104 protein-coding genes, 2 tRNA genes and 1 other RNA gene (2 of these 107 cut by a window edge) are annotated in these 115,343 nt (G+C 54.8%); 62 read left to right on the top strand and 45 right to left on the bottom strand.

What is annotated here, in order from left to right; genetic code table 11:
* The 3 genes from guaD to DF283_RS04475 all read right to left on the bottom strand — a co-directional run.
* Positions 1-901, bottom strand: partial view of a guanine deaminase gene (guaD, locus tag DF283_RS04485; RefSeq protein ID WP_303673514.1) — the 5' portion only. Its footprint begins 434 nt before the window's first position; the window shows 901 of its 1,335 coding nt (coding positions 1-901); its start codon is at positions 899-901; its stop codon lies beyond the left edge, outside the window.
* A gap of 105 nt (positions 902-1,006) precedes the next feature.
* A complete protein-coding gene (locus tag DF283_RS04480; RefSeq protein ID WP_303673513.1) occupies positions 1,007-2,695 on the bottom strand; it encodes a hypothetical protein in 1,689 nt (562 codons plus the stop codon).
* A gap of 20 nt (positions 2,696-2,715) precedes the next feature.
* A complete protein-coding gene (locus tag DF283_RS04475; RefSeq protein WP_303673512.1) occupies positions 2,716-3,429 on the bottom strand; it encodes a glycosyltransferase family 2 protein in 714 nt (237 codons plus the stop codon).
* 577 nt (positions 3,430-4,006) lie between these two features.
* Between DF283_RS04475 and speD (DF283_RS04470) the strand changes: the two genes are divergently transcribed.
* From speD (DF283_RS04470) to DF283_RS04450, 5 genes are all read left to right on the top strand, one after another.
* Entirely contained in the window at positions 4,007-4,462 is a 456-nt protein-coding gene (gene speD, locus DF283_RS04470; protein WP_443082988.1) for an adenosylmethionine decarboxylase, read from the top strand.
* 5 nt (positions 4,463-4,467) lie between these two features.
* On the top strand, positions 4,468-4,890 hold the full coding sequence (gene speD / locus DF283_RS04465) for an S-adenosylmethionine decarboxylase (RefSeq protein WP_303673511.1): 423 nt from the start codon (positions 4,468-4,470) through the stop codon (positions 4,888-4,890).
* A 130-nt stretch (positions 4,891-5,020) separates the two neighbouring features.
* On the top strand, positions 5,021-5,881 hold the full coding sequence (speE, locus tag DF283_RS04460) for a polyamine aminopropyltransferase (RefSeq protein ID WP_303673510.1): 861 nt from the start codon (positions 5,021-5,023) through the stop codon (positions 5,879-5,881).
* A complete protein-coding gene (gene speB, locus DF283_RS04455) occupies positions 5,881-6,747 on the top strand; it encodes an agmatinase (protein WP_303673509.1) in 867 nt (288 codons plus the stop codon). The genes speE and speB overlap by 1 nt, the downstream gene beginning before the upstream one ends.
* A 73-nt stretch (positions 6,748-6,820) precedes the next feature.
* On the top strand, positions 6,821-7,030 hold the full coding sequence (locus DF283_RS04450; protein WP_303673508.1) for a hypothetical protein: 210 nt from the start codon (positions 6,821-6,823) through the stop codon (positions 7,028-7,030).
* 37 nt (positions 7,031-7,067) lie between these two features.
* On the opposite strand, the gene DF283_RS04445 is transcribed toward DF283_RS04450, so the two are convergent.
* From DF283_RS04445 to DF283_RS04435, 3 genes are all read right to left on the bottom strand, one after another.
* Complete coding sequence (locus tag DF283_RS04445; protein WP_303673507.1) at positions 7,068-7,331, bottom strand: hypothetical protein; 264 nt, start codon at positions 7,329-7,331, stop codon at positions 7,068-7,070.
* 168 nt (positions 7,332-7,499) lie between these two features.
* Positions 7,500-8,105, bottom strand: a complete 606-nt coding sequence (locus DF283_RS04440) for a pentapeptide repeat-containing protein (protein WP_303673505.1) — start codon at positions 8,103-8,105, stop codon at positions 7,500-7,502.
* A gap of 33 nt (positions 8,106-8,138) precedes the next feature.
* Positions 8,139-8,915, bottom strand: a complete 777-nt coding sequence (locus DF283_RS04435; protein ID WP_303673504.1) for a Bax inhibitor-1 family protein — start codon at positions 8,913-8,915, stop codon at positions 8,139-8,141.
* Positions 8,916-9,122: 207 nt separating this feature from the next.
* On the opposite strand from DF283_RS04435, the gene purL reads away from it, so the two are divergent.
* The 4 genes from purL to DF283_RS04415 all read left to right on the top strand — a co-directional run bounded on the left by purL (position 9,123) and on the right by DF283_RS04415 (position 13,323).
* The gene (gene purL, locus DF283_RS04430; protein ID WP_303673503.1) at positions 9,123-11,396 is read left to right on the top strand and encodes a phosphoribosylformylglycinamidine synthase subunit PurL; all 2,274 of its coding nucleotides are present in this window, start codon (positions 9,123-9,125) and stop codon (positions 11,394-11,396) included.
* Positions 11,383-12,885: an amidophosphoribosyltransferase gene (gene purF, locus DF283_RS04425; RefSeq protein ID WP_303673502.1), complete on the top strand. Its 1,503-nt coding sequence runs from the start codon at positions 11,383-11,385 to the stop codon at positions 12,883-12,885. Before purL ends, purF begins: the two co-directional genes overlap by 14 nt.
* Before the next feature lie 48 nt (positions 12,886-12,933).
* Positions 12,934-13,021, top strand: an RNA gene (gene ffs, locus DF283_RS04420) — signal recognition particle sRNA small type.
* Between the two features lie 77 nt (positions 13,022-13,098).
* Complete coding sequence (locus tag DF283_RS04415) at positions 13,099-13,323, top strand: DUF5522 domain-containing protein (protein ID WP_303673501.1); 225 nt, start codon at positions 13,099-13,101, stop codon at positions 13,321-13,323.
* Between the two features lie 52 nt (positions 13,324-13,375).
* Here DF283_RS04415 and DF283_RS04410 read toward each other — a convergent pair whose 3' ends face one another.
* From DF283_RS04410 to gatA, 3 genes are all read right to left on the bottom strand, one after another.
* On the bottom strand, positions 13,376-13,903 hold the full coding sequence (locus DF283_RS04410; protein WP_303673500.1) for a hypothetical protein: 528 nt from the start codon (positions 13,901-13,903) through the stop codon (positions 13,376-13,378).
* Between the two features lie 174 nt (positions 13,904-14,077).
* On the bottom strand, positions 14,078-14,986 hold the full coding sequence (locus DF283_RS04405) for a methylenetetrahydrofolate reductase (protein ID WP_303673499.1): 909 nt from the start codon (positions 14,984-14,986) through the stop codon (positions 14,078-14,080).
* Between the two features lie 174 nt (positions 14,987-15,160).
* The gene (gatA, locus tag DF283_RS04400) at positions 15,161-16,627 is read right to left on the bottom strand and encodes an Asp-tRNA(Asn)/Glu-tRNA(Gln) amidotransferase subunit GatA (RefSeq protein ID WP_303673498.1); all 1,467 of its coding nucleotides are present in this window, start codon (positions 16,625-16,627) and stop codon (positions 15,161-15,163) included.
* Between the two features lie 255 nt (positions 16,628-16,882).
* On the opposite strand from gatA, the gene DF283_RS04395 reads away from it, so the two are divergent.
* The 3 genes from DF283_RS04395 to rnhC all read left to right on the top strand — a co-directional run bounded on the left by DF283_RS04395 (position 16,883) and on the right by rnhC (position 18,686).
* Entirely contained in the window at positions 16,883-17,125 is a 243-nt protein-coding gene (locus DF283_RS04395) for a hypothetical protein (RefSeq protein ID WP_303673497.1), read from the top strand.
* Positions 17,126-17,276: 151 nt separating this feature from the next.
* Positions 17,277-17,579: a hypothetical protein gene (locus DF283_RS04390; RefSeq protein WP_303673496.1), complete on the top strand. Its 303-nt coding sequence runs from the start codon at positions 17,277-17,279 to the stop codon at positions 17,577-17,579.
* A 111-nt stretch (positions 17,580-17,690) separates the two neighbouring features.
* Positions 17,691-18,686 carry a ribonuclease HIII gene (gene rnhC / locus DF283_RS04385; protein ID WP_303673495.1) on the top strand — a complete coding sequence of 332 codons (996 nt, stop codon included), beginning with the start codon at positions 17,691-17,693 and terminating at the stop codon, positions 18,684-18,686.
* Between the two features lie 98 nt (positions 18,687-18,784).
* Here the strand turns inward: rnhC and DF283_RS04380 are convergent, their stop codons facing one another.
* Positions 18,785-20,089, bottom strand: a complete 1,305-nt coding sequence (locus DF283_RS04380; RefSeq protein ID WP_303673494.1) for a hypothetical protein — start codon at positions 20,087-20,089, stop codon at positions 18,785-18,787.
* On the bottom strand, positions 20,052-20,684 hold the full coding sequence (gene coaE / locus DF283_RS04375; protein ID WP_303673493.1) for a dephospho-CoA kinase: 633 nt from the start codon (positions 20,682-20,684) through the stop codon (positions 20,052-20,054). The genes DF283_RS04380 and coaE overlap by 38 nt, the downstream gene beginning before the upstream one ends.
* 158 nt (positions 20,685-20,842) lie before the next feature.
* Between coaE and DF283_RS04370 the strand changes: the two genes are divergently transcribed.
* Together DF283_RS04370 and aspS are read left to right on the top strand one after the other, a co-directional pair.
* The gene (locus tag DF283_RS04370; protein ID WP_303673492.1) at positions 20,843-22,975 is read left to right on the top strand and encodes a GAF domain-containing protein; all 2,133 of its coding nucleotides are present in this window, start codon (positions 20,843-20,845) and stop codon (positions 22,973-22,975) included.
* Between the two features lie 99 nt (positions 22,976-23,074).
* Entirely contained in the window at positions 23,075-24,904 is a 1,830-nt protein-coding gene (aspS, locus tag DF283_RS04365) for an aspartate--tRNA ligase (protein ID WP_303673491.1), read from the top strand.
* A gap of 164 nt (positions 24,905-25,068) precedes the next feature.
* Here aspS and DF283_RS04360 read toward each other — a convergent pair whose 3' ends face one another.
* From DF283_RS04360 to DF283_RS04325, 8 genes are all read right to left on the bottom strand, one after another.
* Positions 25,069-25,635 (bottom strand): Spy/CpxP family protein refolding chaperone, encoded by a 567-nt coding sequence (locus tag DF283_RS04360; protein WP_303673490.1) that lies wholly within the window; start codon positions 25,633-25,635, stop codon positions 25,069-25,071.
* 34 nt (positions 25,636-25,669) lie between these two features.
* Positions 25,670-27,028, bottom strand: coding sequence for an anti-sigma factor family protein (locus DF283_RS04355; protein WP_303673489.1), 1,359 nt, complete (start codon positions 27,026-27,028; stop codon positions 25,670-25,672).
* Between the two features lie 51 nt (positions 27,029-27,079).
* Positions 27,080-27,700 carry a sigma-70 family RNA polymerase sigma factor gene (locus DF283_RS04350; protein ID WP_303673488.1) on the bottom strand — a complete coding sequence of 207 codons (621 nt, stop codon included), beginning with the start codon at positions 27,698-27,700 and terminating at the stop codon, positions 27,080-27,082.
* 60 nt (positions 27,701-27,760) lie between these two features.
* Positions 27,761-28,435: a flagellar brake protein gene (locus tag DF283_RS04345; protein ID WP_303673487.1), complete on the bottom strand. Its 675-nt coding sequence runs from the start codon at positions 28,433-28,435 to the stop codon at positions 27,761-27,763.
* A 146-nt stretch (positions 28,436-28,581) separates the two neighbouring features.
* A complete protein-coding gene (locus tag DF283_RS04340) occupies positions 28,582-28,764 on the bottom strand; it encodes a CopG family ribbon-helix-helix protein (protein WP_303673486.1) in 183 nt (60 codons plus the stop codon).
* 159 nt (positions 28,765-28,923) lie between these two features.
* Positions 28,924-31,053: a sodium-translocating pyrophosphatase gene (locus DF283_RS04335; RefSeq protein WP_303673485.1), complete on the bottom strand. Its 2,130-nt coding sequence runs from the start codon at positions 31,051-31,053 to the stop codon at positions 28,924-28,926.
* 296 nt (positions 31,054-31,349) lie between these two features.
* A tRNA-Arg gene (locus tag DF283_RS04330) sits at positions 31,350-31,423 on the bottom strand.
* Positions 31,424-31,520: 97 nt separating this feature from the next.
* Complete coding sequence (locus tag DF283_RS04325; RefSeq protein ID WP_303673484.1) at positions 31,521-33,119, bottom strand: phosphohexomutase domain-containing protein; 1,599 nt, start codon at positions 33,117-33,119, stop codon at positions 31,521-31,523.
* A 247-nt stretch (positions 33,120-33,366) separates the two neighbouring features.
* Here DF283_RS04325 and DF283_RS04320 point away from each other — a divergent pair, with 247 nt between their 5' ends.
* From DF283_RS04320 to DF283_RS04255, 14 genes are all read left to right on the top strand, one after another.
* The gene (locus DF283_RS04320) at positions 33,367-35,232 is read left to right on the top strand and encodes an APC family permease (RefSeq protein WP_303673483.1); all 1,866 of its coding nucleotides are present in this window, start codon (positions 33,367-33,369) and stop codon (positions 35,230-35,232) included.
* A gap of 136 nt (positions 35,233-35,368) precedes the next feature.
* Entirely contained in the window at positions 35,369-36,082 is a 714-nt protein-coding gene (locus DF283_RS04315; protein ID WP_303673482.1) for a hypothetical protein, read from the top strand.
* Between the two features lie 401 nt (positions 36,083-36,483).
* The gene (locus DF283_RS04310; RefSeq protein WP_303673481.1) at positions 36,484-38,238 is read left to right on the top strand and encodes a portal protein; all 1,755 of its coding nucleotides are present in this window, start codon (positions 36,484-36,486) and stop codon (positions 38,236-38,238) included.
* Positions 38,235-38,492 carry a hypothetical protein gene (locus DF283_RS04305; protein WP_303673480.1) on the top strand — a complete coding sequence of 86 codons (258 nt, stop codon included), beginning with the start codon at positions 38,235-38,237 and terminating at the stop codon, positions 38,490-38,492. The genes DF283_RS04310 and DF283_RS04305 overlap by 4 nt, the downstream gene beginning before the upstream one ends.
* A 43-nt stretch (positions 38,493-38,535) precedes the next feature.
* The gene (locus tag DF283_RS04300; protein ID WP_303673479.1) at positions 38,536-39,150 is read left to right on the top strand and encodes a hypothetical protein; all 615 of its coding nucleotides are present in this window, start codon (positions 38,536-38,538) and stop codon (positions 39,148-39,150) included.
* 100 nt (positions 39,151-39,250) lie between these two features.
* Positions 39,251-40,084: a major capsid protein gene (locus DF283_RS04295; protein WP_303673478.1), complete on the top strand. Its 834-nt coding sequence runs from the start codon at positions 39,251-39,253 to the stop codon at positions 40,082-40,084.
* 120 nt (positions 40,085-40,204) lie between these two features.
* Positions 40,205-40,426 (top strand): hypothetical protein, encoded by a 222-nt coding sequence (locus tag DF283_RS04290; RefSeq protein WP_303673477.1) that lies wholly within the window; start codon positions 40,205-40,207, stop codon positions 40,424-40,426.
* Positions 40,398-41,045, top strand: coding sequence for a phage adaptor protein (locus DF283_RS04285; protein WP_303673476.1), 648 nt, complete (start codon positions 40,398-40,400; stop codon positions 41,043-41,045). The genes DF283_RS04290 and DF283_RS04285 overlap by 29 nt, the downstream gene beginning before the upstream one ends.
* 48 nt (positions 41,046-41,093) lie before the next feature.
* A complete protein-coding gene (locus DF283_RS04280) occupies positions 41,094-42,632 on the top strand; it encodes a hypothetical protein (RefSeq protein ID WP_303673475.1) in 1,539 nt (512 codons plus the stop codon).
* 31 nt (positions 42,633-42,663) lie between these two features.
* Positions 42,664-43,821 carry a hypothetical protein gene (locus DF283_RS04275; RefSeq protein WP_303673474.1) on the top strand — a complete coding sequence of 386 codons (1,158 nt, stop codon included), beginning with the start codon at positions 42,664-42,666 and terminating at the stop codon, positions 43,819-43,821.
* Position 43,822: 1 nt separating this feature from the next.
* A complete protein-coding gene (locus DF283_RS04270; RefSeq protein ID WP_303673473.1) occupies positions 43,823-44,179 on the top strand; it encodes a hypothetical protein in 357 nt (118 codons plus the stop codon).
* The gene (locus DF283_RS04265; protein ID WP_303673472.1) at positions 44,179-44,427 is read left to right on the top strand and encodes a hypothetical protein; all 249 of its coding nucleotides are present in this window, start codon (positions 44,179-44,181) and stop codon (positions 44,425-44,427) included. Before DF283_RS04270 ends, DF283_RS04265 begins: the two co-directional genes overlap by 1 nt.
* Positions 44,428-44,471: 44 nt before the next feature.
* Positions 44,472-44,846 (top strand): D-Ala-D-Ala carboxypeptidase family metallohydrolase, encoded by a 375-nt coding sequence (locus DF283_RS04260; protein WP_303673471.1) that lies wholly within the window; start codon positions 44,472-44,474, stop codon positions 44,844-44,846.
* Between the two features lie 29 nt (positions 44,847-44,875).
* On the top strand, positions 44,876-45,130 hold the full coding sequence (locus DF283_RS04255; protein ID WP_303673470.1) for a hypothetical protein: 255 nt from the start codon (positions 44,876-44,878) through the stop codon (positions 45,128-45,130).
* A gap of 399 nt (positions 45,131-45,529) precedes the next feature.
* Here the strand turns inward: DF283_RS04255 and lepA are convergent, their stop codons facing one another.
* The 3 genes from lepA to ftsH form a co-directional block, all read right to left on the bottom strand.
* Positions 45,530-47,332 (bottom strand): translation elongation factor 4, encoded by a 1,803-nt coding sequence (lepA, locus tag DF283_RS04250; protein ID WP_303673469.1) that lies wholly within the window; start codon positions 47,330-47,332, stop codon positions 45,530-45,532.
* Positions 47,333-47,378: 46 nt separating this feature from the next.
* Positions 47,379-49,169 (bottom strand): proline--tRNA ligase, encoded by a 1,791-nt coding sequence (locus tag DF283_RS04245; RefSeq protein ID WP_303673468.1) that lies wholly within the window; start codon positions 49,167-49,169, stop codon positions 47,379-47,381.
* A gap of 123 nt (positions 49,170-49,292) precedes the next feature.
* Positions 49,293-51,515, bottom strand: coding sequence for an ATP-dependent zinc metalloprotease FtsH (gene ftsH, locus DF283_RS04240; RefSeq protein ID WP_303673467.1), 2,223 nt, complete (start codon positions 51,513-51,515; stop codon positions 49,293-49,295).
* Between the two features lie 353 nt (positions 51,516-51,868).
* Here ftsH and DF283_RS04235 point away from each other — a divergent pair, with 353 nt between their 5' ends.
* The gene (locus DF283_RS04235) at positions 51,869-52,486 is read left to right on the top strand and encodes a MerR family transcriptional regulator (RefSeq protein WP_303673466.1); all 618 of its coding nucleotides are present in this window, start codon (positions 51,869-51,871) and stop codon (positions 52,484-52,486) included.
* A gap of 205 nt (positions 52,487-52,691) precedes the next feature.
* Here the strand turns inward: DF283_RS04235 and glgX are convergent, their stop codons facing one another.
* The 3 genes from glgX to purB form a co-directional block, all read right to left on the bottom strand.
* The gene (glgX, locus tag DF283_RS04230) at positions 52,692-54,887 is read right to left on the bottom strand and encodes a glycogen debranching protein GlgX (RefSeq protein ID WP_303673465.1); all 2,196 of its coding nucleotides are present in this window, start codon (positions 54,885-54,887) and stop codon (positions 52,692-52,694) included.
* Positions 54,888-55,028: 141 nt separating this feature from the next.
* Positions 55,029-56,144: a mechanosensitive ion channel family protein gene (locus tag DF283_RS04225; RefSeq protein WP_303673464.1), complete on the bottom strand. Its 1,116-nt coding sequence runs from the start codon at positions 56,142-56,144 to the stop codon at positions 55,029-55,031.
* Between the two features lie 117 nt (positions 56,145-56,261).
* Entirely contained in the window at positions 56,262-57,557 is a 1,296-nt protein-coding gene (purB, locus tag DF283_RS04220; protein WP_303673463.1) for an adenylosuccinate lyase, read from the bottom strand.
* 140 nt (positions 57,558-57,697) lie between these two features.
* Here purB and DF283_RS04215 point away from each other — a divergent pair, with 140 nt between their 5' ends.
* Positions 57,698-58,822 carry a hypothetical protein gene (locus DF283_RS04215; protein ID WP_303673462.1) on the top strand — a complete coding sequence of 375 codons (1,125 nt, stop codon included), beginning with the start codon at positions 57,698-57,700 and terminating at the stop codon, positions 58,820-58,822.
* A gap of 148 nt (positions 58,823-58,970) precedes the next feature.
* On the opposite strand, the gene DF283_RS04210 is transcribed toward DF283_RS04215, so the two are convergent.
* Both DF283_RS04210 and DF283_RS04205 read right to left on the bottom strand, forming a co-directional pair.
* The gene (locus tag DF283_RS04210) at positions 58,971-59,150 is read right to left on the bottom strand and encodes a CopG family ribbon-helix-helix protein (protein WP_303673461.1); all 180 of its coding nucleotides are present in this window, start codon (positions 59,148-59,150) and stop codon (positions 58,971-58,973) included.
* Positions 59,151-59,197: 47 nt separating this feature from the next.
* Complete coding sequence (locus DF283_RS04205; RefSeq protein ID WP_303673460.1) at positions 59,198-59,365, bottom strand: CopG family ribbon-helix-helix protein; 168 nt, start codon at positions 59,363-59,365, stop codon at positions 59,198-59,200.
* Between the two features lie 491 nt (positions 59,366-59,856).
* On the opposite strand from DF283_RS04205, the gene mtaB reads away from it, so the two are divergent.
* The 8 genes from mtaB (at position 59,857) to DF283_RS04165 (ending at position 68,229) form a co-directional block, all read left to right on the top strand.
* Positions 59,857-61,278: a tRNA (N(6)-L-threonylcarbamoyladenosine(37)-C(2))-methylthiotransferase MtaB gene (mtaB, locus tag DF283_RS04200; RefSeq protein WP_303673459.1), complete on the top strand. Its 1,422-nt coding sequence runs from the start codon at positions 59,857-59,859 to the stop codon at positions 61,276-61,278.
* Positions 61,279-61,285: 7 nt separating this feature from the next.
* The gene (locus tag DF283_RS04195) at positions 61,286-61,936 is read left to right on the top strand and encodes a hypothetical protein (RefSeq protein WP_303673458.1); all 651 of its coding nucleotides are present in this window, start codon (positions 61,286-61,288) and stop codon (positions 61,934-61,936) included.
* 122 nt (positions 61,937-62,058) lie between these two features.
* Positions 62,059-63,621: a methionine--tRNA ligase gene (gene metG, locus DF283_RS04190; RefSeq protein WP_303673457.1), complete on the top strand. Its 1,563-nt coding sequence runs from the start codon at positions 62,059-62,061 to the stop codon at positions 63,619-63,621.
* A 9-nt stretch (positions 63,622-63,630) separates the two neighbouring features.
* Complete coding sequence (locus DF283_RS04185; protein ID WP_303673456.1) at positions 63,631-64,140, top strand: DUF6980 family protein; 510 nt, start codon at positions 63,631-63,633, stop codon at positions 64,138-64,140.
* Between the two features lie 11 nt (positions 64,141-64,151).
* The gene (locus DF283_RS04180) at positions 64,152-64,958 is read left to right on the top strand and encodes a TatD family hydrolase (RefSeq protein ID WP_303673455.1); all 807 of its coding nucleotides are present in this window, start codon (positions 64,152-64,154) and stop codon (positions 64,956-64,958) included.
* A 38-nt stretch (positions 64,959-64,996) separates the two neighbouring features.
* Entirely contained in the window at positions 64,997-65,221 is a 225-nt protein-coding gene (locus DF283_RS04175; RefSeq protein ID WP_303673454.1) for a hypothetical protein, read from the top strand.
* A gap of 293 nt (positions 65,222-65,514) precedes the next feature.
* Entirely contained in the window at positions 65,515-66,777 is a 1,263-nt protein-coding gene (locus DF283_RS04170) for an ABC transporter substrate-binding protein (RefSeq protein ID WP_303673453.1), read from the top strand.
* A gap of 15 nt (positions 66,778-66,792) precedes the next feature.
* Positions 66,793-68,229 carry an aldehyde dehydrogenase family protein gene (locus tag DF283_RS04165; protein ID WP_303673452.1) on the top strand — a complete coding sequence of 479 codons (1,437 nt, stop codon included), beginning with the start codon at positions 66,793-66,795 and terminating at the stop codon, positions 68,227-68,229.
* 38 nt (positions 68,230-68,267) lie between these two features.
* Here DF283_RS04165 and mtnC read toward each other — a convergent pair whose 3' ends face one another.
* From mtnC to DF283_RS04150, 3 genes are read right to left on the bottom strand one after another with little or no spacing between them, the layout of a single operon-like run.
* A complete protein-coding gene (mtnC, locus tag DF283_RS04160; protein WP_303673451.1) occupies positions 68,268-69,011 on the bottom strand; it encodes an acireductone synthase in 744 nt (247 codons plus the stop codon).
* A 49-nt stretch (positions 69,012-69,060) separates the two neighbouring features.
* Entirely contained in the window at positions 69,061-69,597 is a 537-nt protein-coding gene (locus tag DF283_RS04155) for a 1,2-dihydroxy-3-keto-5-methylthiopentene dioxygenase (RefSeq protein ID WP_303673450.1), read from the bottom strand.
* A complete protein-coding gene (locus DF283_RS04150; RefSeq protein ID WP_303673449.1) occupies positions 69,575-70,240 on the bottom strand; it encodes a methylthioribulose 1-phosphate dehydratase in 666 nt (221 codons plus the stop codon). The genes DF283_RS04155 and DF283_RS04150 overlap by 23 nt, the downstream gene beginning before the upstream one ends.
* Positions 70,241-70,452: 212 nt before the next feature.
* On the opposite strand from DF283_RS04150, the gene DF283_RS04145 reads away from it, so the two are divergent.
* Together DF283_RS04145 and DF283_RS04140 are read left to right on the top strand one after the other, a co-directional pair.
* Positions 70,453-71,034 carry a hypothetical protein gene (locus tag DF283_RS04145; protein ID WP_303673448.1) on the top strand — a complete coding sequence of 194 codons (582 nt, stop codon included), beginning with the start codon at positions 70,453-70,455 and terminating at the stop codon, positions 71,032-71,034.
* Between the two features lie 208 nt (positions 71,035-71,242).
* On the top strand, positions 71,243-72,253 hold the full coding sequence (locus tag DF283_RS04140; protein ID WP_303673447.1) for a hypothetical protein: 1,011 nt from the start codon (positions 71,243-71,245) through the stop codon (positions 72,251-72,253).
* Here the strand turns inward: DF283_RS04140 and DF283_RS04135 are convergent.
* The gene (locus DF283_RS04135) at positions 72,247-73,014 is read right to left on the bottom strand and encodes a sugar transferase (protein ID WP_303673446.1); all 768 of its coding nucleotides are present in this window, start codon (positions 73,012-73,014) and stop codon (positions 72,247-72,249) included. The genes DF283_RS04140 and DF283_RS04135 overlap by 7 nt on opposite strands.
* 262 nt (positions 73,015-73,276) lie before the next feature.
* Here DF283_RS04135 and DF283_RS04130 point away from each other — a divergent pair, with 262 nt between their 5' ends.
* The 5 genes from DF283_RS04130 (at position 73,277) to DF283_RS04110 (ending at position 78,197) form a co-directional block, all read left to right on the top strand.
* Positions 73,277-74,497, top strand: coding sequence for a family 8 glycosyl hydrolase (locus DF283_RS04130; protein WP_303673445.1), 1,221 nt, complete (start codon positions 73,277-73,279; stop codon positions 74,495-74,497).
* Positions 74,498-74,864: 367 nt separating this feature from the next.
* Positions 74,865-75,179 carry a hypothetical protein gene (locus DF283_RS04125; protein WP_303673444.1) on the top strand — a complete coding sequence of 105 codons (315 nt, stop codon included), beginning with the start codon at positions 74,865-74,867 and terminating at the stop codon, positions 75,177-75,179.
* Positions 75,180-75,191: 12 nt separating this feature from the next.
* Positions 75,192-75,896: an RNA recognition motif domain-containing protein gene (locus DF283_RS04120; protein ID WP_303673443.1), complete on the top strand. Its 705-nt coding sequence runs from the start codon at positions 75,192-75,194 to the stop codon at positions 75,894-75,896.
* A gap of 155 nt (positions 75,897-76,051) precedes the next feature.
* The gene (locus tag DF283_RS04115; RefSeq protein ID WP_303673442.1) at positions 76,052-76,525 is read left to right on the top strand and encodes a Fur family transcriptional regulator; all 474 of its coding nucleotides are present in this window, start codon (positions 76,052-76,054) and stop codon (positions 76,523-76,525) included.
* 82 nt (positions 76,526-76,607) lie between these two features.
* Positions 76,608-78,197: a bifunctional metallophosphatase/5'-nucleotidase gene (locus DF283_RS04110; protein ID WP_303673441.1), complete on the top strand. Its 1,590-nt coding sequence runs from the start codon at positions 76,608-76,610 to the stop codon at positions 78,195-78,197.
* Positions 78,198-78,320: 123 nt separating this feature from the next.
* On the opposite strand, the gene DF283_RS04105 is transcribed toward DF283_RS04110, so the two are convergent.
* From DF283_RS04105 to DF283_RS04095, 3 genes are all read right to left on the bottom strand, one after another.
* Complete coding sequence (locus DF283_RS04105) at positions 78,321-78,746, bottom strand: hypothetical protein (protein WP_303673440.1); 426 nt, start codon at positions 78,744-78,746, stop codon at positions 78,321-78,323.
* 137 nt (positions 78,747-78,883) lie between these two features.
* Positions 78,884-79,537 carry a hypothetical protein gene (locus DF283_RS04100; RefSeq protein WP_303673439.1) on the bottom strand — a complete coding sequence of 218 codons (654 nt, stop codon included), beginning with the start codon at positions 79,535-79,537 and terminating at the stop codon, positions 78,884-78,886.
* Positions 79,538-79,802: 265 nt separating this feature from the next.
* Complete coding sequence (locus tag DF283_RS04095) at positions 79,803-80,699, bottom strand: DUF2145 domain-containing protein (RefSeq protein ID WP_303673438.1); 897 nt, start codon at positions 80,697-80,699, stop codon at positions 79,803-79,805.
* A gap of 520 nt (positions 80,700-81,219) precedes the next feature.
* On the opposite strand from DF283_RS04095, the gene DF283_RS04090 reads away from it, so the two are divergent.
* Both DF283_RS04090 and corA read left to right on the top strand, forming a co-directional pair.
* Positions 81,220-81,597, top strand: a complete 378-nt coding sequence (locus DF283_RS04090; protein ID WP_303673437.1) for a hypothetical protein — start codon at positions 81,220-81,222, stop codon at positions 81,595-81,597.
* Between the two features lie 654 nt (positions 81,598-82,251).
* Positions 82,252-83,337, top strand: coding sequence for a magnesium/cobalt transporter CorA (gene corA / locus DF283_RS04085; RefSeq protein WP_303673436.1), 1,086 nt, complete (start codon positions 82,252-82,254; stop codon positions 83,335-83,337).
* A 13-nt stretch (positions 83,338-83,350) separates the two neighbouring features.
* On the opposite strand, the gene DF283_RS04080 is transcribed toward corA, so the two are convergent.
* Positions 83,351-83,752, bottom strand: coding sequence for a hypothetical protein (locus DF283_RS04080; RefSeq protein WP_303673435.1), 402 nt, complete (start codon positions 83,750-83,752; stop codon positions 83,351-83,353).
* Between the two features lie 330 nt (positions 83,753-84,082).
* Here DF283_RS04080 and DF283_RS04075 point away from each other — a divergent pair, with 330 nt between their 5' ends.
* Complete coding sequence (locus DF283_RS04075; protein ID WP_303673434.1) at positions 84,083-86,065, top strand: hypothetical protein; 1,983 nt, start codon at positions 84,083-84,085, stop codon at positions 86,063-86,065.
* 284 nt (positions 86,066-86,349) lie between these two features.
* Here the strand turns inward: DF283_RS04075 and DF283_RS04070 are convergent.
* Positions 86,350-86,421: transfer RNA gene (locus DF283_RS04070), tRNA-Asn, on the bottom strand.
* Positions 86,422-86,862: 441 nt separating this feature from the next.
* Here DF283_RS04070 and DF283_RS04065 point away from each other — a divergent pair.
* Together DF283_RS04065 and DF283_RS04060 are read left to right on the top strand one after the other, a co-directional pair.
* Positions 86,863-87,660 carry an S-methyl-5'-thioadenosine phosphorylase gene (locus DF283_RS04065; RefSeq protein ID WP_443082987.1) on the top strand — a complete coding sequence of 266 codons (798 nt, stop codon included), beginning with the start codon at positions 86,863-86,865 and terminating at the stop codon, positions 87,658-87,660.
* 12 nt (positions 87,661-87,672) lie between these two features.
* Positions 87,673-87,954: a YggT family protein gene (locus DF283_RS04060; RefSeq protein WP_303673432.1), complete on the top strand. Its 282-nt coding sequence runs from the start codon at positions 87,673-87,675 to the stop codon at positions 87,952-87,954.
* A 205-nt stretch (positions 87,955-88,159) separates the two neighbouring features.
* Here DF283_RS04060 and DF283_RS04055 read toward each other — a convergent pair whose 3' ends face one another.
* On the bottom strand, positions 88,160-88,615 hold the full coding sequence (locus DF283_RS04055) for a hypothetical protein (protein WP_303673431.1): 456 nt from the start codon (positions 88,613-88,615) through the stop codon (positions 88,160-88,162).
* A gap of 494 nt (positions 88,616-89,109) precedes the next feature.
* Between DF283_RS04055 and DF283_RS04050 the strand changes: the two genes are divergently transcribed.
* Positions 89,110-89,493, top strand: coding sequence for a ComEA family DNA-binding protein (locus DF283_RS04050; protein WP_303673430.1), 384 nt, complete (start codon positions 89,110-89,112; stop codon positions 89,491-89,493).
* Between the two features lie 212 nt (positions 89,494-89,705).
* Here DF283_RS04050 and DF283_RS04045 read toward each other — a convergent pair whose 3' ends face one another.
* Complete coding sequence (locus tag DF283_RS04045; protein ID WP_303673429.1) at positions 89,706-90,539, bottom strand: hypothetical protein; 834 nt, start codon at positions 90,537-90,539, stop codon at positions 89,706-89,708.
* 556 nt (positions 90,540-91,095) lie between these two features.
* On the opposite strand from DF283_RS04045, the gene topA reads away from it, so the two are divergent.
* Entirely contained in the window at positions 91,096-93,495 is a 2,400-nt protein-coding gene (gene topA / locus DF283_RS04040; protein ID WP_303673428.1) for a type I DNA topoisomerase, read from the top strand.
* Positions 93,496-93,740: 245 nt separating this feature from the next.
* Here topA and DF283_RS04035 read toward each other — a convergent pair whose 3' ends face one another.
* The 3 genes from DF283_RS04035 to DF283_RS04025 form a co-directional block, all read right to left on the bottom strand.
* Positions 93,741-94,571, bottom strand: a complete 831-nt coding sequence (locus tag DF283_RS04035) for a TonB family protein (RefSeq protein WP_303673427.1) — start codon at positions 94,569-94,571, stop codon at positions 93,741-93,743.
* 40 nt (positions 94,572-94,611) lie between these two features.
* A complete protein-coding gene (gene wecB, locus DF283_RS04030) occupies positions 94,612-95,727 on the bottom strand; it encodes a non-hydrolyzing UDP-N-acetylglucosamine 2-epimerase (RefSeq protein ID WP_303673542.1) in 1,116 nt (371 codons plus the stop codon).
* Between the two features lie 185 nt (positions 95,728-95,912).
* Positions 95,913-96,767, bottom strand: coding sequence for a hypothetical protein (locus DF283_RS04025; protein ID WP_303673426.1), 855 nt, complete (start codon positions 96,765-96,767; stop codon positions 95,913-95,915).
* Between the two features lie 133 nt (positions 96,768-96,900).
* On the opposite strand from DF283_RS04025, the gene DF283_RS04020 reads away from it, so the two are divergent.
* From DF283_RS04020 to DF283_RS04005, 4 genes are all read left to right on the top strand, one after another.
* On the top strand, positions 96,901-97,260 hold the full coding sequence (locus DF283_RS04020) for a hypothetical protein (RefSeq protein ID WP_303673425.1): 360 nt from the start codon (positions 96,901-96,903) through the stop codon (positions 97,258-97,260).
* A gap of 32 nt (positions 97,261-97,292) precedes the next feature.
* The gene (locus tag DF283_RS04015; RefSeq protein WP_303673424.1) at positions 97,293-97,757 is read left to right on the top strand and encodes an NUDIX domain-containing protein; all 465 of its coding nucleotides are present in this window, start codon (positions 97,293-97,295) and stop codon (positions 97,755-97,757) included.
* Between the two features lie 224 nt (positions 97,758-97,981).
* Complete coding sequence (locus DF283_RS04010) at positions 97,982-99,064, top strand: hypothetical protein (protein WP_303673423.1); 1,083 nt, start codon at positions 97,982-97,984, stop codon at positions 99,062-99,064.
* 54 nt (positions 99,065-99,118) lie between these two features.
* A complete protein-coding gene (locus DF283_RS04005) occupies positions 99,119-99,949 on the top strand; it encodes a hypothetical protein (protein WP_303673422.1) in 831 nt (276 codons plus the stop codon).
* Here the strand turns inward: DF283_RS04005 and uvrA are convergent.
* Positions 99,939-102,794, bottom strand: a complete 2,856-nt coding sequence (gene uvrA, locus DF283_RS04000) for an excinuclease ABC subunit UvrA (protein ID WP_303673421.1) — start codon at positions 102,792-102,794, stop codon at positions 99,939-99,941. The genes DF283_RS04005 and uvrA overlap by 11 nt on opposite strands.
* Positions 102,795-103,020: 226 nt before the next feature.
* Between uvrA and DF283_RS03995 the strand changes: the two genes are divergently transcribed.
* Together DF283_RS03995 and DF283_RS03990 are read left to right on the top strand one after the other, a co-directional pair.
* Complete coding sequence (locus tag DF283_RS03995) at positions 103,021-103,242, top strand: hypothetical protein (RefSeq protein ID WP_303673420.1); 222 nt, start codon at positions 103,021-103,023, stop codon at positions 103,240-103,242.
* Between the two features lie 484 nt (positions 103,243-103,726).
* Positions 103,727-105,328, top strand: a complete 1,602-nt coding sequence (locus DF283_RS03990; protein ID WP_303673419.1) for a phospholipase D-like domain-containing protein — start codon at positions 103,727-103,729, stop codon at positions 105,326-105,328.
* Here DF283_RS03990 and DF283_RS03985 read toward each other — a convergent pair.
* Positions 105,325-105,606, bottom strand: coding sequence for a GIY-YIG nuclease family protein (locus tag DF283_RS03985; protein ID WP_303673418.1), 282 nt, complete (start codon positions 105,604-105,606; stop codon positions 105,325-105,327). The two genes, DF283_RS03990 and DF283_RS03985, sit on opposite strands and share 4 nt — an antisense overlap.
* Positions 105,607-105,902: 296 nt before the next feature.
* On the opposite strand from DF283_RS03985, the gene DF283_RS03980 reads away from it, so the two are divergent.
* Positions 105,903-107,210, top strand: a complete 1,308-nt coding sequence (locus DF283_RS03980) for a S8 family serine peptidase (RefSeq protein WP_303673417.1) — start codon at positions 105,903-105,905, stop codon at positions 107,208-107,210.
* Positions 107,211-107,318: 108 nt separating this feature from the next.
* Here DF283_RS03980 and DF283_RS03975 read toward each other — a convergent pair whose 3' ends face one another.
* Together DF283_RS03975 and DF283_RS03970 are read right to left on the bottom strand one after the other, a co-directional pair.
* Positions 107,319-108,584: a M16 family metallopeptidase gene (locus tag DF283_RS03975; protein ID WP_303673416.1), complete on the bottom strand. Its 1,266-nt coding sequence runs from the start codon at positions 108,582-108,584 to the stop codon at positions 107,319-107,321.
* Positions 108,585-108,587: 3 nt separating this feature from the next.
* Entirely contained in the window at positions 108,588-110,018 is a 1,431-nt protein-coding gene (locus DF283_RS03970) for a M16 family metallopeptidase (protein WP_303673415.1), read from the bottom strand.
* A gap of 401 nt (positions 110,019-110,419) precedes the next feature.
* Between DF283_RS03970 and smc the strand changes: the two genes are divergently transcribed.
* The 3 genes in view from smc to scpB are tightly spaced (each overlapping or abutting the next) and all read left to right on the top strand, a layout consistent with a single transcriptional unit that may run on beyond the window.
* Positions 110,420-114,154: a chromosome segregation protein SMC gene (smc, locus tag DF283_RS03965; protein ID WP_303673414.1), complete on the top strand. Its 3,735-nt coding sequence runs from the start codon at positions 110,420-110,422 to the stop codon at positions 114,152-114,154.
* The gene (locus DF283_RS03960; RefSeq protein WP_303673413.1) at positions 114,138-114,989 is read left to right on the top strand and encodes a segregation and condensation protein A; all 852 of its coding nucleotides are present in this window, start codon (positions 114,138-114,140) and stop codon (positions 114,987-114,989) included. Before smc ends, DF283_RS03960 begins: the two co-directional genes overlap by 17 nt.
* On the top strand, positions 114,986-115,343 hold the 5' portion of the coding sequence (gene scpB / locus DF283_RS03955) for an SMC-Scp complex subunit ScpB (RefSeq protein ID WP_303673412.1). 302 nt of this gene lie beyond the right edge of the window; only the first 358 of its 660 coding nucleotides appear in the window; the start codon lies at positions 114,986-114,988; its stop codon lies beyond the right edge, outside the window. Before DF283_RS03960 ends, scpB begins: the two co-directional genes overlap by 4 nt.

Genomic DNA, 115,343 nt, shown 5'->3' with positions numbered 1-115,343 from the left:
AGCTGGGACAATGCGCCAACGAGGCATCCAAGGCCTTGAGTCGAGTCAGTTCCCCATCACACAGGTGTATGCCGTGGGCCAGTACAGTGCGGGTTCCCAGCAAGCCGAAGCGCTCATAAACCTCGGTGTAATCGCTGGCCCAGGGGAACTGCGCTTTGACCGCCGCAATCTCGCCCAGTTGTTCCGACAAATGCGTGTGCAGATAAACTTCTGGATACTGGCGACGTAATTCCCCCAGGCCGCTCATCAATTCCTCGGAGCTGGTCAGGGCAAAGCGGGGCACCCAGGCGTATTGTATCCGCCCGTCATTGGCCCCGTGCCATTGCCGGCACAGGCTTTCCGTCTCCTGTAACAACTGGGCCGCCGGGCGCAGCAGAGAATCCGGGGCTTGCTTGTCCATCAGGGTCTGTCCCATGACCACCCGGTTCCCCAATCGGGCAGCCGTTTCAAAGGCAATCTGGCTGGCCCCGGGGTGAGACGTCAGGAATACGTTGGCCAGGGTGGTGCCATTGGCCAACAATTCGCTTAAAAACCACTCACTGATCGTCCGGGCGTAGTCCGCATCCGCAAAGCGGGCCTCCTCGGCAAAAATATGGGTGTCCAGCCATTCGAGCAAACTGGGGGCCTGACAACCGGCCACGGCCATCTGCGGCAAATGCACATGGGTATCCACAAACCCGGGGACAATCAGCTGGTTCGCCAAACAGCGAATCACCGCCACCCCGGCCAGCGCCTCTTGCCACTCAAGCCAAGGCCCACAGGCCGTAATCATCCCCTGAGCGTCGACCAGCAGAACCCCATCCGCCAGATAAACCAGCTCATCCTTTGCCAAGGCGTGCAAAATGGCCCCTCGATAGGCCCGGGAAACAAGCTGACTGGTATTGATAGGGGGTAATGTCACAAACAATGAGGCCTTTTAAACAATTGCTTACTCAGGATATCGGCAAGCAGAAGCACGACTTTGAACGATCGCAAAACTTTCGGGGTTATATCACAAAAGGATCAATTACTTCAACAACCACACCCGACTTTGACTGGTCGGCTCCGTGTACACCAGCTGTAAGCGGCTTTGATACTGGGCAAGGGCAGGCGTCAACAGACGCTGGCTCTCCACAAAAGCGGTGTCCTCAAACACGTACACCTGCGGAAACTGTCGCCCGTAACGCGTTTTTTTCTCTTCGATATAAGCAAACAACTGGGCGTGATTGGCCGTAAACGGGTAGGCCGTAGACTTGCGTCCGCTGTAAAAATAGGTAACGGGGGGTTTGCGGCTGATAATCAGGCTATCGGCAGGCGTGTGATCCCGAATCCACAGGAGCGTTTGGTAGTAAGCCCGGTTTCCGGTGCGCAGGGATGGCCCCTGATGGGCCACCTTCAACCGATACCCGGCGCTGACCCAGTGCAGGGTTTGTATTAAAGAGGCCGTCAGAGCCAGCACGGTCAAAACAGCCACCAGCACCGGTTGCCACTGTCGAAAGGCAGACCGCTTTTGGCTCAGCGCCGCCAAACCTTGCTTCAGCCCCCAGGCCAGACAAAGCAAAATAAGCGGGTACAAGGGCAGCAAGAATCGCTGGCTGATGTACGGGTAGACCAGCAGCACCCCCATGGAAAAGCCGAGATAAAGGGCCGCAAAGGGAAAGGCCCGATACAGCGCCACCAGCCCCACCCCAAACAGCACCCAGACCAGTAGCTTGAGCGGCAGCAAATGAGCCACATTGATTTTGGGGCTGTCCGGCCCGCCCAATCGAAGTTTGAGGGCCGGAATCAGTTGATCGAGAGTGACCTGAGTGTAAGCCTCCACCCGTTGCAGCACATTTTGGGCCAGAATCCGGGGGTTGGCCTGACTGCGGTTCTCATCCAGATGCACCGGCTTATCAATCAGGAAGTGCTTCACGTACTCCAGCTTGATGGGAGAGCGATCCAGCACCTCCTGCACCCCCTGCTGGTTCAGGGAGCTGATATCGCTGCGATGGGCGGAACGATAAAAATGTTCATAGCTCTGCCAGCCACCCACGGTGATCAGAAAGGCCACGACCGCCACCAGCAGGCACTGCCACTGCTTGCGCTGGGCCAAGACCATCAAAAAGGCCAGCACCAGAGCCAGACCAATCTGTCGAGTCAAGGCGCACAGAATGATCAGCATCACTGCCGCCCAGAACCAGCTAATAGCCTGCGCTTTCTGACGGATTGAGGCCTGTTGAAAGCGCCAAACAGCGTAAATTGCCCCCATGGAAAGCGCCCAGAATGGCGTATCCGACAAAATATCGCTGGTGTACTTGAAAACAATGGGGTTAACCCCCACCAACAGGGTCAAAATCAGAGCGATTCGGCTACCCAGCAGGCCCTTGCCCCATACAAAAAACAAAGGCAGACTGAGCAGAAACAACAGACTGATGTAGCCTTTGAAAACCGGCTGCATGGCTTGGGTGTCAAAATTCTGGAAGAGCAGCATCAGGGCGGCCAATTGCACGGCCAAAAAGGGTGGAAAGGTGAAGTAAGGCTGCGGGTTGGGTTCCGAGACCAGCAGGTAGTGCCCCTTGAGCAACGACTGGGCCAGAATGCAGAAAATGGCGCTGTCGTGGTTGACCACCGTGAGGTAAGGGTTCAGCATAAGCCCCAGTAACAGGACTACCAGAGCCAACACTCCCGCCAAGAGCCATTGTTCAGGGGAAAAACGTCGCAACAAAGCCTTCATCGTCCGCTTATCCAATCACCCTAGTCTGTAAAGCGAAACTTGATCAAAGCCTTCAGCGCCCACAGGCCATCCACCCAGGTGATCTTCTTGCCCTCATGGAAGTCCCGGCCCTGATAAGAGATGGGGGCTTCGGCAATCCGGCACTTCTTCTTCAGCACCTTGGCCGTAATCTCCGGTTCAAAGTCGAAGCGGTTGGAGCGGATTTTGATGTTCTTGATCACATCGGCCCGGAACACCTTGTAGCAGGTCTCCATGTCCGTAATGTGGGTCTGATACAACACATTGGTAACCAGCGTCAGCAGTTTGTTACCCAAATAGTGCAATCCGGCAAAGGACTCCCGGGAATCCCCGTTCGTGAGGCGACTGCCATAAACCACATCGGCCTCGTCCTCTACAATCATGCGCACCAGCGGCGGATAATCACTGGGGTTGTACTCCAGATCGGCGTCCTGAATGGCCACGATGTCCCCGGAGGCCACGTCAATGGCGGTTCGCAGGGCGGCCCCTTTGCCCATGTTCTGGGTGTGGTAAATAATGCGGTAATCCGGCTTGGTGGTCTCCAGTCCCCTTAAAATGTCCCGGGTACCGTCCTCTGAGCCATCATCCACGATGACCAGCTCCTTCTCCAGACCACAAAAATCCACGGATTCCACCCGCTCCAGCAAGGTTTCCAGAGAGTCCACCTCGTTATAGACTGGAATTAACAGACTGATTTTCTGACTCGCTTTGCTCATGAACCTTCTCAATATCCGAAAACACTGTGTGACGATTGTTTACAACGTGACCCAAAGACCAACAAGGCGTTGGACCACAGCCAAATGATGGCTGCCGAAAACATTGCCTATGAAATACAGGCCTCTCCAATACTGGCCTCTCCAATACAGGCTCGCCAAATCGCAAAAACGACAAGACAACTGTTCACTGGCCGCTGTACTGTACCACTCCTGGGACGAGAAGCATACCACAATGCCACTATAAAAAGCAGTTTCCAAAGCGGTCGCTGGCTCGCTTCAAAATTTGTTACATCCAAAATCAGGTCGCCAAGGCCATGCGTTGATAAAAAACCTTGCTGTGAGAGAATTTCAGAAGCGCCCGACCTTAGGCAATAAAAAGTTGAGCCCCGACTTAATATGGGCATCCTTTCAGTATCACGACCGGCAGCCAGAAAATTTTGCTTGAAAACTGAAGGTGACCCTGTAAAATTTACATCCTGTACCTTTTTCGTACCTGATCAATCACCGTCGTTACCACCCTAAACCAGAAAGGGACTCAACCAAATTGGACGTGAATGCTGATTCCACGGTCGTCAACCTGGGACGACACCTTTTGGCAGAGTTTTATGACTGCAACCCCAACATCCTGAATAACCTGCAACTTGTACAAGAGGCCATGTTGAGTGCCGCCACAGCCTGTGGTGCCACTGTGGTCGATTCCAAGTTCCATCACTTTAGCCCCTATGGCGTGAGTGGTGCGGTCATCATCTCCGAGTCGCACCTGGCCATCCATACCTGGCCAGAGTATGGCTACGCTGCCGTTGACCTGTTCACTTGCGGGACAGCCTGCGACCCACGGATGGCCTACGAGCATCTTCAGGAGAAGTTCAAGTCCGGCTCGGCCTACTGCTCTGAACTGAAGCGGGGCCTGATTAACCTGACGACCCAGAAAATGATTGAATCCCCTTTCCAGTTAGAGGCCCAAAGTTCCACCACCACTGCGGCGCCCCACGTTGTCGGTTCCCAACAATTAGCACAGCCTCAGGAGGTTTAAGAGAAATGACTATGGTACGTTCTGAATTCGGCCCTCACCTGATGCTGGATTGTCGTGGCTGCAACCTGGAAAAGATCAGCAACCTGGAGTTTGTCTTCAAATTCCTGAACGAGTTGCCGGATCGCATTGGCATGACCAAGATCACCCAGCCCTACGTGTTCCCTTACGAAGGTCTGATCCCGGAAGACAAAGGTATCACCGGCACGGTCATCATCGCCGAGTCCCACATCACCTTTCACTCCTTTATCGACAAGGACTACTTCTTCTTTGACGTGTTCAGCTGCAAGCACTTTGACGTGGACGCTGTGGCCAAAATCGTCACCGAGACCTTTGAAGTCAAACACGTGGATCGCCACGAAGCCACCCGAGGACTGGACTTCCCCCGAAGTCTGGAAGAAAGGGTTCCCCTGGTCGGCGCAACCGTTTAAACCAGATGGGAGATGAGCCAGAAGCCATCTCCCATTTTGTTTGTCCCCACGCTTTTGCTGCCGGGAAGGGCCAAGCCCACAAGCGCGCATCGGCAGCGCATACGCCTTATTTGAATTGGAGGAATCAGCAATGGATTTATGGGTGCGGGAGCGATTTCAGGATCGTACCGAGCTGGGTTATAAGGTGACTCAGGTTTTACACCACTCCGTGTCCGATTTTCAGGAAGTGGACGTGGTCGACACGGTGGCCCTGGGGCGCATGCTCTTTCTGGATGGCATGGTCATGACCTCCGAGCGGGATGAATTCATCTATCACGAGATGATCGCCCACATCCCCATGCTGGCCCACCCCAACCCCAAGACCGTTTTGGTCATTGGCGGCGGCGATGGCGGCACCATTCGGGAAGTGCTGAAGCACCCCTCCGTGGAGCGGGCCGTGCTGTGCGAAATTGACGGCGAAGTGATTGAAGTCTGCAAGAAATACCTGCCCTCCATCGCCGGGAAACTGGATGATCCCAAGGTGGAAATTGAAGTGCGGGACGGGGCGGCCTACATCGCCGAGCATCCCAATACCTTCGATGTCATCCTGATCGACTCCACCGACCCCATTGGCCCCGGTGAGAAGCTATTCACCAAAGAGTTTTACACCCACGTGCTGGCCGCCCTGACCGAGAACGGTATTATGGCCTGCCAAAGTGAATCCCCGGTGGCCGTGCCCGATGAGTGCGTTCGCATCAACCGCCTGCTGAAGTCCGTCTTCCCCTATGTGCAACCTTACACCGCCTGCATTCCCTCCTATCCCGGTGGGCAGTGGACCTGGAGCTTCTGCTCCAAAGGGCTGAAGCCGTTGGATCAGATTAACGAATCGGTGGCCGCCGAGCTGGAAACGCATTGCCGCTTCTACAACCGGGAGATTCACAAAACCGTATTCGTGCTGCCCAACTACGTAAAAGCGGTTTTCGCCGGGGAACCGGCGGGAGTGGCGAGCTGATGCTGAGCGGGCCGTTTATCCCTCGCAGCTGGATGGGCGCTTGCGATACGTTTGAAGAGGCCGACTGGGTGCTGGTGGGCCTGCCCTACGATGGCACCACCTCCTTCCGGCCCGGCACCCGCTTTGGCCCGGAGGCCATTCGCAACGCCAGCTGGGGACTGGAAACCTACTCCCCTATCCAGCATGCGGAATTGAGCCAGGTGCGTTATTTCGATGCGGGCGAGCTGGAATTTCCCCAGGGCAACCGGGATGAGATTCTGGCCATCATTCGGCAGAACGCCAGAGAGACACTGTCCGCGGGCAAGCGCTGGCTGGGCCTGGGCGGGGAGCATCTGGTGACCTTCCCGGCCATTGAGGCCTACGTGGAAAAATACCCGGATCTGGCGGTATTACACTTTGACGCCCACGCCGACCTGCGGGATGACTACCTGGGCGAAAAACTCTCTCACGCCACGGTGCTGCGCCGGGTGACCGAGCTGATTGGCCCGGAACGGCTGGTGCAAATCGGCATTCGCTCCGGCCCCAGGGAAGAATTTGAGTGGATGCGCCAGAACGGCACCCTGCTGGAAAAACCGGAAGACCTTGCCCGTGGCTTGCAACGCCTGCAAGGCCGGCCCGTCTTTTTAACCATCGATCTGGACGTGCTGGACCCCTCCATTTTGTGTGGCACCGGCACCCCGGAACCCGGCGGGATGAGCTTCAGCACCTTTATGGACTGGCTACTGCCCTTTGCCGGGCTGAATTTCGTGGGCGCCGACGTGGTGGAACTCTCTCCCCACTACGATGCCTCAGGCGTGTCCAATGTGGTGGCGGCCAAAGTGGTGCGAGAAGTCTTGCTGCTGGGCACCCCGGAATCCCGGATTTAAGGGACTGCGCTAAATGAAAACGATTCCGCTGAAAGCCATTCAGCCTTAAAACCATTAAGAAGGTTTAAGAAACGTGAAGGCGTGGCAAAAAAGTCATGTCAACACTGTCTCCTTCAACCCATCATCCCCTTTCTTTTTTGTTGCCACTCAAAAGAAACAGAAAAGCCCCGAGTTTGCTACGGGGCTTTTTAATGCCTGGAAAACCATTTTCACGCCAAAGGCAATAAAAAACCCCGGCCTATCCGTGCCGGGGGATTCAAACGCGCTGCTCGTTCCAGGTTAAAAAGACTTTGGCCCCTGCGCCTCGGGTCCCATACACCTCAAGGGCTTCCCTCCGGGCCGGACCGCATGGCGTTGCGAAACAGGGAAAATCGCCAACCCCACAAAAACAGTTGCCGATGATAGGTTCCCAATTCCTCCAGCGTCAGAAAGGTCAGGTCTCCCGTCCTCAAATCCGAGGATCGAAGAAGCCGCCGCTGGCTGTCCTCTTCGGCATCCTGCAAGGCAAAAAGAACCTCGGCCACAGTCAAAAAACAGGAGTGGGCCCATTGAAACCGGGTAGAGATGTTGATTTCATCCCGCATGAAGTTGATCTCCCACAAGAGCTGAATGGGACGTGAGGGATCACGCCAAAGTGCCTGCACCGCAAGCGACTGGTTCGCTTTGAATGACCTGTGGAGTCCCTTTACCGTCATAGACACAACCCTTGAATACCCCGCCCGATTATTTTTTAATCAGGCCAGATTTCAGGATCATTCGGGCAGTGGGTGAGATTGCAAAAAAGCCGGTGGTTTGACACCCCAGCGGGTCGAGGCGTCGTGTTGGGCCCCCTCGAAATTGGCCCACTCAATTTCAGCGTCCCGAAAGTCGGTGCTGTTTAAAATGGCGCCGGAAAAATCGGCATCCTGCAATTGGCACTTTTGCAAATTGGCCCGGGTCAGGTCTGCGTCTTTAAAGTCGGCCTGATTGGCTTGCGCCCCGGTCAAGACAGCCTCCATCAGGGAGGCCCCGGCCAGCTTGGCTTCCTGTAAATTGCAGTGCAGCAAATCGGCCTCTTCCAGATTGGCCATGTAAAAATCCGTTTCCCGGCAGGATGCACGGGATAGGTCGGCCATAATCAGCACGGCGTCGTTCATGTAGGCGTAATCGAAGGTGCAACCAGTCAGGTCGGCCACACTAAAATTAATCCCGGTCAGGTCCTTGGCCGTAAAATCCAACCCGGAGAGATCGATGGGGCTGAAGCCCTGAGAGCGACGGAAATCATTGAAGGCCTCCACGCCTTGCTGAATGATCAGGTCAAAAATACGGGCCTTGAAGGCTTCGTTTTGATTGCGAGATGGATCGGCAGGATTGCTCATAATGTCTGATTAAAGCCAAAACCCACTTGATTTTCAATCCTTGATAGTATGCCAACGCCCAGGCGGTAAATCAGGCCAATGAGTCCAAGAAAGAGAAGCAAAATAATATTTATCAAACAGGTCACGAAACCAGACATAGCACATCATCAAATCCACATGCAGCATCAGGGCAGCAAAAACGGCGTTATTGGTATTGACCTGTCCCCCCTCTTCCCTGTTCACTTTAAAACAGCGGATTTTTTGAACGTCCCGGGCCGTCAGGACAGCGATTATTAAAGCACCGATACAAAAAACAACGGTAGAAAAAGAGTTGTTATAAAAGTACGCCTGGAACACCAGCAAAAAGAACCCACTCCAAAAACTTGCCATCAAAAAAATAATCCGTTTGGACAATTCTCCTTTGGCCCAAAATCCATAGGAAGCTACTCCTGCAAACATAAAAGCATTTAAGCCCAAAAAAGAAAGGATAAAATTAAGATTGAAAAGCTCATACACAAACGAAAAGGTACACGCATTAATAAGACAATTAAAGAAAAAAAAGAACTTAGCCCCAGCCTTGACAGGCTTCACCCCTTCGAACTGTATACGACGCGTTAAGTCCAGTCCATATATTATTTGCAAGGCGAAAGAAATCAAGTGTAGAAAGATCCTCTCCACAGGATTAACAAGCCAAGCCAAAACGGTGGTAATGCCGTAAGCCAGCAGGACAGTGATTATTAATCCGGAAAGCGTCCAGAGATAAATTTCTGGCAAAAGCCCGATGTACCCGTGGGTCAAGTCCGCTTTTGAATGATTGGGAAGAAGCGACATTTTGAGTAACATTCCCGTTGCGTGTTGCCGACCTGTGAAGAGTATATCGGCCCAACCCGCATAAAACCTGAATGAATTTTACAAGTAGAAACAACATCCGCCTCACTCGGTGCCGTCCTTGGAATTTGGGTGCCTTTGGGCCATAATACCGGAGTCGTATCAGGCCACTCTGTTTTTCAGGGGCCAGTTGCAGGGGAATACGCCACCATGCTTGCCACGCTCTCGTCGGAAACCGAATCGTTACTGAAATCGCTCAATCTCACCCCGGGGGAATACCGGAAGATCTGTAATCACCTGCAGCGGGAGCCCAATTTCAACGAAATCGCCATGTTCAGCGTGTTGTGGAGCGAGCATTGCTGCTACAAGAACTCACGGCATCTACTAAAACTGCTGCCCAACAAGGGACCCCGGGTGGTGGCAGGTCCTGGGGAAAACGCCGGAATCATCGACATTGGCGACGGCATCCAGATTGCTTTCAAGATAGAGAGCCACAACCACCCCACCGCCGTGGAACCCTTTCAGGGCGCAGCCACCGGGGTGGGCGGCATTCTGCGGGATATTTTCACCATGAACGCCCGGCCCATCGCCAACCTGAACTCCCTGCGCTTTGGGCCCCTGTCCTTCCCGGACCGGGGGGAGAACGAGCCCACCCAAAGCCATAACCGCTACCTGTTTGCCAACGCCGTGCATGGCATTGGGCATTACGGCAACTGCGTGGGCGTTCCCACCGTGGGCGGCGAAGTCTTTTTTGACGAGTGCTACAACGGCAACCCTCTGGTCAACGCCATGGCCGTGGGGATTCTCTATGAAGGTGATGAAATGCCCTCCGCCGCAAAGGGCGTAGGCAACCCGGTTCTGTATGTGGGTTCCGCCACCGGAAAAGACGGCATGGGCGGGGCGGCCTTCGCCAGCAAGGAACTGGATGAAAACAGCACCGCCGATCGGCCTGCCGTGCAAGTAGGCGATCCCTTTGCCGAGAAGATTCTGATTGAAGCCTGCCTGGAAGCCTTTGCCACCGGCTGCGTGGTGGCCGCGCAGGACATGGGGGCCGCCGGGCTGACCAGTTCCAGTTGCGAAATGGCCGCCAAAGGCCATGTGGGCATGATCATGGATCTGGACAAGGTGCCCGCTCGGGAACCGGACATGCAGCCGCATGAGTACCTGCTTTCCGAATCTCAGGAACGTATGCTGATGGTGCTGGAAAAGGGCAAGGAGCAGCCGGTGCTGGATGTGTTCGCCAAATGGCGCATTCCAGCGGTGGTTGTGGGCGAAGTCACTGCCGATGAGAACATCCGGATTTTCCACAAAGGCCAACAAGTCGTGGATTTACCGGCCAAACTGCTGACTGATTTAGCCCCCTCTTACGATCGGGGATTGAAGCCGCCGGAGCCTGAATTGGCCAAAGCCCGCCGCAGCGTGGACCCTCGGGAACGTTTCGCCGATATTCAGCCTCAGGACGTGCCCCACTGGCTGGAGCGCCTGTTTGCATCCCCCAATATCGCCCAGCCCACTGGTGTGATTCGGCAATACGACCGCCACGTGCAAAATAATACTATTCTGGCTTCCGAAAACCTGGGCTCCGGGGTGATTCGCCTGCGGCGTAAAGACGGCACATTCTCCGGCAAGGCCTTGGCCATGACCGTGGATTGCAACGCCCGCTATGTCTATCTGGAACCTTACCGGGGCAGCCAGTTCGCCGTGGCGCAGGCCTGCCGTAACATGGTTTGCACCGGGGCCCTGCCGCTGGCCGTCAGTGACAACCTGAACTTCGGGAATCCGGAAAAGCCGGAAATATACTACCAGCTCTATTACGCCGTGCAAGGCATTAAAGATGCCTGCGAAGTGTTTGAAACACCGGTCATCAGCGGAAACGTAAGCCTGTATAACGAGCATTCCGGCGAGGCCATCTTCCCCACCCCCACCATTGCCATGATTGGCCTGATTGAGGATGAGAAAAAAGTGATGGCCCCCGCCCTGCGTCAACCCGGCCTGCGTTTGGCCCTGCTGGGACGCTTTAAACCGCAACTGGGTGGCAGCGAGTACCAGAAACTACGGGCCGGTCTGATTGAAGGGCCTCCCCCGGAAGTGGATCTCAAGCAGGAAGATCGGGCTATGAAACTGGTCTTGTCCCTGATTGACCAGCAACTGGTCGAGGCCGTGCAGGATGTTTCCATTGGCGGGTTGCTGCCCACCTTGCTGGAAATGACCTTCCAACACGAGTTGGGCATCGCATTCAACCGCAGCGCGCTGGCCGGTCAATGCCGTCTGGATGAGTGCCTGTTTGGCGAAACCGGGGGAACTTATATCGTGGCTTACCATCCCGATCAGGAGGAATCCTTCCAGGCCCTGTGCGGCGAAAAAATGGACTGGATTCCCATTGGTCGCACCACGGACGAATTCACGCTAAGGCTGGAGGATCAGCCGCCCATGGCCCTTGCCCCCCTGAAAACGTTATGGAGCCAGACCCTTGCCAACCTCTGATTTGAGCGCTCAGCCCCAGTTTGAGCCGCAGCCGGTGCCTTACAAATCCATTCACGAAGAATGCGGCGTGTTCGGCATTCTGGATAAAAACTCCGCTGGGCTGGGGCATACCCTTTACTTTGGCCTGTACGCCCTGCAACACCGGGGCCAGGAGAGTTGCGGCATGGCCGTGTTTGACAACCACCAACTGCGCATCCACAAGGAAATGGGACTGGTCAATCAGGTTTTCAACGAGAGTCTACTGGAAAGCCTGACCGGCCAAATCGGCATTGGCCACACCCGGTACTCCACCACCGGAGCCAGTAACCTGGACAACGCCCAGCCCGTGGTGGCCCGCAGTCCCTTTGGGGGCATTACCCTGGCCCACAATGGCAACCTGATTAACACCGAACAACTGCGGGACTTTTTAAAGCAGCATCAGTACCTCAGCCAAGGCAGCAGCGACAGCCACCTGATTTTAATCTACATCAACTATTTGCTGAATCAGGGGAAACCGCTGAAAGAGGCAGTGAAGGAAGCCATTAACGCTTGCGAAGGCGCTTTTTCCATCGTCATCGCCACCGGGGACACTCTAATCGCCGCCCGCGATCGCCACGGATTGCGCCCCTTCTGCATGGGGCGAAGTAAAACCGGGGCTCTGGTGGTGGCCTCTGAAACCTGCGCCCTGGACATTGTTGGAGCCACCTACGAACGGGACATTGAGCCCGGCGAAATTCTGATTGCCACGCTGGATGATTATTACGCCGGTTTAGAGACTGAGGGTGTGGGCCGTACGGAATCGATTTTTCTGGATGGCCCCAGAAAAGAACACCTGTGCGTGTTTGAACTGGTCTACTTTGCCCGTCCCGATAGCCTGATTCACGGGCAATCCGTTTACAACTACCGCATGAATCTGGGGCGTCGGCTGGCCCAGATCTCCCCGCCGGTGGAAGCCGATATTGTCATCCCCGTGCCGGATTCCGGCAACGTAGCCGCCGTTGGCTACAGCCGGGAGTCGGGAATTCCTTACGTGGAAGGCCTGATCAAGAACCGCTACGTGGGCCGCACCTTCATCAGCCCGACGCATGAGCTTCGGGAAAAAGGCATTCAACTGAAGCTGAACCCGCTGAAGGACGTATTGGCCGGTAAGCGGGTGATTGTGGTGGATGATTCGATTGTGCGGGGCAATACCAGTCGTAATCTGGTGAAAATGCTGAAAGACTGTGGCGTCAAGGAACTGCACCTGCGCATTTCCTCGGCCCAGGTAACCCATCCCTGCTTCTATGGCATTGATATGTCCCAACAAAAAGAGCTGATTGCCAACCAGATGGAAAACACCGAGAAAATTCGGGAGTTCCTGGGTGTGGATTCGCTGGCTTACCTGTCGGTACAAGACATGGCGGAGGTGGCCGGTTACGAGGCCCCTTGCACCGCCTGCTTCAGTGGGAATTACCCGGCGGGAAAGCCGGTCGATTTTGTCCCGCTGAGCCTGACGCAGGCATCGGTATGAACCCGCGACCGGGTGTGCTATAGTATCGTCTACCGCACCTCCGGTATGATCCTTGCGCGGCGCATGGAAGATGAACCTTGTCAGGACGGGAACGTAGCAGCAATAAGTCTACCCCTGCGGGTGCTGCAAGTCCTTCATCCGGAACCGGCATTTGGCAACAGATGACGGGGTGCGGTTTTTTCATATTCAGATTCCCCCACTGGCCAATGATTTATGAACCCACCCGACCCGCCAACCTATCAACAACAGCATGCCGAGGCCGTGGCCCGGGGCGAGCATTATTACACGGATGCCCGGACCGGCTTTCTGGTGTTCACGGAGCTGTATCATCTGGCGCGAGGGTTGTGCTGCCAGAATGTATGCCGCCATTGTCCGTATGGTTTCACGGGGTTCTCGGCATCCTCAGCGGAACCCTCGACACCCAAAGACACGCCTTAAACCGAGTCAGCGCGCAGTGATCGCTTAGCCTATCGGGCAGCGATATCCTTTGCTAGTCGGTGTGGCCGTAGCCGCCCTGCTCTAGCAATTTAATGCGCTGATCCAGGGTCTGGGACAGCTCCTGGGCCACCTGCTCCAGACGGGGAACGCCCAGCCCGTGAAAAGTGGAAAAGTGTTTGAGCTTAAAAGAGGTCAGCACAACGCGATCCGGGCTTTTCACATCCACCAGCAGCTTGGAGCAATTAAACACGCCCCCACAGCGCAACTCAACCCGGTAGTCAGCCTCCAGGGCGTTCTCAGTCAGGCTGAGATCGGAGGTTCTGCCCATTTCCCGGTCCAGCAGCTGCCAGAAACGGGTTTCCTTGGCCGGTGGCGTGGGATACTGGGCCACCCTATTGGGTGGAAAATCTGTGGTAAAAAGGTACAACAGCTTACGCCCAGCAGCAGAACTGCTCACCGCGGGCTGGGAGTATGGATCATCCGCATCCTGAGCCTGAGCCAGTCCCGAAAGCAGGGCACTAACCAGCCAGGGAAAAGCCAGCAGTGCCATTAGCGAGAAAATCGTTTGCCGTTTTTTCATGGGAATTTCAATGACCTCAAACGCTCAACTACCCTGCCGACCAGTCTTTGCCCCCTTCCAGCAACAATCCTGCGCCCTGTCGGGGTAAAGCAGCCCTTTGACCCCGTTGGAACATTCCCCCGGCGGCGGCAACCTCTTGCCATTCTAGGGGAGATTCATCGGGGAAGGGATCGTTCAACTGGAGGAGAGGGCGAAGCATTCATCCAGAAGCAAGCCCACTTTGGAGGGCATGCCCACCGGCATGAAGTGAAAACCATCGGCAAAGGGCTTGAGTTCCTGAACCACCTCGGCGCAGTAACGAATGCTCTCCAGCACCGGCTGACTGGATCGCTCCAAGAGCGAAATAAAGCTTTCCGGGATATTCACTCCCACAATCTCCCGGTTCATGCGCCGGGCGGCCTGTGCCGAATGGGGCGGAATAATGCCCAACAACAACCGGGGCGGCGGGCAACCCAGCTGATCCCCCAAATCCCGCAACAGGGTCAACATGGCTTCCACCGGTTCAGGGTGATACACCGGTTGGGTCTGGAAAAAGTGAACAGGACGTTCCATTTTTTGCTTCAGGCGCAATTGCTGGGCCCGGTTGCCCAGTTTGAAGGGATTAATGGCGGCCCCCACGGTAAAATCGGTGCCGCCCCCTTTTAACCCCTGCCCGCAGGCATCGTTCCCGGTGTTCAGGGCGCCCACCAAATCCAGCAAACGCACCGATTCCAGATGAAAGACCTGCTTGGCATGCTCTTTCTGATCGCCAATCTGCACTGGATCGCCGGTAAGGGCCAGAATATTGTGCAGGCCCAAGGCGTATCCGCCCAATAAATCGGCTTGTAGGGCAATCAGGTTGCGATCCCGACAGGTCAACTGCCACACGGCCTCAATGCCGGTGTGATCCTGAATGAGCTTGGAGGCGGCCATGGAACTCATTTTGAGCATGGAAAGCTGACAGTCCGGCACGTTAATGGCGTCCACCTTACCTTTTAAGGCCAGGGCATGTTCCAGCAAGCGGCTGACGTCCGTCCCTTTGGGGGGAGACAATTCCACGGTGATCACCGGCTGCCCGGATGCCAACTTATCCCTCAGCGACAATGCCAATCGCTCCTTCTACCCTGTAAACCGCCTGATACGCAAACCTGACTTCCGCTCCCCTTCAAGGAAGCACACCCGCCAGAACATTCAGAAAAACTGTGATTATTCTATCAAAATCAGCAGGCTTCCGCTTGGAAAACCTGAGCGGAAGCCTGTACTCGGAATAGTGGTATTTTAAACGGCCAGCATGGACTGGGGAGAAAGGTTGGCCAGACCAGTGGCCGTTTCAAACATCTGGGCAATGCGGAACAGCCTCTCTTCCGACAAATGCGGGCCCATCATTTGCAAGCCGATGGGCAAATGGTTCTTGTCAAAGCCGCACGGCACGCTCAGGGCCGGAATGCCCACCAGATTCACCGGGATGGTGGCGATATCAGAGAGGTACATGCTAACCGGGTCATTGGCTTTTTCCCCGATTTTAAAGGCGGTGCTGGGAGAGGTGGGACAAATCAGCACATCCACTTGCTGCCAGGCCTTGTCAAACTCGTGCTTCAGTAACTGGCGAACTTTTTGGGCTTTGCCGTAGTAGGCATCGTAATAACCGGAACTGAGGGAGAAGGTACCCAGCATGATGCGCCGCTTGACCTCGGGGCCAAAGCCTTTAGCCCGGGTTTTGCAATAGGTTTGGTAGATGGTGTCGCCTTCCTCCCGCAAACCGTAGCGCACCCCGTCAAAACGGGCCAGGTTGGAGCTGGCCTCTGCGGTGGCGATGATGTAATAGGAGGCCACGGCGTAGCGGATACTGGGAACGGACAAGGTGTGAATTTCCGCGCCCAGCCCCTGGAAGGTTTCAATGGCCCGCTTCAGGGACTCGGCCACTTCCGGCTGCATGCCTTCGCCGTTCAACTCGGAAATCACGCCCACTTTCAGACGCTCAACCGGCTGATCGATACGCGCCAGATAGTTCGGCAATGGCAGGTTAAGCGAGGTGGAATCCCGGTTATCAAAGCCGCCAATCACTTGCAGCATGGCCGCCGTATCCTTGACGTTGCGAGCAAAAGGACTCACCTGATCCAGACTGCTGGCGAAGGCTACCAAGCCGTAGCGGGAAACCAGTCCATAGGTCGGCTTCAGCCCCACCAATCCGCACAAAGCGGCCGGTTGACGCACGGAGCCACCGGTATCAGAGCCCAGCGAAATCAAGGTTTGCTCGGAAGCCACCGCAGCGGCGGAACCACCGGAACTGCCTCCGGGAACCCGTTCCAGATCCCAGGGGTTGCGGGTCAGCTTGGTGGCGCTGTTTTCGGTAGAGCTGCCCATGGCAAACTCATCCATGTTGGCCTTGCCCACAATGGGTAGCAAATGGGCCTTCACCTTGCCAGTTACTGTGGCGTCGTAGGGAGAAACATAACCGGACAGCATCTGGCTGCTACAGGTGGTGGGATACCCTTTGACGTTGATGTTGTCCTTCACCGCCAGTGGCACACCGGCCAACAAGGGCAGGGTTTCTCCGGCCTTAACCTTGCGATCCACCTCGGCGGCTGTCTCGGCGGCTAGTTCCCGAGTGAGGGCGTTAAAGGCGCCCACCTGGCCATCCACGGCGTCAATGCGCTTAAAGGTCTCTTCCAGAACGGAAACGGCACTTTTATGGCCGCTTTGAATTTGCTGATGCAGTGAAAGGGCACTTAATTTCTCGGTCATGGCGGTTGGGTCCAATTCTTTCCTTGAGGGGTGGATATGACTGGATTGTACCCCAAAGGAAAGCCCAAGCCCACACTTCTCTCACCAGCTTTTTACAGGTGCCGCCCCCCTAAAAAAGATATCCTGAACACCTCCAGAAAGCAGAAGAAATGTAACAGTTCGTCACAAAACGATCAAACCAGCCCATTGAATTGTTTTTTTATTATTAGTCACAGGTGAATTCTAAGCCAAGGCATCACAAGGGGGTCGTCGCTCATGGCCAGTCCGCAGTTGTACCTGACACTTGCCAAAAACTTCTTTCAACGGAACAACCCCGTGGAAACCTTGATTATGGGAACGATACAAGGCATTTATAACCTGGTGACCCTGAAAAGCCGCATGAAACTGCTAAAGTATCGCTACATGCTGGAAACCCAGAAACTGGAGCGGATTGAAAAAACCCTGAATGAATTCAACCCCTACGAGAACCTTGGGGCCAAAATGCACCGCACATTCTAGGGCGATATCAATCTCAGGTAGCACGATTTTCATCAATTGTGTTTTTAAGCATTTGGAACAGATTTTCCTCGAACACAGGAATTTCCAAACGCGGCACACTAGAGGATAGGACAAGCCAGATATGGGCTTTGCAGCCAACCAGGCAAGACTCATGGGTCTGATTTCACGACAGTCGGATCTGGAACTTGAGGCACAGTTCATCGAACAGCAGAAGATGTTCTATGCCAACATGACCAGCGGCTTCTTCAACCTGTCCGCCAAGTTAGACCCCAACTCGCCCGCCGCCAAAATTCTGGAAGGCCGCATCAAGCAACTGCAGCAGGCCGACAAAATTTTAGATATGCACCTCAAGCGCATCAGCTCCCAGCGGGAAGCGGTGGTGAAAGAAAAAGAAAGTCTGGACAAGCTGATCAGCGAAAACATCAAGTCCAGCTTCGGGGCCATGGGCAAATAAAAAAGCCCCGGCCATTCTGTAAACGGGTGGTTTCCGCTAGGATAAAAAACACGGTTCTCCCGCTGAATGCGGCCGGGAACGATTGTTGTTTTATGAGTATGAGAGTGCATCGTGCCCACCGCCAAATACAGCCTGAAGTCCACCGTACAGCGAAATCAGTTTAAAAAGGCGCTGCAACAACTGCCAGACACCGCCTGGAGTGAAAAAAGCGAGCAATACTGCGATTATCGTCTGGATGGTAAAAGTACGGAAGGCTGGCTGCGGGCCAAGCAGTTCACTAACGGCACCCTGTACCTGGAAGCCAGCTCGGACACCGTGCTGGCACAAATGACCGGCCTGCTGGGGGGCAGCCCCGCCGCAAGCGCCACAAGCGCCTCAAGACCATCGGCCAGCCCAAAGCCAGCCCCGCCCTCCGCCACCAAAAAGCTGACGGCCAACGCCTCCGGCCTGATTGACATTCAGGGCACCTACATCGGCACGGATGAATCCGGCAAGGGCGATTACTTTGGCCCGCTGGTCATTGCCGGGGTGCTGGTCAGCGATGCGGCCAAAGCGCCCCTGCTCAAACTGGGGGTGACCGACAGCAAAAAACTGACCGACGCCATGATTGCCAAACTGTATGAGGGGTTGGTGGACATTGTGGGGGAGGCGGCCATTGCCGTCATTGATCTGGGCCCGGCCAAGTACAACGCCCTCTACGATCGCCTGAAAAGCAAGGGCAAAAACCTGAATCATCTGCTGGCCTGGGGGCATGCTATGGCCATTGAAAAACTGCTGGAGCGCTTTCCCGACTGCAATCAGGCCATTGCCGACCAGTTCGGGGACGAGCGCTACATTCTGTCCCAGCTTCAGGAAAAGGGCCAAGGCATTACCCTGCACCAGACCCCCCGGGCGGAAGCCAATATCGGGGTAGCCGCGGCCAGCATCGTAGCTCGGTATCGCTTTACCCGGCACATGCGACAGCTCTCCGAGCAGTTTGATGTGGAACTGCCCTTTGGGGCCAACCCGGTGGTCAAACAGCGCGCCCGGGCCCTGATTGGCCGCCACGGACGAGAGGCTCTATCGCAGGTGGCCAAGCTGCACTTCAAAACCACGGCGGAGTTGTAGCCGCCAACTCCGCGAAAAGCATTCCCGTCCGCATTTCAGGAGCAGCCTGAAAGTCGGGTTCCAAGCGCCACAACAGACTCGGCAATACACAAACAGGCTCAGAGCCGTTTGGGCAATCGCCGGATCGGTTGACGCAGCGTACCGGGATTGGCGGGAAAGGTGGGGGTGGTTGGCGTGACCGAAGCGTCCGGCATCCCCGTGGGACTGGGCATACCGGTAACCGTTGGCGGTACGGGCTCAGTGACCACCTCAAACGTTTCACCGGGGACGATGAAGCCCAATTTATCCCGAGCGGAAAAGGAAACGCTCAACTCGGCCCGGGTTTGGTACACCTGTCCATCCGGGGTGCGGATATTATTGATGAGAATCAGATAGGTTCGCTCGGGTAGGGTTTTCTCCACGGAGCCAAAGAGCGTACTGGTGCGTGGAATGCCTTCCACGGCCTCCACCAACTGAAACCGCAGGCGTCCGCCAGCCTTCAGCCCGTCTTCCAGAATGCCGGTGGCCGGGGAAATCACCAGCTTCAGACCGGGGGGCACCTGGGGCAGGACTTCGGAAATTCCCAGCAAAGGTGCCCGTCGCTGGTTCAGAAACATCATGTAGTGAATCAGTGGGGCCAGCGTAGGCACGGTCACCCAGTTCTCGGGCGGGCTAAATACGGTCTGATAGCGGCGGGTGCGGGTAAAAAAGCGAGACTGGGCCATTTTGGCCACCGCGTCCCGCAATTCAGGCGAAAAAGCATCGTGCCCCGGGATGTTTCGCAACAAATATTCGGCCCGTTGTGACTGGGGTGGCGGCCCGGTAATGGCATGCGAAATGGCCACGTACAATTCCTCAAAACGGATTTCCTGCTCCGGGTGGTAAAACCCGTGATCGTGGGGGTAATCCAGCAGTTTCTTGGCCCGGGCCACCTCAATGTAAGCGTAAGCCGGATGAGCCAGCGATACATCCCGATAGACCGGGAACTCACTGGTCAGGTCCGTGCCGTGATCCAGCGCCTTCACCATAATCTCGGCCAGTTGCGCCCGAGTGACGGGCGTGGTTTGAGCCATTAGCTTCGGGGAGACAATCTGTTTTGCAGCCAGCATTTGCAACGGGTCTTCCAGAGGCGGGGGCTCCGTGGAGGGAACCAGTGCCTGTGCGGAGGGGGATGCTTCCGGGCGGGCGGCAGGACCTGAACCAGGAACAGGGCCACTAGCATTCGGGGTGCCCGGGGCGTTATTCTGCTTTTCTTCAGGGGATAGCATGGGGGGAGAGACGCCAGAGACAGGCGACAAAGGCTGCGCCGGACTTTTAGGCTTCAACCCCAAAACGGCAAAAGCGGGAGACGTTAACAGGCACAACACCAACCCCAGACACAGCTTTTTACCAATTGGCCCGCTGCAGCTTGTGCTTAATCTCATCCAGAATCTCCCTGACCTGAACTTCAGTTTGGTGAATATCCCGGGAATTGTCAATAACGCGGTCACTTAAAGCCACTTTTCGCTCCTGTGACCACTGGGAATCCACCAGATGCCGAGCCTCCGAGTGGGTCAGACTGTTGCGCGCAACCAAACGCTCTATCTGCACCCCCACCTCCGCCGTTACCATCCAGATCTCGTCGAACAGATGGCGGGTGTCCTCCTCCAACAGGCTGGGCGCTTCAACCGCCCGAATATAGCTGCCCAGCGATCCGTACAAAAAGCGCTTCATCTCCTCCCGCAGCAGGGGACTGAGTTTTTGCTCAAAAAAGCGCCGTTTCTCCGGATTGGCGTACAGCACACTGTTCAGGGCTTTCCGGGACAAACGGCCCCGGTTGTCAAGCACCTCGCCCCCGAAATGATCGGTCAGGCGAATGGACAAGCGCTGGGGATTATCCAGCAGCAGGTTCATGGCGGCCTCCTCCGCATCCAGCGTATGAACGCCAAAGCGTTGCAAGGTAGTCCTGACCAGAGTCTTTCCGGTACAAGTATTGCCGGTAATGCCAATTTTAAAGCTGGTTTTTCGAGAGGGACTCATCCAGTCGTTCCTGTTTCCACGCAGGCAAATCACGTACAATGATGTATATGCCACAGTCTACCGTTTGAAAATCCTGCGCGTTCTCTGTGGCACTCCCCAAAGAATGCCTCGCCCGAGCGGCGTTCAAAAGAGACCCCGAAAGACACGCCGAAAACTGCATGGATTCATCTCTTTACGAAGACTCTTTTTTTCATCATATCACTTCTGCGGTGGTAATCGTGGACGCCGATGGAAATTGCAAACAGGCCAGCCCGCAAGGTCATCGGCAATGGGCGCAGCTCCGTATTGCCGCGGATAGCATTCAAACCCGGGGCACGCTCAACCTCAGCGCCATCATCGCCAGCAGTCGGGCCCTGAATCTGCCCGTTTGCCTGGCCACTGCCCTGCAGGCGGTCAAACTCTCCCCATTGGGCCAGTCAACGGGTATGGCCCTGATGGAATGGCTGCCAGCCCCAAAAGGCGACGCCGGGCAGGAAAAGCTGAAAATCCTGCAAGAGGTTAGTCAGGCCGTCAACTCCTCCCTGATTATGGAAGACATTTTTGACGCGCTGGGACTGGTGCTGCAAAACCACATTCCCTATCAGGAAGCGGTGATTGTCATTCTGGACGATAGCCAGAACGGCATTAAAACGCTGGTTCGTATTTTCGAGGATGGGGATCTGGAAATCAGCGGGGAACACAACGCCTTTGCCGGGTACGAACCGCTGGTTCACCACATTCTCAAACAGCCCACCTCTCAGCTTTACCAGAAACAGGATCTGCCGCAGTCCCTCCTGCTGGCGGATAACGCGGCCAGTGCGCTGGTGGTTCCCCTGATTAACAAAGGGGTGGTGATTGGCCTGATTGCCCTTTCCGCCAGCCAGGAACCTGGGTTTAACCAGTCCCAGGAGGAACTGCTCAGTGAAGTCTCCGCCCAGTTGGCGGTGGCCGTGGAAAACGCCAAATTCTACTGGCAAACCCAGGCTCAGGCCAGCCGGGAGTTCCTGATTAACCAGCTAACCCGCTCCATCCGGCAATCGCTGGATACCGATATCATTTTGGGAACGGCAGTGACAGAGCTGGGTAAGGTCATGGGCATCAGTCGCTGCTTTATCCGCTATTTTTCGCCAGAGGGGCCGGAAAAGGCCTTTCAATACCAACTACCCGGCACCCCCAATATGGCCCAGGGGCTCTCCTGCTCCGAGCGAGCCGTCTTTAATCTGCGGAAAGATCAGCCCTACAACCCCTTCATTCTAAACGACGTGCGGGATTGCCCCCCACAAATCGCCTCCCTCGACTATTTTGAAGCCTCTGGCATCAAATCCATTGCCATCGTGCCCATTCTGATCCGGGATGAACTGGTGGGCACCATTACCCTGCACCAGTGTGACGCCTATCGCGCCTGGGTCATGGAGGACATTGAACTGCTCAAGGCCCTGGCCGAGCATTTGGGGGTGGCCTTGCATCAGGCCCAGCTCTTTTTGGCGCTGGATCAGCGGACCAAGGCCCTGGAGCAAACCCTGGAAGAGTTGCAGCAGGCCCAGCTGTATCTGGTGCAATCGGAAAAAATGGCCGTACTGGGGCAGTTTGTAGCGGGCATCGCCCACGAAGTGAACACCCCGCTGGGCACCATGATCAGCAACAACGCCACCCTGAGCGTCTGTCTGGATAAGTTACGCCAGATCGACCCCCTTGTCAGTACGGGTCAAAAGCAGCTATTTGAAAGCATGGACAGTCTACTGGCCCTGAACAGGCTGGCCGCTTCCCGCATTCAGGACATCGTGAAAAACCTGCGGAATTTTGCCCGGCTGGATGAATCCGAACTGAAAACCGTGGATCTGCGGGATGGCATTGAAAGCACCATTTTGCTGGTGCAAAGTTCGTTACCCGCCCATATTGAGCTGATTCGCCGGTACGGCCCCAATGTGCCGGAAGTACAGTGCTATCCGGGGCTGCTCAATCAGGTGTTTATGAATTTAATCGTCAACGCCTCCCACGCCATTCAGGACAAAGCCGAAAACGGCGCCGGGGAAGCTGCCCTGAACACAATTACCATCGAGACCAGTTACGATGAAAGCAGCCAGTGGGTGACCATTGCCGTGCGGGATACCGGCAAAGGCATTCCCAAAGACAATTTAACCAAAGTGTTTGATCCGGGGTTTACCACCAAAGGGGCCGGCGTGGGCACCGGATTGGGTCTGGCCCTGTGTTACCGCATTGTTGAAAAGCATCAGGGGCGAATTTACCTGCACAGCGTGGTGAACGAAGGCACCAGCTTTTTCGTGGAAATTCCCAGCCATCCCCACAAATAAGCGTTCTTGATGATTTTTTTATTGGCGCTATGATGGTAATCCCCCATGGGCCCAGGCCCGTTTCATCAGTCGTCAACCCTTCAGCGAGAAGAGATTACAATGCCACACTCCATCATTCAGGAACCGTCCAAGCAGACCGGTTTTTTTACCAAGCGTACCCACTTCTGCGGCGATTTAACCGCCACTCATAACGGCCAGAACGTGACCATCAATGGCTGGGTATCGGCGAATCGTGACTTGGGAGGCATTGTCTTCGTGGAAGTGCGGGATCGCACCGGAATTATGCAGCTGGTGGCCGATCCTTCCAAAAACCCCGAGGCCCACGCCGCCCTGTCCGGCCTGAAGAATGAAGATGTCATTTCGGTGAGCGGCCCGGTCAGCTTGCGCCCGGAAGAAACCCGCAACGCCAAACTCTCTACCGGCGATGTCGAAATTTACCCGGTGGTGGTGGAAATCCTGAACCGCTCCAAAACCCCACCCTTCCCTATTGATGACGACTCCGACAAAGTGGATGAATTTACCCGCCTGAAGTACCGCTACCTGGATTTGCGTCGCCCCACCATGGCCCGGAATCTGGAGCTGCGCCACAAAATCACCCAGACCGTGCGCAGCTACCTGAACGATCGGCGCTTTTTGGAGGTGGAAACCCCTATCCTGATTAAAACCACCCCGGAAGGGGCACGGGATTATCTGGTCCCCAGCCGGGTGCATGCCGGTAAGTGCTTTGCCCTGCCGCAATCCCCTCAAATTTTTAAGCAACTGCTGATGGTAGGCGGCTTTGAGCGTTACTATCAAGTGGCCCGCTGCTTCCGGGATGAGGACTTGAGAGCCGATCGTCAGCCCGAGTTCACCCAGCTGGATATCGAAATGTCCTTCATTGAGCAGGAAGACGTGCTGGAACTGATGGAAGGCCTGCTGGTCGAAGTGTTCAAAGTGGCGGGTGTCAGCATTCAGGCTCCCTTCCGCCGCATGACCTGGCTGGAGGCCATGAACACCTATGGCTCCGACAAGCCTGACCTGCGCTTTGGCATGGAGTTCGTGGATTTGACCGAGGTGTTCACCCACACCGAATTCAGCGCTTTCCGTAAGCCGGTGGATGACGGCGGGGTGGTGAAAGCCCTGAAAGTGGAAGGAGCCGCCTCCTACAGCCGCAAAGAGCTGGATGATTTGCAAGTGGAAGCCAAGCGCTACGGTGCCAAAGGCCTGGCCTACATTATTTACGCCGAAGAAGGTCCCAAGTCCCCCATTCTGAAGTACCTGAGCGACGCCGAACAACAGGCCATTCGGGAAAAAACACAGGCCAAAACCGGGGATGTGGTCTTCTTTATGGCCGATCAGTTCAATCAGGCCTGCACCGTGCTGGGCCGTTTCCGCTTATTTTTCGCCGAAAAGCACAACCTGATTGATCCCAACCGCCATGAAATCCTGTGGGTCACAGACTTCCCGCTGTTTGAAAAGAACGAGGACGGCAGCTTCAGCTCCAACCACCACCCGTTCACATCTCCCCACCCGGACGACCTGGTTTATCTGGATACCCAGCCGGAAAAAGCCCGCTCTCTCGGATACGACGTGGCCTACAACGGCACGGAAATCGGTGGCGGCTCCATTCGTATCCACCAGGCCGATTTACAGGCTAAAATCTTCAACCTGCTGGGATTAACGGACGAGCAGGCTCATGAAAAATTCGGATTCCTGCTGGATGCCTTCCAGTACGGCACGCCGCCTCACGGTGGCTTGGCTCTGGGCATGGATCGCATCGTGGCCTTGCTCACTGGCAGTGAAAGCATCCGGGATGTGATTGCCTTCCCCAAAACCAACCAGGCCATTTGCCCCATGACGGAAGCCCCTGCCTCCGTCGATGAAGCGCAACTGAAAGAACTGCACATGAAGTGGGACATTAAAACCCCCGAGGCAAAAAAAGGCCACTAGGCGGCCAGTCAGGCAGCGTCAACCCTTAAAAGCCCCTTGAACTCTACTTTCAAGGGGCTTTTCAATTGAAGAGTATGTTTCTATACACATCCAGCAGGCGCACATCAGATTTCTGATTCCAGAAACTACGGGAATCCTGCTGGTGCAGCCTTGATTGGCAGGCTCTAGTCCTGAGCTTGCTGCTGATCGGCAATCGGGGCAGGTGGGGCCACCAAAGGCACTGTGGCTGCCGGGGGCGAAGCAGAGCGAGCGGCTGCTGCCGGGGAAGCGGCCGTGTTAGCCTGAGCGTCCGATTGGGGAGCGGCAGGAGCAGCGTCTGGGGTGCTGGCACAGGGCAGCATTTTTTGCAGTTGGCTACGTTGCTCCGGGGACAGCATTTCCCGCTTTTTGAGGAAAGTGTCCATGGACTCATTCATCAGGTACGTCTTGTTGGTCATAATGCGGGTTTGCAGTTCCCGAATCTTCTGGGAATCGCCCGTGGGCAAAATGGTTTTCAACTCGGCCATATCCCGCTGGATCTGGGTGCTGAGATTCTGGTGAACTTTATGCCAGCCATCTTCCAGTGTTTGCATCTGGGTTGATTGCTGGGGGGTCAGATTGAGAACCTGCCAGTTGATTTCGCCCGCATGGGCCATAGAAAACAGGGAGGCAGCCAACAGTGCTGTCCGCAAAACCATGCCGGCCTGATTTCGTTTTTGGGCAGGAGATTTTAAAAATTCCAGCGACTTCACAACTTCACACCCTTTTGCATAGCTTACTAACCGCCTACTTTCCCAGGATTGAAGAGACATCTTCGCCAGACATCTGTTCGTTCAAGGCGTTAAACAAGTAATCTTCCGAGGAGGGAGAGCCCGTCCGGGACTCTTCCGGGGCAATATCGGGCCGAGAGAAAGCACGAGAGGCCACCCGGTTCCCACGGAACCCATCGATTATGCGTTCCACACGACGAGGAGATGCTTTCATCGGACGGATGGGAGCCACCGCAGCCCTTGTGTCCATCGAATCGGTCGAATCAGCCGGTTCGGCCCGCAGGGAAAAAGCCTCCGCAGGACGTGCAGAACGACTACTAGCTGGTACCGAGGCCAATTCCATGGCCCGAGGTTGGGCCGTTTTCTCGGAACTCGCTGGCGTCAGCGCGTCGGGTACATCGGAAACCACGGACGCTGCGACCGACGGGGTCTTGAAGGCCAGCGTAGATGCAGGCGTCTCATCCTGCCAGTTCACCGAACTGAGGAAGGTCACCAGCAGCACCGAAGCCGCCGTCAGACCACCCCATTGGGCCCATCGATAAATCCTGGATCTGGACTTTCGCACAGTGTCCAGAGAGACGAGAGTAGCCTCTTCCGGGGAAGACTGAGAGAGCGTTTTCATGATGTCCGCAGTCAAATCGGGAGCCTGGGCCTGAATTTGAGCAGAAATGGACTCCAGCCCGGCGGAAATCCGGTTGAATCGGGTTAAGGTCAACTTGGCCGACGCATCGGATTCAATCAGCCGGTTGGCCTCAATCACCTCGCGAGGACTCAATGCCTGATCCCCATAAGCGGACAGCATTTCCACCGCCGTCATATCTTCAACGGGCAGGGACTCCTCAGAATCAGCCGACCATCCAGAGGGAGAAGAAGTCTCTTCGGGGCAGAACTGCTTCATGACCGCTGCCGTTACATCCACGGTACAGTGCGTTTCCAGCCGAGCCGACCATTCCCGAACAGCCTGAGACAGTTCGCCAACCTGGGCCAACTGGGTGTTGGCCGCATCGTTGTTGAACAACTGGCTTTCAAACGACACCCGTTGCGCGTCCGTGGGAAGGATTTCCCCATCGTAATACGCGGAAACAAATTCAAAATCATAAGTCTGGATGGGCGTCTCCTGATCCGCCTCCAGTCGTTGGGCGATAGAAGCCCACAGCGACTCCGTGTTAAGGGACACCGCCTGTTCCTGATTGACCAGGGTAGCCCGAACCGCATCCCGGGTGGCCTGGAGCCTGTCCAGCACCTCAGCGTACTGAGGGAACGTGGACAAGAGCGCCTCAACCTGACGCACTTGCTCCAAATCGAGCGCACCGTCCAGGTATTGGGACAGCAACAGTTTAATTTCCATAAGGGTATGCGGGGGAGTTTCCTGCATGTAGGTAACTTCCTATCACACTAATTATCAATGACCAGGGCCTCAAGCCAGTTAAACTTCTTTCAGGTAGGGTTCCAATACCTCTTGAAGTTTCAGGCGGGCACGGGCCAATCTGGACTTGACCGTGCCAATATTTGTCTCGGTGAGGCTGGCTATTTCTTCATAGCTTAGCCCCTGTATTTCTCTGAGGACGATGATGGTCCGAAACTGTTCCGGAAGATTTTGGATGGCCTGCTGAATCTTGCGATCCAGCTCTGAATTCAGGGCCAGCTTGTCCGGCATTTCCGTGGCATCCGGGATATCCCGCGCTGGACTTTGCTCATCATCTGACTCAAAGACAGGCTCATCCAGAGAGATGGTCTTCAGTTGCCGGGGCGCTTTTCGCAACTCATCATAAAACAGATTGGTAATGATCCGGTTCAGCCAGTATTTGAACGTCTTGGGATTGCGCAAAGACTTGATGGAGCGACACATCCGCAACAACACTTCCTGGGTCAGATCCGTAATGTCATTACGTTCCGGGGCGAGTTGATACAAGGTCACGTAAACCAGCTTCTGGTACCGGGATACCAGCTCCTCCAGGGCACGCATGTGATCGGCCTGCGCCAACAACACAAGCTCTTCAGAGGAAAGAGCCCGTAAATCCTCTTTCGTTTGGCTTTTAGAGGCCATTGGCGTGGAACTTCCGTAATTTACTCGGATAATACAGGATTTATTCTAGCACAAGGACAATTATCCTTTGCGGCCCAACTCCCGCTTGAAACACTCCCGAACCAGCACCATCTCCTCGGCGTCTGTTAGCCCCACAAACTGACAGGCGGTTGAATACATCTCATCCGCCTTTTTACTGAGCCGGTTTTGCATGGAAAAAACCACCCTGGCCTTTAGCCGCAACGGCGGCTCAGAGGGGTTAAAGCCCAGTGAAATCATCAACTCCTGCCCCTCCGAGAATAAACGCGCCGACGTGAAGCGGAGCCCCCCCCCACTCACATCCTCGGTCCGGGCCAACAGACTCATCCACCGGTCAGAAACGGAATATTCCAGATGTACGGGAATATCCATGGGAATGCGAACGTGTCGTCGCCGCTGCAAGGCCTCAACCTGCGGATTTTCCGGAATCTTTAACCAAAAGCCGCGCTTATCTGCGGCGGAAGTCGCATGAATGACCGGGTAAAATATATACGGATTGGGATGCGCCTCCAACACAGCCCCCACGACAATGCCCGGCTGCAACAGGGGCAAAAGGGTGGAAACCTCTGCGGCAGGTAGCGCCAGACGAAACAGACTTCCCACCGCCTCCAGCACAACACTTTGAAATGAGTATTCAACACTCTCGTTGTCCGGATCCCAAACGGTCACTTGTACCTTCTGGTTCAAGACTAGCGCTTTTTGCAGATCAAACAACATTCAGTAATTTTTTAGTCTCGCCGCTCAACAACCCAAAGCCAATTGAAGCCGTAGGATCATTATAAGGCCCAATTCCGGGGAAATAAGACTTGAACCCTGCGAACAGATACAATTATTTTAAAGCGCTACCAATATCAGTGCCCAAACTAGGGCTCAACAGGTGCTGAGCCGCCGACGGTCTGCGCACTCTGACTGGCGCTGGCGTTTTTGCGAATATAAGTGCGCAACGCCTCACGAATGAGTTCACTGCGTGAACGTTGCTCTTTTTCCGCCACTTCGTCGATCCGTCTCAAAAATTCATCTTTCATTGAAATCAAGACTCTCGCCATTCGATTCCAACCTCTCTTTTAAAAGTATATAAAAAAGCATGATTGTTTAGATATTTCATATTATTACAAGCGGCCCTGCTTTTCAAGTAAAAAGCCTTCCAGTCATTAACCGGAAGGCTTTTTTGAGACAGGTTAATGTCACCCGTTCCCGATACTGTTCTACACCAGCAAGGGAACCAGCAACAGGGCCACGATGTTCAGAATCTTGATCACCGGGTTAATGGCAGGGCCAGCAGTATCCTTGTACGGATCACCCACGGTATCGCCAGTTACGGCAGCCTGGTGAGCCGGTGAACCTTTTCCGCCAAAGTGGCCATCTTCAATGTACTTTTTGGCGTTGTCCCAGGCACCACCGCCGGAGGTCATGGAGATGCCCACGAACAGACCGGTTACAATACTGCCCACCAATACGCCACCAATCATTTTAATTGCGGCGTAGCTGGAGGCGGCATTGGGAATCAGGTAGGCGCCAATGGCCCACATAACCACAGGAACCAGTACCGGCAACAGGGCAGGCACCATCATCTGACGCAGGGCGCTGCGAGTCACAATGTCCACGCAGGCGGCGTAGTCGGGCTTGGAGGTACCGTCCATAATGCCTTTGTTTTCTTTGAACTGGCGACGAACTTCGTGAACCACTTCACCGGCAGCGGCACCCACGGCTTCCATGGCCATCGCCCCGAAGATGTAAGGGATGAGACCACCCACGAACAAGCCCACAATAATGTAGGGATCACCGAGGGAAAACAGGGCGTTCAGGTTACTCATGCTGGCCAGGAAGGTATTGCCCTTTTCAGCAGCCGCAGCGCTCAGATCCTGAATGTAGGAAGAGAACAGAACGATGGCGGCCAATCCGGCGGAACCAATGGCGTACCCTTTGGTAACAGCCTTGGTGGTGTTACCCACAGCATCCAGCGGATCGGTTACGGCACGAACTTTTTCATCCATATGGGCCATCTCGGCGATACCACCGGCGTTATCGGTGATGGGGCCAAAGGCATCCAGGGCCACCACGATACCGGCCATGGACAACATGGACACGGCGGCAATAGAAATACCGTAGAGACCACCCAGGAAGTAAGCGGCCAGCATCCCGATGGAGATGACCACAACCGGGGCGGCGGTGGATTTCATACCCACAGCGATACCAGCGATGATGTTGGTCGCGTGGCCGGACTCGGAAGCGGCAGCCACCTTACGCACCGGGCTGAATTCCGTAGAGGTGTAGTAGTCGGTGATCCAAACCATGGCCATGGTGACCACAATACCGACCATAGCGGTTCCAATCAAACCGGTTTGGCTAATGGCTGTGACCACGCCTTCCGCGTTGGTGAAGGAAAAACCAGTGGGGAAGAACTGGTAGGTCATGGCAACCACCATAACAGCCACCAGGAAAATGGTGGCGTACAGCCCTTTGTACAGACCCTTCATTGGGTTGTTGTCCGCGCCCACCTTGACGAAGAAGGTACCGATGATGGAGGCCACAATGGACAGACCGCCCAGCATCAAGGGGTACATGATGGCATTGGGGTCGTGGTTGAACAACAGGTTCCCCAAAAACATGGCGGCGATAGTAGTAACGGCATAGGTTTCGAACAAATCGGCGGCCATACCGGCGCAATCGCCTACGTTGTCGCCTACGTTATCGGCGATAACCGCAGGGTTTCTGGGGTCATCTTCCGGAATCCCGGCTTCCACCTTACCCACCAGGTCAGCGCCCACATCAGCGGCCTTGGTGAAAATACCGCCACCCAAACGGGCAAACACGCTAATCAGGCTGGAACCAAAGGCCAAGCCCACAATGGAAGGAAAGAGTTCTGGAGAGGGGGCGATGTAGTAAAAGCCAGCCACACCCAGCAAAGCCAAACCCACAACCAGCAGACCGGTCACAGCGCCACCTTTGAAAGCCACGTCCATAGCGGCATTCATGCCCTTTTGGGCGGCTTCTGCGGTTCTGACGTTGGCGTTGACGGAGACGAACATACCCACATATCCAGCCAAACCACTCAAAAAGGCGCCCAGCAGGAAAGCACCGGACACGTACAGGGCGTATTGAGTTCCCTTCAGGGAAGCAAACAGGGCGTATAAAATGATGGTCAGGATGACAGCAGTGATGGCAATGGTTTTGTATTGCCGGTTCATGTACGCGCTGGCGCCTTCTTTAATAGCGTTGGCGATATCCTGCATTTTTTGCGTGCCGGCGCTCAGACCAAGAATCCATTGACGGGTTACAAGCCCGAAAACGATGGCCAGCACCCCGCAGATAATGGGGAATAAGATGGGTTGCATGAGATGTGCTGTTCTCCCTTCGATTCAGTGAGTAGATATGGATAAAACTGTTTAAAACGGTTGATAATGCTGCATTGCGGCATCTGGCATGATGCAAGCAAAAAGGGGAAATGTATGCAGTAGGGTACTGAAAACAATCAGAGATTCCTAGACTTTGACCCAAACGTAAATCGATATTTACATTGTTCAAACAACCCTGACTCCGAAGGACTGCTTTTACCGCGGAACAATGCAAACCTGATTGGGAAACCGTCCTACCACAAAGACATTTTTCACCGTAATGAGGGGGTTAAAACTGTGCCCGGCGCGACTCGAACGCGCGACCTACGGCTTCGGAGACCGTCACTCTATCCAACTGAGCTACGGGCACATGCAGACATTTAAATTACCACCAAGTACCCATCAAGTCCAGCGCGCATCCGGCACCGCCACACAGGAGGAAAACCGGACGCGCAGAACTGGAATGACTAGTGTTTTTCCTTGATATTACCGGCAGGCACAGCGTAAGACGCCACCAAAAGCTGATGAAGCCCTTCGACCACCCTTTGTGTTTTGGCAAAAGCCTCATCCCGGGAAAGTGCCACGCCTTCCACGTACACCCGGACAATCGGTTCCGTGCCACTGGCCCGAATCAACAGCCAGCTTCCATCATTAAAGAAGAGCTTGGCCCCGTCCTTGGTGCCGTATTTTTGCTCCAATGCGGTCACCGAGGCCACGGACTGCCCCACATCAATGGACAACCCGGCGAATTGCCCTTCCTGGGTCAGTAACTGCTGGAAATGGGCCATGATCTGCTGTCCCTGCTCGGTCTTGACACCCAGTTCGCGGAATACGAACTGCCGCTCCACGGAAGCCTGCACCTGGGCCAGAATCTGGCTGAGGGGTTTGTCTTCCGTGGCCACAATTTCCGCCGCCAGCAGGTTGGCCAGAATGCCATCCTTTTCTGGAATATGGCCAATCACACTGATCCCGCCGGAGCTTTCGCCGCCAATCAGGACTTGCTGCCCGCCCTGCTCCTCGTGTTCGATAAACTCTTCGGCGATGTACTTGTAACCCACCGGGGTCTGTACCACCGTCAAGCCAGCCTTGGCCGCCAGAGCGTCCAGCAGGTGCGTGGTGGCTTGAGAGCGGACAATCACCCCTTTTTCACCCCGGTTTTTCAACAAGTGGTAAACAATCAGGGTCAACACCTCGTTGGAATTCAGATACCGACCGGTTTCATCCAGCACCCCAAAGCGATCGGCGTCCCCATCATTGGCCAGTCCAATCTTCAGGGCTGCCGCATCGTCTTTGACCAGTGCGCTCAACTCGGTCAGGTTGCTGCCCGTGGGTTCCGGCATGCCGGTATAACCCGCCGGAAGCTGTTCGCTATCGTGAATCACCACGGTGTCAATGCCTTCATCCTTCAACAGGCGGGGCAGGTAACGACGGCCCGTGGCATATAAAGGATCGTAGAAAATCTTCAGACCGCTGTCCTTGATCTTTTTATAGTCAATCTTAATTCCCTGCTTGAGGTGTTGCCGGTACAGCTCGTAAGGATCAAATTCCGTGATTTTGGCCGATGTTTCCGCGCCGTAAGCTGCCCGATCCAGCGTCAGGTTCAGGGGCTCGCTCTGATACAGCTCAAACTTCCTGGAAACCGGCGTGGGCATTACCGCGGCATCCGGCGTTAAGAAGTTGTACCCCCCATACGGCCATGGATTGTGGCTGGCCGTCATCAAAATAGCGCCCAGGGTCTCATCGTAGCCCAGGTTCAATTGAGAAAAATACCTGGCGGCATAGGCCAGAACCGGCGAAGGCAAATCGGTGCTGGCCCGAAACACGTCCAGCCCCTTGTTCTTCAGAATTTCGGCAATCACGGGAATAAAGCGACGGGTCTTTTCCCGGGTATCCCCACCGATCAAAATGGGCAACAACTTTCCCCGACGCTGAATCTCGCCAATCAGGTAATCGCTGATGGCGTTGGTAATTTGCCGGATGACCGACTCATTAAACTCCGCATCCTGATCGTTACGATAACCGGACGTTCCGAAACGGTAAACCTTTTGAACCGGCGCTGACGGCATAACCAAAACTCCCGACAAACAACAAAACCAGCGATATCACACAGCCATGACATGCGCTGGCCACTAGTTCCATTAAGCCATTCCGCCCGGTATTCCGCAAGTTTTTTATGTCATTTTATTGCATTCCCGTCATCAAGCATTGCCCAGCCCCGCAAAAACTTGTATATTCGGTCTGTCCTGAAGCAGTAGACAAAGCATTGACAGTAGGTAAAGCATTATTATGTGGAGCAGGCTAAAACGATTTATTGTGGGAAACCCGCTGGCTTCCCACCGGGCGCGGCACGAACGCTTGTCCATTCCCATCGGGTTGGCCGTTTTTGCCTCGGACGCACTGTCCTCAACCGCCTACGCCTCCGAAGAAATTATCATCGCCCTGTTTGCGGCGGGACTATCCGCTCAAATGGGCCTGAACCTGCTGCAGCAATCCGCCTTCAACGGCTTATTGGCCATTCCCATCGCCGCCGTTATTGTGCTACTGATGTTTATTGTGGTGATGTCCTACCGGGAGGTGATTTACGCCTATCCCATGGGTGGGGGCAGCTACGAAGTGGCCAAAAGCCGACTGGGAAAAACCGCCAGCCAAATCGCCGGGTCCGCCCTGCTGATTGACTACGTGCTGACAGTGGCCGTGAGCATCTCCTCCGGGGTGGCTAACATTGTATCCACCGGCTGGCTGCCCAAAGGGCACAACATCGCCCTCAGCATCATCATGATCGCCATCATCATGCTCCTGAACCTGCGGGGGGTCAAAGAATCCGGCAAAGCCTTCGCCATTCCGGCCTTCTTTTTCATCTTCTCCATGGTGGCCCTCATCGGAACCGGCATCTATAAAGTCGTCACCGGGCAGATAGAATCCGTCCCGGAAATCACGCAAGTCAGTCAACAAATCAGCACCGTGGCGCCGCTGGTCTTAATCGCCGCCATGTTAAGGGCCTTTTCACACGGTTGCTCGGCCCTTACGGGGATTGAGGCCGTTTCAAACGGGGTTCAGGCATTCAAGGAGCCTGCGGAACTCAATGCCAGCCGCACCATGGTTTACATGGGTCTGGTGCTGGCCACCATCTTTATGGGGGTTACCTACCTGGCCTACGCCTTGCCCGGTATTGTCCCCCCGGAAATGGATCCACACCGTGAAACGCTGATTTCCCAGATTGCGGCCAGCGTCTTCAACCACGGCAGCCTGTTTTATCTCATCGTGCAGTTTATAACCGCCCTTATCCTGATTCTGGCGGCCAATACCAGCTTCAACGGTTTTCCCCGGCTGGGCATGATTCTGGCCCAGGACGGCTATCTGCCCAGACAGCTGATGAACCTGGGCGATCGGCTGGTTTACAGCAACGGAATTGTCATTTTAAGCGTGTTGGCCATTTTGCTCATTATCGCCTACAACGCTGACTACAATAAAATGATGCCCCTGTACGCCATTGGAGTTTTTCTCTCCTTCACCCTGGCCCAGTGGGGCATGATTGGCCATCACAAAGCGGAGCAGCAACCCGGCTGGCAGCGAAAAGCGATGGTCAATACCATTGGGGCGCTGGCCACAGGAATTGTCACCATTATCCTGGCCTTTGAAAAATTCACCGAAGGGGCCTGGATCGTATTGGTGGCCATGCCCATTGTGATCTTTATTTTTCAGAAAGTGCATAATCATTATGAATCCATCGGCAAGCAGCTGGCCTTGCCAGACAGCGGCTACTGCCCAACGGCCATTGAGCATACCGTACTGGTTCTGGTTTCTTCCCTGCACCGGGGAACCATTCCCGCGCTGGAATACGCCAAAACCATCTCCGACCGGGTGGAAGCGGTGCATGTGGAACTAAACCCGGCGGCCACGGAGCGCCTGAAAAAAGCGTGGGAAGCCTGGGGCTGCGGCATTCCCCTGACCATTCTCAAGTCCCCGTACCGTTCTATCAGCGAACCACTGCTGGAATATATCGATGAGGTGGAAGAGCGTTATGTCCACGATCTGGTCACCATCATCGTCCCGGAATTTGTGACCAAAAGCTGGTGGCACAACTTACTGCACAACCAAACCTCCATTATGATTAAGGCCCTGTTGCGGTACCGCAGCAACAAAGTGGTGACAACCGTGCGGTATCACCTTGAGAAGTAACGGACTTGAGAAATAAAACGCCCAAAATTTGATAAGATAGTGACCTGACTGGATTCAAAACCCCGGCTCCGGGCATTCAGGGCGATGACCTTCAGACCATTTTTTCCAGATATTTTCTTTTCAGCGAAGGTTTTAAATGGAACCCGATACAAACAGCACACCCAAAGCACGTTGGTACGAAGCCGAAGAAGAGGTTGCCCTCAGCGTTGAGATGATTGTGGGCTTCCCGGCCAGTCACAAAACGCTGATGGGATCCATCCTCTCTCGACTGGCCGACAAACATTGCCAGGCCAGCCATTTGCTGCAAAACCCCAGGACACTTCCGCCGGAAAAAGTCCTCAGTCTGTTCAAAGCCAAAAACAAGGCCCGCAGCTACGACAAAATCGAAAGCGTCCACCACGCCATGAACTGTCTGTTCGTGCTACCGGAAGCAGAGCGTAGCCGGGTAGCCACCGAGGTGATCACGGTCGTGGATCATATCATGGAGTATTTTGCCATTTGCCAATACACCCATCAGCCCGTGGATACCGCCATCCTGCAGGGAATCGCCGATAGTTTTATAGCGGATACCTTGAAAGACACTGTCACTCATCTAAGTACTTTTTATCCGTCCATGACCTTGCCCAACGGACCAACCCTTCAGTCCATCCGAACCCAACTCCAGCAAAACAGAGCCAGGGCGTACGCTGATGAAATGGCATCATGGCGGCAAAGCCTTGGAGAACCCGAAAAGGCCAAAGCCCCGGCAGTCAAATCAGAAGCAGAATCCACCCCCCCTGCCAGAAAAGATGAAACGGTCACCCTGCAAAACCGGGATATGAAAATCAGGCTGGACAAGCTGGACCTATAAGTAAGCCCGATTTCAAAAAATCGTAAATCTCCTTCGCTGGGAGAATCTGGCATCACGGCGCATACTAATGATCATCAACCACCTTGCACGGGCTGTATTGACTGGGTGCTCACGGGGTTGATGGCTCGCTGCCCGCAGGTGCCTCTTCGCCCTTTGGGATCGTATGGCCGACTGTGCTGCTGAAGTACGCATGAAGCGCTTCGTATTGCCCAATTCGCTGACGCCTGTGGCGAATCGATTCATTTTTTCTACCTGTTTTTCCATTTTTCAGGCCGCCCTCCCCCCAAGTGGTGAATCTTTTCTATCGCTGAATCTTTTCACTCGCCAAACCAGTTTTACGGGAGCGTTTTGTGACGCTCCCCCATTAACAAGCGCTGATTCATCAAACACGGAGGGAACTTATGTCGCATCCAATGGCCACCTCGGCCACAACATCAACACTGATGGCGTTAACGGAAGAGAACCAGCAAACGCTGGCCGAACTTGTTTACACGCAATACCAGCAGTGGAAACAATCCCGAAGCGGACTGGAACGAAAATGGCGGGAATGCTGGGAGGCCTACCTGTGCGACACGCCTTCTCTCTATACAGAGACGGAAAACCACCCGCACGATCGCAGTCAGGTGGTGCGTCCGGTTTTATACGAAGCGGTGGAAGCCATTCACTCGAATCTGCTGAATGCCCTGTTTCCAGCCAATGAGCGCTTTTTCTCGGTCATCGGTAAAACCGAGGAAAACCACAATCAGGCCAATGTGATTGAGGAGTTTTTGCGCAATAAACTGGAAGACGCCAGCTTCATTGAGAAATACGCCCCTTTCCTGAAACAGGCCATTATCACCGGCAACACGGTGGCCGCCGTGCCCTGGCGAAAATCCACCCAAAGCCGACAAGCGCGGCAACCGGTCACCCTGTTTGGGGTGACGGTGGGCAGTCAAAAAGTCAGTCGGGAAGAAGTGACCTACCATGGCCCGGACTTTGAAACCCTGGATATGTTCGACTTCTTTATCGATCCCGACGCCCCGGATTTTGAACGGGCCAACGTCATCCGCAAAGTGGATCGGGAGTGGCAGAGCCTGAAAAATAATCCGGCTTACCACAATCTGGAAGCACTGGACCCGAACAATCCCAAGCGCCTGAGCATTGAGGACAGCAACAAGCAAAGCAAACGCCGGGCCTTTGGACTCACCGAAAATCCGCACACACAAAACAAGCAATCGTCTCCCAAAATCACCCTGCTGGAAGCATGGGGCGATTTTACGGTGGACGACACGCTGTACCCAAATTACGTGTGCGTAGTGGCCAATGGCGATACGGTCATTCGCTTTGAGCCCAACCCCTATGACTCGGGCATGAAGCCGTTCATTTTTACCAATTTCATTCCGGTACCCAACGAGATTTACGGAATAGGGGCCATCGAAAAATCGTTGGGTTTACAGCACGCCATCAACACCCTGACCAACCAAAAATTGGATGTAATAAACCTGTCCATTAACAACCCTTTTACCTATCTCATCAACGATGACGTGTTCGATCCCGAGGCGGTAGTCACTCGCCCGGGGGCGCTCATTCCGGTGAAAAGCCACGATACGCTAAGGCCCATTCAGTACCTGAATAATTTCACGGTGGCCTTTACCGAAATCGCCGATCTTAAAGCGGAAGCGCAGGAAGCCACGGGCGCCCTGAAATACTTCACCGGCAACGAGCAGGGACAATCCCGAACAGCCACGGAGGTGAGCGTTTTGGTGCAAGGCGGTACTCAAAAATTCTCCTCCTGCCTGGCCCACCTGGAGCATACCTCTCTGGAACCGTTCCTGAGGATGGTGCTGGAAAATGCCCGACAGTTTCTCAGCCAACCGGAGCAGTTGCGGGTGTGTCAGCCCGGCGGGCAAGTCCTGTTTAAAACATTATTACCGGAAGTGCTGCAAACCTGTCACTGTCAGTTCCGCATTGATGGTTCGCGAGGCCTGTTGAACAAGGCGCAGGAATTGAACGCCATCACCTCGTTTTTGCGACTGGTGGAAAACAGCGCGGCGCTGCGGGATCGGGTGGACTGGCTCAGCCTGTACAAAAAGGTGTATCGCCGTCTGGGTTTCACCGATGAAGCCGATATTTTCATCAGCGCACCGCCTCAAGCAGAAAGGGGAGCCTCCGCATGACCGCCTACAAACAACTCAGTTTGCGTGAAAAAGCCACCCTGTTTACGGATCTGATCCGGGAACCCGGTTGGGATCTGCTGCAAAATAGTTTCCGGCCGGAACTACGCACCCGGGTGACCGACACCGACGCCAAAGAGGCTTTTCTCTATGAGGCCATTCGGGCACAAGTGATTCAGGAAATTTTTTCCACACCGTTACTCATCATCCAACAGGCCGACCGGGAGTGGTCTCGCAAACCGATGGATACGGACTAACGAAACTCAGCGCACACTTAGCCATTTACACAAGGAGAAACCCATGTCTCAACCATCATCTTCGATATCACCAACGACACTTCAGTCGCGAAATTCGGGCAATCAGTCAACCGATCTCCCACAAAATCCAGCCAATCCAAGCCCGCCTAGCATTGAGTCCTTGCCACCCAATCAAGCTCTCGAGCTGTTTGTCAGCGATCCGTTTTCCTTCGTTCGACAAATTGTGGACGACGCCGCCAAAACTCATCTGGCCGACCTGAAAGAAGAGGCCGAATTAAAAAGCGCGCTGAACAGTTTCCGAAAAAAATCACCCGAGTTCGCCCGGTTTGAGCCTTTCATTCTGCAAGAGGTGGTGACCCTGCTGCGGGACGATCCCGATGGCGGAACCGATCAGTGGGAAACCCTGTTAGAAAAGGGCTTAGCCATCTTCTCCCAGAAATTTCAAGCCACACTCAAAGAAAAAATGGATACCGTCGATTCCGAAAAAAATAGCGGCATTCCCAAGCAAAATCCGTACATGGAAGCGGCCACCCAGCGTCAAACACCCAGTGAGCCGCCCCGATTCTCTCGGCAGCAAATTGCCCAAATGAGCCTGCCTGAATTTCTCAAAAACGAAGCAGCCATCAATGAGGCGCTCAAAAATAACCGGGTGCAGTAATAAAAAGCCCCATCCCAAGCACAGACCCGAAGGCCGCAAGCATTCGATTCAGCGGCTTTTTTAATGTCCCGTTTTCATCAACCAGAAAGGACCCCCGACAATGGCAACCGCAAACTTCATTCCCGAAATCTGGAGCAAAAAGCTGCTCAAAATTTTTGATAAAACCGTGGTCATGGCCAACCTGGTCAACCGTGATTTTGAAGGCGAAATCACCAACGCCGGTGACGTGGTTCATGTGCGCACCTTTGGCGATGTGACCGTCAACAACTACACCCGGGACATGACCATTTCCTTCCAGAGTCTGACCGATCCCATGGTGGATTTATTGATTGATCAACAAAAGTACTTCGCCTTTAAAGTCGATGATTTAGACAAGGCCCAGGCCAACGTAGATATTCTGGAAGGCTATGCGGGCCGGGCGGCCATCGCCATCCGGGACGTGGTGGACACCCGACTGATTGGTCACTACACCGATGTGGATTCGGGCAACGTCATCGGCACGGATGTGGCCCCCATCACCCTGACCAGCGCCAATATTTACGGCTACATCACCCAGTTGGCCGAAAAGCTGGACAACGCCAACGCTCCGCAGGAAGGTCGTAATCTGGTGATTACCCCCAAGTTCAAAACCCTGCTCTTGCAATCCACCGAATTTACCCGGGCCACCAGTCTGGGAGACAACGTGGTGCAAAACGGCTACATTGGGAACGTGGCTGGCTTTGGGGTGCATGTCACCACCAACAACCCGGCGGTCAGCGGGGTGGTTAATCTGCTGGCCTTCACCCAGGATTTCATCAGCTTTGCCAGCCAGGTTAGCAAGATTGAAACGGTTCGTCCTTACAACATGTTTGCCGATGCGGTCAAAGGACTGTACCTGTATGGTTCCAAGGTCATGATGCCCAAAGCGGGCGCCGTGTTGAAAGCATCCGCCTAACAACTCCTTTTCTCTCCCACTGTCTCTCTAACGCAACTCCACCGGGGCGATGGCTGTTATGGGCCATCGCTCCTTTTTTTCCTCTTTTATTTTTCCCGTTTTAAACCCAAGGAGAACAGGATGGATTTACCGTTTAACGATGAAGTGCAGCACAGTCCAACGCCTCCCGATATTTACTCGGAACAAGCCATCTGGCTTTGCGAAAACCGAAAAACCAAGTTTAAAACCCGTATTCAGGGCACGCTGGCCCAGATTCTGAAACAGTACCCCGCCGACTATCGGCTCAAACTGCTGAAGCTGAAAGGAGCGGCGGATGAGTACACTCCTGCAACTGGTGAATGAAACTCTGCGTCGCACCGGGCAGGTGGAGACCAGCACGCTCAGCAACGCCCAGACTCCCATCATTCAGACCGTGGACTTTCTCAACGAAACCTACACGGAAATCTTGCAACGATTACAAGTCCATCGTTTGCAGCAATCGGCCACCTTGAACACCACGGCGGGTACAAGCGCCTACAGCCTAACCACGCAATGTGAGGTGCAGGATGTCATCGCCGATTCCGTGCAGGAAACGGGCAGCAAAATCCGGATTGAAGAGGTGGACTACACCTACCCCATCGCCCACGGAGAAACGGTGACTGGCCGACCGCAGTATTTTTACCGCAAAGGGAACCAGTTATTTCTGTACCCGGTGCCCAACGCCACCTACACCATTCGCTACGATTACCAGCGAAGTCCACAAAAACTCAGCCTGAATAGCGACACCACCGCCCTCCCCGAAAGCTGGGAAACAGTGCTGATCCTTGGCACCCAGGCCCGCCTTGAGAAATTTTTAGGCGAAGGCGGCAGCGACACTTTTTTACTGTATCGCGATGGGCTGGCCCAGCTCAAAAGTCTGGCTCCCCGAAAACCCAGCTACCGCATGAAAGGGTTTTACCGGGGGGGAGGACAAACACCTTAAACGTGCTTACACCAAGTCCAAAAACGGGTTTTAAGGAAGCAGTAATCCATGCGCACATTTCAATTTTTCGATAACGCCGGAGGCATGAATTTACGAGCCAACGACCTGACCTTGAGAAACGGGGAGGCCGAAGCGATCGTCAATTTACACGCCACTACCCACGGCAGTTGGTCCAGCAACAATGTTGGTTACATTCACATCAACAGCACGCCGTTGTCCTCCGGTGCCACCATCACCAGCTTGTACCCCTATAAAAACTTGCTGGGACAAACGTTTTTAATGGCGGTCTGCGGAGATAAGCTCTACCAATTCAACGAAAGCACCGGGGCCGCCACCCTGCTTTACAGCGGCTTAACCCCCGATCGCACCATGAATTTTGTCACCTTTCAGGGCTTGCTGATTGGTTGCAACGGTGCGGACAACCCCATTAAATGGGACGGCCTGGATAGCGTTGGACTTCTGGAAAACTGGCCTCCGGATGTGTTTGGGATTGATGCTGGCAAACCCGCCTTATCGGAGATTTACGCCAACCGGCTGATCTTCGCCGGAGACGCCAGCAACCCCTCTCTGGTATATATCTCGGAACTGGAAAACGCCGAAAACTTTGAGCCCAGTTATTGGTCAGACTCGCCGGGGGCCATTCAGATTTCTCCCGGTGATGGCGAAAAAATAACCGGACTGAAAACCTTATTTTTGCCACTTCTGAATGAAGAGGTGCTGGTCATTTTCAAGGAACGCTCCACCTATGTGTTATCCGGTTCTGATGTAGACACGTTTGCCGTTCAGAAAATGTCGGATGAATTTGGAGCCGTTAGCCACCGCAGCATCGTACTGGTGGGCAACGAGCTGATGTTTCTGTCTCCGGAAGGAATCACCGCCCTGTCCACGGCCACGGCCCAGGGAAATGTCACCACGCTCTTTCTCTCCAACGCCATCAAGGCCCAGATTGAAAACCTGAACCGCTCGCAACTCGGCCAAAGTTTCGCCATCCATCTCAGAAACCGACAGGAGGTGTGGTGGTTTGTGGCTGATGGTAGCGCCATTCAGAATCAAACCGTGCTGATCTACAACTACGGCATCAACCGGATCTGGAGCAAGCGTCAGGGCATTGTGGCCGCTTGTGGCTGCACCTTTAACGGTAAACTCTACACCGGGAATTACCAGGGCATTGTGCAACAACAACTTAAAGGCAACAGCTACAACGGCCAGCCTGTTCACTGGCTCTATCGCACCGGCTTTCTGGACTTTGACACTCCCCGGCAACGCAAGCGCATCAAGGATATTCAGCTCTATCTCAAACAAATTTCGGAAGTCAACGTTACGGTCAACATGGTCTGGAACCTGCGCCGAGGCTCTCAGAACCAGCAATCCCGAACCGTATCCCTCACCCCGGATAGCGCCAGCACCGTCTATAACCAGACCACTTATGGCGCCGATTACTACAACCGGGCCGGCAGTGCCTGCTTCAGTCTGATACCAGCCGGATCCGGGCAGTACTTCCAGATGGAACTCACCGGCAACGAAGCGGATCGCCCGGTGGAAATTGAAGGCTGGACCATCACCGTGCTGGATGGCGGCACCCGATAAGTCACCCCACAAGTCACAGGAAGCAAATGCCATGACTCAAATCTCACGTCTCAAACAAGCGGAAATTGCCAACGGAAACCTGATCAACGCCGATGATCTGGACAGTGAATTCAACCAGCTGGTCACGGAATCCAACAGTCAAGACACCCGGCTAACCAGTCTGGAAACTGGCAATATAACCCTCAGCGGCACCAAAAGTTTTTCCGCCGCCATCAAAGCGGACACGCTGGAAGAACGCAGCGCCGGCGCAGGGGTCACCGTGGAATCTGTCACCCTGAAATCGGGCTCAGTTCGTCTGGCCCAAATACCGGGCTTCGTGGGAGCAGCCAATGGCGAGATTGGCTACGATTCCACCAGCCACGTTTACCGCCTTCGCGTAAATGGCGCCTCCCGATACCTCGTTCATGAGGGCAACCCGGTTCTCTACAAACACGGCATTACCGGCGCCGCCCCACTGTATGAGAGCAGCAGCGCCATACGGTTGAAAAACGGCTTGCGAGCCCGGAATTCCACCAACCAAACCGATATTGAACTGGCCGCCGATGTTGTTTTAAGTCTGGACAGCAGCGGACTGAATGGTCTGGACACCGGCACCAAGGCCGCCAATACCTGGTACTACGTGTATCTCGTGAAACGGAATATTGATGGCACCACCGGTGCTGTTTTTTCCACCGCGAACGAAGTCAGTGGGGGTAGCATCACCCTTCCCACCGGATACGATCTGAAGCGGCAACTGCCGTTAGCCGTCCGCACCGACGGCAGCAGCAATATCATTCCCTTTTACATCACAACGGGCTGGCCTTATCGTCCGGCCATCAAGTACCGGGTGACCATTCTCCCCCTCAACCTGACCCCGGCTACTGGGCAAACCATCGTTCTGGACGCAGGGACTGCCAGCACCTATACCGATGTTTCCCTGGCCAGTTTTGTGCCGCCCATTTCCACCCAGGCCATTTTACGGGGCGGCGTTTATCTCATTTCCACCAGCGGCAAATTCGGCTACATCCGCAAAAAAGGGAGTTCAGTCGATGAATTTGTGGTGCAAAACCTGAGCGGCAGAACCTTTACCGAGTACGAAAGCGAGATTGTAGAAACCGACGCCAACCAGATCATTCAATACCGCATGACCGACGCCACCAGCGGCATGGACATTAATGTGGCGGGCTACATTGTAACCGAGGTAATTTAACATGAACTTTTATTTACTGAGACACGACGGCACCATCAGCGATGCCGGTGATTATCCTCAGCAGCCGGAAGCGCGTGAGGAAGGCTCCTGGCAGCCGGGCAGGCCACCCGTAAACAGCCTGGAATTACAGCCTTTAACCGAGCAGTTACGATTGGTTTTTGAGACGGACTTACCCGCAGAAATGCAGGCCGATTTGGCGCCCCTGAAAGCCGCGGTGAAAATGGAGCTGGAGCAGAACCGTCCGCACATTGCCCGGCTGATCATTCAACGGGCTACTATCCCGGAGGCACTAGAGGCCCTGCGGCAAGGCATGCTCAGTCTGTTACCGGAATCTCCCCCACCCGCCCCGGAGACGTGATGGAACTGTTCGCGCAAGCCCGGCAGTATGTGGTTCCGGCGTTAATTTCATTTATGACGGTGAGCTTGTTGAAGCTGGGCATTTTTGTCACCCCGGTGGAACTGGAGCAATCGCTCCGGCAACTGGAGAACGCCATTCGGGCGGAATACGCCACCCGTCAGGATGTGGAGGACATCAAAACGCTGCTGAACCGGCTGGATTTTCAGTTGAATAAAATCAACGATCGCCTCAACCACCAGCAAGAATAAAAACGAAACAAGTACCCGACACACGTAATGAAAGCAGGACTGCCATGAGTCAAGATCCACGGGCCATTCAGCTCACCGCAAACTTTAAATTGTCCGAATTTTTGCACGGCGATGATCCCGTTCCCGCCCCATGGATTCTGGAAAATCTGTATCGGCTGGCCAATCGCCTGCAAGTCATCCGGGATTTGCTGGGCAAGCCCATCATCATCAATTCCGGTTACCGCAGCAAGGGGCATAATCTGGCCGTGGGCGGGGCGTCTCACAGTCAGCACCTCAATGGCATGGCCGCGGACATTGTGGTCAGTGGCATGCCCGCCAAAGCGGTTCAGGAATTTTTGAAGCACTGGTCGGGCGGCATGGGCTGTTATCAGCACTACACGCATCTGGACATTCGCCCCACCCAAGCCCGCTGGTCGTAAGCCCTCATTCTTTTCAGAAAGGATTCATCATGCTGAAAAAAGCGTTGCACCTGCTGGCCAATCTCAGTCTGGGGAAGGACTTGGCATTGGCTTTGAAAATCTTGAATTTACTGGCTCCCTTGGCGGGACGCTTAAGCGGGCTGGATGTGGCTCGACTGGTTTATGTTCAACTACCCGCTAACTGGAAATTCCCCAACGGCCCGGCCACTGAAGATGAGTTTTTAGACGCCATCCAGGCCGGGCAATTGTTTCTGGGAAAAGTCAAAGCACTCACCACCCATTAACGCCCTACCCACCCATCTGTGTCGATCATTCGGCACAGGTGGGCTTTTTTTGTTTTCGCACGAATGATCTGGATCGTTTCCTGTGCCGCAGTGGATTCCCGCCTCCGCGGGAATGACAATACCGCCCTTTTAAATACTGCATGAAACACACCATACCCCATTACCCCAAGACCCACTTGTTATAAACTAAAATTTCTCCTATTGATGAAGATGCCTGGAATATTCTTGGTTTTTACTCTCTCCAGGTCAGATAAAAATTGCTTTCTTGCGTGGGGAGGTCTGGAGGGGGGAGGTCTGGAGGGGGGACAGCGCAAACGCTGGACTCTGTCCCCCTTCCAGTGGGGGTTACAGGGGGCAACGCCCCCTTGAAAAATGGGATAGAACAAAGCCCCTTAAAATTTAATCGCTGAGTTTCAAAACCGCCATGAACGCCTCTTGCGGCACATCCACACTGCCGATGGACTTCATGCGCTTTTTCCCTTTTTTCTGCTTTTCCAGCAACTTGCGCTTCCGGGAAATATCCCCGCCATAGCATTTGTCCAACACGTTTTTGCGCATGGCTTTTACCGTGCTACGGGCCACAATTTTGCCCCCAATGGCCGCCTGAATGGGCACTTCAAACATCTGCCGGGGAATGATTTCTTTCAGCTTCTCGGTCAACACCTGACCCACGCTGTGCGCTTTGTCCCGGTGGACAATCACGCTGAGGGCATCCACGATATCGCCCGCCAACAAGATATCCAGCTTCACCAGATTGCTGCGCTTGTACTCGGAAAAACTGTAATCCATGGAGGCATAGCCCTTGGAGCAGGATTTCAGCTTGTCGTAATAATCGGTGACCATCTCGTTGAGGGGCAATTCATATTGCAGGTTCACCCGCACTTTATCCAGATAATCCATGCCCAGGAAAATGCCCCGCCGGGTTTGAGAGAGATCCATCAAAGCGCCCACAAACTCGTTGGGGGTAATGATGCTGATTTTAACAAAGGGCTCTTCCATATACTCCCGCTTAACCGGATCGGGCAGCTTGGAGGGGTTGTCCACCTCAATCACATCGCCATTGGTCATGTGTACTTTGTAGACCACACTGGGGGCGGTGGTAATCAGATCCAGATTATACTCCCGCTCCAGACGCTCCTGAATGACTTCCATGTGCAGCAGGCCCAAAAAGCCGCAACGGTAGCCAAAGCCCAAGGCTTCAGAACTTTCCGGCTCAAAAGTAATACTGGAATCGTTCAGTTTCAGCTTTTCCAGAGAATCTTTCAAGACCGTATAATCATCGTTGTTCACCGGATACAGCCCGCAAAAGACCATGGGCATGGCTTTCTGGTACCCCGGCAAGGGCTCTTTAGCCCCGTTGACATGCAGGGTCACGGTATCACCCACAAAGGCGCCCATTTCCTTAATGGAGGCGGAAATATAGCCCACCTCACCGGACACAAGATTGGCCCGGGGATGGCGCACCGGCTTCATCACACCCACTTCCGTCACATCATAGACTTTCTGGTTTTCCATAAAGCGGATGCGATCACCCTGCTTCACTTCGCCGTCCACAATGCGCACGTAAGTAATGATGCCCATGTAGGCATCAAAGTAGCTGTCAAAAACCAAAGCCCGCAAGGGTTTTTCCATTTCGATTTTTGGCGGCGGCACATACTCCACCACCGCTTGCAGAATGTCCTCAATGCCAATGCCTTCCTTGGCGCTGCACATAATGGCGTTGGAGGTGTCGATGCCCACCACTTCCTCAATTTCTTTCAGCACCCGATCCGGGTCAGCGCCGGGCAAATCGATTTTGTTCAGCACCGGAATGATTTCCAGGTTGGCCTCAATGGCCAGATACACGTTAGCCAGCGTCTGCGCTTCCACCCCTTGCGAGGCGTCCACCACCAGCAAGGCCCCTTCGCAGGCTTGCAGGGAGCGCGATACTTCATAACTGAAATCCACGTGTCCGGGCGTGTCGATCAGGTTCAAAATATAATCCTTGCCCTGATACTGATAATCCATGCGGGCCGCTTGCAGCTTGATGGTAATGCCCCGCTCCCGCTCCAGCTCCAGGTTATCCAGTACCTGATCCTTCATTTGGCGCTTATCGATGGTGCCGGTAAATTCCAGCAGACGGTCGGCAATGGTGGACTTGCCATGATCGATGTGGGCGATAATGCAGAAGTTACGAATGTTGGAGGGCGCAGGGTTTGACATGAATAGGAAATCTCTTTTCAGGGTATGAGGGGTAAAAAGGGGACGGTTACACCGCAGCGGGTTGCGGGGATTTCAGGGCCGGACGCCATTCCTGAATTTGCTTCAGCACAAAGGGCAGCACCTCGGCCTCCGGCAGATCGATAGCCTGATCCTGATCCCGCAGCTTCACTTCCAGCAGGCCTTCCGCGGCTTTTTTGCCAGCGGTGACCCGAATGGGGAAACCAATCAAATCGGCGTCTTTAAACTTGACGCCAGCCCGTTCGTCCCGATCGTCCATCACCACTTCCACGCCGGCGGTGCGGAGTTGCTCATACAAGCGCTGGGCCAGGCTCATCTGGGTGTCATCGGTGACGTTGACCGGCACCACAATGGCCTGATAGGGGGCGATGGCCATGGGCCAGATAATGCCGGATTTATCGTGAAAACGCTCAATGGCCGCCGCGGCGGTGCGAGACACCCCGATGCCGTAGCAGCCCATGATGAAGGGCTTTTCGCTGCCATCTTCATCGGTGTAGGTGGCATTCATGGAGCCGGAATACTTGGTGCCCAACTGGAAGATGTTGCCCACTTCAATGCCCCGGGTCATGTTCAGTTTGCCGGTTTTGCACTCAACGCAGGCGTCGCCGATTTTAGCCAATCGCAAGTCGGCATCTTTAATCTGCGGCTCATGCAGATGGGCATCGCCCCAATTGGCGCCCACCAGATGCTTGCCACGCTCATTGATGGCCATCACGAAATTCCGCAAGCCGGACACAGAACGATCGGCAATGATTTTCAGTTTTTGCAAAGTTTCGGCAGACAAGTTGTAAGGTCCCACATAGCCTTTGACATCGCCGATTAACGCAATGATTTCTTCCTCGGTGGCCAGACGAATTTCATTGCCAGCAAAGGCGTTGAGCAATTTAATTTCCTCAACCGCCAAATCCCCCCGAATCAGGGCCATGACCGGCATTTTTTCGTCAATCACATAGATCAACGTTTTCAAAATCGTTTCAGGGCGCAATTGGAACTTGCGCTCCAAAGCCTCTATGGTGCTGGCGTTGGGGGTATCTAAAACGGTTGATTCAGCATGATCGCCGGTGGTGTCGGCTTCCGGCAAGATCGACTCAGCCCGTTCAGCGTTGGCTGCGTAATCACAGCTATCGCAGAAGAATACGTCGTTCTCCCCGCTTTCCTGCTCCCCGGGAGCAATGCGGGTCAGCACCATGTACTCGTGACTGACGCTGCCGCCAATGGCCCCGCTATCACTGCGTACCTGACGGGTTTCCAAGCCGCAGCGCTCAAAAATGCGGGTGTAGGTTTCGGCCATCTTCTGGTATTCCCGATCCAGGCAGTCCTGACTGCTGTGGAAGCTGTAGGCGTCTTTCATAATGAACTCACGGCCACGCAACAAGCCGAAGCGGGGCCGAATCTCATCCCGGTACTTGGTCTGAATCTGGTACAAATTGACCGGCAACTGACGGTAAGAGCGCACTTCCTTGGTGGCGATGTCGGTAATCACTTCCTCGGCGGTGGGGGCCAAGCCATATTCACGACCGTGGCGATCCTTGACCCGCATCATCAGCTCCCCGTAAACATCCCAGCGCCCGGAGGCCTGCCACACTTCCGCCGGTTGCAGAATGGGCATCAGCAATTCCTGCGCCCCGGCCCGATCCATTTCTTCCCGGACAATTTGCTCTACTTTGCGCAAGACACGCCACATTAAGGGCAAATAATTGTAAACCCCGTTGGCCAAACGCCGGATGTAACCGGCCCGCACCAATAACTGGTGGCTGACCACCTCGGCATCCGCCGGGTTTTCACGCAAAGTAGGGGCTAACAACTGGGTCATTCGCATGGGCAGGGATCTCTTCCTATAACCGGTATCAGTGCCTTCCATCATAGTGGAAAGGCGACCGCTTGCAAAGCAAAGGGGCGCTTCCGCTCAGAAACACCCCACTGCGATTTTAGTAAAGTTCGGTTAATCCGGCTGAACCACCAACGGAATCTCATGCTCATGATCCACCGGGTCCAGCTTGGGCTGGCCTTTCTGGCCGCTCCCATTGCCTCGGGCGTGAACCACATCATCCATAATGGCCTTGAACTCAACATCATCCAGGGTTTCTTTTTCCAACAGCACCTTGACGATGGCGTCCATGACATCCCGGTTCTCAATCAGCATCGCTCGCACCTGATCGTAGAGGTCTTCAACCAGGGTTTTCACTTCCCGATCAATCAAGGCGGCCACTTCTTCACCGTAGTTCCGCTCGCTGCCGAAATCCCGACCCATGAACATATGCTCGTTCTGCTTACCGTATGTAATGGGGCCCAATTTTTCGTTCATCCCATAGACGGTCACAATGCGACGGGCCATGGAGCTGACTTTCTCCAGATCGTTGCTGGCCCCGGTGGTGACATCCTGGTACACCACCTCTTCAGCCACCCGGCCACCCAGGGCCACCGCAATGCGGGCCAAAATCTGCTTTTTAGACATGTGTACCTTGTCATCCTCAGGCATGGTCCAGGTCAAGCCCAACGCCATCCCCCGAGGAATAATGGTGACCTTGCGCAAGGGGTCGCTATCCGGCGTAAGTACGGCCACCAATGCGTGACCCACTTCGTGATAGGCGGTCAACTCCTTGTCCTTCTCGGACATGATCTTGTTCTTCTTCTCGGCACCGGCCAGTACCTTGTCAATGGAGTTCTCGATATCAATCTGGTGAATGACTTCCTTGTTCTGACGAGCGGCCAGCAAGGCCCCTTCGTTCAGCAGGTTGGCCAAATCAGCCCCGGTAAAGCCCGGCGTGCGCTTGGCCAGCAGCTTGAGATCCACATCGCTGGCCAGAGGTTTGCCCTTGGCATGCACTTTCAAAATCTGCTCACGGCCCTGCACATCCGGGCGATCGATCATGACCTGCCGGTCAAAACGACCCGGGCGCAACAGCGCGTTATCCAGAATATCGGGCCGGTTGGTGGCGGCCAGCACAATAATGCCGGAATGCGGATCGAACCCATCCATCTCCACCAGCAACTGGTTCAGGGTTTGCTCACGCTCATCGTGACCACCGCCCATGCCAGCGCCCCGTTGACGACCCACCGCATCGATTTCATCCATAAAGATGATACAGGGGGCGTGCTTCTTGGCCTGCTCGAACAAATCCCGAACCCGGCTGGCGCCCACGCCCACAAACATTTCCACAAAATCCGAACCGGAAATGCTGAAAAAGGGCACCCCGGCTTCCCCGGCCACCGCTTTGGCCAGCAAGGTTTTACCGGTGCCCGGTGAACCCACCAGCAACACGCCCTTGGGAATCTTGGCCCCCAGCTTCTGGTAACGCTCCCCGTTTTTGAGGAAATCGACCACTTCTTCCAGCTCGGCCTTGGCTTCATCAATACCGGCCACATCGTTGAAGGTGACCTTGACCTTGCTGTCCATGGACATTTTGGCACGACTTTTACCGAAAGACAGAGCCTGAGAGCCGCCGCCCTGAGCGTTGCGCAGAATCATCAGCAAAATGCCCAGGAAAATAATGGGCACAAACACGGTGGTCAGGGTGGTCAGCCAAAAACTGTCATTCTCCCGCTTGGCAAAGGAAAAAGGTACGTTGTACTGCTGCAAAGTCGGCACCAGCAAGCTGACCCCGGCGCCACTTTCCGGCAAAATCACCTGATACTGAATTGGCCTGTTTTTAGCGCCCACCGCAGTCATGGGGGTCACAGCCACAGGCGGTTTTTCCGAGGCAGCCGCAGCGGGCCGGGACGCCTGCTCCTGCACAGGCTGAGACGGCGCTTTAACAGCGGACGGGCCAACCTGAGGCTTGACAGACTCCGCAGACGTTAATGATTCCGGAGCGGCAGTCCTGTTTTCAGCAGGCTTGGAGGTCACAGGCTTTTCCTGCGATCCCGAGGCTTTTTCCAGCCCGGCTTCTCCGCCAATACCCACAGGGGCCGTCCGCCAGTTGACAGATTGAGACTCCGCCTTGGATTCCAGGGCCTTAACGGCCATTGCATTATAGCCAGTGGCCCCGTTATCCCGAATTTCCACCCGCACAATTTCACGGGACTTCACCAGGTCAAGAAAATCGTTGAAGGTCACCTGAGACGGAATCAGAACCTCTCCCTTGAGCATTGGCGTTATAAAAAGCGCCAGCAAAAGCAGGATGACCATAATGCTAATGCCGATAGTTTGATCTTTCTTTTTCATAAAGCCACTAAAGCTGCTCCCTGACAATTTGAACTAAAACTGTTTGGCCTGAAATGGAAATCAGAGACTGACCCTTGGGGGAACGATGCGGTCCCAAAAAGCAACATAACGACAGGCAGGCACTCAAAAAACCATTTCCTCTCCATGCTCTCGCTATCAAGAGGAGCGGGAGCGCACCAGAAATATACTGGCATTATATCATAGTAGGCCTCCAAAAAGTGCCACACTTGCCCAAGCCCCCATCCGGGCTGAATTTCCCAGCAGTGGTTAAAATTACCCTTATCATCTTGGTCACTGGGTGGCATTGTGTTACTATTAAGCGTGTTGAGCTTTAAATACAGGTTAGAGAGACCATGACGCCCCTGACGACCGACGACTTTCCTTACACCCTGAGCTATGTAATGGAACTTTTGGGGCTGGAGGAACGGGAACTGATGAGTTTCGTTCAAACTCTCGGCCTGAGTCCCAGAAAAGATGAGAAGACAGGCCGGGTCATCTTTACCCACCGGGACATTGAAGCCATCAAAAAGGCCAGAGAGCTTAAAAAATCCGGTGAACTGACCGAAGGGCTGGCACAGCCCGTGAGCATTAACAAAATGGTCCCGGGGCAAAACACGGCGGCCAGCGCAGAGGAAGATACTATTAGCCCCACTGGCAAGAGCGGGTACATGTCGCCCATGAGTGGCGGGAGCAGTCAATCGCTGCGAAACGCCACCAGCGGCAAGGACAACATCACCGTCATGGTGGAAGCGGTCAGCCAGGTGAAGGAAGGCATCCTCAAGGATTTATCCCGCCTGCTGGATGACAAGCTCTCCGGTCTGGATGAAGTGGTGGTGGAGTTAATCCGCTGCAAAAGCGAGAATGACAGCCTGAAAAAGAAGCTGGATGAAGCCGTTCGGGCCAAGGAAACACTGGAGTACGAGCTTTCCCGGTTCAAGCCGGTTCAGTTCGGCTTCTTCCGGAAAACGTAAGGGATTGACGCTGGCATAACCACCGTTCGGGGCGCTGAGGCATCGAGACCTGATCTGCGATGCGGCATTTCCGTTTGACGAATCATTCGGTTAGCCAGCTTGACTGACCTTGGCGTTGGTTGAACAGGGCGAAGCAAGGGCCATTGGTGCAAGACTGACGGCTTGAAGTCAATAGGCAGGACGGCGGGCTGCAGAATCGCCCCGCCTAGCGTTTCAAGCGGAATAAAACCAGACTGCGGGCCTGAAGCCTGTAGACCGTGTCTCCGCCGCAATATAGGGTATCGTCCTCTCGCTCCCCACTGCCATTCGGCAATGAATCCGTGGCCGTATCAAACAGCTGAATCCAGGCGTCTCCCCGGTTTAACCGTGGCAGGTGAAAAGCCACCGGCTTATGCGATGCGTTCAGCACTAGCAAAAAAGTACTGCCTGAAACAGGATTGCCTTTTTCGTCGAGTTCATTGATGGCGGAACCGTTCAACAAGGCTCCCATCCACAATGCCTGGGGATCATGCCAGTCCGCCTCCGACATTTCCAGCCCCTGGGCGTTGTACCAAATGACATCCTTGATGTTGTAGGCCTTGGAAGTCAGCCCGATAAAAAACTTGCGGCGCTGAAAGACGGGATTCTCCTTGCGAATGCGAATGAGCTGCTTCACAAATTCATAAAAGTTCTTTTCCGGCTCGGTCAGCTCCCAGTTCAGCCAACTAATGGCGTTGTCCTGACAATAGGCGTTGTTATTCCCTTGCTGGGTGCGGCTCAGCTCATCGCCTGCCGCAATCATGGGCACCCCCAACGAGAGCAGCAGGGTGGCCATTAAATTCCGCTTCTGCTGAAACCGAAGGGCATTGATCCGCAAATCGTCGGTCTCCCCTTCCACTCCACAGTTCCAGCTGTGGTTGTGATTATCCCCGTCCCGGTTGCCTTCCCCGTTGGCCTCGTTATGTTTCTGGTTGTAGCTGACCAGATCGTGCAGGGTAAACCCGTCATGCGAAGTCAGAAAATTAATGCTGGCATGCGGATCTTTCTCTGAGTACAAATCGCTACTGCCCGCAATGCGGGTGGCCATTTCACTGAGGGTCCCGGCATCGCCCTTCCAGAAGGAGCGGGCCGCGTCGCGGTATTTGCCGTTCCATTCCGTCCAAAGCACGGGGAAATTCCCCACCTGATAGCCCCCCTCCCCCAGATCCCAGGGCTCGGCAATCAGCTTGGTCTGGCACAGAACCGGATCTTGATGAATGACATCGAAAAAGGAGCCCAGCTTGTCCACATAATGCACATCCCGGCCCAGCGTGGCGGCCAAATCAAAGCGGAAGCCATCCACGTGCATTTCCAGTACCCAGTAGCGCAGGCTGTCCATAATCAGCTGGATCACCCGAGGGTGGCTGACATTCAGCGTGTTGCCGCAACCGGTATAATCCATGTAGAAGCGGGGCTCTTCCTCCACCTGCTTGTAATAACTGCGATTGTCAATGCCTTTAAAGCTGAGCGTTGGCCCCAGATGGTTCCCCTCGCAGGTGTGGTTGTACACAACATCCAGAATGACCTCAATGCCTGCCGCATGCAGGGAACGCACCATGGTCTTGAACTCCAGGATGGGGTCTTCCGGGTTATGTTTCTGGGAACTGTAGCGCAGCTCCGGGGCAAAGTACCCCAGGGTGTTGTAGCCCCAGTAATTGCTAAGGCCTCGGATTTTCAGAAAGTGATCGTCCACGTGCTGATGCACCGGCAACAGCTCCACCGCGGTCACCCCCAAATCCAGCAAATGCTCAATCACCGGCTCACTGCCCAGGGCGGCGTAGCTGCCTCGCAAATGCTCCGGCACTTTGGGATGGCGCATGGTCAAGCCCTTGACGTGGGCCTCGTAGATAATAGTCTTGTGCCAGGGGGTACGCAGGGGCTTATCGTCTCCCCACACGAAGGAATCATCCACCACAGCGGCCAGCGGGGCAAAAGGGGCGCTATCCCGAGTGTCTATCAACAGATCGGTATCGGCAAAAGTGCTACTGCGGTGCGGATCCGGGATTTGATAGCCGAACAGGGCGTCATTCCAGCGCTCCAGACGCACTACCGACTTGGCGTAAGGGTCCAGCAGCAGTTTGTTGGGGTTAAATCGATGACCCTCTAAAGGATTCCAGGGGCCATACACCCGGTATCCGTACAATTGACCCGGTCTCAAATCCGGAAAGTAGCCGTGCCAGACGTGATCGGAATACTCCAGCAGCAAGACTCGCCTTGACTCCACGGTATCATCCGCCGAGTCAAACAGGCACAGCTCCACCGCTTCGGCGTACTCGGAAAACAGGGCAAAGTTGACCCCCATGCCATCCCAGGTGGCCCCCAAGGGGTATGAACTCCCCGGATAGACCCGCAATTCTACCGAACTCAACGGCGCTGTCGTCATCCCCATTCTCCTCAAACAGACAACTGGTAGTGATTATCATAAACGCTAACCGAAAAACTGAAACAATGATCTTCTGTGACACGATGGCCACGGACTGACGGAACGCCACTGTGCAGGGCCCCGAAGGCCAATCCCCGAAGGCTATACCCCACCAGCCAAAACCGCCGAACGAAGCTGCGGCTCCAAATGCACCACCCGCCGGGGAAAGGGAATCTCAATCCCTTCCGCCTGAAAGCGCGCGTGCAGCGCCTTGATAAATTCGTGTTTAACCGCGTACTGGTCCTCAAACCCTTGGATCCGCAAAATAACGGTCAAGCCAATGCCGGACTCGCCAAAAGTATGGTACCGAATGAAGGGATCAAAATCGATCACCGCGCCCAGAGTTCGTTGTAACACTTCTTTGGCCACACTCTGGATGACCCTTTCCACCTGCTGCAAATCACTGGCATACCCAACGCTGACCTCGACCAAAGTCGACATTTCCGGGATAGGCAAGGCAAAATTGGTAATGATGGTGGAGGACATCTTGGCGTTGGGTACCAGCACCAAATTGTTGCTGAGCTGACGAATGACCGTGTTCCGCCAGCCAATGTCCTGAATAAAGCCTTCCTGCCCCGATTCCAGACGCACAAAGTCACCCACCTTGATCTGCCGGGCCAAAATCATCTGAATGCCGGCGAACATGTTGGCCAAGGTATCCTGCAAGGCCAGAGAAATGGCCAAGCCACCGACCCCCAACGCGGTGATGAGGGGCAGTACCGATATCCCCAGACTTTGCAGCAACACAATGGAGCCGCACAAAAACACCAGCAACCGGATAATGTTCTCAAAAATGGAGGTATTGGGCAGGGCCTTCAGGGCCTGAGTATGATCCAGGTAAAAGCGGGTCAGGGCAACGGACACTCGCCCGAAGAAGCGGATGGCAATCAGCATGGCCACGATAAACAGGGCCTTGCGCACAATTTCCAGACTCTCCGCGGAGAGGAAGGGCATTTGGTAAGTAGCCCCATAACTCCCCCACAACCCGAACAGCCAGGGCAGCAATCCGCTCAGCATGCGATCCAGTGAGCCATTCATGGCCGGATAAACCCGACTCAGCAAACGATGCGTCGCGTTGCGCATGATGCGCTCCGCCAGAAAGCCTGCCGCTGTGCCGATTGCCACATACAACACCGGCCAAAGCCACAAGGTCCAGTCCAGCAGGGGAAGCACCCGGCTGGCCAACGCCTGCAATTCATCGGGGATGTATAGTCGCATGATTCCATCGCTCCATTGCTTCCGCTCCAAGGCTTCCTGATGCCAGCAAAGCCGGTAACGCACTGCCTTGATTAACGCAAACCCAAACCGGTTTGACCATTACTCCATCGGCAGAGCCTATAGCCCAAAACGCTCATAGATGGCTGGCACATTGCGCAGGTAATCGGCCACATCAAAGCAGGCTTCGATTTCCGCAACGCTCAACGCCTCGCACACTTCCGGGTCGGCCAGCAGGTTGGCCCGGAAATCCCCGCCAGCCACATTCCAGGCGGCGTGGGCGTTTTTCTGGGTCAGCCGGTAAGCGTCCTCACGGCTCATGCCTTTATCCACCAGCTTCAGCAGCACCCGCTGGGAGAAAATGATGCCCCCAAAGCGGTTCATATTGGCCCGCATGTTGTCGGCATGTACCACCAAATCCCGCATCACTCCGTTAAAGCGGTTCAGCATGTAGTGCATCAGGATAAACACATCGGGAAACATGACCCGCTCCACGGAACTGTGGCTGATATCCCGCTCGTGCCATAACACGGCGTTTTCCAGGGCCGGGGTCACGTAAGAGCGCACCAGTCGGGCCAGACCCGTTAGATTCTCGGAGCTGACCGGGTTGCGTTTGTGCGGCATGGCCGAAGAGCCTTTTTGCCCCTTGGCAAAGCCCTCTTCCACTTCCAGAATGTCCGTTTTCTGCAGGCCCCGGATTTCCACCGAGAATTTTTCAAGGGAAGTGGCCAGATTGGCCAGCGCCATAAAGAGCTGGGCATGCAGGTCTCGAGAAATGACTTGTGTGGAGGTGCGAGCGGGCTTCAGGTTCAGCAAGGCACAAACCCGCTCCTCCACCGCCGGATCAATATTGGAGTAGGAGCCCATGGCCCCACTCATCTGCCCCACCCGGTTTTCCTCCAGGGCATCGGTTAAACGCGTTTGCTGGCGTTGCAATTCATCCAGCCAGTTCAGCAACTTAAGGCCAAAGGTAATGGGTTCCCCATGAATGCCGTGAGAACGGCCCACCATAACGGTGTCCCGGTGGGCCAGGGCCTTTTGCTTCACGGTGTCAATCACCTGGGTCAACTTCTCCTGCACCAATACCCCAGCCGACTGAATTTGCAGGGAAAGGGCCGTATCCAGCAAATCGGAGCTGGTCAGTCCCATATGCACAAAACGGGAATTTTCCCCCACGGATTCGGCCACATTGGTGAGGAAGGCAATGACATCGTGCCGCACCTCGGCCTCAATCTCATCGATGCGGGCAATGTCAAAGCGGGCTTTGGCGCGCACGTCGGCGCAAACCCCGGCGGGCACCAGACCCATTTCCTCCTGCACTTGCAACACGGCCAGTTCAACGGTCAGCCAGGTTTCAAAAATGGCCTCCCGGGTCCATAAGGCCGACATTTCGGGCAGGGTGTAGCGTTCAATCATGGCGGCAAATCCGACTTTCTAGGGGAAAATCAACTATTTTCCCGATTATTTTGGGCCAGACAAGACGCATAATCAAGACAGTTTACCGTGCGTGTGGTTGCATTACCCCGCAAGCCACCGGTCTGAAGGCGAGGTTCCCGATGACGTTTCCGTATCTTCATCCGCTCAGGTTTCATTCAGCGCAAGGGAAAGACCTGTTTATACTGGCGCTGGCGCTTTTACTGAGTCTGTGCTACCCCGGCACAGGTTGGGGACAAGGCACCCTGCCCTCCCTGGATCACTCACCGGCAGCAAGCAGCGCCAACCTGACACCGGCCCAACCACTGCCCGCCCCCCATGCGGCCCATCCCCCGGAGCCCTCCCTGCAACCGGCTTCCCTGCAAACCGCACTGCCCGCCCGTTCGACCCCCGTGCCCCCCTCGGGCTTTAAAACCGCCATCAGCAAAATAATCCCGTCGGAAAGCGCCATAAAGCCCGTTGCCTACACGCCGCTTCCGGGTATTGTGGTTTTTCCTGTGATCAAACACGGCAATGAAAAGGCCTTTGGGGATTTGCCCCTGATCTTCGCTCGTGAATACGCCCAAAGGCTGGAACTCAAGGTGCCTGAAACACGAATTTACCATCCCATTTACACCGTGGATGAAATTCGCGTGCAGGGGCTGGGCCACGTGTACGATCAGATTATGAAATACTACGTCAAAGCCGGGCGCCCGGAACCTCTGGCCATGGATTACCTGCTCAAGCAGCTCAGCAACAACAACAAGGCCATCTCCCGGGTGGTATTTGTGGAGGCCGATTTGGACACCACCCACCCCACCGAGTCCACCAGCGTGGGTGACTGGGTGAAGCAATGGACCACGGATGGCCTGCCCAAGCAAATGCGCTACTTTGTGCGCAGCCGCATGCAGATTTTCGATGCGGAATCCCCCGAATTTCCCATGGTGTGGGGAGGCTCCTGGGTGCGCTCGATCAAGGCCGATCGGTTCTTGAACGTAACCCCCTCCATTTTCAGCGATAGTGACAGCCAGCAAGCCTTCGCAGGCCTGTCTCGCCAGATGAGCCGAGAGATCATCCTGCTCACCCCAAAAACCGCTTACATGCACCCCGAGTATGATTTGGCCGTTCTGGGTAAACTGTTACCAGAAGCCAAAACAGGCCCTCCATTGCACTTTTCGGAAAAAAATCAAGGCAACGCCACAATTAACGCCGAAAATCAGGAGGCCATTCATCGAATTTTGCGGAGGCAAAATCAGGGTGACAACTAACAGAATCTCGAACGGAGAAACGAAGATTCAAACACGGTCTACACTACTTGTTAGGACAGGTTTTTTCTGAAACCGGACGATCTTTCGGGCTCACGGCGGTGCGCCCCCTATCAGTGGAGCCCTCGGGCGAGCAAGCTGACAACACCGTCTACTCAATAATTTGGGACTTGTAGGAATCCGCTTCATGCTGACGGATGTAGTTCCGCAGGGCTTCACGAATCAATTCACTGCGAGAGCGCTGCTCTTCATCGGCCAGCAAATCAATCTCCGATAAAAACTTTTCGGGCAGGGAAATCAGGACCCGAGTACTCTTAGACGCTTTAACCATTGTGGAATGAGCTCCTTTCGTTTACAAGGAAGGGTAAAATTGAGGGGTTACTCCAGCAAAATAGAATCCATCAGGGGATTGCCAGGAGTACGACGACGCATGTAGACACGCAGGGCCTGACGAATGAGTTCGCTCCGGGTGCGCTGCTCAGAGTCGGCAATTTCATCAATTTTGTCCAAAAAATCCTCACGCATTGAAATCAAAACCTTGGCCATTCGGACTCCTCCATCTGTAAATCCAGTTTGGTTACTATCTCTATCTCTTGTCTGTGCAAGTAGGGAAAGTATTACGCTGAATAAATAAAAACAAAAAAGAGGCGCTGATTGCTGTGGTCTAACAGTATGTTACATACCATTTACACCGATAGTATGTGTGAAAACATATACTACTGGTACCCAGCCGTGGATGCCTTGAATTCGAGAACATACAGCGACAATCGTTTTGATGGCTTTGAACCGGCAAATGGGGGAAACTTACGGGTCCACTGAATTTACTGATTAGTCTATTTTTTAAAAATTTGGGCCTTTTGGGTATCCCTCCAGAGGGTGATATTACGGAAAGCCATACGGTATACGTCCATCCGAACATCCATGGCAGGCCCCAGGGTTAACAATGTGTCATATAAATACCGCCGGATTGATCATTTCTCCTGTCGGAGAGAGAATAATGTGTTCCACTCGCCCTTTTTGACTGAAAGCCATTGGCCATGAGTTCCTCGCCCTCCCACCAGCCCCAAAAAACCCGCCCTCCTCAGGCCCAGCCGGACCTGGAAAGCCTGAACGCCCAGAAAAACCCGGGGAAAAAACAGGAACCAAACCCGGAGAGAACGGTGGCCTTTTACACCCTGGGCTGCAAGGCCAACCAGCTGGAGACCTCCACTCTGGCCAACCAGTTTCAGGATCAGGGCTGGCGCATTGTCCCCTTTGACGAAGCGGCGGAAGTGTATGTGGTCAATACCTGCACGGTGACCGAGCGCAGCGATCAGGAGTCCAAACGCATCATCCGCCGGGCCAGACTGTCCAACCCCAGCGCCCGGATTGCCGCCACCGGCTGCTTTGCCCAGGTGGCCCCGGATGAGTTGGCGGCTCTGGACGGCATCAGCTTTGTGATTGGCAACAACTTTAAAGACCAACTGGTTCAAATTGTGCAGGACACCCCACCGTCGGATCGCCCGCTGGTGCAAGTGTCTGAAATCGACAAAAGCCGCATCATGGAAGGGGCTTCCTCGGCGGCCATCGATCGCACCCGTGGCAGCCTGAAGATTCAGGATGGCTGCGATTACAAATGCACCTACTGCATCATCTGGGAGGCCCGAGGCCTCAGCCGCAGCTTGCCGGTGGAAGACATCAAGGTGCAACTCCAGCGCATGCTGGATGAAGGCTTCAAGGAAATAGGGCTGACCGGCATCAACATTGGCCAGTACGAGCATGAGGGGGCAGATCTGGCCGACCTGTTGCGTGAGCTGATTCAGACACCGGGCCCATTTCGTTTGCGCTTGACCTCGCTGGACCCCATGGAAGTGAGCGAGAAGCTGATTGACGTGGTGCGGGATTCCCACGGCAAAATTTGCCCGCACTTTCATCTCTCCGCCCAAAGCGCCGAGGATTACGTGCTGAAACGCATGGGCCGCCGGCACCATGTGGCCGATATGGAGCGGGTTTGCCACTCCATCGCCCAGAAAATCCCGCAGGCCTCGGTGGGGTCTGACATCATTGTGGGTTTCCCCGGGGAGACGGCAGAGCGCTTTGAGGCCACTTACCAGACGCTGAAAAACACGTATATGAACTACTTCCACGTGTTCAGCTACTCCAAGCGCAAAGGGACGCCAGCGGCCACCTTCCCCGATCAGGTGCCGGAGCGGGAGAAAAAAGCCCGTGCCCAGCGCTTGCGGGCATTATCCGATGAGAAAACGCTGGCTTATCGGCAAGCCTTTTTGGGGCAAACCCTGCACGTGATTGTGGAAGAAAGCGAATCGGGCGAGCCGTTGAAAGGCATGAGCGAGAACTATCTGAAAGTCCACATTGAGCCCCATGGCCTGCCCCTGCAAGCCAACGACTGGATCTGCGCAGAAGTGGTGGACGTAAGTGTGGATACCGTTCAAGTCAAGGCCTTGGGTGTATTGGCTTAAGGCAAACATGACCAATCCAATCCCACTTCAGCCCCAAGAAATAAAGCAGGTGGTATACAGTAAGCCCACGGCCGCCATTTGGGAAGAAGTGTTTTTAGCCGCCGGTCAGATTGGGCTTTACACATCGCTGTTTACATTCTTGTTTTTCAATTCCTTATTGTTATTTGTCCCGCCTCAAAAGGTTTGCGGTCATAACACTCCCGTCCAATGTATCAGCATCTCCTTACCGGGCTCACTCATTTTCGGGCTCATTATGGGACTAACTGCAATTACTAGAGCCTTAAAAGGGGGCCTGCGAAGCCACATCCCCGAAGTACAAGTCCTGACCGAGGGGATTAAAATTAGCCATTTCAGATACTGGGGAAAAGCCAAAATACTGGCTCAGGAGCATATGGTGCCTTGGCACACCATTCACGATGTGGAATTAAAAACCGAACGGTTTTGTGGCCTGCGATCATCCACCCTCATCCTCCTCTGCCCCAGGGGCCTATTGGCTCATTGCACCAAAATGAGGTCCAGCCACCAAGTGGAAGTCCATTTACCGTGGCCCATCGAAAATTTTAGAGCCTTCAAAATGGAGATCTCCTCGTTCACCGACCCCGATCATCCCCTGCGGCATTTTATGGAGGTTACCGCTCGCACTATGAGCGGCGACTGAAAAAGTTTCAACCATGCGATTACTACATATCAAGCGCAAGATCATTTGCTACAATCCCGCTACTCTGAGAGAATAGTGCTTATTATCCACTCAAGCGTGCATCCACAGGAAAGCCCCCGCCCATGAGCCAAAACACCTACTACATCACCACCGCCATCGACTACGTCAACGCGGCGCCCCACCTGGGCCACGCTTACGAAAAAATCGCCACCGACGTCATGGCCCGCTTCCAGAAGCTGGTGGGCAAAGAGGTGTTTTTCCTGACCGGCACCGATGAGCATGGCACCAAGGTAGAAAAAACCGCCGCCAGCCGAGGCCTTACCCCTCAACAGCACACCGATGAACTGGTGGAAGAGTTCAAAAAGGCCTGGGCTTACCTCAACTTAAACTACGATCGCTTCATTCGCACCACCGACGCGGATCATTACGCCGTGGTGGAACAACTGTGGCGCAAAATGGCGGCCAAGGGCGATATCGAAAAACGGGCCTACCAGGGCATGTACTGTGCGGGCTGCGAAAAATTCGTGACCGAGCGGGACCTGAACGAGGCGGGCGAATGCCCCAACCACCAGCGCAAGCCGGAAATCGTGCAGGAAGAGAACTACTTCTTCAAGCTCAGCAAGTACAAAGCAGCCCTTCAGGCCCATATGCAAAGCAATCCCAACTTTGTATTGCCGGAATTCCGGGCGGCGGAAGTGCTGCAAATGCTGGAGGATCTGGAAGACATCAGCGTGTCCCGGCATAAGAACTCGGTCAGCTGGGGCATTCCGGTGCCGAATGACGCCGATCAGGTCATTTACGTGTGGATTGATGCCCTCAGCAACTACATTACCGGCATTGGCTATGGCAAGGATGAGGCTCTGTTCAACCGGTTCTGGCCTGCCGATGTGCATATGATTGGCAAGGACATTCTGCGGTTCCACGCCATTTACTGGCCCGCCATGCTCATGTCCGCTGAAATCCCACTGCCCAGCCAGATTTTTGCCCACGGCTTCATCAACATCAACGAAGCCAAAATCTCCAAGAGCGTGGGCAACGTGGTATCGCCCTTTACCCTGAAGGAGCGCTTTGAGCTGCCCAACCCCGATCCCATCCGCTACTACCTGATGACCGTGGCCACCTTCGGACAGGACGGCAGCTTTACGGAAGAAGATTTCAAACTCAAGGTCAACGCCGATTTGGCCAACAATCTGGGCAACCTGCTCAACCGCACCCTGAATATGACCAACAAGTATTTCGACGGTCAGGTGCCTCAGTCTCAACACGCCAAGCCGGGCATCTTGCATGCGGACGGGGTGACTGAGGTGCATCAGGCTTATGCGGCCTTTGAATTCCAGAAAGCGGCGGATCTCATCCTGCAACTGGTCGATTGGGCCAACAAGCAGATCAACGATCAGGAGCCCTGGACTTTATTTAAAGAAGGCAAACTGACCGAGCTGGCCGATCTCATGTATACCGTGCTGGAAACCCTGCGTCAGGTGGCCATTTTGCTCAGCCCCATTACCCCTACCCTCAGCGATGAAATGTGGTCGCAACTGGGCTATCAGGCCAAACTCAGTGACCTGTGCCCCCGCTGGGACGACATTACCAACGCCCACATCCCGGTGGGACAGCGCGTCAATCTGCAAGGCCCCATTTTACCCCGTCTGGACAGCGAACTGGCCGGGGCCACCAAGAAGAAATAACAAACGCCAATGAACTGCGAACAATTTAAACGCTCTTACAGCAAATTCGACGGCGCCGCCAATGTCATCCACTGGAAGGACATTGAAACCCCGGAATACGCCTCCTACTCGGATCATATGCAAGATTGTCACGAGTGCCGGGACTGGTTCCAGACCGAGCAACTCAAGGACTGGAAAATCGACGCCAGCGCCTATCCCTGCATTCACATGGCCTATCACGCCAATTACCGATGTGCCTCGCATCAGGATGCCTGGGAGTGCCCCAGCAGCTTAATTGTCTACGTGGATCAGTATGACGAATACGGCATCCCCATCCGGGATGGGGGAACCTCCTACTGGAAGATCGATTGCTGCCCGTGGTGCGGACACGCCCTGCCCCAATCCAAGCGGGAATTGTGGATGCAGAAGCTGCGGGCCTTGGGTCATGATCCTATGAATCACTACGACAAAATTCCGGCGGAATACAAAAGCGCCAAGTGGTACAAGGACGATCACTTTCCCGATCTGCGGCTGGTTTAGAGGCGAATCCGATGAGCGCGCCCACCCTCATTGATACCCACTGCCATCTGGATTACATTCACCGGCAAGCCGATCACCCGGATGGCCTGAGTGGTACCGATCCGGTGCAAGTGCTGGCCCGGGCCAAAGCCGCTGGCGTGGAATTTCTGGTGAATCCCAGCGTGACCCCGGCCAAATTTCCGGAGGTCATGGCCATGGCCGAACGCTTTGAGAACGTGTACGCCGCCGTGGCCGTTCACCCCACCGATGTGGCCGATATCGTGGATCAGCCGGACTGGCTGGCCGAAATCGAAGCCTTGCTCAGCCATCCCAAAGTGGTGGCCGTGGGGGAAACCGGGCTGGATTACTATTGGGATCAATCGCTGGTGGACTTGCAAAAAAAATGTTTTAAAAGCCTGCTGGAACTGGGCCGAAAGTACGATTTGCCGGTGATCGTGCATGACCGGGAGGCCCATGAGGATGTGTACCAGATCATCAGCGAAGTCCCGGGGGTGCGGGGCATTATGCACTGCTTCTCCGGCGATGCCGAGTTTGCCCATCGTATGATCGAGAAAAACTTCCACATTAGCTTTGCCGGAAACGTGACCTTTAAAAAAGCAGAAAACCTGCATCAAGCGGCCAAAGAAATTCCCTTAGAGTGGATGCTGGTGGAAACCGATTCTCCTTTCCTCAGCCCGATGCCCTTTCGGGGCAAGCCCAACGAACCGGCCCGAGTGAAGCTGGTGGCGGAAAAAATCGCCGAACTGCGAGGAATCGCTTACGAGGAAGTGGCCGCCGTGACCACGGCCAATGCCCGCAAAGTCTTTGGTCTGTTATGATTAAGGGGTAAAGTTGCTTCGGTTGGGAACCCCGCCAAATGCTGATTGTCCTGCCCTCCACCCCGACTACGGAAAACGCCAGCCAGTGGCTGAATGAGCGAAGTATTCCACACCAGGTCATTCCGATCCCCGAGTCGTTGGGGTACAAAACCGGCTCCGATGTGGCCATTTACATTGAAGGCAGCGATCAGCAAGGCGTGCCCATGGAACTGACCAAAGCCCGCTTTGTGGTCATGCGGGTGTTCAAGGATTTTAAGTTATGAGCTTTATTGCCTTAATCCTTGCTCCCCTTTCTTTTCTATCCGGGCGTTGTCATTCCCGCGTAGGCGGGAATCCAGTACGCCCAGCCCCCCGCTTACGCAAGCCCAAAAAAGATAATCACGACGCATTTTGTCATTCCCGCGCAGGCGGGAATCCAGTACGACAGGCAGCCGGACTGACTGAAAACGAACTGTCGACAAACCAACCCAAACGCAAGAAGGCGCAGTGGATTCCCGCCTGCGCGGGAATAACAGAGGTGACGAGAATGACAGGCACTCTTGGAAACAGAGTCGCAGTGCTACTTATTCTCTTGATTCCAATGCTCTTCACGGGCTGTACAAAACCTCCGAGCAAGCCCACCGAACGCATCACCCTGGAGTTTTGGACGCTGCAACTGGACACGTTCAAAAGCACGCTGGAACCCATGTTTCTGGAGTACGAGCGAGCCCATCCCAACGTGCGCATCCATTGGGTGGATGTGCCTTTTTCCGAGGGCCCCAAACGCACCCTGACCGCCATGCTCAGCGGACACACCCCGGATGTGGTGAATTTAAACCCGGATTTTTCTGCCATACTGGCCAACCGCAACGCCTTGACCAACATGAACACCGCCCTGCCGGAGTCCGTAAAATCCACGTATTTGCCGGTAGCCTGGCAAGGAGCCACCCTCACTAGACCGGGCCAAGCACCGCTGGCCTTTGGCTTGCCCTGGTACATCACCTCCAGCGTGACCATCTACAACAAGGCCCTGCTGCGGAATGCGGGCTTCGCCCAGCCTCCCACCCGCTTTGCGGAACTCTCCGATTTTGCCGATCAAATTCACCGAAAAACCGGTCAATACGGCCTCATGCCGGTCATCGCCGAAAATGGAAATTTCCTGAAAGAACTCAAAAAACAGGGCATTCCGCTGTACAACGCCAAAGGACAGGCCATTTTCGCCACCCCGCAGGCCATGGAAATTTTAGCCACCTACGTGGACATGTACAAACAGGGCTGGGTACCGGCGGAAGCCATCACCGAAAGTCATCAATCCGCGGTGGGACGCTTTCAGGCGGGCACATTGGCCTCGCTGTCCATTGGCCCCAACTTCCTGAAAATCGTGAAGGAAAACGCCCCCAACATTTACAAGGAAACGGACGTGGCCCCCCAGTTTCCGCAAACTTCTCCCTACAAGGATTTTTCTCTGATGGTATTGGTAGTACCGGTGAAAAGCGCTCACCCCAAGGAGGCCGTCGATTTCGCCGCCTTCATCACCAACGCCAAAAATCAGCTGGCCCTGGCCCAGGTCGCCCCCGTTTTGCCTTCGATCACAGCGGCCCTGAACGATCCGTATTTCGCCCCGGCGCAAGCGCCTGACTTAATGGCTGAGGGGCGGGCCATCAGCGCCAAACAACTATTGGGAGCCACCGCCGCTTACCAAATTCAGCCCAACCAGAACGCCATCAACGACATCATCAACCATTACGTGCAACTGGCCATGCTGGGCAAAATCTCCCCGGAGAACGCCCTGCGGCAAGCCCAAACGGAAATCAATGCTACACTGGAATTGGACTCCTGATAGGAACGTGAGTGCATGACCAGACAAACTCAAACCCAAGCGACCAGTGCCGCTCAGCCTTTTATCCTGCAAGGCAGCGAACGCTTTGGAAAAAGCGGCAGCCCGCAGCCCATCTATTATCCGGGCGATGCGGTGACCTTGATCGGCGAAGCCTATTTTGCCGATGATCTGCATTTGGAACTGATTGAAAAAACCGCCCTGCAAGGGTTTCAGAGCTTCCGAAAGACAAGCCTCAAAGCGCGGGCACACATCCTGAATAATCTGGCCGATCGGCTGGAAGCCCATCAAGAGACGCTGGCCTTGCTCATCACCCGGGAAAGCGGCAAGCCCATCACCCTGTCTCAGCGAGAAGTGGCCCGCTCCGTGAAGGTGTGCCGAGGGTATGCCGCCCAAGTGGAGCGCAGCACGGCGACCCTGATGCAGGTGGAAGGCCGCAGCGTGCGACTGAGCCGCTTCCCCATCGGGCCGGTGCTGGCCATTACCCCCTACAACTTTCCGCTGAATCTGGTCATCCACAAGCTGGCCCCGGCCATTGCCGCCGGATGCTCCATCACCATCAAACCGGCCCCGCAAACTCCGCTGACAGCGCTCTATTTGGGACGTTTGGCCGCCGAGGCCGGGTACGAGGCCATTAACGTGATTCCGGCCCAAAACAGCCTGGCCGAAACACTGGTGCGCTCCAATGCCTTTGCCAAGCTCAGTTTTACGGGCAGCGCTCCGGTGGGCTGGCACTTGCGCAGCATCGCCGGGAATAAATCGGTCACCCTGGAACTGGGCGGAAACGCCGCCGTGATTGTGGATGACTTGACCGAGCCCGTAGAGTCATTGGCCCAGCGCATCGCCCTGGGCGCCTTTTCCTTTGCCGGACAAATCTGCATCTCCGTACAACGCATTTTGATTCAGGACGCCCTGAAAGACACCTTACTGCCCGCGCTGGTCAACGCCACCCGGCAACTAAAAGTAGGCGATCCCTTCAAAGCGGACACGGACATTGGCCCCATGATCAGCATTCAACAGGTGCAGCGAACCCGCTCCATCATTAAAGACGCCTTAAAAGCGGGGGCCAACGTGATTTACGGCGGTAATACCTTCAACGCCTTTACCATGAACCCCACCCTGCTGGATCGCACCACCCCCGCCATGGCCGTGAACGCCGAAGAGGTGTTTGCCCCCATCGCCACCGTGAGTACCTATCACCACCTTGAGGAGGCTCTGGCCCTGGTCAATCGGTCCCGCTACGGTTTGCAGGCCGGGCTTTACAGCCACCACACCCCAAAAATCGAGCAGGCCTACCAAACGCTGGACGTGGGCGGCCTGCTGATCAACGACATTCCCACCACCCGGCTGGACCTGTTGCCTTATGGCGGGGTCAAGGACTCCGGTCTGGGCCGGGAAGGGGTACTGTGCGGCATTGAAGAGTACACCTACCTGAAAACGCTGATTCAAAAGTAGAGGACTGACCTCAATGACGGCCAGTCAGATAAGGGCTGTCACCGCCGTGGCAAATCGGCTTGGGGGCCTGTGGTCAACTGTTCCACGGCCAGCAAGTCCTTAAAATGCGCATGCCGATCAGAGGGTGTGGTCCCCTCCCGCACAATTTGCTTGGCCAACAGGCCCGCCAGACGGGCCGCATCCAGCTCCGTCTCCACATCGGATAAGAACAGCACTTCCATCGGCGGCAAATTCAACTCGGTGACAATACGTCGATATGATTCCACGTCTCTTTTGGCGCCCACCCGGGTATCAAAGTAGCGGCTGAAATAACGGGTTAAATCGCCCGCCTCGGAGTAAGAAAATAACAGTTTTTGTGCCTGCACGGAACCCGATGAGTAAATGCCCAGCTCGATCCCTTTCAGCGTCCAGTTTTGCAGGGCCCTCAGCACGTCATCGTAAACATGGCCCCGGTAATCCCCTTGCTCAAAGCCCGTCTTCCAGATCATGCCCTGTAGCTGCTTGAGGGCCGTGTGCTTGCGATCCGTGGCAATCCAGTCCAGCAGCGTTTGCAGGCAACCGGCTTCATCCAGCGTACGCCCCTCCTCCTGAGAGATGGTTTCCCGAACGGACTGAAAGGCCTCCCGCACCAGCGGGTCGTGGGCGTGCTGCTTCACAAACTCCGGCAAGCGCTGGGCCGAGTAGGGAAACAGCACCTGATGCACAAAGTGAATATCGGTAGTGGTTCCTTCTATGTCCAGCAGAACAAAGCGAACCGGAGAGGATTTTAAATTTTGGTCCATGGATTGGGACATCTCCAGGCAAGCAGTACAAAAAGGGATAAGGGGTGCTTCAGGCGGACACGGCGCTCAAATAACGGATCTCCACCCCGGAATCCGTATAGTGGGGAATCCATCCGGCAGCGTCCGTAAACACCCGAATGGTCTTTACCTGCGGCACCGGCCCCAGGTCAAACCAGTGCTTGACGTTGGCGGGTACCGATAACAAATCGCCACTGACGCATTTCACGCAAAATACCGGCTCATCCCCTTCCAGATTGAACCAGAAGTAGCCTTGCCCTTCCACGAAAAAGCGCACTTCATCTTCGGTGTGGGTGTGCTCCCGCAAAAACCTGGCCCGAATCTCCGGCAGATTGGGCGTTTGCGGATGCACGGAGATTACATCGGCGGTTTGATAGCCATGGGCAGCCATGTACGGGCTTAACGAATGATTGTAAGCGGCCAGAATCTCCTCCTGAGAGGCCTCTGGAGAAAATTCGCAGTTGGCGCTCCATTGCTCGAATACAATACCCCGGGCGTTGAGGTAAGCCTGAATGGACTCGCCATCCGGAATAATGACGGCTCGCTCAGGAATAGTCAGGATAGCCATGCGACCTCAATTTTAAAATGCACTCAAATAAAAACTCGAACACTTCCACATGCCGCTTGGCCTGAGCCAAGGTGTTTCCCCAAGTGTACAAGCCATGGCCCGCCAGCAGAAAGCCGTAAACGGGAGTTTGCTCTCGCAGTACCGGCTCAATTTGAGCCGCCAGGACAGTCATGTCCTGATGATTACTAAAAATGGGCAGCCGCAGCTCGGCTTGATGGGTAGCAATCCCTTCCAGACCTTTCAGCACTTCAAATTCTTTCAGCAACAGCCCCTTCTCGGCCTCGTACAACTTAGACAAGACCGTGCCATTGACGGAATGAGTGTGCAAGACCACCTGAGTATCGGGAAACTTCTGATAGACCAGCGCATGCAGGAGCGTTTCCGCGGAAGGCCGACAATGGGCCTGCTCCGGGCGGATAATCTGCCCGTTGAAATCCACGTCCAGAAAGTCCTGCGCCCTAAAGCTGCCCTTATCCAGACCGGACACGGACACCGAAAAGCCCGCCTGCCCCTCGGGCAATCGGCAGGAAAAATTGGAACTGGTGGCAGGCGTCCAGCCACGGGCGTGTAAAAAGTGAATCACCTCGGTCAGGGATTCCAGACGTTGCGCCTGAGGAGGCAAATGGGAAAAAGAACTGGACATGCGGGTTCAGACTTTGCTTGAGATGGGATAAAATAAACAGACCAGAATACGAATACTGTAGCAAAACGGGCCGCTTCGGTAAAGCCGCCGCCCGGTCGAAGTACCTCCCCAACGGCTCCCCCAACCGCTCCATCAATCGTTACCCTATAGTGCCCATATCGTTCCCATATCGTTCATTGATGCCGCCTGTCCCCTTACACAAGGCTTTTTTTATGTCTCCCGCTCCCATGTCCTCCGCTCCTGTGTCTGTAGCTCAACCCCGCTGGATTCCCTGGGTGTTATACCCCGCCGGTGATGGCATTGCCCAGTTGATTCTGGGGGAAGTCAGCATTCCCCGGTTGCTGGCCTTGGCTCTAGTCGGCGGACTGGTCTATCAGGCGGAAACCCCGCGCTGGTTCCGCTGGCTGGATCAGTGGCGCCTGTCTCCCGCCATGGCCCAACAGTGGCCGTGGCGATGGTTGACCCAGCCCGCTCAGCCTCATCAAGTACAATATCGGCTGAACTGGATTGGCCGCATGCTGGGGTCCATGAGCTTTTTCAGTCCGCCCTGGATTGCCCGGCACATGCTCATACTCAAACTCTCCACCACCCCATGGCACCAGATTGCCCTAACCAGCGCCTTGCCGGAACTGTGGCTGGTGGCCTGCAAGTCGTTTCTGACCAATTTGCCCATTTCCATTGTGGGTAACTACATTATTCAGGCCCGTTTTCCGTTACAATACCGATTTTGGGGAAGTATCTGCATGTCTGGTATCATGGGCATCGCCTTCGCCCTGGCGTACCGATTTTTCTAGTGAAGCGCTCGGGCCGAACACCTTGGCCAGAGGCAATTCCACGGCTTCTCAAACGACACCCCGCTTTACAAAGATTGTGCGAAGTCTAAACTGACCCAAAATCAAAACGAGTTCTCACCGAAATCGCACAAAATCCGCTTCATCGGCTTTATAGCCTCTGTCACCAACATCACCTCTTTTTTACTGAGTATTTTGCCAACCCGCCACATTGGCTCTATTCATTACTGGCTCTGTTCATTTAGAACCCACAAGGAAGTTAAATATCATGACGATTACGGGTATTTCATCCAGTCAGCAGACCACCCCAGCCTCCAAGGGGCTCGGTGTGAAAAAGTCACCTTTAAAGGTTTCATCCTCATCCAAAAAAGAAAACAGTGCCGCACTCCACTTGACGCACCAGTTAGATCAACTCTCTCTCAGTGAAGTCAGAACGAAGTATCTGGGCCCGAACGGGCAATTACCCACTGTTCCTAAAGCCGGGCAGAAATCGATCCCCAACCCGACTCAGGATGTTAAAAAAAAGCTCCTGCGTGGTGAGAACCGCAGCTTGAAAAAGCAGACATCAGACCCAACTCAGGAACGGGACAAGCATTTAACCACGCTGAGGGCGATGGCGAGCAAAAGTGATATCCAGCCCAAGGGCAAGCCAAAGCAGCCAATTGCTGAAGCCCTTGAGGAGGCTCTGAAATTCATTAGCGAAGACAGACAAAAGGTCGAGCCGGGCCACAGCCCGCTACTGACCCCTACTCAGGAGAATTTAAAATGCACCATCGCCCTGAGAGACCTGTTGCAGGAGTCGGGAAAGCTCTCCTTTACCAAGCACGCATACGCCCGTACCCTGCTAAGAGGTGAGGCCATTACCTGTTTGAAAGCCAGTGAGGAATTTTTAAACAACGCTAAAGACTCAAAAACCTGTCTGGTTTTTGATCGTGGCCGCAATGAACTGGCCACACAGGAAAGTGACGAGCCGATTCCTTACAATCTAGTGGTTCTGATGAGAGACAACAGCGCCACAAAGAAGAAAGTCCTGATTCCGCTGGCCCCCGATTCGGATCAACTCGTCGCCAAAAGTGTGATCGCCAAGCAAACTGTAAACCCCGGGAGATATGTGGTCGTCACGGATCACTTGAAAAAGCCCATTACAACCCTGAAACAGTATCAGGACGAACTCAAACACATCCAGAAGCTGTCAAGCTGCTCTAAAAAGTTGTTTCAGTAGGCGCCTCGGCTGGCCAGAACGGCGGGCAGGGTTTTCAACAGGATCTTGATATCCGCAAGCAAGGTCCAGTTGATGACGTAGTTCATTTCCAGTTGGCACAGTTGCTCAAAGCTCAGGTTGGAGCGTCCCCCCACCTGCCAGGCGCCGGTCATGCCGGGAAACACCTGAAACCTCAGGGTATAGGGTTCCTGGAAGAGTTCGCTCTCATCCTGTGGCAGCGGACGGGGGCCCACCAGACTCATTTCCCCCCGAATAACGTTCAACAATTGGGGCAGTTCATCCAGACTGAGTGCCCGCAAGACCTTGCCCACTTCGGTCACCCGGGGATCATTGGCCAGCTTGAACAGGCCGTTGGTCTGCTCGGTCTGTTGACGCAGGGCTTCCCGCTGGGCGTCGGCATCCACGCTCATGGTGCGGAATTTATACATGCCAAAGGGCTGAAAATTTTTGCCAATGCGCTGGCTTTTGTACAAAATGGGCCCGGGGGAAGTGAACTTGACCAGTGCCGCAATCAGCAACAGTAAAGGCGCAATGGCCAGCAGACCCAGACTGGCGGCCAGCACATCAAAGGCACGTTTCAAAAACTGCTGGGCCTGGTAGCCCCAGTGAACCGAACGATTCAGAAACATCAGTTGCAGGCGCCAGACCGAATCGGAAAAAGCATGCAGGCGGGGCTGGGGGGTGCTTGAGGAGTGGCCCTTAACGGGAGCAGAGGCGGGCCCGGTGACAGGTGGAATGGCTGCGAAAGAAGAAGTACTCAATGGGCTGGACTCCCACGGTTGATTGAAGTAAGTGGTGACCTGAAAAATGAGGGAGGGAACTTCGGGAAAACGAGGGGAAAAAGCAGACGGGCACCGGGCGATCAGGACGGGAAAATTCGCTGACTTTGGAAGGCTTTACCTTCGGCCCTGCTTTTATTATCTTGTTAAATATATGAAAAACAATTTAAAGTCCAGTTAAAAAACAGCCTTGCTTCACAATGTTAATTCACCCCGCGGGGCTCAACACAACGGATGGATAGCCATGAGAACCCCTTTTAAACTACCCACCCCCCTGCTGCAAATAGTGCTATTGGCCACTGCGGCATTGACTTTAACCGTGTTTTACCCGGCCCAAAGCCAAAGCCCCGCCCCAACCACTCCTCGGCCACCAGCCGTGCATACCCAGTGGCCACTGCGGCAACTATTGCGGGAAAGCTGGCAATTTTATAAGGATCGCTTTCTGGTGGATGGCGCCCACGTGGTTTCCAACACCTACGGCGGCACCATCAGCGAAGGGCAATCCTACGCCATGCTAAAGGCCTTGTGGATGAATGAACCCGCCACCTTCGACAAGGTCTGGCAATGGACCAAGCGGAATATGAAGCGCCCTCACGATCATCTGCTGGCCTGGCGCTGGGGCGACGGAGAATTTGGCACCACCAAGGGCATTATGCAAACCGAAAACGCCACGGACGCCGATCAGGATATCGCCTACGCCCTGCTGAAAGCCGGTCAGCAATGGAATCGCCCGGACTACAGCCGGGACGGTCTGAACATCGTGAAAGACATGTGGCGCATTAACGTGGAAAAACTGGATGGGCGCTACTATCTCACCCCCGGCCCCTGGCCCGGCTTTAAGGAGGAATACCTGACCATTAACCCCTCCTACATGGCCCCCTATGTCTACCGGGAGTTCGCCAAAGCCGATGTGGAACACGCCGCCGGATGGACACAACTGGCCAATGAGGTCTACGACAACCTGGAGGCCTGCACCAACCTGACCGCCCCCAAGCTGCCCCCCAACTGGTGCGCGGTGCGCTGGCAAAACGTGCCCGGTCAGCCCCGCATTATTTTTTCCGACAAGCAGGGCGAGGGGGCCAGAGACTTCAGCTACGATGCCTTTCGGGTGTACTGGCGCATGACCATGGACGCCCACCTCAGCCCTTCCCCCTGGCGGGAGCGGGCCCTGGCGTATCTAAAAAATCACCCCTTCCTCTTGAACTATTGGCAGCAGCATCAAGTCATGCCCGAAGGCTTTACCGCCACTGGAGCGCCACGCGGCAAAGAAACTTCCGGCTTTGGCATGGGCCCCTTGCTGGTGCTGAACCACGTGCGGCAGCCCGAGGGGGATGCCCTGCTGTATCAGCAAAGTCTGGGGAAACATTATCATTCGGACGGCTACTGGTTTAACGATTACAACGATTTTCTGCACAGCGTGATTTGGTTGCATTTGTACGCTTTAAGCCTGTCACAGCAACCGTAAATCACTATCAAACCAACCCAAGAAAAGAAAAAGAAAAAGCAGCCACTTTCTGGCTGCTTTTTTGCAGGGGGCTGACTGACCAGCCACATCAGGAATCACTCAGACACCCTACAACCTACGGAAGAATCCCCACCAAGCCAAAATCTTTCTGCGAAAACACTGGCCCAGGCCATAGTCGCCATTTTCAAATGGCAATCTTTTTATAGGTATCTTTCTCATCTAATGTAACCTTATTGCATTTTAATTGCAATAATACTGCATTAATGCTAATATTAAAATCAGTTCCACCCAATGATGCCCAGAAAGCAGTGCCCGACAAGGCAGTGCTTTACGATGCCTTCAAAATCAACCCAGGGAGTTTTTCTCAATGCACTTTGATCCCCTTTTAAAAACCGCCCATGACAGCGGCGCCGAAGTCATGATCCAGCTCAGGGAACTTTGCTGCGATCCCTACAAAGGCAAAATAACCACCCTCAATGCGGATGACTTTACCCTCTTCCACAGTGGCACGGACGGCGGCGTGTTGTGGTCGTTCCTGAAGAAAGACGTGGCCTTTTGCGGCCTGCTGGTGGAACGCCCGGACGATCCCTTTAAAACTTTATGCGCAGAAAGTAGCCAAGCCGCCGCCCATCTCAGCACCCACCCCGGGGCCGAGAACACCAGCCGGGAAGCATCGGACTAAAGCCCACACCGAATGCCGAACACAAACCCATTTCCAAACACCGACAACAAAGGACACTCACCAATGAACGCCAAATTATTTATTCGCAACCTCAGCTGGTCTGTCACCGAACAGGATTTATACGACCTGTTTGGACAATCCGGTCAAGTACTGTCCGCTAAAATCCCCCTGCGCCGGGAAGATGGCAAGCCCCGTGGCTTTGCCTTTGTGGAAATGGCCAGCCTGTCCGACGGGCAGCAGGCCATTCAGCAACTCAACGGCTACTTCCTGCAAGGCCGGGATCTGGTGGTGGATTTTCAGGATGAGAACCGGGGCGGGGGTCACGGCGGATCGGGCGCCATCAGCAGTGGCAACAGCAAGAGCAATAAACTGTTCGTGCGCAGCCTTTCTTACAGTGCCACCGAACACGACTTGGAAAGCCTCTTCCAGCAAGTGGGGCAAGTGGTTTCCGTTAAAATCCCCACCGATCGGGACACCGGCGAACCCAAGGGGTTTGGCTTTGTGGAGATGGCCTCCGTGGATGCAGCGGAGCAAGCCATTCAATCATTGAACCACACCAATCTGGGTGGCAAGTCCATTGTCATTGACTATCAGGACGCCAACCGCAGCAAGGGAAAATCCACCGGCTTTGGTAACCGTAACAGCGGCGGGGGCGGATACAGTCGCAGCGGCTATGGCGGCCAGCGCCCGGACTCCGATTACTCGTCGCGCTGGTAACAGAGAAAAAACAGGGTGAGGCTTCTTTTCGGGAACCTCACCCCCAACAAGGCGATCAAGCTCAACGTCCTCACAAACCCCAAACCCATAATCAAACCGGCTGAACCGATGGTCACCTTGGGGTATGATAGAAGAATCCAAGAGCCTTCGCCGATATGAGCCACTATACCGAACACGCCATTGCCATCCTGAAAGAACAGGGATTCCGCATTACCCGGCCCCGCAAGTTGGTGCTGGAACTGCTGGATGGAGCGCCTACGGCCTTGTCTGCCTACGAAATTAAAGACGCCCTGGATGCCGCGGGCGAAAAGGTGGATACGGTCAGCGTGTACCGCATTCTGGAATGCCTGGATCAGCAAGGCTTGATTCATCGGGTGCTGAGTAGCGGCAAGGTCAAAAAATGCCTGCTGGACGATGAGTCTCACTGCCAGCTCCAGCAAAAAGAGCATTGCCACCACTTGCTGATTTGCCAGCAATGCCAGGGCATTGAGGAAGTCCACTGCGCCGGGGTGGATGCGCTGGTTCAAACCCTGCAATCGCAGCTCAGCTTCCAGATTAAAGCCCACCATCTGGAATTTACCGGGCTGTGCCAGCGCTGCCAAAGCGCAGAGCGGCAAGGCAAAAACTGAAGTCAGTCCATCGCCAAGAATATGCCTCTCACGGACACGCTTATACTAAAATAAGCGTAAGCGTTTGTGGTGAGGCCTTTGTGTGTTGAATTTTTCTTTTTCCAGTCGGGTGCGTCAGCAGTTTTTATCCAGCGTTCTGGCAGGGTTGCTAACCCTTGGCTGGGCCGCTTCGGCGTTACCGGGCTGGGCGGAACAACCCACCACCATTCAGGGTAGACCCTTTATTCACATTACCCTGCTTCAACTGAACGACGTTTACCAATTGGCCCCGGCCACCCCATCTGAAGCCGGTGGTTTTGCCCGCATCGCCACCCTGCGCAAGCGCATTGCCGCTGAAAACCCCAACACTTTACTCATCCTGGCGGGCGATACCCTGTCCCCTGCCCCCGGTGGCAAGCTGTTTTACGGCAAGCAAATGGTGGATCTGTGGAATCAGGTGGGGCTGGATCTAGCCGCTCTGGGTAACCACGAGTTCGACTATGGCAACGACATTCTGCTCAAGCGCCTGCAAGAATCCAATTTCCCCTGGCTGGGGGCCAATGTCATCGACAAAACCACCGGCAAACCCTTTGGCACGGTGCTGCCTTCCGTCATTAAAGAGATCAACGGGGTGAAAGTGGGCTTTTTTGGCCTGCTGACCCCCGATACCCAGAATGCTTCCAGCGCAGGCCCCAACGTGATTTTCAAAGATCCCACCTACACAGCCTGCGCCACGGTGAGCGCCTTACGCAAGCAGGGCGCTGAAATCATAGTGGCCATCACCCACCTGACCCTGGATGAGGACAAGCGGGTGGCCCAGAACATGAACCACTCGCTGGCCCTGATTATGGGCGGGCACGAGCATTCGTTTCTGCAATCGGTAGCCGCGGGGATTCCCATTTACAAAGTGGGTTCCGATGCCCGCACATTGGGCCGTTACGACCTGTGGATCGACGCCGAAACCCACCGCCTTGCCAGCATGGATGTCAGCATGATTCCGGTGGACGCCAGCATTCCCAACGATCCGGCTGTGGCAGCCAGCGTGAACGCTTACTTAACCCAAATTGAAACGGGCCTGGGGGAAACCATCGGCCAAAGCACCGTGCCCCTCAATGCCCTGCAAGCGGACAACCGCAGTCAGGAAACCAATCTGGGCAACCTGCTGGCCGATGCCTACCGAGCCCATTTTAAAACCGATGTGGCCCTGCTGAACGGCGGCTCCATCCGCTCCAACAAGATGTATCCCGCCGGGCCCATCACCCGCAAGGACGTGGCCAACATTCTGCAATTCGCTGGCCCCGTGCTGAAAGTGGAAGTGTCCGGGAAAGTGCTGAAACAGGCCTTGGAAAACGGGGTTAGCCGTCTGGGAGAGGAAGCCGGTCGGTTTCCGCAAGTCTCCGGCATGCAGTTCAGCTACGATCCCCAAAAGCCGTCCCAAAGCCGGGTGGTATCCGTCAAAATCAACGGACAGCCCTTGCAGGACGGGAAACTTTACACGCTGGCCGTGCCCGGTTATCTGGTACTCAAGGGCGGGGACGATTACAGCATGCTCAAGGGCGTTAAAATCCTGAACGACCCACAGGAAGCGCCCACCGATTCCGAAATTGCGCAGACGGCCATTCAGCAGGCCAAAACCATTGCCCCCAAGGTGGAAGGCCGCATTCAGGTGATCGGCAAGCCCAACAAAATTTAGGAATGCTTTAAGTGCGAATGTTTTCTTAGCTCAGGCGGCTTATGCTTGCCAGAACCTGTCATTCATACGCAAGTGGGAATCCACTTGAAAGGCGTCAGGCTGGTGAACAAAGACAGACCTGTGCTAACGAGCTTTGGCCATTTGATGATTTTGCCAGGCCCCCGCTTGCACCTGCTCCGTCTGTTGCTGCACCAATTGATTGATGGAACGCTTGGACAAGGGCCAAGCACTGTTTTTACGGATGGCCAGAGACAACTTTTTAAGCGGCGTGTTCACCGGCAAGGGGTAATGCAGCCCATCCAGCGAGGCCAGACAAATGGCGTCCCGGCTGGCGGCGGTGATTTTGCCATCGATGGAAAACTGTAACTCGGTGCCAGGGGAACACAGCACCCCGCCCACGGAGCTGAAATAGTCCCGCAAATCCCGATACCAATGGTACCAGTTGACCGCATGGGTATCGGCCTGCGCGGGAGCGCCCAGCGCCAGAACCAGGCCAGAGGCCACTAAAAACAAGGTTAAATACTGTCGAGTCTTTCCCAGCTCACTCATTCGGGTCATCCATCATGTTGTGTCTATTGTACAAAATTGGGGAAAAAAATGTTGAACCCTTTGGATTTAAATCGATGTGAATTCAGCCATTGGGTTTCTGTGAATTTTTGCTTGGTTCAGTAAATAAAAACAAAAGTCTACTGAGAGTTTATCCGGATTCGGGAATAAATCTCGTCCCGGCTGGCAGGGGGCCCCTGCCCGGAGCGCACCGGCAAAATGAGCGCGTCCAGACTGGTATTGGCAGGGAGAGGGAAGCGGCGGCCAGTCACTGAAGCAATACAATTTGTATCAAAAGTTAACGCTTCCATTTTCCCCGATCGATAAAACTTGATGGGCGTTCCCAAACTGCATCGCAAACCACCGGTTTGTCCAATATACTCCCGGGCGGATAAGTACCAGGCGTACCAGTTCACCACATCCCGCTCGGATTCAATCGCCTGTTGCAGGGTTTGCACCTTGCCGGTGAGAATTTTCGTGGGCGCGTTGCTGACCGGCACTTCACCCGGCTGTTCTCCCTGCTTTTGACCTTGCTTTTGTACTTTTGCTTCCAGCGGGGTCAGGGTCACCGGTTCCAGCTCCGGCTGAGTTTGGGAGGTATCTACCAGCGGTTTAAAGAATGACTCAACGTCTTGCACTACCCCCTCGCTCAGAGTCCCCTCCGCCAGGGCGGGCCAGCACCCAAAAACGACCAATCCCAGATACAGCGAAAGGATCTGCCGGGTGAATCCCAGCACTTTTCTTTTGAGTAGTGGCGTTCCCGGAGGATCTCTAAAGTCAGCGGCCAGTTTCATTAGCGATGAGCCCCTCATTTCCCTATAAGATCTTACCAGCCCTGTACTTTTCAGCCCTCATACAAATATAGGATTTTGGGTTTACATCGCATGGATGATGAAACAAGTATATTTATTTTATATATTAAAAGTATCCAATAGGCTGTCTTCCTCAACTACTCAACAAATGCTCATTCATTACACCCCTGGCCTTCACCGGCGAGGGGTTATTTTTTGGGGAAGCCTACCCAAAAAGCTATCCGAGTGGACTCTTTCCCGGCAGGCCCTATAGGGCGCTACGGTGAGGAGCGTAGGACACCGTGCGCTCAAACAGCCCGGAGTTGACCAGACTCTCCACGGTCACGGTACGCGGCGCAGCCCACCAGGACAGTTCCTTTCCCCGAACTTGCGGATGCCAACCCGCGAACAAACGGGTCAGGGGATCGAGAGCCAAGGGCTCCGCCCGGAAATTCCGCTGAATCTCCCGCAGTAAAAAAGCCGGATCTTCGGTGTTATGGTGGGCGGCCAGCACATTCAGCAACACCCACTTGTTGCAATTCAGGCTATCGGGGCCATGCGGCGGGGACAACAGGTTGTACTGAGGGGTAAAGGCCAGCCGCTGAAATCCCCCATCTTGCAGTAAGGCAGCCATGCGATTTTGAATGGCCGTAGAAGGAATCAGCAACAGGGCCGCCGGATCGTAACCGCCCTGCTGGTAGAAAAACTCCACGGGCTTCGTCCATAAAACCCGGCAGTGTGGCTTGCCTTTGGTTTTGTAGTCCACCAGATTGTAAATTTTCCAGCCCCCATCCAGCGGATCACGCCACACAATGCCCGAATGCAGCATGCCAGTGGAGTCATGCTGGCGATGCTGTCGGCCACCCTGGCGGGTGATGACCGCCGACTGGACATTTTCCCGCTCCAGAGTCCGCGCCATCCATTGCGCCAAGTGGGTGGCCACCTCAACCTTGCGAGGCCGCTCCAGTGGCACCACCTCCTGTGGGGGCTGATGAAAGCGGGTGGTCGACACGGTCAAGGCTCTCAGCACGGATGGAACCGCTGACGCCTCCCCAGACAGGGGTGACAGTGGCTGAGCCTTGACAGAGACAGACGGAAAGCCACGCAGGGCCTCGTCCAGAAGCTGATCTAGCAGAAGCGCATCCTGCGCAATTTCTTTCGGCAAACGACCTTCCTGCAATTCAAGCGCCGAGACGCTATCCCCAAAGGGCCCATCAGCCGAATGCGCAAGAGCAGAGGCCCGTCTGTCCCCCCTCATGCCAAACCCGAGGGGCGATGAAACCGACCCCACAACGGGAAGGGACTGAGTGGGCTCTTTGACCGTCCACTTCGGAGCATTCGGCAGAGGCTCCCTGCCAAAACCAGCCACTATGCGCATGTGTCGTTTTCCTCGATTCGCCTCCCCAAATGAAAGGCCGGACTCAAAACCCACCGGTCAGTCCATAACGGCACTGGGCCTTTTTCTAATACAATCTGTTTAATACAAATTGCTTAATACAAACGTAACATAAAAACCCTCCCAGTCCCAAAGGCTATCCCGCCGATACCCGCCCCCCCCAAAGCCTGCCATACCCATGCAGCTCTCTTTTGAACAGCGCTGGCTGACATCGGCGGCTTGGCTTGTCCGGGCGAATTTCCTATAATAGGCTCTACAAGGCCGTTCCATGAATCTGCGGAGATTGACCATGAAAAAAAGCGCGTTTCTCGTTGCCAGTCTGGTTCTGTTGGCCTTGGGCCTGGTTCAGGCCGGGGCTTACTATGAGCCCTACCTGCGCTTTTTTATTCACGTTAAAAAAGTCAAAAAGTGCAAGGAAGGCGCTTTATGCGCCACCCCGGCCCAGCCGCCTCAGTCCATCCGGGTGTCCAACAGCTCCCCCTATCGCTACCGATGCACGGGGCAGGTCAAAGTGACTGTAGATGACGGTGAAAAAACCTTCAACGAGACCATTCGCATCGATGAGTTCATCCAGCCCCACGCCAGTGCCTTTGTAATCCGGCAGTACAGCAGCGGGCAAAAGCTGAGCGAACTCAAAACCAGCGGCATTGACTGTACCGCCATTTAAGCCGATGCCCTTCCCACCAAAGCACCTCCAGCGGTAACACCACTCGATCGGCTAATACCCAAACCGGGCATTGGCAAACGACGGGCTGATACTGTATAGTGTAACTATGGCGGTCACACTGGGAGGGGTTGCCAATGGACGTTTACTTATCTGCATTGGTAATAAGCGCAGCAACCATTTTGTGGGGCTTTTTGCTGATGCGAGAAGCGTACAGACATCCCCTCTAGGCTAACAGTGGATTTGTGCAGCCGTTTATCCTCTGCCCGATGGACAGGGAAGCTCCTCCGGAAAAGGGACTTTCCGAAACCAGCTTCTGGACGGGCATCCTGAAAACCGTGACAGGAGAAGGGCCCCCTTTGTAACAAAATGTTTCAGAAAAATATTACTAACCAAAGTTAGGTTGCCAAGACCCTGCCTCTTATCTATACTACTAACTATCGTAAGTATTAACGACTGGGCTACCCGAAATCAGAGAGTGCCTAATTTTTAGTCCTTACGGACACTTCTTTTCCCCTCACTACTTATATGAAACCCACTTGAATTGCCAGGTCTCAAAGCCTGGCCTTTTTTTTGGCGTATTTCCCGCAACAATCGCCCCTCCCCCAGGCACTCCCTTATAATGGAAGGGTCGCATGCGGGACAGGCCAAAACACCATGACACGCCACGGGATTCGCAAACACCTACCCAACCGGTCTCTTAAAGCCGGTCTGCCGCCGGGCAGCCTGGTCTACATCGGGCGGGCCAAGAAAGCACTCTCCGCCCAGCCCCGCATTACGGTCATGACCTTTGAAAACGGGACGGTATCGGAGCGCACCGTTGAATCCGTGGCCGAACTGATGCCCCTCAAACCGGCTCCGGCCATTGCCTGGATTAACGTGGACGCCGTGCATGACGCCAAACTGTTGGCCGAATTCGGCGAGGCCTTTCACCTCAACCCGCTGCTGCTGGAAGATATCCTGAATACCGAGCAGCGCCCCAAAGCCGAGCATGTGGATGGGCTGACCTATATCATCCTGAAACTGTTTGAATTCCAGACCCCACAGGAAGAGATCTTCAGCGAGCAAGTCAGCATCGTGACCGGCCCTCATTTTATTCTGAGCTTCATGGATGAAGTCAGCGATGAGTTTGAGCCCCTGCGCAACCGCCTGCGAACCAATAGCCAGAGACTCTCCAGCCTGGGGCCGGGATACCTGGCCTATAGCTTGCTGGATACCATTGTGGACAGCTACTTTAGCGTACTGGAAGAGATCGGGGCGCGTCTGGAATATCTGGAAGACACCCTGAGCGGGGAGCAGCCCCCCAATATCCTGCAAAGCGTCCACCGACTCCGGCGGGAACTCATCTTTCTGCGTAAAAACATCTGGCCGGTGCGAGACATGATTAACCTGCTCCAGCACCTGGATTCCGAAACCCTGCTCCCCCTGCAACCCTACTTGCGGGACGTGTATGACCACACCATCCAGGTCATGGACACCCTGGAGTCCTACCGGGATCTGCTGAGCGGACTTCAGGATCTGTACCTGTCCGTTCTCAGCTACCGCATGAACGACGTGATGAAAGTGTTAACGGTGATGTCCACCATTTTTATCCCCCTGACCTTTATCGCCGGGGTCTACGGCATGAACTTCAAATACATGCCGGAACTGCAAAGCCACTGGGGTTATCCCCTTGTGTGGGGCGTGATGATTCTGAGCGCCCTGGGCATGCTGGCCTATTTTCGGCACAAGCGCTGGATTTAAAATCCCTGGCCCGCTACGGGGATAAGCTGCATCGACTTTTCAGACACTGTACAGACGGGGTGGCCTCTTGTTTTTTGGTCTTGGCTGACTCACAGGCGATCATTTGCCCCATGCGCTGGCTAAACACGGCGAAATCCGTCAGAAAATTGAGGTTTACCGCCTGATATTGACCACAAGGCCCCTTGGCCACCACGCAATCAGCGTCCTTGCGGCAGGCAAACCAGCTGGGCTTGGCAGCGATCACCTCCGGTCGGTCGGCAGCGGATGGGGCCGGAGCTGTTTTCTCAAGAGCCTGTCCACTACGGCCCGGTGGCTGGGCGATTGGGCTATTGCCCACCGACTCCCGGACACATCCCGCACCGAAGGCCGTGATTGCCACTAACACCAGCGCGTTAACCCATTGCCGACGAATCATCCTTGCCTCCTGAGCGTATCCACTTCTTTTTCTTCTCTTCATCTTCTGAAACGGGATCCAGTGTTCCTATTTTGACCAAAGCAGCCGGGGGATTCAAGGCAAAGCCCACGGGAAAACCGGGCGCGCGATAGCCAAACCCGGATCGCCCCAGCCGCCCCCCCGCCCCATCAATCCAGAACTTAGGCAAAAAGTCCTATCACCAGAATAAACAATGTTTGTTTTCCTGCAACTACCCAAAACACAGTCCATCATTGACCTCAAAAGCAAGGATGGGCATATCGCACGCACCCGCCCCCGGCGTGGGGGCCCTTGATTGGAGGAAAGCAAACCATGTCGTCGCTATTTTATGAAAGCGCGTTGAATCCGGCTGCCCACCGGCCGCTGAGAGTTTCCCCCCTCAAAGGCAGAGCAGCACATCCAGCCCTGCTCCTCCAGTCAGACCGAATTCGCAGGCCACAACAGGCGCAGAACATCGAAGGGCAGGACACTTCGTATGGGTTTCAAACCCTGGATCCATTAACGTTCCAGCAGAGTGCAAGTTCATCACAATCCTTTAGTGTCTTTCGGGCCGTCAAGGAAACCGTGAAAGGGGCCCTGAATCCGATTGTCACCATGGTCAAACACCCGTTCAAAACCGCTGTGGCTTTGGCCGGGACAGTGGCCCTGACTGCGGTGGCCCCCATCACCATCCCCATTATGGTAGCCGCTGGCTTGGCCACAGGCGGCTGGCAGGTCTTAAAAGGCCTGAAAACCGCTGTTTCCGAAGCCAAGCAAGGGAATTACACCGCCTCTGAAAAGGCGTTTGGGCACATCGGGGAAGGGGGCTTCGCTCTGGTGTCCTCCCTGTTGGGGGTCCGGCAAGCCGGTAGCGTTGCGGCCGAAGCCAAAGCGGCCCGCCTCTCGTTAAGCGATACCGCCAGCGCCACCGAAAAGCTGCGGGCTGTGGATCAAGGGCTGAAAGCCGCCGTGAACGTGCAAAACGGCACCTGGCAAAACGCCCTGAAGCAAACCCTGAGTGTGTTTTCCCCGGAGGGCTTGAAAAGCACCGGCGCCCAACTCAATCCCAAGCGGTTGACCCAGTTGCTGGCCGGTAAACTCCAGCACTGGCGGGCTCAGTTTTCGGAAAGCCCGGTGGTGCCGCTGGAGGGCCCGTTGGCCAAGGCCCAGCGATTCCTGAAGTTGAAAGACGCTGAAATGCCTGAAATCCAACAGAATTTAATTCACAAAGAAGGCGTCGATTTCTCTGGCAGCGCCCACGGGTTTTACGACGGCAAAAACCACAGCCTGCACGTGGAACCCGATCGGCTGAAAGCCTTCCGCAGCAAACTGGCTCCCTTCTTGCGGCCCTGGCTGGATCAACTGCCTCAACCCTTGCAGACCTTCCTGGGCAACCGCTACAAGCAGACCATCCCGGTGCAGGAAGTGGTCACCCATGAACTGACCCACGCCCGGCAGTTTAACCAGGTGGCTTCCCTGACCCGGGAACAGGCCCTGCAAACACTGACCCGCAAGTTCCCCGGCAGCGCTCCCCAAGCCCTTGAAGCCATCTGCGACGGGCTGCGCTTTCACGGCAACGGCAGCCCGGCCACGCAACAGGCCGGACACCGGCTTCTGACCCAAATCGCCGAACACCGCTTGACCCAGAGCAATCTGCGGGAAATCCAGCGGGAAGGGCTGGGGAAAATGAATCCAGTCAGCCACTTAAAAACCCAACTCCTGTCCCTGAAAACCTACATTCGGGCAGGCTTTGAGGTGGAGGCTAGGCAGAAAGCCGCCGAGACGGGCATTGCCCAAATCGCCCAACAGATGGGTCAGACCCGGGGACTGTTTGAAGAAGGCCAGCTACTGAGCCACTATAAAACCCTGAAGGTGGAAGCCAAGCTGAACAAGCTGCTGGGCAGACTCAACAGTACCAGCCCCAAACTCACCCCGGAACGGAACGGGCAAACCCGGCAACAACTCCAGCACTGGCTGAATTTACCCAAAGCAGGAAGTCTCACTCAGGGCTACCTACGCCAGGAGCAAAAACTGTTACGCACCACGGAACGGTTGAACCGGGTCATCCAGTGGACGGAGACCCTGCAAAAAGCAAAGCCACCGGCCGAACAGGCTTCTCAAGCACAGTGGAGCCTGAAAGTCCTTAGCCATCAGGTGAGCCACTGGGCCAAGGGACTGCTCAACAGCATCAAGCGGTTCTTTACCCCGGCAGGGCTCCAGCGTTTTGAGCAAAAGCACCACAGCTTAAAAGGCAGCTATGTGCAAAGCGCCCAGACGCTCATTCAAGCAAGCGCACCAGCGGAATCAGCCGCTTAGGACTTTACCCGGCGGCAAGCAGGCTCCGTGTAAAGCAGCCCCAGCCAACATAAAAACATCCATGCAGGCAATCCTCACCCGATTCGCCTGCATTTTATTAAGACGAGGCTGCCCTCTCAGTACAATTGTAAAACTGCCTCCAGCTCCAACAAACAGAGAGCGCTCTGGATGAGAGTACCAGACATTTTTTAAACTCGCTGTACTCAAACAGCTACAAACGGACTGAGAGGGCAGCCTCATCGTTTTATTATTTGGCAAAAAACCCAAAAAGAAGAAATAAAAAACTCCCCAGGTTGGACTCGAACCAACAACCCTTCGGTTAACAGCCGAATGCTCTGCCATTGAGCTACTGAGGAATGTTTTGTTTGATTGTGAGATGGAGTATAACCCAACCTTTTTAAAAATGCCAAGCACTTTTTTTAACTGAATTCAGGCTCAAAGTCTTGTTTTAATAGGAATATTGATTAAAACGGCACCATCAGGTTGCCCTGACCAATCTATCTTCATCGTTGTCATAGCCAGTTGCAAATTATTCTCAAGTAGGGTATTCTGAATTCCATCAGTTGAGAATAATTTTCATTAAATAGCGATGCCCGCGTTCTGATTACCTCCAATACCGGCGTCGCTTTTTTCTTTTCTTCAGTTTTACCAAGGCTACCCGACCCGCCCCGAACCCCGAGCGCCGTTTGCATTCCCCGCCCCTTTTGCATACGATGAAGCCCGTCAATATGCAGTCTGAATGACTGTGGCTTTTATGGAGTATTTCTACAATGTCTGCCTTCACCTTCACCGATAAACTGGAACATCAGGCGGAAATCGGCGTATTCGGCGGTTCCGGCTTCTATAACTTCATCGACGACGCCGTTGAAGTCAAGGTGGAAACCCCTTACGGTTCTCCCAGCGCCACCATTACCATTGGCACCGTCGGCGGCAAACGGGTGGCCTTTATGCCCCGCCATGGCCGGGATCACTCCCTGCCCCCCCACAAAATCAACTACCGGGCCAACGTGTGGGCCTTCAAAGCCCTGGGTATCCAGCGGGTCATTTGCCCCTGCGCCGCCGGTAGCCTGCAAAAGCACATTAAACCGGGCGAGTTCGTATTCTGCGATCAGTACGTAGACCGCACCACCGGCCGGGCCGATACCTTCTTCGATGGCCCCATCACCACCCACGTCAGTGCCGCCGATCCCTACTCCGAAGAGCTGCGCCAGCTGGCCATCCAGGCGGCTAAGGATTGCCAAATCCCCTTCCACGACAAAGGCACCATCGTGGTCATCCAGGGGCCCCGCTTCAGCACCCGCTCCGAATCCAAGTGGTTCCGCGATCAGGGTTGGGAAGTGATCAACATGACCCAGTACCCGGAAGCCCATCTGGTGAAGGAACTGGAAATGGACCCCTTGAACATTTCCCTGATCACCGATTACGATACAGGGGTGGAAGGCGTTCCTCCGGTCAGCCACGTGGAAGTGATTGAAGTGTTCAACGAGAACAACGCCAAGCTGCGTCGTCTGTTGTTCAAATTGATTGAACTGATGCCACCGGCCAGCAAAGCACCGGAGTTCGCCAACATTCTGGCTTCGTCCCGTCACGGTTAAGGAACAATATTAATGAGTACCACTGTTTGGGAAGTCCTGTTTTACGCTTGCAACCTGTACAAAATTTTGTTGCTGGCCCGCATTTTGCTGACCTGGCTACCCAACATCGATTGGTACAATCAACCCTTTCAAGGGCTCAGGGCCATTACCGATCCGGTGATGGCCCCCTTTAGCCGCCTGATCCCACCGATGGGCGGCATTGATTTTTCCCCCATCCTGCTGTTTTTTGTACTCAGCCTGGTGCAATCGTTCCTGCAACAGCAGTGCCCCTTCACCTGCCGCCCTTTATTTTAGGCAAGGCTGTCTTATTTTAAAGGGCAGGTATCCCTTCACCACACGTTTCTAACGGTTTGAGTACAGCGAGTTAAAAAACTTGAGCTTGGCAGCTTTGCCAAAAGAAATTCCTCAACTTGTTTGAGCTGCACGCAGTTTTTGAAACGCGTGGTGAAGGGATACCTGCCTTTTCAAGAGTGGCCGGAGCGACTGTCCAAAAGTGGAGTTACCAGACTTTTCCGCGCGTGTAATACGTCTGTTCACTGCGCAGGACTTCGCCTTCCACAATGTCCAGACCCTTCACCCGCTCGAACGGATTGCTGGTGGTCTTGGGTTTAAACAGGCGCTCCTCGGCGTAGTCAATCTCTTTGGTCAGTAAGGCGTAGCTCATCTCGTGGATGTTGATCTTGTCCTTCTTGATGATCTGATAATCGGCCTGACCGCAGTGTTGGCAGTATTTGTACTGCGTAGAAATTCGCCCATCCGCCCCCTGTTTGGGATAGCGTTTGGAGCCACAGGTACGACACCGGCACAACGTCCACATGACCTGAATTTTATAGCCACAGTCAGGACAAAAGGCGGAACCACAACCCTTGCCACTGGTGGGCTGGATTTGTCGATGCTCGCAATCGCGCGCAAACAAGGTTTGATAAAAGGCGGCCAGCGCCTTGATCAGTTGCATTGGTTCCCCGTTATCCCGCTTTGTGTGATCTAACAGATGCTCTCGTTTGTCCCCGGCGCAAATTCATCGGTACAACTGAACTTTACGCCCATATCAAAGTTTTATTATACCGATCTTTCCACCCTGCACAACTGAGCGCTTCAAAGTTCCTCCAAGCGGTGGAGAAAAGGGGCAAAGCCCCGTCTTATCAACCGCTGCATAAGAAAAAAGCTACCAAAAGCGGTAGCGTGACTTGGGGAGGAGGTTGGGGAAATAAGGGCTCTGTTTGGGCGAGCCACTTATTTGTAATTTAGGTATCGCCAACCCGGGCAAAAACTTGAGTGTTTTCCCTGATTTGTAACAACTTGTAAAATCAAACCCATGCCCAATTGCTCCATTTCCATGGGCCAAGTATGTTTGAGGGGTTTTATATTCATCGCTGCCATTAAACCGAATCTGTTCACCCTAACGGTTGGAAAGTGTCCAAAATCCAGAAACGTTGAGAATTCAGAAACGTGACAAGCCCGTCTGCTCTCCATCGTATGAGAACCCATCCCCTGAAACATGCTGCCATTCTGTTGCTCCTGCTGTCGTGGGCGCAAGGTTTGTCACATCCAGCCACCGCCGCCACATTTTGGGACACTTACGTCCCCCCGGAGCTGGCTTTTCAGGACGATTTAAGGCAAAGCATCACTTTGCCCCAGCGTATCAACGTTAATCTAGACAGCTTAAACCAGCTAAAAACGCTGCCCGGCCTGAATGAGGACATCGCCCTGAAGGTGATGCGCAATCGTCCCTACACCGATGTGCAGGATTTTTACCGCAAACTGCCGGGACTGGATAAAAAGCGCATCGATCGCCTGATTCAGCAAATTCAGCCTAAAATCAAATTTCAGTAAACCTCAAAAAAGCCCGACTCATGCCAGCCGGGCTTTTTTAAATGGGTCAGTATCCATGCACAAGCCGTTTGTAACGGTTTGAGTACAACGCCTTCAATAGGAGCTTGGCAATTATGCCAAGAGCGTTCATTAACAGTCCACGGCTGCATGCAGTTTTAGAAACGGCTTGTGCAGGGATACTGACCCCAATTGATAAGAGATGCAGTGAACCCTTACTGGCTGACGGTCACCGGGGTGTCCACCATCACGCTCAGCCGGGAACCGGCGGGAACCACCACTTCCTTGCCTTTGCGGGCCAAAGCGTAGCCCATGCCGCCCAGCGCGCCCACACCCAGACCGAACAAGGCCCCGGTGCCCACGCTACCCAGCAAACCACCGGCAGCGGTCCCCATCAGGGTTCCCACGCCCGTGGCCCCAGCGGCAATGCCCACCCCTTTGGCAATATCCATGGCGTAGGTGTCGCCTCTCAGCACACCGGACTGATCTTTGGTCACGATGTGGGCGTTAATGGCCACCACCCGACCATCGGGCAGTTTAATGCTATCAAAGCGAACGTCAATGTCCCCGTGCTTGCCCAGATGAGAGGCGCTGTTCACGTTGGCCACCTGTCCCAGCACCTGACTGCCCGCCGGAATGGCCACGGCATCGTTCACAAAAATGTCGTTTTCCAGGGTGGCGGTAATGGGATCGCCCACGTGCGCCGCATAGGTGGTAATGGGCACATCGGTATGAATGGTCATCAAAGTGCCTTTGGGAATGGAGATCAGGCGGCCCCGCAGGGTGGTGTTGTCGTAGCTGTAGTTGTTATTGTTGCTGTAATAATCGTTGCCATAGCCATTGCTGTTATAACCGGTATTGTTGTTGTAACCGGCATTACCGTAGCCATTGTTGTTGTAGGCGTTGTTGCTGTAAACGGTGGTGTCCTGAAGGGGTTTCAGCTGCAAAGTGCCATCGGCCAAAGCCACGGCGGGCATCACCACGAAGCTCAGGGCTAAATTCGCGCTTAAAATACTTTTGGCCAGTGCGTTGAACTTGAATTGAGTCATCTCTACCTCTCTATAAACTCACGTCTCTAAACTCACGAACGGGGTTGCTGAACAGGTGGTTTACGCTAACCAGTCTCCAACATCATCAGGGCTCGGGGTGGATAATACGGCTATCAAAGAGTGGGGTCAGCTGTGATGTCATCAAATCGGCCCGGAAAAGGGGGAGCAAAACAGCCTAAAGGGGTCAATCCACGCCAGCAGGCGATTGTCGTTCCTTTTCTTTCCTTTTTACGCTCTGCCACAGTTTTGACTGGCCTTAAAAGACGACTCCGGGCGATGTCCTGTCTCCTCAGCGAACAGCCTGGATCTTGTGGCGCAAACTCCTCATTATTGATACCACAAATATGAAGCTTTGGTTACATTATACCGCTGAGTGCCCATTTAAGAAACTCACCTTGTAGAATCAGCCACCCCTGCTCCTGCGCCCCGTGGCAAAGATGACCTCTTGCATTTTTTGGCGGAAAGACTTTAAGATGGCAGACACCGTCTTATTGCCATATAAGGTGGGTGCTCATACACAAGCGTCTGTTAACACTGAGAACGGTACCCCACGTCCATGCCTAAAGCTTCCGCCCCCAAAACTTCCGCCAAAACGGCAACCAAACCCACCGCCAAAAAAACCGTGAAAACAGCGGCCACCAAAACCACGGCCAAAGCCAAAACCAAAAAAGCCAGCACGGACGCAGGTCTGGATGAAGACGATTCCGAAGAGGGTGGCAAGGGTCGCTCACTGGTCATCGTAGAGTCCCCGGCCAAGGCCAAGACGCTGAAAAAAATTCTGGGGGCCAAGTTTCAAATCAAGGCCAGCGTGGGCCACATTCGGGATCTCCCGGAAAAAAAGCTGGGCGTGGACATCGATCAGAACTTCGAGCCCATGTACGAAGTGCTATCGGCCAAGGCCGACCTGGTGGAGGAACTGCAAGAAGCCGCCCGCAAGTGCGATACCATCTACCTGGCGGCTGACCCTGACCGTGAGGGAGAGGCCATTGCCTGGCACGTGTCCATGTTGCTGGACAACGCCAAGGCCAAGGTGCATCGCATCGAGTTTCACGAAATTACCAAAAACGCCATTCTGGAAGCCATTCAGCATCCCCGGGAAATCAACCTGCCCCGCGTCAACGCCCAGCAAGCCCGCCGGGTGCTGGATCGACTGGTGGGCTACAAGCTGAGCCCGCTGCTCTGGAAAAAAGTGAGCAAGGGCCTGTCCGCCGGACGGGTGCAAAGCGTTGCCGTGCGCCTGATTTGCGAGCGGGAGGAAGAGGTGCTGGCCTTTATTCCCGTGGAATACTGGACCATTGGCACGGAACTGAAAAAAGATCCCAAGGACACCCACCACATGGTGGCCAACCTGGCCAAAATTGACGGGGAAAAAGCGGAAATCCCCAACGAAAAAGCCGCTCAGGAGATTGTGAAAACCCTGCAATCCAACCCGCTGGAAGTGGTGGCGGTCAACTCCCGAGAATCCAGGCGAAAACCCCAGCCGCCCTTCATCACCAGTACCCTGCAACGGGAAGCCAGCACCCGCTTTGGCTATTCCGTGAAAAAGACCATGCAAATCGCCCAAAAGCTGTATGAGGGGATTGATCTGGGGAACGGCCCGGAAGGTTTGATCACTTACATGAGAACCGACAGCACCCGGGTGGCCGATGAAGCCCGGGACGCGGCCAAGGAATTCATCGTGCGGCAATACGGCAAGGAGTTTTATCCGGCCGAACCCAACGATTACAGCAAGAAAAGCAAGAAAAACGTGCAGGACGCCCACGAAGCCATCCGTCCTACTTACGTGGATAAAACCCCGGACATGGTCAAGGACGCCTTGAGCGAAGAGCAGGCCCGCATTTACAGCATCATCTGGAACCGCTTTATGGCCTCCCAGATGGAAGCGGCCCAAATCCGCACCAAAACCGTGGAAGTGGCCTGCAAAAACCTGCTGCTGCGGGGCTCCGATAGCAAGGTCATCTTCAAGGGCTATATGGCCGTTTATCAGGCTGAAGATGATGAAGAAGTCGTCGCCTCCGCCCTGCTGGATGTGGCCAAGGGAGACGCCATTTCCCTCTCCAAAGTGGAGCCCAAGCAGCACTTTACCGAGCCTCCGCCGCGCTTCAACGAAGCCAGTCTGGTCAAAACACTCGAAGAGTTGGGCATTGGACGACCCAGTACCTATGCTCCCACCATTGCCACCGTTCAGGATCGGGGCTATGTTTTTATGGAAAACAAGGCATTAAAGCCAACGCCATTGGGCAAAGCGGTCAATCAGGTGCTAGTCAAGCACTTTCAGGACATTGTGGATGTCAACTTCACCGCCGCGCTAGAAACCCGTCTGGATGACATTGAAGAGGACACCACCCCCTGGCAAGGCGTCATTCGGGATTTTTACGGCCCCTTTGAAGCCACCCTGAAAAAGGCCACCGATGAAATGGAAAAAGTGGTCATCCTGCTGGAAGGGGAAAGCTGCCCGGATTGCGAAAAGCCCATGTCCCTGAAAACCAGCCGCTGGGGTAGCCAGTTTATGGGCTGTACGGGGTATCCAGAGTGCAAGTACACCCGCCCCTTAAGCAAAGATCAGAAGGCCCTACCCGAAGATCAGCCCAGCGATGAGAAATGCGAAAAGTGCGGCGGCGATATGGTCATGAAGCACGGACGCTTTGGGCAATACCTCAAGTGTCAGGCGGAAGGCTGCGGGGCCAACAAGTCCTTTGAGGAAAAAACCGGAGTCACCTGCCCCAAGTGCAATCAGGGCGAAGTGGTGGCCAAAAAATCCCGCCGAGGCAAGATTTTCTACGGGTGCAACCGCTACCCGGATTGCGATCAGGCTTTCTGGAACAAGCCCCTGGCCGAAAAATGCCCGGACTGCGGCAGTCTGCTCACGGAAAAAGTGCTGAAAAAGGGCACTTTCCACGCCTGCCCGGAAAAGGGCTGCGGCTTCAGCAAGGAAGTGGAAACCACGCCTGCCTAATGCCCTGCAGGCTTGTTGTCAGCCTGCATCCCACCGATTTAAAACATCAATTCACAATCCCTGATCGGCAGTTGCCCATCAGGGATTGTGGTGTGTACCCCTTCACAACACGTTTTTAACTGTTTGAGTACAGCCCGCTGAATAGCATTGCTCGGAGCAGTCCGAGTCTGCTTGAGAGCTGCACGCAGTTTTAAAAGCGCGTGGTGGCGAGGCACTCAGCGGAATCTTCAATGCGTCCGCCTAGATTATTCGGCGCTGGTCAGTACCGGCTCGAAGATGTACTCAATGGTAATGGGCAGGGAAGGGACGTTGGCCGGAGCCACCGGAAACGCCCCAGCGGTGTTGATGGCATTCAAGGCCGCCTTGTCCACGGTGGCATCACCCGAAGATTGCTTGATGCTGGAACCCAGCAACGTTCCATCCCGATCAATCATCAGCACGGCGATGGTGCGCTGAAAGGGATAATCCTGAGGCAGTTGCCAGTTGCTTTTGACCTGCTGACGCACCTGCTCCACGTAAGTGGTCATGGCATCGGCAGTCCCTGAGGCGCTGGCGGGCTTGTCCCACACCTTACCGGGCACGCCCACCCGGGTGTAAAACAGGGAGACCGGCTGGGGCTGGTTGGCCACCGGGCTGGCGAAGGCAATCACGGAGTCTTTATTCGGCTTGGGCAGCAGTTGGTAGCTGACCATTTGCAGACTACCGGCGTCCAGCTTGAATTTAAACTCCAGTTGACTGCCTTGCAGGCTGACCGGAAAACGTCCAAACGGGGCGTTACTTTTGAGGTATGACAGGATAGCTCGACCCGAATCGGTATTGGCCCCCACGTTCAGGCCGCTGCTGTGCAAACCGCCGTCTTCATCCAGCACAAAAGTCAGCACGTTATCGGTCAACTGGTTGGCGTAAACCTGCTCCTCCCAGTGGGCCTGCAGCTTGTCAAAAACCCGGGAGACATAGGCGTAGGTGCTATCGGGCGCTTTGGCCAAGGCCACCAAAGGCAACAACGTGGACAACACCAATAAGGCCAGCATCTTCTTCAAGCGGGAGGTCAATCCCGGCATCAGTAAAACGATCATAAAATTTACCTTTTAATTTGAATGAGGGCTGGAGAATATTCTACCGAAAAAGTGTCGGATTCTCATGAAAGGCCCGTAAAGCATCCAAAATGCGCTGAGATGATTTTCCATCGCCATAGGGGTTAATGGCCCGGGCCATCGACTGATAGGCTGTGTCATCGGAAAGCAGGCGGCGGGTTTCACTTAAAATCTTGTCATAATGCGGCCCCACCAGCTTGACGGTGCCCATCTCCACCGCCTCCGGGCGTTCCGTTTCATCTCGTAGCACCAGCACCGGTTTTTGCAGGGAGGGCGCTTCCTCCTGTACCCCGCCGGAATCGGTTAGGATGATATCAGCCCGCTCCATCAGGCGACAAAAGGGCTCGTAATCCAGCGGATCAATCAGATGAATGCGGCCCAAATCGCCCAGGGTCTGGCGCACAATGCCCCGCACATTGGGGTTGGGATGCACCGGAATGACCATCTCCAGAGAAGGATCTTCGGTGATCAGGTCTTTCAGGGCCCGGCAAATTTCCTGCATGGGCTCCCCGAAGTTCTCCCGGCGATGCACGGTGACCAGCACCAGACGCTTGCTGTCGTCCAGGATAATGGGTAAATGGCCGTTGCGATCGGGCTTGTGCAAGGTGTACAGCAGGGCATCAATAACCGTGTTACCGGTCATGAACACTTGGGCTTCCCGTGCCCCCGTTTTTAAAAGGTTTTGTCGGGAACGCTCGGTGGGAGCGAAGTACAGGGTGGCAATCCCATCGGTGACCACCCGGTTAATCTCTTCCGGGAAGGGGTAGTATTTATCCCAGGTACGCAAACCGGCTTCCACGTGGCCCACCGGGATTTGCTTGTAAAAGGCGGCCAAAGAGGTGGCCATGGTGGTGGTGGTATCGCCATGCACCAGCACCACGTCGGGATGCTCCTTTTCCAGCACGTCTTTCATGCCCATCAGCACGTTGGTGGTAATCTGGAAGAGGTCCTGATTGGGCTTCATCAGGTTCAGGTCATAATCCGGGCGAATCTGGAACAGATCCAGCACCTGATCCAGCATTTCCCGGTGCTGGGCAGTGACGCAAACCACTGACTCAAATTCCTGCGGGCAGGCAGCCAGGGCGTTAACCACCGGGGCCATTTTAATGGCTTCCGGGCGGGTGCCGAACACGGTCATCACTTTGAGTTTGCTGGATTTGGACGTGGAGTTGGACGCGGGTTCGGACACAATGGCAAGCCCCATACCGATGCTGAAACGCCATTATTATACAGCGCTCAAGCCGGCCCGTAATGCGACAAAAGAGCAACCCCTCCGGGAGTCACGGGAGTGCGTCCGCCAAGGCGCCCGGCATGCGGCCCGCCTTAATCCGGGACGGGCAAGGCCTCTGAAGGGGCTGTTTTCCGGTTTTCTTTCAGGGCCTCTGCAATAGCCTTGCGCTGTTGTACCGGGTCCTGATCGCCAGTTTTCAAAACTTTATCCGCCGTCTTTTGGCCCAGCATCCCCGTCAGGGCGCCAGCCAGCACCCCACCGACCGGGATCCCTTTAATGCTGATGGGGGCCAGGGCTTTCCCCAGCGAAAAGCCCAGACCGGCGGCTTCCCAACTGACCGCGCTGCGCAACGTATATTTGCCGGTGGCCGTGGCGGTGGCCGCTGCGGCTCCCAGCGCGCCGTCTCCCTGTGCTTTGGCGTCTTTGTAAGCATCCCGGCTGTGACGAAACACATCCAGACCCACCAGGCCCAGGCCAGTGGTATTCAGCAAGCCTTGTCCCCGGTTCCCGGCGGACTGACCGGTCACCAGATTTTTGACCGGCTTGAAATTGCGATCGACCAAGGTTTCCTTGGCAAAGGTTTTGGCCGAAAAACCAGTGCTTGCAGCCGGTACACCTTTCCCGGACAGATTGCCAGACACCGTTTGCCCCAGACGATTCCAGCTCAATTCGCTGGCCTTGATCTGCTCCGTCCCCAAGCCCAGCCAGTGGGCATAACTGCGGGGAGGTGGCGAGGCACTGGTGGAGCCTGAGGCCGCCGATAGTTTATCAATCTTATGGGCCAGCCCCTGATGCACCGCCAAATTGCCCACACTCAAGGCCCAGGTTTCCGTGGCGCTTTTGTTTTGGCCGGGCTTCGGGGGGGAAACCACATTCCCCACATCCATCACGGTCGGCAGCCCGCCCGCATGCTGATAAGACTGGCCACTCAAGCCATCAAGTACCATACGTATCTTGCCCCATCCCTTTTGTACAGGCATAAAAACATGATTTCGCCGTTTGTTGCTACAGACTTCGCAATCAATCCAAAATCAAGGCCAGCCATAGAAAACAAGCCACCCATGGTGCTTTAATAAGTGCATGCCTAATCAACACACCGCCTTGAGTGCCCCGCACCGCCCCACCCGCTTCCGCGCTCCACAGTCCTACCCCCTTATGGCCTTGACCCTGTTGCTGTTAGTAACCGGCTTGTGCGCTTGCGCCCCCAGACTGCCCGAAACCAGCCCAACCCAAACACCCCCAACCCGCCCCGCACAACCAACGGAAAGGGGCGCCTCCCGCTTTGGCAGTTTTAACCTGCACAAACGCCATGGCCTGGGCGGCTGGGAGGGAAACGCACAGACCAGCCAACACCAATGGCTGCGGCAAATTCAAGAGGTGCAAGAGGCCAGTAAGACGCCCCGTCCCGCCGCATCCCAGCCCGTCACGTCCGGTCTTTAAGATCATTTTTCAGTTTTCACAAGGAACAGCTTATGTCTCAGAATTACAACTTTAAAGTGCGTTTGGCTGTGGTGTTGATCCACGAAAACAAATTGCTGCTGGTGCGGCAAAATAACCGCCCTTTCTGGGTTTTCCCGGGCGGGACACTGGAATTGAATGAAGGGCTGGAAGAATGCGCCGTGCGGGAGATGAAGGAAGAAATTGATCTGGATGTGGCCATCGAGAAAACGCTGTACCTGGCGGATTTTCTGCTGAAGGACGCTGCCGGGGAGATAAAGCACACCATTGATGTATTCATGCTGGCCCGCTACTTGGGTGGCACTCCCACCATGACTCTGGATGAAAACCTGAATGAGATGGGCTTTTTCACCTTGGAAGAAGTTCAAAAAATGCAGGTGGAACCCAGTGTGGCCCTGAGACAGTTCCTCAAAGACTGGCCGGAAGGCTTCGCCGAAGCCAGTGGGCTTTATTTGGGAAAATACGGAAACGGGGCCTGACAGACGATTCAGGAAAATTCCAATTCCATTCCAGAGGGTTTTTAAGCGCTCGGTGAGCGTTCGATAAAGATCGGGTCGACTGAGCGCAACCCCTCACGCTGACTTCGCCAGTCTACCGGTGGAGAAGCCCTTTCGGCATCCAAGCCCTGTCATTGGCAACAATTTGAATTCAGCCCCTTTTATTAAAGTAACTGAATTGCCCATTGCCAAAAAGGACGTTGCCTGTGTTTCGTCATCCCACCCCCAAAACCGCCATCATTCAAAAAGGCTGTGCGCTCTTTACCCTGCTGAGTTTTGGCGTCAGCGGGCTGGTGCCGTGCTGGGCATCATCGGATTTCGCCGCGGACTGGCAAGCCAAACCACTCATCGATCACAGCGCCCCGGCGGTAAAAGCACCAACGACCACACCGTCCCCGGCGTCATCGGCAAGCAAAACAGCCTCCTCCAGTGCGGAGCAAGCCGCCTTACAAGCCGCTTTGGAAGAAAAACTGAAGCCCGCTGAACCGTTTATCAGCAGCGTGGAAAAACAATTGCTCATCGCCCCCAAAGCGGGAAGCCCACTCATTCAGCGCCTCAATACCCTGCAAGCCGTATTATACGGTGAACCCAGGTTTCAGGACGCCGGTGAACTACTGGGCGAGCTGGCCCGGTTATTCCCCGCGGAAGCGGCCAAAGCGGCAGCGGATTTACAGGCCAAACTACAGGCGGAAAAACCGGCCAGCGCTCCGTCCTCAGCCGGTAAAACCGCTCCCAAGCGACCCACGGTTAGCAACCCGATGCCTCCCACCCTAGCCCCCGCCATGGCCAATACCGCGCAACAAAGCAGTCCATCCCCCGCCCGGAAAAAGCGCTTTTGGCAAAGCGAGGATGACCCGTTTGCCAACGACCCCTTCTTTCAGGATCAGCCCAACCGAAACGCTGACAGCTATTCCGGTACTCCTGACATCGCCCAGCAGGCCGGACCTTCCAGGCTGGCCTCAATCGGGCAGGGCTTGGCCGGACTGGCCATGATGGCCGGGGCCGTAGCGGGCAGTTACTATCTCAACCGGGGCAACAACACCGCCCTCCCGCAAAATGGGTATTACAACAACGCTCCTTATGGATACCCTCCCTACGGAGCGCCTTATGGCTACGGCGTGGGCAATCGCTATTTCGGGCCCATCCCGGGACAGGTACCGTACGGTTACAACCCGGTTTATCCCTATGCCTATCCGGGTGGCATGACCCTGAACGCTCAGCCCTATCGCCCCTACGGCACTACCACTTTCCCGCCATTTGGCACCACAACCCGCATTGTTCCCTACTAGAGAGCATCCTCCGGTATACTGTTGCATAGACGCAGCAAACGGAGTGACACAGCCATGGGCCTTTTGGGATTTTCTGGCAAGCACTTGAAAAAAACGCTCAGCAAAGGCAACCTGTTCTCCGCAATCAGCACAGCCATCGCCCAGCGGATTTTAAGTCGATCCCGTCAAAAGTGGGAGCAGGCCCGGGCGGAAAGCGAAGCGGCGTTACTGTCGCAAATTTCCGCCTACGAAGTGGGCCGGGGAGCGGGTAAACTGCTGAAGGGCTGGCTGCGCTTTCAACATCCCCGCCTGAATCTGGCCCAGGCAGAGGGCGCATTATTACCCCTCCTCACGGCCATGGACGCTGAGGATCACCTGCCGCAGGAGCAGGCCCTGAGCCGCTTTATCGTTTCCAAAACGCTGTTTTCCATTGAAGGGTTTAAACTGACCCACTGCCGCTATGAGAGCTATCAGCAAGCCGCTTTGGAGCGTTTGAGAAAAAACCCGGAACAGCGTACACTCACCCGCAGCGAGGTGTTTCAGGGTCGTGTCTTTTTACCGGAAGACATTATCGCCACGACGCATCGCATGCTGTTGCTGCTGGACAATGGCCGCATGGCCGACTATCTGCAACCGTTTCTGGAAACCGGCCCACTGAACGATGACGCCGACCACATGGCCCGACTCATCGCCATGACCTTTCAGGCGGACGACGACACCTTGGGGACGGCTATTAACACGTGGTTCCAAAGCTACTGCGATTTTAAAATCGACGAGAGCCATCAGCAGGAGCTGTGGGTGAACACGTCCGTCAACGCGGTCAGCGGCGGATTACCGGCCCAAGTGGGCTGGGACTTGCTGGGCCGGGCGGGCAAGCACTTTTTTAGCAGCAACCCTAAGCGCTAGCCACCGGGGACTGCAGGCGCTTCTTCAGGAAAGCACCGGTTTCGCTGTGCGCATTGGCCATAATTTCCCTTACCGAGCCTTGAGCCACAACCTGCCCCCCACCGGCGCCGCCTTCGGGGCCCATGTCCACCACGTAATCGGCCTGGGCGATGAAATCGATGTTATGCTCAATCACAATCAGGGAGTGTCCTGCCGCCACCAAGCGCCGGAAGGCCTGCACCAGCAAAGCGATGTCGGCCATGTGCAAGCCGGTGGTGGGTTCATCAAACAAAAACAGGTACTGATCTTTAGCCACCCGAACGCTATCCAGTTCCGCATGGCCCGCTGGCAGGTAGCTGGCCAGCTTCAGACGCTGGGCCTCCCCGCCGGACAGGGTGGCGGTGGACTGCCCCAGCTTGAGGTAGCCCAGACCAATTTCCTGCAGGGGCAGCAACTTGTTGCTGATTTTACGGCTGCTGGCGAAAAAGCGCACCGCCTCATCCACGGTCATGTTCAACACATCGTTGATGTTTTTACCCTCAACCTCCACCGACAAAACGTTGGGGTTGAAGCGACGACCCTGACAATCGTGGCAGACCACGGTCACATCCGCCATAAATTGCATATCAATGGTCAGGGTGCCCAGACCCTCACAAGTTTCGCAGCGCCCGCCCGGGGTGTTGAACGAAAAATGACCGGGGGAAATCCCCAGAATCATAGCCTTGCGAGATTCGGCAAACAGTTTGCGGATGTCATCATAGGCTTTCACGTAAGTGACCGGATTGGAGCGTGCCGAGCGGCCCGGCGGACTTTGATCCACCATCAGCACATCTTTGAATCGCTCCAGCCCCAGAATTTCCTCATGCGGGGCTTCATCCAGCTGCAAGGATCGGGACTGACTGTGTTCGTAGGCGGCAAACAGGGTTTGCTTAATCAGGGTGGATTTCCCCGAGCCGGACACCCCACTGACACACACCAGCTGGTTGACTGGAAATTGCACAGTCAGGTTTTTCAGGTTATTGCCACGAGCGCCCCGAATCTCAATAAAATCCGGCTGAGCAGTTTTGGCGTTGATCTTCTCTTTTTTAGAGACACTGGCTTTGGGCGCACCTGATTTGGCAACCGATGAGGATGGAACCAGTAATTCCGGGTTGGCCAGATAGCGGGCCGTTTGAGAGTAGGCAACCTTTAGCAAGCCCTTGGGTTTTCCCTCATAGACAATGCGTCCGCCATCCTCTCCACCGGACGGCCCCATGTCCACAATGTAATCGGCAGCCAGCATCACTTCCGGGTCATGCTCCACCACCACAATGGTATTGCCCTGATCCCGCAGCTTTTGCAGAATGCGTATCAGCCGATCCGTGTCCCGGGCGTGCAGGCCCACGGTGGGTTCATCCAGCACGTACAATGTGTCAGTCAGCCCACTGCCCAGGGCGGCGGACAGGTTAATGCGCTGGGCTTCCCCGTTGGAGAGGGTGCGAAACTGTCGGCTGAGCGTAAGGTACGTGAGGCCCATCTCGTTCAGGTAGGTCAAGCGGCTTTTAATCTCCTGAAGCAGCCGTTCGGCGATGGTTTGGTGGGTGGGCGGCAAGGTCAGCGCCTCAAAAAAGCCCACCAGCTCGGCAATGGGCATCTCCCCGATGTCCAGAATATTCTTGCCCTGCACCCGCACATTCAGGGCATCCCGGCGCAGACGAGAGCCCAAGCAATCCGGGCAGGGGTAATAGCCCCGATACTTGGCCAAGAGGACCCGCACATGCACCTTGTACTTCTTGGTTTCCAGCCAGTCGAAAAAGCCCCGAATCCCATCGAACTCGCCGCCGCCATCAATGACAAAAGCCTTCTGAGCGTCAGTCAGTTCGTTCCAGGGCTTATCCAGCGGAATTTTTCGCTTTTTGGCCTCGGTAGCCAGATACTCATAGCCATCGATGTAACTGGGCTTGGTAAACGGATGAATGGCCCCCTTAGCCAGACTAAGGTTCTTGTTGGGGATGACCTTGTCCATATCGATGCCGATGATGCGGCCAAAGCCCTCGCAGGCGGGACAAGCCCCCATGGGGCTGTTAAAGGAAAACAGATTGGCAAAGGGTTCAATAAAGGTCTTGTGACAGCTCAGGCAGGCGAATTCATTCTGAAACAACTGGCTCTCGCCGCTCTCCAGTGTGAGAACCTCAATTTTGCCATTGCCCAGCGTCAGTGCGCTGCGAATGGATTCCAGCAAGCGGGCCCCCAGCGCCTTGTGCTTGATGATCAGGCGATCGATAACGATGCGCACCAGCTCATGCGAGGACAATTCTTCTCGCACCTGGTTAAGATCCTGCATTTCCCCGTTGCGGTAAATCCGGTAGAAGCCCTGCCGAAGCAACTCGTCCACCCCGAATTCCTTGAGCTGCACAGGGGCCAGCAGCAACACTTTCTGGCCTTCCGGGTAGGCTTGCAGAATGCCCTGGATTTTAAAGGGATCGGCCCGGCTAACGTCCCCACCGCAGGCATCGCAGCGGGTTTGCCCCACGTTGGCGTACAGCAAGCGCAGGTAATCGTAAATCTCGGTCGCCGTCCCCACGGTGGAGCGGGCATTTTTGACCGAATTTTTCTGCTCCAGGGCGATGGCGGGCAGAATATGCTGAATACTGTCCACATCCGGCTTTTCAATACGGGCCAAAAACTGCCGGGCGTAGGAGGACATGGACTCGATGTAGCGGCGCTGTCCTTCGGCGTACAGGGTATCAAAGGCCAGGGAGGACTTCCCGGAGCCGGAGGGCCCGGTGATGACCGTCAACTGGTCGTGAGGCAAATCGCAGCTCACGTTTTTCAGGTTATTCACCCGAGCGCCGGTAATTTTGATCCATTGGTTGCGAGTAGGCATGTGCCCTATTATGACCGAAAACAATCGGCTTGACGATGCTCTGGCTCATCTGAAGCAGACTGCTCACCTTCCATAAAATGTATGCCAGCACTCCAGTTTTGAGCAGACCACTCACCGGACGTTCGCCCCCACGCTGCCTGACACAAAAAACACCCGTTTGGTTTTTATGCATCCATAACTGGTTGTTTTTAGGGGACAGTCCAACTGGGACTTAGGGGATAAAGCAATGAACGATCAATCGCGTGAAATTGAGCGTCGTCTGGGCGAAGCCTACGCTGAAATGCTGCGGCAAAACCCACACGCCGACAACCCTTATAAAGATTGCAAAGAAGTCATCCAGTCCTCACTGGGGGTACTGGATCATTACAATCGCATCGCCCTGGCCATGAAAGGCGCCTTTAGCCCCAAACGCAGGGCCTTTGCCACGGCCAACGTGCCCAGCCAGTAGCTTTTTCGTTTCAAAGCCCTCTGTTTGGAAGTCGACTTTTTAGAAGCCAGCTTTTTAGAGCCAACTTTCAAGCCTTCCGCCCGTCGCACCCCGCCACGGGCTTTTTTAGCGTTTGCCATCCCCAGTGCTGAAAAAAAACACGGTGCCCGCTTCAGTATTTCAAACGGACGGAATCCCAGCCTGACAGACGATTGAGGGCTGATGCGTCTGAGTTCCAACAAGCATCATTGTGCTGCTTGTTTAAAAATACCTTTGACTTTCCAGCTGAGCCGGGTACAATGGCCGTTAATTGAAAGAAAAGTGAGTTTCAACGTAATCCGTGCCACAGGCAGTGAGGCATTTTTAACGATTTGGGTTTCAACAAACACACAGCCCCCTGAGTGATGGGGACTGCGTAAAACTCTGTGCGGACTGGCCCTGCCGTTGCCGGAAAAATTGACGTGCCTGGCATTCAGCATCGTATCAAAGGAATTGGAGGGAGTTTGTGTTAAACGCTATTGCAAATAAAGTACCAACAACGTTCCGACCCGTGGTCCTGTTTGCGGCCAAGGGAGCAAACGGCAATCCGCAGATAGAACCGGCCAGCGAACCGGTCACCCCATCTCATAAAGCGTTCACCGTGCGGCACTTTATGCCACCGGCCAAGGACGTGTTTCATTACGCCATTCCAACCGCCCACGGCGTGAAAAATGACAAAACCGTGGTGGAAAGCCTATTGGGGGGCGAGCAGATTTTCGGCAAAATCGATCAAATCATACGAGAGGCGGAAACCGGCTCCGGCAAGCAAAAGCCCTGGCTGATGCTGAACCTGTATGAACTGCAAAATCCGGAAGTCTACCCGGAGCGCAAGTGCGCCACTGGCGCGCCCGGGGCGGCCATTCACCACAGCCTGCTGGATCGCATTATCAGTTTGCACCGGGAGCAAAAAGCCAATGTGCGCATTCTGCTGGACAACAGCAAGCAACAGCCCCGCGTGATGGAGCGGGATCCGGCCAAGGCGTTTAAGGATCAGGCCAAAACGCTGATGGAGCCGAATCACAACGATCGCACCATTGAGCGCCTGAGAGCCTTCAACGTGCCTTTTTTAACCTATCCCAACGAGGTCGCACTGAAAAATCACGTGAAGCTGATTATACTGGATAACCGCAAGGCCATTGTGGGCGGCATGAACTGGGGCAACCACTCCACCATGAATCACGACGGGGCCGTGTACATTGAAGGCCCCGATGTACGCAACATCTTCCACAAAGTCTATAAGCCGGACTGGACCACCTCTCAGGGAAAAAGTGAGGATTTGCCGGACATTAAACCCTTCCATCAAGGCCGTGTCAAAGTGCTGCAAACCACCCACCACAAAGCCGATCAAGGGGCTAAAAATGACGTATTGACTGAAATCCTGAAGCAGATCGACAAAGCGGACAGTAGCATCCACGCCCAACTGTTTGTCCTGACCCACAAAGCGGTGGTGGATGCCCTGATCCAGAAGCATCGCCAGCTGACCCAGCAAGGCAAGGAAGGTGTCAAACTGCTGGTGGATGAGGGGCTGTACAAAATTTTCCCCAACTGTCGGGCCGGTATCCAGAAGCTGGATGACGCCGGGGTTCCCATTCGCTTTTTCAAGGAGAATAAAGCCACTGAGGAAAAGTTGCACGCCAAATGGGCCGTGTTTGATCGCAAGCACCTGCTGATTGGCTCAGCCAACTGGTCCAGTCTAGGCCTGGACAGCAAGGGCGCTGAGCCCCCCGTGCAACCCACCGGCGACTACGGAGCCCTCAGCGAGGCCGAGGAAGACCATGGCGGCAGCGGCAAAATCCCCTACAAAACCAACCACGAAATTGCCACCATGATAGAAAACGCGCCCAACGTGGCTGGTACGTTTGCCAGTCAGGCCGATCATGATTTCTCATTCCGCCGTGGGGTGGTGGAATTGAGCAAACCCGTTTCCTGGAACAAGGCGGATGAAACCAAAAGCTGGAAAAATCAGCCGCCCCGCAAACCGTGGAGCCCCAAGCGCCAAACCGAAGAAGCGCCCCCACAGGAAGCAGGCAGCAGCCCCAAACGCAAGCGCCTGGAAGTTTCCGCTTAAAGCAACTCCGACACGCTGTCCTCAAGCTGGCTCTGAATCAGGGCCAGCTTTTGCTTGCGAGATAACCGCTTGATCCGGGCCTCATAACGCATGGCTTCCGCCCTGGAGTCAAACCGCCACTGGGCCACCAGTTGCACCGGCAAGCGCACCCGGGTGTATTTGGCCCCTTTCCCCGCGTTGTGCTGGGCCAGCCGTTGCTGTGGATTGATCGTCCACCCGCAATAGAGCGTGTCATCCGCGCATTTCAGCAAGTACGTATAAAATCCGGAATCTGCCATACGCCTCAGTCGGTTTGGAGCGGGTCGCTCGCCCACCCAAAACCGGCACCCCCATTGAAAGACTGTATCGAGCGGGAGTGAGCGAAGATATCGCCCGCATTGATTGGGACTATCCAGTTTAAATCCATTGTAAAAAACTCATAAAAACAATCAATTTAAAACAGGCATGATTTTTTATTTAGCATAGCACCCCACAAGGCTTGGCGGGTGCATTCAGACGCGTTGGGCGGTGTGGCAAGAATATACATGGCTTGAAGACACAGTGGCCGAAGCCACATTGGATGGAGACACAGTGAATGGCAAGTAATGGGCTGAACCTCTGGGCAAACCCGAATGGGGCCGTAAGCGGAACCTATCCCAATCCCTGGGGAGGGTCCTCTCCAAAGACATCGGCGTACGGCTCACAGCCTTCCATTGAGGATATATTTCCCTTTGGCGGGAATCCGCTACTCAGCGAGGGATCCGCAGGGCAAGCCGGAGCGTTGGCGCAACTGCTGCAAAGCCTGCTGGGCAACGCGGAAGGGTTGCCTTTCCAGCCCCCCCAGGCCTCCGCCAAAAACCGGGGCAGTGCCGTCATTGTGGAGGTGGGCTACACCGGAGACGGCAAAGCGGATGAGCATGCCCAATCCGTGATGGAAGTTTATCGTCGGTACAACCCGAACGGGGCAGCGGCTCTGGAAGGCATTAATGACACCGCTCAGGACGGCCCGGCCAGCACCCGGGCAAAATCGGCCCCAGCGGCTCCCAAGCTCAATAGCCAGCAAGCGCTGGATGAATTGATCGACACAGGGGCCACGGACGCCCTTAACGTGTTCAGCCGGGAAATCGATCAAGTGGTGCGTGACGGCAAGGGCACGGTGATTAACGGCTCTCTGGGCTTCTCTCGCAATGAGCTGTATATCGATACCCTGCATGCCCTTCAGGCCAACCCCGCCCTGGCCCAATACGTGGGACTCAAACCCAGCGACATTCAAAATCTGGACGTGAATAAAGATGGGGTGACCACGGTTACGGAGCCCGTGGCCAACGCCATCAGCACCTATGTGGACAATCGGCTGGACGCGCCCGACTCCGCATTCCAGCAAGCCCGGGCCCGCTATCAGGCCAGCACCCGCAATGCGGCTCAAAGCGGCGTCGCCGTGGTGGTGGCCGCTGGCAACGAACATGCGCTGAACGAGGTGTTCCCCAGAGCCACACCGGGTGGAGACACCAACTTTCTGGCCCAAAGCGCCGATGTTATCTCGGTAGCCGCATCGGATGATCAGAATACGCCCCAATTGCAGGATGATACCATTGGCAGCTTCTCCTCGTGGGGAGATGGCGCCTACAACCCCACCATCGCCACCGATGGCGTGGGGGTGGAAACCCAATTTGGCCCGCAGGACGGTACCTCCTTTGCCGCACCCAAAGTGGCGGCTATTATCGCGCGAATGCAGCAGCAAAACCCCAATTTAAGCGTGGCCCAACTTAAGGCCATTTTGCAGCAAACCGCCGTGGACACCCAGGCCGATCCCTTGGCGGAAGGGGCGGGCATTTTAAATCCCGAAGCCGCCTTGTATGCCAGCGCGCCAAGCCCATTCCCCATGGCTGCCGGGTACTACTAAATTAAGGCCATCCAAATGAAGACGGCCCTAACGTTGCTAAAACCAATCAGCCTTCAGTCGCCTCCAGACGGGAACAACATCAGGGCACTGAAGCGCTCAACGTTCCGGTTAAAAAATTCGGGACGGGCCTACCAAAGAAACCAGAGCCGGTTGCAACAGATATTGCCGCACCACCCGCTGCACATCCGCCGGGGTCACCGCTTCAATCTGTTCCGGCACCCGGGCGATCTCTTCCAGGGAGCGGCCTTGCGTAAAATTGGCCCCAATGTAATTGGCTTGCTGATGGGCTGTCTCCAGAAACACGGAGCGACGGCCTAAAATATTGCGCTTGGCATCGGCCAATTCCTCGGCGGAAACCGGAATGTCCGCCAGCTTGTTCACTTCCTCGATAAAGCCCTTCAGGCACTTGTCCTTGTTCTTGGGCTCCGTGCCAATGTACAGGTAAAACAACCCTTTGTGCCGATACGCTTCATAGGTACTGCGCACGTTGTAGGCCAGTCCCTGCTTGTCCCGCAGTTCCAAAAACAACCGGGAACTCAGGCCTGCGGCCCCTAAAATGGTGTTCATCAAGGCCAGCGGGGCGTAGTCGTCATGCTTGGCTTCCGGCACCAGCCAGCCTTTAAAAATATGCGCTTGGGAAGAATCATCCCGGGCAAAGGTAATCAGTTCATCCTGGGTTAAAGTCAAATTACGTAACCGGGCCTGTACGCTATCCTCCACCACGGGTGCGTTTGGGGCCCCGCTGGGGAAAGATTTTTCCAGGGCCTTGGCCATTTTATCCGCCGAAATATTACCGGCCACCGAAACGATTAAGTTTTGGGGGGTAAACACCCGTTGATAATGGGCTTTCAGATCCGCCACGGAATTAAGCGATGGCAGGGCATCCAGAATAACACTGCTCACAATCCCGTACGGGGTGTTTTCAAATAGTTTGCGAATAAACTGATCGGATGCCCGGCTTTTTGGGGAGTCCAGATCCATCATCACTTCTCCCGCCACCTTTTGCTTTTCCCGCTCGAATTCGCTAAACGTGGCGTTATAAAAAAAGTCGGCGATCAGCTCAAAAGAAGTGTCCAGATCCTCTTCCAGCAAAGTGGCGTGAATGGCGCTGTAATCCCGCTTGGTGTCAGTGTCCACCTCTAAGGTCAGTCCGTCCAGTTCAATGGAAATCTGTTCCTGATTGCGGGTAGTGGTGCCCTTCAGCAACAGGCGATCCACCATATCGGACACACCGGGCACGGCATCCAGCAAATTGCCACCCGGCAAAAACATGGAAATGGCCAATCGAGGGGCGGTCTCAATGGGGGTATGTAACAGCGTAGCACCGGTGGACAGCTTCAAAATTTCCGTGGGGAGCGCCTCGACCTTCAACATGGGTTACGCCTCTCCTTCACCGTCATCTTCAGATTTCAAAGCGCCTTCCCCCGGCACCATGACCGAGGTGTAGGCCTGGTCCAAAGTCAGGTAGCAACGGGCCACGGCGTTCACCGTATCCACATCCAACTGGTTCAACACGGTCAAATAATCCAGATAGGACTCAATGGAGCCCACCACGGTGATGGCCTCCCCAATGGTCTCGGCAATGCCTGAGGCGGTTTCCGAGGTTTCGGCGAAATTGACCTTTAATTTTTTCAAAGCCCGCTGGAATTCCGCGTCCGTAATGGGTTCCGTGGTCAGTAATTTTTCCAGCTCGGCTTCCAGTTTCTTTAAAACCGGCTTGGGATCGCTTTGCCCATCCGGGAAATTGAAGTTCCCCTGAATGAAAAACACGTTCCCCAACTTAAAAGTGGACTGCCCGCAACTGACGTAGTTGTATACGGGCGTGGCCGGTTTTTCCAGCAAAGCCTGGGTTAGACGGGAACTGCGCCCTTCGCCCAGTACGTGGCTGACCACATCCAGAGCAATGGTCTCTTTCAGATTTTTAGGGTCAGGAGCGTGAAAACCCATAATAAAGAAGGAAGTCTGGTACTCGCCCTTCACCTCATCGTAACGTTGGGCGGTGGGGGCTTTAAACTGCTCGGCCCGTGGGGTAACGCCCTTGCCGTTGGCCGCGATTTTGAATTTTTCAAAGTCGAAATACCGGCAGATTTTTTCTTCCAGCGTATTGAAATCAAAATCACCCACCACAATGGTGGTCATGTTGGAAGGCGAATACCACTGCCGGTAGTACTCGTAAATGGTTTCTCGAGGCACGTTCCCAATGATCTGACGAGTACCAATGACATCCCGCTGATAAGGGTGTCCGGCATCGTACATCATATGGTTCACGGAATTATAAATTTTGGTCCAGGGCTGATCTTCCCGCATGGAAATCTCTTCGATAACCACGCTGCGCTCCCGTTTCTCACCCTTATAGTCAGGGTCAAAGGGATCGTACTGCGGGCCCACTTCCTCATCCGGGATGGTAGAACCCAACATCATATCCGAATGCAAATCCAGGGCCAGTTCAAAGTTTTGACCCAACTGGGCCACATCGGACTTGCCCTTGGGGCCGGTCACGTAATAGAAGGTAAAATCTTTCCAGGTAGCGGCATTAATAACCGCGCCCATGGACTCCATGGCCTTGTCAAACTCGCCGGGCTTAAAACGCGCCGTCCCCTTGAACATCAGGTGTTCCAGAAAGTGAGAAATCCCGTTGATTTGATCGTCCTCATGAATGGAGCCGGTTTTCACCCAAGTGCTGATGTTGAACACATCGCCCTTCTTGGGGACAAACACAAAGGTATACCCATTGTCATAGGTCACCATCCGCGCTTCTTCAGACAGGTGTGGGATTTTTAAAGACTTGGCCTCTTTCATGCTCATCATTTTACAAGAAATTTTCGGAATCGTACAGTAAAACTGCCTCAGCCGCTTTACAGAGCGTTCACCCCAAAAACGATGCGCCCCGATTTATCACCAAGCGTTAAGCTGCCCACTGGAAAAATTCCGCATGACAACGCCCTGTGTGCTACGATATGTATCGAGTTCGGCTTTCAAAACGCTGCCTGTGAAGCCAGTGCAGCACAATGGGTTAGCGACTGGCAGCATTAGAGAGACACAGACAACCGTCGTTCGCGCCAACATCCATTGTCCCAGGTCGTTCATCCTTGGAATTCCGTCTACCCAAACAGTATTTGGGACATCCAGTAAACCGTTTCCGTATTCTTGATGGGCGTCAGATTCCATCCCGATAGAGATTCAGGAGCTTTAAAGGGTCGTTACCGGTAATGCACATCCACCAAATCGTCATTGACAACTTCAAGTCCTTCGCCGAAAAGACGGTAATCCCCTTTGAGGATGGCTTTACCACGGTTTCCGGGCCCAACGGCTCCGGCAAAAGTAACATCATTGATAGCATTCTGTTTTGCCTGGGACTCTCCACCTCTCGCACCATGCGGGCCGAGAAACTATCGGATCTCATCAACAACCTCTCCAAGCGCAAAGAGGCCATTGTCACCATCACCTTCCGAAAAAGCGCCGAGGACATGGCCAAAGCGGCCATCCAGATACCTTTGGAACTCTCTGGCACCGATGGATCGGAACAGAGTCCATCTGAAGAAACGGCCATCGAGGACGCGGAACCTTTGCCGGTATCCGAATCCCAGGATCTGACCGGGGTGAAGGAAATTTCGCTGACTGATTTAGGCCCCAATAGCGAATTCGTGCAAATCACCCGTCGCATTCGGGGGAACGCCAGCGGCTATACCAGCACCTACTACATGAACGGAAAGCCCACCACCCTGACCGATATCCACGATTATCTGGGGCAGTTCAACGTCTCTCCGGGCACTTACAACGTGATGATGCAGGGCGATGTGGCGGGCATTGTCAACATGTCGCCCATGGAGCGGCGCAAGATTATCGATGAAATCGCTGGGGTGGCCGAGTTTGACCGCAAAATCGAACAGGCCCAGCGGGAACTGGAAGCCACCGGGGCCAACATCGAGCGCAACACCATTTTGCTCAATGAAATTAACCTGCGACTGGAACAACTGGGCACGGAGCGGGATCATGCCCTGAAATACCAAAAATTGCGGGATGAAAAAAACCGCTATGAGGGCATGTTGCTGGCCGCCAAGTATCTGGACATTCAGAAAGCCATCAGCGCCACCCACCAAAACCTGGTGGATGCGCGCAAACAAAAGGAATCCGCCCAGCAGCTCATCCATCAACTGGTGGCCGATATTCAGGTGACCCACGCCCAACTGCTGGATCTCTCCAGTCAGGTCAAAAAGAAGGGCGAAGATCAGCAAATCGCCCTAAAGAAGCAGATTGAAGGGCTCAAGGGCCACATCGCCCGCAAAGAGGACGCCATTAAGAACATTGAGGAAAAAACGGCAGACAACCAGCGGCGGGCCGAGCAAGCCCAGTCAGAAATCCAGCGCATGCAGGAGAAATCCAACGATCTGGATGAGGCCATCAAGGGTTTTAATTATCAATACAAGGAATTACAAGCCTTGTATAACGATGAGGCCAAAGAGGCCCAGAAGCTGGAGCAGCAATTCGATGCCCTCACCGGCTCTAGCAGTGAGTTGAGTGTGAAACGCAGCGGCATTCGCCAGCAATTGACGGAAGCGGAAGATGTGGTTTCCCGACTCAACCGGGACAAGCTGGATCTGGAAGCGGAAATCAAGCGCAACCAGTACGAAATGGATATTCGCTTGCGCAGCAATCAGGAAGGCGCTGACAAACTGGTGGTGTTAAACGGTCGTCACGCCAATCTCAGCCGGGATGTCAAAATTTTTGGAGATGAAAAAGAGGCCTTTGAAGCCCAACTAAACCAGTTACAACGAGACTATGGACAGGCCAAGGTCAATTTAAACCAGACCCAGGCCAAATATCATGAATTCCACCGGGAATACGTGCAACTGGAAGCCCGCCAGCGGGCCTTCGAGGAAGTTAACTTCACCCGGGCCGTGGACACGGTTCTAAAATCGGGCATGTCGGGCGTGCATGGCACCGTTGCCCAGCTGGGCGATGTGAATCAGGAATATGCTTTGGCCATGGAAATCGCCCTGGGTGGGCGGATTCAGAACATCGTGGTGGATGACGAGCAGGTGGCCAGCGAAGGCATCCGTCTGTTGCAAGAAAGCCGGGCCGGACGGGCCACCTTCTTGCCCCTGAGCAAAATCCAGAACTTCCGGGGGCTGCCCCCCTTGCCTCGGGACCCGGGGGTCATCGATTACGCCGTAAACCTGATTGAATTTGATCACCAGTACGAAGACGTCTTTAGCTACGCCTTAGGGGACACCCTGATTGTGGAAGACGCCCTGGCTGCCCGTAAGCTGCTGCGCAAATACCGCATGGTGACGCTGGATGGCAGCTTGATGGAAAAATCGGGGGCCATGACGGGCGGTTCGCAATCGAATCGGGGGCGCAGCGGTAACTACTTCGGTGGCAGCAACGTTGAGCAGGAATTGCAGACCCTGGCCAAGCGGCTGGAACGGGCCGAGATGGAGAAGGAAACCCACCAAAAGCAACTGACCCAGCTGGAACTCAAAATGGAAACGGTTAAAGCCGATTATACGGCCCTCATGCAGCAATACTCCCGGGCTTCCGCCGGGCTGGATGAGGTGAACGCCCAACTGGAAGAGATTCGTAAACTGCAAGAAAGCGCCGTGGACGTCAGTGATCTGAACGCTGAAATCGAACGGCTGACCAAGGAAATTCAGGCACTGGAAGCCAATCTGGCCCAGCGCCAAAGCACGGTACAAACGCTGCAAGGCGAGCTGGACGCCATTGAAAGCCAACTGCCCAGCGAGCAGATCGATGAGCTGCGGGAGCGCATGAAGGAAGTGAAATTCCAGATGGAATACTACGACTCCCAGATGCGCAACGCGCAAACCGACATTAAAAGCAAGGAAATGGAAAAAAACTTCCAGCAGGTGGGTATTCAGGACAGCAAGAAGCGCATTGAGGAATTCACCCAGCACAGCGCTACCATGGTCAAAGAAAAAGCCGCCGCCATTGAGGAAATTCAGCTAACCGTAAGGCAAATCAACGAGCTGGAAGCCCAGACCACCGAGCTGGATGAGGAACTCAAGAAGCTGCAGGACGAGCGGGATCAGGTGCAAGCCCTGTTGATTGAGCAGGAGAAGCAGAAAAACATTCAGGAGCGCAACGTGCAGCAACTGGATGAGCAAATGCTGGCTTTTCAGGCCCGTAAGCGAGAGCTGGAACCCCAGTTGCAACTGGTGCGCAACCAGCTCAAGCTGGCTGAAATTGACGCGGACACCATTCAGGCCGATCAATTGCCCTCCGGCGAGGAAGTCACCCAGAACATCGCCCGCCTGAGCAAGAAGATGGAGAGCATGGAGCCGGTCAATATGCTGGCCATTGAGGAATTTGATCGGGTCAATGGCCGCCGCAACGAACTGGCCGAAAAGATTGAAACGCTGAATCAGGAGCGGGAAACCATTCAGGTTAAAATCGCCAGCTATCATGAGCTGAAGCGGGTGTCCTTCATGAAGGCCTATGAAAGCGTGGACGCCAACTTCCGCAGCATTTTCGCCGAGCTGTCCGATGGCAGCGGGGAGTTGATGCTGACCAACCCGGATTCGCCGTTTGAAGGCGGCTTGACCATTCACGCCCAACCCCGTGGCAAAAAGATGCTTCGGATTGAGGGGCTGAGCGGCGGGGAAAAATCCCTGACTTCATTGGCCTTTGTGTTCGCCATCCAGCGCTATATGCCAGCCCCTTTCTATGCCCTGGACGAGGTGGATCAGAACCTGGACGGGATTAACGCCGAAAAACTGGCTCACATGGTCAACCGGGAAGCCCGTCGGGCCCAGTTTATTGTGGTTTCCTTGCGCAAACCCATGATTGAATGCTCCGAGCGAACCATCGGGGTCACCCAGCGTCAAAATGGCATAACCAAGGTCACCGGCATCAAGCACCGCCCCGACGAAGCACCCGCAAGCTCGGGAACTGAGGGAGATCAGGCCATTGCAGCCGCGTCCTGAACCCAGCCCACAGCCAGAATCTTTTTCTGAGCCCACCAAGCCCGCCGATGGGGTGGAATTGCTGGTGGAAATGGCCAAATCCGGGGAAATTGACCCCTGGAATATTGATATTGTAAAAGTGGCCGATCAGTACTTGCAAGCGGTGGCCGAACTGAAAGAATCGGATCTGAAGATCACCGGCAAAACCCTGCTGTATCTGGCCATTTTGCTGCGCATGAAATCGGATCAACTGGCGGGCATTAATTACCTGAACCCACCGGATGAGTTTCTGGATGAACTGCTGGAACCGGATTTTATGGACAACAACCGGGTTATCCAGCCCAAGTTCAGCTTTCGCTCGTTGGATGAGGTGATCAAGCGCCGCACCAGCACCAAACAGCCCCGGATTCGCAACGTCACCCTGGAAGATCTGATTCTGGAGCTGCAAAAATATGAGGAACTGGAAAAGCGCCGCAGCCTGAAAGAAAAGGTGGAAAAGGCCAGCCATCGGCGCATGATGGATTACGCAGACTTTACCGCCGATGACATTGAGGAAATGGCCCACGAGGAGTTCCACGAGGACACCGTGAGCCAACTGCGGCACCTGCTGGAGCGGGTGTTGATTCATCAGGAACAGGTGTCCCTGACCGAGATTATGGAGCGGGGACGACTGGATAAGATTTCCGCCTTTTTGGCCCTGCTGTTTTTAACCGCCCGAGGGGGCTTTTCCATGCGTCAGGACGAATTTTACGCCGAGGTTTATGTGGCCCCGGATGCCCCCGAGAGTAATACCCCCGAAAACGATACTCTCACTCAAGGGAATAATCAGGACAATCAAGAGGAACTGGCCGGATGAGCGTGCATTACGGATACCCGGAAACGGATGATGAGGATAACGATCAACCCCAGCCGTTTCAGGTGAAGCTGCCAGCGGGGCAAAGCCTGAAAGGGCGCATTGAGTCGGTGTTGTTTATGACCGGCAAAGCCTTGACTCTGCTTGAAATCGCCCAGATGATTGACGCCCCCTACGAGGAAACCGAATTTGCCCTGATGGAACTGATGGGCGATTACAACTTTCGGGAAGGCTCTTCGCTGGAGATTGATGACACGGACGGCTACATTTTGCAGGTGAAAGAAGAGTACGGGGATATGGTCAATAAGATGATGCCGCTGGAAATGTCCGCCGCGGAGTTGCGCACCTTATCCGCCA

Origin of the sequence: Vampirovibrio chlorellavorus (assembly GCF_003149375.1) — a bacterium.
Taxonomy (GTDB): Bacteria; Cyanobacteriota; Vampirovibrionia; order Vampirovibrionales; family Vampirovibrionaceae; genus Vampirovibrio; species Vampirovibrio chlorellavorus_B.
Note: the sequence above shows the minus strand (reverse complement) of the source record. Positions and strands in the feature narration are given on the sequence as shown.

Coding starts and splice junctions, on each gene's coding strand:
- DF283_RS04480 (WP_303673513.1), bottom strand. CDS start 2,695: ATGAAGGCTTTGTTGCGACGTTTTTCCCCTGAACAATGGCTCTTGGCG.
- DF283_RS04475 (WP_303673512.1), bottom strand. CDS start 3,429: ATGAGCAAAGCGAGTCAGAAAATCAGTCTGTTAATTCCAGTCTATAAC.
- speD (WP_303673511.1), top strand. CDS start 4,468: ATGACTATGGTACGTTCTGAATTCGGCCCTCACCTGATGCTGGATTGT.
- speE (WP_303673510.1), top strand. CDS start 5,021: ATGGATTTATGGGTGCGGGAGCGATTTCAGGATCGTACCGAGCTGGGT.
- speB (WP_303673509.1), top strand. CDS start 5,881: ATGCTGAGCGGGCCGTTTATCCCTCGCAGCTGGATGGGCGCTTGCGAT.
- DF283_RS04445 (WP_303673507.1), bottom strand. CDS start 7,331: ATGCGGGATGAAATCAACATCTCTACCCGGTTTCAATGGGCCCACTCC.
- DF283_RS04440 (WP_303673505.1), bottom strand. CDS start 8,105: ATGAGCAATCCTGCCGATCCATCTCGCAATCAAAACGAAGCCTTCAAG.
- DF283_RS04435 (WP_303673504.1), bottom strand. CDS start 8,915: ATGTCGCTTCTTCCCAATCATTCAAAAGCGGACTTGACCCACGGGTAC.
- purL (WP_303673503.1), top strand. CDS start 9,123: ATGCTTGCCACGCTCTCGTCGGAAACCGAATCGTTACTGAAATCGCTC.
- DF283_RS04415 (WP_303673501.1), top strand. CDS start 13,099: ATGAACCCACCCGACCCGCCAACCTATCAACAACAGCATGCCGAGGCC.
- DF283_RS04410 (WP_303673500.1), bottom strand. CDS start 13,903: ATGAAAAAACGGCAAACGATTTTCTCGCTAATGGCACTGCTGGCTTTT.
- gatA (WP_303673498.1), bottom strand. CDS start 16,627: ATGACCGAGAAATTAAGTGCCCTTTCACTGCATCAGCAAATTCAAAGC.
- DF283_RS04395 (WP_303673497.1), top strand. CDS start 16,883: ATGGCCAGTCCGCAGTTGTACCTGACACTTGCCAAAAACTTCTTTCAA.
- DF283_RS04390 (WP_303673496.1), top strand. CDS start 17,277: ATGGGTCTGATTTCACGACAGTCGGATCTGGAACTTGAGGCACAGTTC.
- DF283_RS04380 (WP_303673494.1), bottom strand. CDS start 20,089: ATGAGATTAAGCACAAGCTGCAGCGGGCCAATTGGTAAAAAGCTGTGT.
- coaE (WP_303673493.1), bottom strand. CDS start 20,684: ATGAGTCCCTCTCGAAAAACCAGCTTTAAAATTGGCATTACCGGCAAT.
- DF283_RS04370 (WP_303673492.1), top strand. CDS start 20,843: ATGGATTCATCTCTTTACGAAGACTCTTTTTTTCATCATATCACTTCT.
- aspS (WP_303673491.1), top strand. CDS start 23,075: ATGCCACACTCCATCATTCAGGAACCGTCCAAGCAGACCGGTTTTTTT.
- DF283_RS04355 (WP_303673489.1), bottom strand. CDS start 27,028: ATGCAGGAAACTCCCCCGCATACCCTTATGGAAATTAAACTGTTGCTG.
- DF283_RS04350 (WP_303673488.1), bottom strand. CDS start 27,700: ATGGCCTCTAAAAGCCAAACGAAAGAGGATTTACGGGCTCTTTCCTCT.
- DF283_RS04345 (WP_303673487.1), bottom strand. CDS start 28,435: ATGTTGTTTGATCTGCAAAAAGCGCTAGTCTTGAACCAGAAGGTACAA.
- DF283_RS04340 (WP_303673486.1), bottom strand. CDS start 28,764: ATGGCGAGAGTCTTGATTTCAATGAAAGATGAATTTTTGAGACGGATC.
- DF283_RS04335 (WP_303673485.1), bottom strand. CDS start 31,053: ATGCAACCCATCTTATTCCCCATTATCTGCGGGGTGCTGGCCATCGTT.
- DF283_RS04325 (WP_303673484.1), bottom strand. CDS start 33,119: ATGCCGTCAGCGCCGGTTCAAAAGGTTTACCGTTTCGGAACGTCCGGT.
- DF283_RS04315 (WP_303673482.1), top strand. CDS start 35,369: ATGGAACCCGATACAAACAGCACACCCAAAGCACGTTGGTACGAAGCC.
- DF283_RS04310 (WP_303673481.1), top strand. CDS start 36,484: ATGTCGCATCCAATGGCCACCTCGGCCACAACATCAACACTGATGGCG.
- DF283_RS04305 (WP_303673480.1), top strand. CDS start 38,235: ATGACCGCCTACAAACAACTCAGTTTGCGTGAAAAAGCCACCCTGTTT.
- DF283_RS04300 (WP_303673479.1), top strand. CDS start 38,536: ATGTCTCAACCATCATCTTCGATATCACCAACGACACTTCAGTCGCGA.
- DF283_RS04295 (WP_303673478.1), top strand. CDS start 39,251: ATGGCAACCGCAAACTTCATTCCCGAAATCTGGAGCAAAAAGCTGCTC.
- DF283_RS04290 (WP_303673477.1), top strand. CDS start 40,205: ATGGATTTACCGTTTAACGATGAAGTGCAGCACAGTCCAACGCCTCCC.
- DF283_RS04285 (WP_303673476.1), top strand. CDS start 40,398: ATGAGTACACTCCTGCAACTGGTGAATGAAACTCTGCGTCGCACCGGG.
- DF283_RS04280 (WP_303673475.1), top strand. CDS start 41,094: ATGCGCACATTTCAATTTTTCGATAACGCCGGAGGCATGAATTTACGA.
- DF283_RS04275 (WP_303673474.1), top strand. CDS start 42,664: ATGACTCAAATCTCACGTCTCAAACAAGCGGAAATTGCCAACGGAAAC.
- DF283_RS04270 (WP_303673473.1), top strand. CDS start 43,823: ATGAACTTTTATTTACTGAGACACGACGGCACCATCAGCGATGCCGGT.
- DF283_RS04265 (WP_303673472.1), top strand. CDS start 44,179: ATGGAACTGTTCGCGCAAGCCCGGCAGTATGTGGTTCCGGCGTTAATT.
- DF283_RS04260 (WP_303673471.1), top strand. CDS start 44,472: ATGAGTCAAGATCCACGGGCCATTCAGCTCACCGCAAACTTTAAATTG.
- DF283_RS04255 (WP_303673470.1), top strand. CDS start 44,876: ATGCTGAAAAAAGCGTTGCACCTGCTGGCCAATCTCAGTCTGGGGAAG.
- lepA (WP_303673469.1), bottom strand. CDS start 47,332: ATGTCAAACCCTGCGCCCTCCAACATTCGTAACTTCTGCATTATCGCC.
- DF283_RS04245 (WP_303673468.1), bottom strand. CDS start 49,169: ATGCGAATGACCCAGTTGTTAGCCCCTACTTTGCGTGAAAACCCGGCG.
- ftsH (WP_303673467.1), bottom strand. CDS start 51,515: ATGAAAAAGAAAGATCAAACTATCGGCATTAGCATTATGGTCATCCTG.
- DF283_RS04235 (WP_303673466.1), top strand. CDS start 51,869: ATGACGCCCCTGACGACCGACGACTTTCCTTACACCCTGAGCTATGTA.
- glgX (WP_303673465.1), bottom strand. CDS start 54,887: ATGACGACAGCGCCGTTGAGTTCGGTAGAATTGCGGGTCTATCCGGGG.
- DF283_RS04225 (WP_303673464.1), bottom strand. CDS start 56,144: ATGCGACTATACATCCCCGATGAATTGCAGGCGTTGGCCAGCCGGGTG.
- purB (WP_303673463.1), bottom strand. CDS start 57,557: ATGATTGAACGCTACACCCTGCCCGAAATGTCGGCCTTATGGACCCGG.
- DF283_RS04215 (WP_303673462.1), top strand. CDS start 57,698: ATGACGTTTCCGTATCTTCATCCGCTCAGGTTTCATTCAGCGCAAGGG.
- DF283_RS04210 (WP_303673461.1), bottom strand. CDS start 59,150: ATGGTTAAAGCGTCTAAGAGTACTCGGGTCCTGATTTCCCTGCCCGAA.
- DF283_RS04205 (WP_303673460.1), bottom strand. CDS start 59,365: ATGGCCAAGGTTTTGATTTCAATGCGTGAGGATTTTTTGGACAAAATT.
- mtaB (WP_303673459.1), top strand. CDS start 59,857: ATGAGTTCCTCGCCCTCCCACCAGCCCCAAAAAACCCGCCCTCCTCAG.
- DF283_RS04195 (WP_303673458.1), top strand. CDS start 61,286: ATGACCAATCCAATCCCACTTCAGCCCCAAGAAATAAAGCAGGTGGTA.
- metG (WP_303673457.1), top strand. CDS start 62,059: ATGAGCCAAAACACCTACTACATCACCACCGCCATCGACTACGTCAAC.
- DF283_RS04185 (WP_303673456.1), top strand. CDS start 63,631: ATGAACTGCGAACAATTTAAACGCTCTTACAGCAAATTCGACGGCGCC.
- DF283_RS04180 (WP_303673455.1), top strand. CDS start 64,152: ATGAGCGCGCCCACCCTCATTGATACCCACTGCCATCTGGATTACATT.
- DF283_RS04175 (WP_303673454.1), top strand. CDS start 64,997: ATGCTGATTGTCCTGCCCTCCACCCCGACTACGGAAAACGCCAGCCAG.
- DF283_RS04165 (WP_303673452.1), top strand. CDS start 66,793: ATGACCAGACAAACTCAAACCCAAGCGACCAGTGCCGCTCAGCCTTTT.
- mtnC (WP_303673451.1), bottom strand. CDS start 69,011: ATGGACCAAAATTTAAAATCCTCTCCGGTTCGCTTTGTTCTGCTGGAC.
- DF283_RS04155 (WP_303673450.1), bottom strand. CDS start 69,597: ATGGCTATCCTGACTATTCCTGAGCGAGCCGTCATTATTCCGGATGGC.
- DF283_RS04150 (WP_303673449.1), bottom strand. CDS start 70,240: ATGTCCAGTTCTTTTTCCCATTTGCCTCCTCAGGCGCAACGTCTGGAA.
- DF283_RS04145 (WP_303673448.1), top strand. CDS start 70,453: ATGTCTCCCGCTCCCATGTCCTCCGCTCCTGTGTCTGTAGCTCAACCC.
- DF283_RS04130 (WP_303673445.1), top strand. CDS start 73,277: ATGAGAACCCCTTTTAAACTACCCACCCCCCTGCTGCAAATAGTGCTA.
- DF283_RS04125 (WP_303673444.1), top strand. CDS start 74,865: ATGCACTTTGATCCCCTTTTAAAAACCGCCCATGACAGCGGCGCCGAA.
- DF283_RS04120 (WP_303673443.1), top strand. CDS start 75,192: ATGCCGAACACAAACCCATTTCCAAACACCGACAACAAAGGACACTCA.
- DF283_RS04115 (WP_303673442.1), top strand. CDS start 76,052: ATGAGCCACTATACCGAACACGCCATTGCCATCCTGAAAGAACAGGGA.
- DF283_RS04105 (WP_303673440.1), bottom strand. CDS start 78,746: ATGAGTGAGCTGGGAAAGACTCGACAGTATTTAACCTTGTTTTTAGTG.
- DF283_RS04100 (WP_303673439.1), bottom strand. CDS start 79,537: ATGAAACTGGCCGCTGACTTTAGAGATCCTCCGGGAACGCCACTACTC.
- DF283_RS04090 (WP_303673437.1), top strand. CDS start 81,220: ATGAAAAAAAGCGCGTTTCTCGTTGCCAGTCTGGTTCTGTTGGCCTTG.
- corA (WP_303673436.1), top strand. CDS start 82,252: ATGACACGCCACGGGATTCGCAAACACCTACCCAACCGGTCTCTTAAA.
- DF283_RS04080 (WP_303673435.1), bottom strand. CDS start 83,752: ATGATTCGTCGGCAATGGGTTAACGCGCTGGTGTTAGTGGCAATCACG.
- DF283_RS04075 (WP_303673434.1), top strand. CDS start 84,083: ATGTCGTCGCTATTTTATGAAAGCGCGTTGAATCCGGCTGCCCACCGG.
- DF283_RS04060 (WP_303673432.1), top strand. CDS start 87,673: ATGAGTACCACTGTTTGGGAAGTCCTGTTTTACGCTTGCAACCTGTAC.
- DF283_RS04055 (WP_303673431.1), bottom strand. CDS start 88,615: ATGCAACTGATCAAGGCGCTGGCCGCCTTTTATCAAACCTTGTTTGCG.
- DF283_RS04045 (WP_303673429.1), bottom strand. CDS start 90,539: ATGACTCAATTCAAGTTCAACGCACTGGCCAAAAGTATTTTAAGCGCG.
- topA (WP_303673428.1), top strand. CDS start 91,096: ATGCCTAAAGCTTCCGCCCCCAAAACTTCCGCCAAAACGGCAACCAAA.
- DF283_RS04035 (WP_303673427.1), bottom strand. CDS start 94,571: ATGATCGTTTTACTGATGCCGGGATTGACCTCCCGCTTGAAGAAGATG.
- wecB (WP_303673542.1), bottom strand. CDS start 95,727: ATGACCGTGTTCGGCACCCGCCCGGAAGCCATTAAAATGGCCCCGGTG.
- DF283_RS04025 (WP_303673426.1), bottom strand. CDS start 96,767: ATGGTACTTGATGGCTTGAGTGGCCAGTCTTATCAGCATGCGGGCGGG.
- DF283_RS04020 (WP_303673425.1), top strand. CDS start 96,901: ATGCCTAATCAACACACCGCCTTGAGTGCCCCGCACCGCCCCACCCGC.
- DF283_RS04015 (WP_303673424.1), top strand. CDS start 97,293: ATGTCTCAGAATTACAACTTTAAAGTGCGTTTGGCTGTGGTGTTGATC.
- DF283_RS04005 (WP_303673422.1), top strand. CDS start 99,119: ATGGGCCTTTTGGGATTTTCTGGCAAGCACTTGAAAAAAACGCTCAGC.
- uvrA (WP_303673421.1), bottom strand. CDS start 102,794: ATGCCTACTCGCAACCAATGGATCAAAATTACCGGCGCTCGGGTGAAT.
- DF283_RS03995 (WP_303673420.1), top strand. CDS start 103,021: ATGAACGATCAATCGCGTGAAATTGAGCGTCGTCTGGGCGAAGCCTAC.
- DF283_RS03985 (WP_303673418.1), bottom strand. CDS start 105,606: ATGGCAGATTCCGGATTTTATACGTACTTGCTGAAATGCGCGGATGAC.
- DF283_RS03980 (WP_303673417.1), top strand. CDS start 105,903: ATGGCAAGTAATGGGCTGAACCTCTGGGCAAACCCGAATGGGGCCGTA.
- DF283_RS03975 (WP_303673416.1), bottom strand. CDS start 108,584: ATGTTGAAGGTCGAGGCGCTCCCCACGGAAATTTTGAAGCTGTCCACC.
- DF283_RS03970 (WP_303673415.1), bottom strand. CDS start 110,018: ATGATGAGCATGAAAGAGGCCAAGTCTTTAAAAATCCCACACCTGTCT.
- smc (WP_303673414.1), top strand. CDS start 110,420: ATGCACATCCACCAAATCGTCATTGACAACTTCAAGTCCTTCGCCGAA.